A 96,836-nucleotide genomic window follows, 5' to 3' on the forward strand; every position below is an offset into this window, starting at 1 on the left:
CCGCGCTCGGTGCGCACCTGGCGGATCGCCTCCAGGAACGGCAGCGACTCGATGTCGCCCACGGTGCCGCCGATTTCCACCAGCGCCACGTCGAAACCTTCAGTGGCCTCGTCGATGCAGCGGCGGATTTCGTCGGTGATATGCGGAATGACCTGCACGGTGGCGCCCAGGTAATCACCCCGGCGCTCCTTGCGGATCACGTTCTCGTAGATACGCCCGGTGGTGACCGAATTCTTCCGGCTCAAACGGGTGTGCACAAAACGCTCGTAATGGCCCAGGTCCAGATCGGTCTCGGCACCGTCGTCGGTGACGTAGACCTCGCCGTGCTGGAAAGGACTCATCGTGCCTGGATCGACATTGATGTACGGATCCAGCTTCATCATCGTGACCTTCAGGCCACGCGCCTCGAGAATCGAGGCCAGGGACGCGGCTGCAATGCCCTTGCCAAGCGAGGACACCACACCACCGGTAACAAAAATAAGGGGGGTCATGGCTCACTGCCTCCCGGAAAGCCCTAGTTTAAAGGTTGTCGCCTAAACACCCAAGCACAGGATGCGGCGACCTCAAAAAAAAGACGCCCCAGCCTGAGCCGGGGCGTCTGTCATGCCGGGAAAACCGCGTCAGCGACGACGACGGGCTTCCTCTTCCTCTTCTTCACGCGGAGCGGCCTGTTGGTCACCCTGCGCCTTTTCCTGCGCGGCGGCGGCGGCGCGGCGCTTGGCCTTCTGCTCCGCCTCGCTCTGCGCCTTGTCCACCGGGGCAGCCTGGGCGGTTTCACCCGTCCTGGCCTTGTCGGCGGTCTGCGCCATCACGAAGGGAACCGCCACCACCGCGGCGGCAACCGCTGCCAGAACCAGCAATTTCGACGATTTCATCCGTTTGCTCCTCAATATGCCCGCCGGGAAAGGCGAAGCTCATCAAACCGCGTACAGGATACCTCGCCCCGCCTCGCCATGCCCTGAATGCCCTGCGTGCAAAAATCGCCAACAGACCGCAAACTCCCCCGTCGCTTCGCGCCTTAATTCGAGATACATGAACGCCCGTTACAACGCCGCCGACATCGAAGTCCTCTCCGGCCTGGACCCGGTCAAACGCCGCCCTGGCATGTACACCGACACCGCGCGCCCGAACCATCTGGCGCAGGAAGTCATCGACAACTCGGTCGATGAAGCCCTGGCCGGCCATGCCCGGACCGTGGAAGTGGTGCTGTTCAAGGACGGCAGCTGCGAGGTCAGCGATGACGGGCGCGGCATGCCGGTGGACATCCACCCGGAAGAGAAGATCCCCGGCGTCGAGCTGATCCTTACCCGACTGCATGCGGGCGGCAAATTCAACAACCGCAACTACACCTTCTCCGGCGGCCTGCATGGCGTGGGCGTCTCGGTGGTCAACGCGCTGTCCAATCTGGTGGAAATCCACATCCGCCGCGATGGCAGCGAGCACCGCATCACCTTCCGTGATGGCGACCGCGCCAGCCCACTGGAAGTGGTGGGCAGCGTCGGCAAGAAGAACACCGGCACCCGCCTGCGCTTCTGGCCGGACCCGAAGTATTTCGACACCAACAAATTCAACGTCCGTGCGCTGCGCCACCTGCTGCGCGCCAAGGCCGTGCTGTGCCCCGGCCTGACCGTCAAGCTGACCGAGGAAGCCACCGGCGAAGTCGACACCTGGTATTACGAGGACGGCCTGCGCGATTACCTGAAGGCCGAGCTGGGCGAGCGTGAAATGCTCCCGGCCGACCTGTTCGCCGGCAGCCTGAAGAAGGAAACCGAGATCGTCGACTGGGCTGTGGCCTGGTTGCCGGAAGGCGAGCTGGTGCAGGAAAGCTACGTCAACCTGATCCCGACCGCCCAGCACGGCACCCACGCCAACGGCCTGCGCACCGGCTTGACCGAAGCGCTGCGCGAGTTCTGCGACTTCCGCAACCTGCTGCCGCGCGGCGTCAAGCTGGCACCGGAAGACGTCTGGGACCGCGTCTCGTTCGTGCTGTCGCTGAAGATGACCGACCCGCAGTTCAGCGGCCAGACCAAGGAGCGACTGTCCTCGCGCCAGGCCGCCGGCTTCGTTGAAGGCGCCGCGCATGACGCCTTCAGCCTGCTGCTCAACCAGAACGTGGAACTGGGCGAGAAGATCGCGCAGATCGCCATCGAACGTGCCAGCGCGCGCCTGAAGACCGAAAAGCTGGTCACCCGCAAGAAGGTCACCCAGGGCCCCGCCCTGCCCGGCAAGCTGGCCGACTGCATCAGCCAGGACCTGTCGCGCACCGAGCTGTTCCTGGTGGAAGGTGACTCGGCAGGCGGCAGCGCCAAGCAGGCCCGCGACAAGGACTTCCAGGCCATCCTGCCGCTGCGCGGCAAGATCCTGAACACCTGGGAGGTCGCTTCGGGCAGCGTGCTGGCCTCCGAGGAAGTGCACAACCTGGCCATCGCGATCGGCTGCGACCCGGGCAAGGACGATCTGTCCGGCCTGCGTTACGGCAAGGTGGTGATCCTGGCCGACGCCGACTCCGACGGCCTGCATATCGCCACCCTGCTCGCTGCGTTGTTCCTCAAGCACTTCCCGTCACTGGTGGATGCCGGCCACGTGTTCGTGGCAATGCCACCACTGTTCCGCATCGACGTGGGCAAGCAGGTGTTCTACGCACTGGATGAAGAGGAAAAGCGATCGATGCTGGAGAAGATCGAACGCGAGAAGATCCGTGGCCAGGTCAGCGTGACCCGCTTCAAGGGCCTGGGCGAGATGAATCCGCCACAGCTGCGCGAATCCACCATCCATCCCGATACGCGCCGCCTGGTGCAGCTGACCGTGGATGATGGCGAGATGACCCACTCGTTGATGGACATGCTGCTGGCCAAGAAGCGTGCTGCTGACAGAAAGGGTTGGTTGGAGAGCAAGGGGGATCTGGCTTCGCTGGAAGCCTGACACCCCGAGCTCATCGAAGACCGGGATGCCAGGAAATCCCAACCCGGCACTCAAGGGCAACCAGACATCGCGACGCCGGGATTTCACCCCCGGCAGAAGCCCGCCTCCATCGGCGGGCTTTTTAATGCCCCGATCATCCGCACGGATCGCGACCGAGCCCCGTGCCACCTTTCCTGCAGACACAAAAAAGCCCGCCTTTCGGCGGGCTTTTTCTTTGCACTTATAGCACCGCTCAGTGCCAGCCAACCATCTCGAACCCCTTCAGGATCAGATAGGCGCAACCACCCGCCGCGGGAATCGTCAGGATCCACGCCCAGACGATGCGCTCGATCACACCGAAACGCAGCGAACGCGGATTCTTGGCAAAGCCCACACCCATGATCGCGGTGGAGATGCTGTGCGTGGTCGAAACCGGCATGCCGAAGTGCGCGGCCAGCGTCAGGATGGTGGCCGAGCTGGTTTCCGCAGCAAAGCCGTGAATCGGATGAAGCTTGACCATCTTGTGACCCAGGGTCTTGATGATCTTCCAGCCACCCGACGCGGTACCGGCAGCCATCACCACGGCGCAGGTCAGCACGATCCACATCGCGATGCCGTCACCGGCGCTCGCGTCCGGATGCATGAAGGCCAGCCACGACGGCAGGTCGTTCAACGCGCCAGTCGCTTCGGCGCCGATCAGGGTCATGGCGATGATGCCCATGGTCTTCTGCGCATCGTTGTGGCCGTGGGCAAAGCCCATGTAGGCCGCCGACACGATCTGCGCCTTGCCGAAGAACGCGTTGACGATGCGCGGGCGCGCCAGGCGGCCGATCCAGCCACCGACCTTGGCCATGCCAGCGATGATCGCCCACAACAGGCACATCACCACGATGCCAAGCAGGAAGCCGGCGATCGGCGAGGTGATCATCGGCAGGAACACCTTCCACAACAGACCCTTGTTCTGGGCCCAGGTGCCGAGGCGCTCGGACCAGATCAGCACATCCCAGTTATTGTGGGCTGCAGCCAGACCCGCGCCGCACAGGCCACCGATCAAGGCATGCGAGGACGAGGACGGCAGCCCCTTCCACCATGTGATCAGGTTCCAGATGATGCCGCCCAACAGCGCGCACAGAATCACCTGCGGGGTAACGTCGATCACATTGGTGTTGAGCAGGCCCGAGGCGATGGTCAGCGCCACCGCGGTGCCGGTCAGCGCGCCGATGAGGTTCATGAACGCGGCCAGCATCACCGCCCAACCGGGCGATAGCACTTTGGTTGCCACCACGGTGGCGATGGAGTTGGCCGTGTCGTGGAAGCCGTTGATGAACTCGAAGACGAGCGCGGCCAGGATCACCACCAGAACTAAGGTGAGCATGCGGGCGTCCGTCAGCTGTTTTTCAGGACGATCTGGTAAGCCACGACGCCTGCTTCACGGCAGCGGTCGATGGCTTTTTCCAGGATCTCGAAGAATTCCTTGAGCAGGAACATCTGCAGGTTGTCCAGGCGCCCGGAGTAGATGTCGCGGTACAGCTCGAGCATCAGCCGGTCAGCTTCGTTCTCCAGCGAGCGCAGCTTCTCGTTGAGTGCGGTCATCCGATCCAGGTTCATGTGGCGCAGGTCGTTGACCATGTCCACCACGACGCTGGCCGCCTGCTCGAGCATCGCCGCACGCGGGGCGAAGTCGATGTGTTCCAGGTGCGTGGTCGCAAGCGAGTAGCGATCCGCGAACTTTTCGATCTGCTTGGGAATCTTGTACAGCGCCGAACCCAGCGCTTCGATGTCTTCACGCTCGATCGGCGTCATGAAGCTGTCCACCAACGCCTGGCTGATCTTGTCAGAGGCGGCGCGCTCGCGCAGGCGGGCCAGCTTGAATGCGTCCAGGGCCGGCTGACGATCTGCTTCACGCAGCATCGAATGCAGCGCTTTGGCACTGTCCTGGGCGGCTTGGGCAGCCTCGTCCAGCAGGGTATAGAACTGTTTGCCGGAACCGAAAATGGTCTGCAGAGAGAACATGAGAAACCTATTCGCCGTCGCGGGAGGGACGACACCGGGGCGGATTATGACGGTTAGATGGCATCTCGGGTATTCCCGCAGCTTGCCGGGCCTGTCCTGTGAACGACTCGTTGCCGCTCACCCCGCCGGGTTTGCTAATATCCCCCGGCGCCTTCGTGGCGCACCCTATGGACGACGACCCTTACCCCCCGCCGCCGCGCCGGACTCCGCTCCTGAGCGCCTGTGGCCATCGCAAACACCCGCCCTCCCCGCCACCAACCCGGGGAGAGACCCGTGTTTGAATTTTTTATCGTACTCGCGCTGATCCTGCTCAACGGCTTCTTTGCCATGTCCGAAATGTCGGTCATGACCTCGCGCAAAAGCCGCCTCAAGCAGATGGCGAGCTCCAGCAAGCGCGCCGCGCGGGCACTTGAACTCTCTGAAAAACCAGAGAATTTCCTGTCCACGGTACAGATCGGCATCACCCTGATCGGCATCCTGACCGGTGTCTACGGCGGCGATGCCATCGGCGGCGCGATCGCCCAACAGCTGCAGGCGGCCTTCCCGTCGCTGTCGGCCACCTTCTCGCTGGTCGGTGAGCCGCAGCCGTACTCAAGCTTCATCGGCAAGGTGCTGGCGGTCGCACTGATCACCTATCTGACACTTATCTTCGGCGAACTGGTGCCAAAACGCCTCGCCTTGACCCGCTCTGAAGATATTGCAGGCTTCGTCTCGGTGCCGATGAGCTGGCTGGCCCGAATTGCCGCCCCGGGCGTATGGCTGCTGTCGCGCTCCACCCAGCTGGTGCTGCGCATCATCGGGCTGGGCAAGACCGAGTCGGCATCGGTCACGGAAGAAGAGATCCGCATGCTGGTGGCCGAAAGCCACGAGGCCGGCGTCATCGACTCGCATGAGCGCGACATGATGAATCGCGTCATGCGCCTGGGCGACCGCACCGCCGACAGCCTGATGACCCCACGCAACCGCATTGCCTGGCTGGACACCACCGCCGACCCCGCCAAAAACCTTCACACCATGCGTGACCATGCGTTCTCGCGCTACCCGGTGTATCGGGGCAACGACCAGGACATCGCCGGCATCCTCGAGGTGAAGACCCTGGTGACGCGCCTGGAAGGCGCCCATGGCTCACTGTTCGAGAACCTGCGCGAGACGCTGTATGTCTCCGAATCCACCCACGCGATGAAGCTGCTGGAGATCTTCCGCGAAGAACACCAGTCGATGGCGCTGGTGGTGGACGAATACGGCGAGATCCAGGGCCTGGTGACCATCTCCGACCTGATGGGTGCAGTGGTTGGCCGCCTGCAGGCCACTGAAAACTCGGACGAAGACGCATTGGTGGTGACCCGCGCCGATGGTTCACTGCTGGTCGATGGCTCGCTGCCGGTAGACGACCTGCGCGAACTAATGGAAGGCGCCGAGCTGCCGGATGCCGAGGAAGGCGACTACTACACGCTGGCTGGCATGTGCATGCACCAGTTCGGGCGCATTCCGCACGCGGGCGAGTATTTCGACTGGGCCGGCTGGCGGGTCGAGATCGTCGACCTGGATGGCGCACGTATCGACAAGCTGCTGCTGCGCAAGCTGCCGGAAGAAGATGCTGATGACACCACCGGCTGATCGTCCCGACGACACCGTGCAGGACGGCGCCTACCAGAACGAGGGCATCCGTACGCTGCTGGGGATGTTCGAGCGCGGCGACCCGGCCGAGCAGCTGAGCCTGGGCCAGATCCTGCAGGGACTGGAGCAGAGCGCCTTCGGCATGTTTCTGTTCATTGCGATCCTGCCGGCCTTCATACCGATCCCCGGCATCGGCGGCGCGGTCAGCGGGCCACTCGTATTGCTGATCGGCGCGCAGCTGCTGTGCGGCCTGTCGCGCCCGTGGTTGCCGGGCTTCATTGCCCGGCGCGGCCCCAAGCGCGGCACCATGCATACGTTCCTGGGCAAGATCAGTCGCCCGCTGCGACGTCTGGACCGCATGCTCAAGCCGCGTTTGCCGCTGCTGATCAGCCCACTGCCGGCGCGGATGTTCACCGGCGCACTACTGATTCTGGTCGGCGTGCTGTTGTCGCTGCCGATCCCGTTCACCAACTATCTGTTCGGCTTCCAGCTGCTGCTGTTTGCACTGGCGTTGATCGAACGCGACGGCGCGCTGATGCTGGTCAACTGGGCGGCAGCAGTCGCTGCGGTGCTGTTCTTCGGACTGAGCTCGGGGCAGCTGGTGAACGGCGTGATCGAACTGGTGCAGCGCTGGACCGGCGGCTGACGCAGCTGCGGTTGTGTGGGCGGCATCTACCGAGCTGCCTGCTTGGCATAGAAAGCCTGCAATCGTTGAGTGCTTGATTGCAGGCTTCTGCGTTTTCACAGGCATTGTTGGTTTCGCGGCTTAAGCCGCTCCTACACGTTCGTGCAGTGCCCTACATCTGCGGCACTGTTATGCGTGCGATGCCTGCCATGCCTGCATGGCCAGCTCGAACGACCGCAGCCGCGCGGTGTGATCAAAGATGTTGGCGGTCAGCAACATTTCGTCCGGACGATGCCGCTGTGCGAATGCCTGCAAGCCCTCGCCCACCTGGGCTGGATCGCCCAGCACCGTACACGCCAGTGCCCGCTCGACGCCGCTTTTTTCGTGCGGCTCCCAGAACGCCTCGATGTCTTCCACCGGCGGCGGAATCTGCCCGGGGCGTCCACGACGCAGATTCACGAAGCTCTGCTGCTGGGTGGTGAACAGGCGCCGCGACTCGGCCTCCGACTCACTGGCAACGACATTCAACGCCAGGATCGCGTAAGGCTGGCTCAGATGCTCCGACGGTTTGAAATCCCGGCGATACAGCGCCAGCGCTTCATCCATGGAATCCGGCGCGAAGTGTGAGGCAAAGGCGAACGGCAAGCCCATTGCTGCCGACAGCCGCGCACTGAACAGGCTGGAGCCGAGCAGCCACACCGGCACATCCACTCCGGCGCCGGGCACGGCCTGCACACTCTGCCCCGGCTGCGCCGGCGCGAAGTAATGCAGCAACTCGGTCACATCCTGCGGGAACTGATCGGCGCTGTCGAAATAGCGGCGCAACGCACGCGCGGTGGCGTGATCGGTACCCGGTGCGCGACCGAGACCCAGATCGATCCGCCCCGGGTAAAGCGAGGCCAACGTGCCGAACTGCTCGGCGACCTGCAGCGGCGAGTGATTGGGCAGCATGATGCCGCCAGCACCGACACGGATGGTCGAGGTCCCGCCAGCCACGTGACCGATCAGCACCGAGGTGGCGGCGCTGGCGATGCCCGGCATGTTGTGGTGCTCGGCCAGCCAGTAACGGCGGTAGCCCCAGCGTTCGGCATGCTGGGCCAGATCAAGCATGTTGCCAAAGGCCTGCCGTGGGCTGGAACCTTCACAAACGGGGGCAAGGTCGAGAACGGAAAGAGGAATCATGTGGCGGCTTCCAGAGATGATGGAAACGACATGGGGCCGCTGGATCGTAAAGGAACCGCTGTTGCCTGAACGCTGTTTTCTGGAATGGAACAGCCTGACGTCCCAAGCCTGTTACGGGGCAGGCCGCCCTGTGCCACCCCAGCTCGCTGGCCCGACTTCAGGCCGCCTGGCTTTCGTCGCGATCCACCAGCGGCTGCAGCTGGGCGTCCAACGCCACGCGCTCATCGAAGACGAAGCAGCGGCCGTCATAGCCTTCACCGCCCACTTCCTCGAAGTAACCCAGGATGCCGCCTTCCAGCTGCAGCACGTTGTGCATGCCGTCGTTCTGCATCCACAGCGCGGCCTTCTCACAACGGATGCCGCCGGTGCAGAAACTCACCACGGTGGCGTCGGCCAGGCCTTCACGGTGTGGCTCCAGTGCCGCCGGCAGGTCGGTGAACTTGCCAATCGGCAGGGTCAACGCGCCAGTGAAGGTGCCGTGTGCGAATTCCTGTTCATTGCGCGTATCGAGCATCACCACGCGCTTGCCGTCGTCGTCATGGCCCTGCTGCAGCCAACGCTGCACGGTGGCCGGAGCAACGCTGGGTGCACGCGGGTAGTCGAGCGGCTGGCCGTCATCGCGACGGAAGCTGATGATCTCGGACTTGACCTTGGCCTTGAGCCGCGCGAACGGCTGCATCTGGCTGTAGCTGTATTTCACGCGCATGTCGGCAAAACGCGCGTCGGCCTTCAGCGCCGCGTAAAAGGCATCAATGCCTTCGCGACTGCCAGCCAGGAACAGGTTGATGCCCTCGCCCGCCACCAGGATGGTGCCGCGCAGCTCCTGCGTTTTGGCACGTTCCAGCAGCGCCGCATTGAGCGCGTCGGCATCGGGAAGGGGGACGAAATGGTAGGCGGCGGTATTGACGATCATGGGCCGTATTGTACCGGCCAGCCGCACTATTGGCCGCCTCAGCCGCGCAGCAGCACGAACGGCAGCAGCACCAGCGCCGCGGCAGCCAGCATGCCCAGCAGCACCGCAATCACGTACAACGGGCGCTGCCTGAACAAACTACTGAACGTCTGTGCGGTGCCATCCTGCAAACCGGCCTCGCGTTCGGCGCGCATGCGCTGGCTGCGTTCAGCCTGATAGGTCGCCATCAACGCTTTGGCGCGCGGGTGGTCTTCGTTGTCACGCAACCAGATGCCGCCGTTGGAAATACCCCACGGGCTGGGTTCGGTGCGATACCAGGGGATGTGGTTGAGATCGAGCAGTTCGCCGACTTCGTGACTTTCATCGTCACCGACATTGCGCAGATTGAGGAGCAGCTTGGCCATCGCTCAATGATACCCGCCAGCGATGCGCTACCCTTGCACGCCTTTTCCGCTGGAGCTGCTCATGCGCCGTCTGTTCATCCCGCTTCTGCTGTCCCTGCTCGCCGCCGGCTGCACCCCGCCGGGCCCGCCGCCGGGTGGCAGCATCGCCACGTTCGAGCGTATCGACACCCAGCCAGGCAGCGGCGCCGAAGCCGTCGCTGGCAGCAAGATCACCGTGCATTACACCGGCTGGCTGTACGACGAACGCACCGCCGACAAGCATGGCGAGAAGTTCGACAGCTCGGTGGACCGTGGCGAACCCTTCAGCTTCAACCTGGGCGAAAAGCAGGTCATCCGCGGTTGGGATGAAGGCTTTGCCGGCATGAAGGTCGGCGGCAAGCGGACGCTGATGATTCCTGCCGAATACGGCTACGGCAATCGCCGCACCGGGCCGATCCCGGCCGGCTCCTCGTTGGTTTTCGATGTAGAACTGCTTGATGTCCAGCCACGCTGATACCGGCCTTGCCGGCAAGCGCGTTGCCGTGATCGGCGGTGGCCCGGCCGGGCTGTTCGCTGCCGAACATCTGTGCGTGGCCGGATTGCAGGTGGATCTGTATGAGGCCAAGGGCTCACCCGGGCGCAAATTCCTGATCGCCGGCAAAGGTGGGCTCAACCTCACCCATTCCGATCCACGCCCACTGTTCGACTCGCGCTATCGCGAGCGACAGGCCGCCGTCGGCGGCTGGCTCGATGGCTTCGATGCGCAGGCGCTGCGCGACTGGGCAGCCGGTTTTGGCGTGGAAACCTATGTCGGCAGCTCCGGACGCGTATTCCCGGTAGATCGCAAGGCGGCGCCGCTGTTGCGTGGTTGGGTACGGCGACTGAAAGAACGCGGCGTGCGCTTCCATGTCCAGCATCGCTGGTTGGGCTGGAATGCGGACGGCAGCCTGCGCATGGCTACCGAGGACGGCGAGATCGCCGTGCAGGCCGACGCCACCGTACTTGCGCTGGGCGGTGGCAGTTGGCCGCAATTGGGCTCTGATGGCAGCTGGATGCCGATCCTGCAGGAGCGCGGCGTGGATACCGCGCCACTGCAATCGGCCAACTGCGGCTTCGATATCGACTGGACACCCCACTTCAGCCAACGCCATGCCGGCGCGCCACTGAAGCCGGTCGTCGCCCATTGGCACGATCTGCAAGGTCAGTCACAGCAACTGCAGGGCGAGTGCGTGGTGAGCGAATACGGTATCGAGGGCAGCCTGATCTACGCGCTTTCGGCTGACCTGCGCGAAACCCTCAATCGCGATGGACAGGCACGCCTCGAACTGGACCTTGTACCGGGCCGCCACGATGAACGCCTGCTCGCCGACCTCGGCCGCCCACGCAAGGGCCGCAGCTTCGGCGAACACCTGCGCCGTGCCGCAGGGCTGGATGCGGTGAAGGCCGGCTTGGTGTTTGAAGTGCTGGGCAAGGATGCCGGCAACGATATCGCCGCCGTCGTGCGCACGCTAAAGCACCTGCCCCTGCAACTGCTGCGCCCGCGCCCGATGGCCGAAACCATCAGCACCGCCGGTGGCGTGCGACTGGAAGCAATGAATGACGCGCTGATGCTGACCGCCCTGCCCGGCGTGTTCTGCGCAGGCGAGATGCTGGATTGGGAAGCGCCAACCGGCGGCTACCTGCTCACCGCGTGCTACGCCAGCGGGCTGCATGCGGCGGACGGCGTGATTCGCTGGCTGGGCAAATAGAGTCGACGACGATCACTCGTAGTGCCGAGCCATGCTCGGCCCGAGGCATTACCGGTCAAGCTTCCGCGGAGCATGACTCCGCGCTACAGGAAGTGCGTGGGCTGGATTCCCACCCCGGCCCACGGACTTGATCACATGCAGCGCGCAGCGGCGGTAAACCGCAGCGGAGCCTGGCTCCGCTTCACGCGCTGCGCGATTTCAGCGCAGCTTGCTCGAACGCAGTGCGGTAATCCGTGCCGGCGGGATGAACGAATCACTGCGCGCATCGGCCCAGTACTCGCGGAACACCACATGCTCCGGCACCTTGTTGAGCAGTTCGCCCGGCGCAAGATAACGGTACAGCGCGGCCAGCGAGCGGATTTCCACCGGCGAGACACGGCGCAGGATGTGCTCCGGACCCAGCTCGGAAGGATCATTCAAACCGGCCGCACCCAGCAGGTCGCGCAACGCACGCAGTGTGTTCTCATGGTAGTTGAACACCCGCTGCGCCTTGTCCATCGGCTCCAGGTGACGCCAGCGGCTCGGATCCTGGGTGGCGATGCCGGTCGGGCATTTGTCGTTGTGGCAACTCAGCGATTGGATGCAGCCCAGCGCGAACATGAAGCCGCGGCCGGCATTGCACCAGTCCGCACCGAGCGCGATGGTGCGGGCGATGTCGAACGCACTGGTCACCTTGCCGGCTGCGCCGAGGCGGATGCGGTCACGCAGATTCAGGCCGACCAGGGTGTTGTGTACCAGGATCAGCGCCTCGTTCATCGGCACGCCAACGTGGTCGATGAACTCTGCCGGTGATGCGCCAGTGCCGCCTTCGGCACCATCGACCACGATGTAGTCCGGCAACAGCCCGGTTTCCAACATCGCCTTGGCGATGCCGAACCATTCCCATGGATGACCGAGCGCCAACTTGAAGCCAACCGGCTTGCCGCCGGACAACTCACGCAGGCGTGCAACGAACTGCAGCAGTTCCACCGGCGTGGAAAAAGCCGAATGCTTGGATGGTGACACGCAGTCCACGCCCATCGGCACACCGCGGGTGATGGAAATTTCCGCACTGACCTTGGCCGCCGGAAGCACCCCGCCATGGCCGGGCTTGGCACCCTGCGACAGCTTGATCTCGATCATCTTGACCTGATCGCTGCTGGCGTTCTCGGTAAAACGCTCCTCGCTGAAGCGGCCGTTCTCATCGCGGCAACCAAAATAGCCCGAACCGATTTCCCACACCAGGTCACCGCCGTTCTCGCGGTGGTAGGGCGATATCGAACCCTCGCCGGTGTCGTGATAGAAGCTGCCGAGCTTTGCGCCCTTGTTCAAGGCGCGGATGGCATTGGCCGACAACGAACCAAAACTCATCGCCGAGATGTTGAACACACTGGCCGAATACGGCTTGGCACATTCGCCACCGATCACCACGCGGAAGTCATGGTGTGGAATGCTGGTCGGCGCCATCGAATGGTTGAGCCATTCGTAATCCACCGCATAGGTGCTGCGCAGCGTGCCGAACGGCACCACGTCCATTTCATTGCGCGAGCGCTGGTAGATCAGCTGCCGCTGCTGGCGTGAGAACGGCACGTCCTCCAGATCGCTCTGTACGAAGTACTGGCGGATTTCCGGGCCGATCGATTCAAAGCCATAGCGGAAGTGCGCCAGCACCGGGTAGTTGCGACGCAGCACACTGCGCCGTTGCAGCACATCCCAGGTACCCAGCAGCGACATGATGCCGAACAGGGCAACGCCCCAGTACCAGGCGGGCCAGTGGGTCGCCAGAGCGAGCGTTACCGGCAGCAGAATCAGTGCCAGCACATAAACCAGGTAGCGATGCATTGCCTTCCTCGACTTCAGGGATGGCGGATTCTACAACCGGTCGTCCACTGCCTGCCTGGGCCAGACCGATTTGACGTCGTAGACCACCACGTCCGGCACACCCAGCGCGCGGATGGTTGCCCCATCAAAATCGCGGAATTGACGGTGCGCCACCGCCAGCACCACAGCGTCGTAAGTGCCTTGGGACGGGGCTTTCACAAGTTCTACACCGCCCAAGCCATGCATGCCGCCCTGCTCTGCCCAAGGGTCGCAGGCATCCACCTGCGCACCAGCGGCAGACAGCATCTGCACCAGGTCCAGCGCACGACTGTTGCGCAGATCCGGACAGTCCTCCTTGAAGGTCACACCCAACACCAGCACCCGTGCCCCCTGCAGCGGCTTGCCCCTGCCTTCCAGCAACAGGCGCACACGCGACACCACATGCGCGACCACGCGGTTGTTGACCTGACGCGCGGTGTGGATGAGATCAGGGTGGTAGCCCACGCTTTCGGATTTGTGCAGCAGGTAGTACGGATCAACGCCGATGCAATGCCCGCCCACCATGCCCGGCCGGAACGGCAGGAAATTCCACTTGGTACCGGCCGCTTCAAGGACATCGAGCGTGTCGATATCGAGCCGATCGAAGATCAGGGCCAGCTCATTGACCAGCGCGATGTTCACGTCGCGCTGGATGTTCTCCACCACCTTGGCCGCCTCGGCCACGCGGATGGACGATGCCGGCCAGGTGCCGGCGGTGATGATGCGTTGATACAGCGCGTCCACCACGGCAGCCGCTTCCGGCGTGGAACCGGAAGTGATCTTGCGGATGTCGGGTAGACGCCGCAGACGATCCCCCGGACTGATCCGCTCGGGGCTGTATCCACAGTAGAAATCAGCATTGAACTGCAGCCCCGAACCCTGCTCCAGCAGCGGCACGCAGACTTCTTCGGTGGTGCCCGGATAAACGGTGGATTCGTAGATCACCAGATCACCGCGTTTGAGCATGCCAGCGACCAGCACGCTTGCCTGACGCAGCGGCTCAAGATCCGGTTGCTCATGAACGTCAATCGGCGTGGGCACGGTGACGATGAACACGTTGCGTGCGGCAAGCTCCGCTGGATTGGCGGTGTAGCGCGCATGAACACCGCTGATCAATTCAGCGTCATCCAGTTCCAGTGTGTGGTCGTGGCCACGCTGCAGCTCGGCCACGCGGGCGACATTGATGTCATAGCCCAGCACATCCAGTGTCTTGCCGAATTCAACGGCCAAAGGCAGGCCAACATAGCCCAGACCAATGATGGCGATCCGCGGCGAGGCCGCGGCGGTGATCTGGGCACTCATGCCATTCCCGATTGTGCAAAGTTGTGCCCGGGGCGGGGATCGAACCCGCATAGCCTTGCAGCTGAGGGATTTTAAGTCCCTTGCGTCTACCAGTTTCGCCACCCGGGCGTCGCAATAGCGTGCCTGATCGGGCCGCGATTGTGAATCGCGAGCTGCGATCCCGCCCGGAAAAGTGGCGTCAGATGGCCTGGGAATAGCGCGCCGGCTGCTGTGGCGCCTTCAGATAGCGATCAAAACACATCGCGATCAGCCGCAGCAGCGGGCGCCCCTGGCGGGTAGCGGCAAGGCGCCCGTCGCTGCAGCTGGCCAGGCCATCACGCTGCAGCTGCTGGAGTGCATCCAGCTCTTCGGCGAAATAGCTGTCGAAATCGATGCCATGGCGCTTGCCGAGTGCGTAACCGTCAACCTTGCCGTGGCACATCAACTCCTGGATCAGCTCCGCGCGCAGCACATCGTCCTGGTCCAGCTCCAGCCCACGCCACACCGGCAAGCCGCCTTCGTCCAGACGCGCCTCCCAATCCTTGAGATCGCGCGGATTCTGGCTGTAACTGTTGTCGATGCGGCTGATGGCACTGACGCCCAGGCCCAGCAGATCGGTATCAGCATGGGTGGTGTAGCCCATGAAGTTGCGGTGCAGGCTGCCGGCGCGTTGTGCGCGCGACAGATCTTCTTCCGGCAGCGCGAAGTGATCCATGCCGATGTACTGGTAACCCGCCGCCGACAAACGCTCCACTGCCAGGCCCAACAGCGCCAGTTTCTGCTCCGGGCTGGGTAGATCGGCATCCGGAATCTGCCGCTGCGCCTTGAACATATGCGGCAGGTGCGCGTAACCGTAGATGGCCAGTCGATCCGGCCGCGCGGCCATCACCGTGTCCAGCGTGCGCCCGAAGCCTTCCAGCGTCTGCAGCGGCAGGCCATAGATCAAGTCAACGTTGACCGAACGCATGCCGTTGTCGCGACAGGCCTGGATGATGGCCATCGTGTCCTCGACGCCTTGGATGCGATTGATCGCCCGCTGCACCACCGGGTCGAAATCCTGCACACCGAGGCTGGCACGATTGAAGCCCAGCTCGGCCAGGACCGCGATGTCATCCACGCTTACCGAACGCGGGTCCAGCTCGATGGAGAAATCGCGCGCGGCGCTTTCACTGAAGTTGAAACGCTGTCCCAGGCCTTCGACCAACCGCCGCAGCTGTGCCGGCTCCAGGAAGTTCGGCGTACCCCCACCGAAATGCAGCTGGATCACCTCCCGCGCATCGGCAAACAAGGGCGCCGCACGATCAGCCTCCAGCAGCACCTGGTCGACGTAATGTTCGCCCTTGCTGCGGTCACGACTGATGATCCGGTTGCAGCCACAGTAGAAGCACGGACTGGTGCAGTACGGCACGTGCACATACAGCGAAACCGGCCGCCCGGCATTGTTGCTGCGAGCGATGGCCGCCTTGAACTGCACCTCTCCATAGCCGTCATGGAAGTGCGGCGCGGTGGGGTAAGAGGTGTAACGCGGGCCTGGCCGGTCGTGCCGGCGCAGCAGCTCCGGGTCGAAGGTCCAGCCCAGGGGGTTCAGCAGTGCAGGTTTGGTGTCCATGGCGCCCAGCATCCGCCAGCAACGGGGGCCCTGCCTTGAGCAAGATCAATCGGAAGACCCATCAGCTTGATTCAGATCAAGGCCATTCAGCAGGTCGCTCCCTAGGCTGAGGTCCTCACCATTTCGCCTGGGGACGTGCTGCTTTGGCGCCAGCGCTTTCTCCGGCCAGGCCTGCTTGCGCAAACCCGGACCCATGAACGAACTCGACCCGGCCCCGTCACCGCCCCGCACCACCCTCCAGCAACTGGGCACGGTCCTTTGGCCCAGCTTCTTCGCAGCTGCCGTGGCCGCAGCGCTGTTCTTCTCGCTGGTCGATCCACTGAAGCTGGCCGCCATCAGCCTGCCCGGACATGTCATCAGCCGTGAGTTCGGCTACACCCTCGGCTTTCTGCTGCTATGGCTGGCCACCGCCTCTGCCAGCGCCTTCACTGCCCTGCTGCTGCGCCCACGCAAGGACGACAACACCGGAAGCGGTTTCGAATGAGCGTGTCACAGGCTAAACGGGCGCGCACCGCACTGCGGACGGCCGTTGCACTGGCACTGCTGGGCGCGTTCTATCTGCTGCCGTGGTTGCAGCTGAACGCGCAGCCTGCGCTGTTGCTGGACCTTTCCGCGCGCCGGTTCCACCTGCTCGGCTTCACGCTGCAGCCGGAGAATGCCCTCCCGCTGCTGTGGCTGGTGATCGCCGGCATGGCGGCACTGTGCCTGGTCACGGTGTTGTTCGGGCGCTTGTGGTGCAGCCACGTCTGTCCACAAACCGTGCTGACCCGCGTCTTTCGCGGACTTGATCGGCTGACTACGTTCGATGGGCCGGCCAGCAGCTTCGGTCCGATTCTGCGCCACGCCTTGTGGGTGCTCATCTCGCTATGGACCGGCATCAGCTTCATCGGTTATTTCAGCCCCATCGGAGAAATCCTCGCAGATCTGCTGCAGCTGTCGCTCGGCCCATGGCAGTGCTTCTGGATAGCGTTCTACGCATTGGCCACCTGGGCGAACGTGCTCTACCTGCATGAGCAGGTTTGCACTCACTTGTGCCCTTACAGCCGTATGCAGCACCTCATTGCCGATGCGCGCACGCCTACGGTTCAGTACAACGCACGACGCGGCGAACCCCGCGGCCCGCGCGAACCGGGCAGCCTCAGTGCATTGCACCGCACACGTGGACTGCTGGATCCAACAACCGCCAGCGACTACGTTTTCCGCGCGGCCCACCCCGCCATCGCCGGCGCCCTGCCGAAGTTCAATCCGGCCCATCTCGGCGACTGCACCGATTGTGGCCACTGCCTGAGCGTCTGCCCGATAGGCCTGGACATCCGCAACGGGCATTCCAGCAGCTGCATCGAATGTGGCGCGTGCGAGGACGCGTGCGACCAGAACATGGCTGACAACCACTTCCCCGAAGGCCTGATCCAACGCATGCCGGCCCCGCTTGAGGAAGCCGCATCGGGGCCGCGCCTGAAGCCACTGCTGTTTGCTGCTTTGATGCTGGTAGCGCTGGCATTGATGATTGTCACTGCCCGGGCGCCGCAGTGAGGCGTGGCGACGTCCTGCGGCAGGACGGAATCCAATCCCCAGATCAGCGCTCGATCCTGCTCTTCATGTACTGGACACCCAGATAGCCGGTACCCACCACCGCAATGGCCGTCACGGCTAGTGCTGCCTTGAACAGTCGGCTTCGCCCATCCCGATCCTGCCCTTGCCGGGCCCGTGCGTTGTCACGCATGTCGCTGTACATCCGGCCCACGGTGAGCCGCTCTTCCGGATCCACGGCAGCCTTGAGCCATTCCGAGAAGAAGGCATAGTCGTCCTTTCCCCACGCCCGATCAGTCCGCTCCTCCGCCTCGGAGGTGCCCTTGACCGCATCGGCAACCTTGGCTGCCGCCTCTGCACCCGCTTTGGGATCTCCAGTGGTTTCCGGCTGTGTACCCTTGAAGAACGCGAAGGGCGAACCCTTGGAACTCGCTGCCGTCGGCTTCTTCGCTCCTTTCATCTCACCGCTCATTACATGCCCCCTGTCGGCAATCTGCGTTCACACAAATATACCTGCAAAGAAAATGCCGGGCGCCTGCATGAGTTTTGCCGAGCGTGCAGACCCGCCGGATTCCACGCGACGCCACACCACGTCCAACGCAATGAGTGCCATCTCATCCGCGAGGAAAGCACGGCACGCCCTCCCCTGCATCAAGATGCGGAGGACCTTGCATCACTTGCATGCACGGAATGGTTGAACGCTTCATTCGACGATGAACGTACAGCACGCCGGCTGCACGCGATTCAGAAACAAAAAAGCCGGCCAATGGCCGGCTTTTCTCGTTTTCTCCACTTCGCCGTTTCCGGGAAGTGGTGGGCGGTACAGGGTTCGAACCTGTGACCCCTACCATGTCAAGGTCACGTAAGATCAACAAAAACAAGAACTAAGGTGGTCAGTCGTGATCATCTGTGCCCTATAAGAATCAGCTACTTGCCGCTTCCGTGGGGTCAGTTTGGGGTCACCTAAATCAGCCCTCGACTCTGCCGCCAGGCCAGCTCCCTTTCGCCCACTTCGCGGCGCAGCCTTTCTTCATGCTTGACCACCCATGCCTCGCAGCCCCGGACCCCGTTCGGAAAACTGGTGCAGTCGCGCTTGCGGTGGACCAATCGCCCATCTGGCGGCGGCAAGTGGTAGTCCAGGTACACGAACCATGACTTGTCCACCCGGTCCATCATCCGGCAGACGCCTATCCCACCTAGCGATATCGTCGTCGGCAGGGTGTCGTTTGGGGACGCCTTGGTCCATTGGAAGCCGTCAGGAAGCATCCAATAAGGATACTCCCCGGCGTCTCACGGACTGGGATTAGAGGCCAGCAGCCGACAGTCTCTGCTCCATGGCATCCAGCCGATGCGCAAGCCCGCGCGCAATGAAGGCGAGCAGCTCGTCCATGCGGAAGCTGTAGCGATTGTCGGCTGCGCGGTGCTTCTGCACTATCTCGCCGTCTTCGCCACGGATCTCTGGCAACTCGTCCCACTCGTCGTAGCAGATGAATCCGTAGGCGAACGGGTCGAGTCCATGCGACTGCATTACCTCGATGGCGCGTTGCACGGTTAGGCCGATATGCTCCCGGGCAGCCTCGCCCTTGGCCCCGACCATTTCCAGCCACTTGTAGGCGCCGATCTCCCCGCCCAGCTCGATGGCTGCGGCAAGCTCTACGGCAGTCAGCGGACGAACCGGCGTCTTCTCTCGGGCATCCGAAGTGTTGATCGTTCCGGTCCCCGCATAAACAACCGAAAAACGCGCGCTCGCGAGCGCGGCGCTGTAGAGGTTGTCGTCGCTAGGGTACAGCGGACCATTGAAGAGGAAGCCGTCTGATACCAGTCGAAATCTGCGACTGAAATTGAACGCGGAGACCTCAATAAACCCCGTCGCGTTACGGTTCGCGATGTAGCCATTCCGGTCGGTCGCGGTACCGTACCCGGCTCCGACGTCGATTACAGGCACGTCCAAGTTGTCGTCGTAAAAGACAAATCGAGAGGAGTTCCCCTGCAGACTCACCGCGCCTGTAATAGGGCCGCCCGTCTTGTCGTATTTTCCTGCAAGCGCAGACGCATCGGCTTTTGTGGCAGGGGCAATGCCAGCCCAACTGGTGATGTTAGCCGGGATACTGGCGAGGTTCGCACCCCAGGTCGCGCCTACCGTTGCACCGGCTGCTATCCCCGAGAGTTTTGTGGCCTCAACGGACGTGTAGCCCTGATAGCCAGCGGCATACGACACCGTGAAGGTGCCGCTGGATGTGATGGGCGAGCCGGCAACTGCAAGGCCAGTCGGAACCGACAGTGCAACCGAGGTGACCGTGCCGGGGTTGCCCGTCGGTACCAGCAGCTCCTGCCAGTTGCCCAGCGTTCCAGCAGGCTCAGCCGTGAGGATGAACGACTTCTGCAGGTCGGTTCGCACCGCAACGTCGCCGCGCTCTGCAGCAAGGGCCAGCATGGCCGACTGGCTGGCAACGACGAATGTGTCGGTGATCGCGAGTGCAGGTAGCTGGTTGGCGGGAAGCTTCGCCCCTGCATCAAGGGTCGCGAGGCCGTTGGCTACCCCCTTCTGTGCAGCGATCCGAGCATCAGCACGGACATCGGTGTAGTAGAGGTTGCCCGTCCCTTCGTCCAGATCATCCGTCGTTGCTGCGCTCGTGCCGGTCTTGCGCCCTTTGGCGTCAAAGACGGTCTTCTGGAGGGTGCCACCGCCCACGTCTGGCACGTCAGCGAGGCCAAGTGTGACGACGCCGTCAGCGCCCACCACTTTGTCTAGATCGGCCGCCTCCACTTCGATGGCATCGGCAACCGGGAAGAATCCCTTTGCACCATCCGGACCCGTTCCGTAGTACTCGGTGTTGCCGGGGGACAACTCGTCGCCGACCAGCTGGATCTCGACCACGGACGTGCCAGCCGAGTTGACCGAGTTGCGCCCAATGATCCGCAGGGTCTGCCCATCGGCCAGATCGGCCACACGCGCGGCCAAGGCCTCGTAGAGATGGCGGAGATCATCGCCGGTCTGGGCCAAGGCGAGCTGCGCAAAGTAGTTCGCCCACGCCCGCGAGACACGCCCGTCACGCCCAGCAATCGGCTCCCCCTGACCGGGCTGGGCTGCAAAGCCGGGACTCTTCATGCTGCTGGCACCTGACCCTGAGCGATCCACTGGAAGACGATGGGGGTATTGACGTTGGCTTCGGACGGGTTGCCCTCGGCGACGTCGAAGGCGGCAGTGAAGCCGGTGGCGGTCGGAACGGAAGACAGGTACGGGACGACTACGGCGCCGCTGGCCTGCAGGCCCGGGGAGGGGATCAGGGTGACGTTCGGGGTCGTGCCCGCCTTGAACGCGGTGGCGAAGGTCACCGGGAGCGAACTCTTCTGAGTGCCGGACGCGGGCGACGTGCCCTGCCCCTTGAGGATCATCCAGTCGGTGTCGCCGCCGGTTTTGATGATGACCTTGTCCACGCCGGAGACCTCAGCGGCAGGCGGCGGCTCGGCCTTGGCGGTCCAGATGAGGTTCGCGCCATCGGTGCCGAGGATCGTGTCGGGCGATCCGGACGGGTCGGGAACCTGGCGGACATCAGCCAACAGCCAGTTGCTGCCGTCAGTCGTCAGGAACTTGCCCGGCTCCATCGGCGGCAGAGCTGCGCCGGCACCCTGCCCGCTGTCCACGTCACGAGCCCAAACGACGGTGCCGTCGCCGGCACGCAGCGTCACGGTGTAGCCGCCGTCCAGCCAGATGTTGGTGTTCGACCGGCCCGCCGAGTCCAGCGGCACCGGGTTTTCATTCGGGATGGTCTGATCCTGATCGGCCCAGGTGCCTTTCGGCGTGGTGGTGCCCAGCTCGCAGAAAGTCAGCGAACCGCCGTTGCAGGGATCGAGGCCGAGAAGGTCATGGAAGACCGGCGCCGGATTATAAAAACGAAAGCTCATTCAGGCCTCCAAAAATGACAAAGCCCGCACTGGGCGGGCTCGGGGTTGGATGTTGGCTTCACGCCCCAGTGGTACGATCTGGGGCCTAGGAGGGGGTAAACATGAGTTCCAAAAGTCAGGGAACAATCATTGCTGCGGGCTTTGCGTTTGCCGTTCTGGCCGTTGCTGCAAACGTCCATGCTGGCGAGCGAATGACCGTGACCGTCATTGACCGACAAGACAGCGCCCAGGACTACGCATACTCCGTCCCCGGAATATCGAACTCATATACAACGGGAAGCGCTCAGTGCTCCGGATATGGCAGCTCTGCGAACTGTAGCGGCACCGCCAATACATCGACGGTGTCAGCCCCTGGCTTCGTCGGCACGTACCAAGTGAGGGGAGCCACGCTGTCACTGCAGCTGCCGGATGGACGAATTGCCGTGGCCAACTGTGCTGCCAAGATGAACTGGAGCGAGTGGTCGAATCCCAGCATGTACCGGAGTTGCCGAATTCCTATGTCCTCCACGGTATCGGCCGAATTCTCTGGTGACAAAGTGAAGCTAGAGTGGCCGGTCAGCATTGACGGGAAGAAGCTCCAGAAGGAGTCTTACAAGATTCTCGCCATCCTTGATGCCCAGTAGTCTACGAATAGTTCGAGGAGCCGATGTGAGCCAGAAAGAGTTCGACCTCAGTAATACAGGTGGCCAGCCGAAAGACTGGATGCAGCGAGAGCATGAAAAGTCCCTTGAGCCTGGACTTGGCCTCAAGGGATGGGGCCTCATTGCCGTTTTCGTATTCTCATTGCTGCTGGCTGGATTCGGACTGCTGCAACTGGTCCTTTGGATTCTGCGCTAGGACATCTGCGAGCTTCGCGATTTCAGGGTCTTCCTCGCTTTCGGCAATGCGGTGCAGATTCCTTGCAGTCGCCAATACGCCATTGAGCGGGAACCGAGTAGCGTTCGCCAGTTCTCGCACAACGCTAGGATTGGTCATAAGTCGCGCCAGTACATTTCCGCCAATTCCAATGCCAACTGGCAATGCCAGAGTCCCCGTAAACAATCCGCCGATGAGTGACGCACCATAGGTCATGCCCGCCGTCCGATTCGCCGTACCCGATGGGTTGGCAAACACCTTGGCGCCATTCTTGAGATTCTCTGCCACGCGAGCAATGCGGTCCATGTCGTTGCTGAAATCTGGACCATAGCGATTGAATAGCACCTTGCGGGCTTCTGGGCTGATGTCATTCCACTTCGTCAGGAACGTGTCCGCGCTGAACACGTTGCCCTCTGCATTCTGAGCTCCACTCCGGGCAAGCCCCATTCGCTTGATGACGGCAGCCGTTACAGCCTTCTGGCTATCGCGAGGCAGCGAATCCATCACGGCACGAATCTTGGTCCCCCCCTCTTTGGTTCCTGACATCGCTGCCTTGAATACGTCTTCCGGGCCACCATTGGCGTTAACCACCCGATCAATGCGCTCCGCCCTCGCCACTCGCAGCTTGTAGTAATTGTTCGCCCGAGTCCAAGCCCTCATTGCCTCAGGCGAAGCGATTGATGCCTCCATGTCCCTTGAAAGCGCTGAGTAGAGGGATTTCCATTTGCTCCTAGGTACGTTATCTACAAGGGAATAGTTGTCGATCTCCCCTCCTACGAGCGTCCTTAGCTTTGTGAGGGCATCATAGGGGAGCTTCCCGTCCACGCGGCTTTCTAGGAGCTTCCTGACCTCAGATTCAATGTGCGCATCTCCGAAGGATGCGTCCCGAATCGCGGAATCAGGAGTAACGCGGCGCTCTATTTCTGCCGGCGACATCACTTGTGCCTCGATGTCCTTAGCAGTAGGAATCTGCGCCTCGATGTCTTTTGCGGTTGGAAGCTGCGAATCAATCTGTGACCGCGTCGGTACTCGCGCCGCAATCTCCGCATCAGAAATGACAGGTTCACGATTCGGCATGCCGAGCTGCTCCCGGCGTGCGTTTTCAGCAAGAGCCCGTTGCTGAGCCGTCCGCAACTCGAGTTGCATCTCATCTGCCTGCCGATACAGATCCTGACGGCGCGCCTCGACTGCGTTGCTCATGCGGTCGCGCAGCTGATTAGCCTCTGCGGTGAGTCGATCCCTGGCAGCCCCGGCATCGGAAACCAGATCCTGCCGTTGCAAATTAGTCTCTTCCGCCAACTGCGCCCTGCGCGATGCCGCCTGCTCCTTCAGGCTGGAGCGGAGTGCATCCGCCTCAGCCCGTACATCCGGACGAGTAAGCGTTGCTGCAAAGTCGTCGGTGTCATCAAGTAGGGATTTTTCTATCCCCTGAATCCTGGCGTTCTGGAAGAACCTGGCAACGTTTGGAGCCCCTTCAATCGACTGATTCATCCCAGCCAACGCCGTCTTGCTTTCCGACACGTCTACGCGGCGGTCACGGCCAATGGCGTCATCAGCGGCCGAATAGGCGCGATTTGATGCAGCCCTCGTTCGCTTCATCCACTCATCCGCTCCACTCAGGATCGCCTCGCCAGCATTTACGGAGCTTGCATCAGGCGACATGCTATCGGCAGTCCGGCGAAGGCCACTTCCAATGTCGTCGGCTTGGCGTTCGACAAAGCGCCCCATGACACCCGCAGAAGTTGGGCCGCCAGCCAGTAGGTTTTCGGCGCCTTGAATCAGGCGATTGCCCGAAGCCTGACCGACGGAAGGATTGGCACCGAGCGCCTGGAAGTCGGCCAGGGTGTTACGCATCTGCTGCCCGGACGTGCCACGCACAGCGCCGCGCATTGCAGCCCCACCCGCAGCGCTGGCAACGCCCGGGCCAAGTCCGCCCAGCAATCCTGCGGCCAGCTGCTGCCCCTGTGAGCCGCCCGATTCGCGGACAGCGCCGCTGGCGGCGGATCCAGTAGCGGCGGACACGCCCTGCAAAATCGGCTGGGCAGTCAGGAAGTTGCCGATCTTGGATGTGGCCGGAGCTGCACGTCCTGCGCCAGCAAGAGCATTCAACCCAGCGCCGAGGCCAAGCGTCAGACCCGTGCCGGTAAGTGCTTCGCCGACACCGGAGTAGATGCGGTCCTTGGCTGTCTGCGGCTTGTACATCCCGACGCTGTCGGCCAGATCGGATGCAGCCTGACGATAGCCACGGCCACCCGTGCTCAGGTTGGTGCCCAACTGTCGGTCAACAGGGCCAAGAACGTAGTGGTCCAAGAGGTCGCCACCAAGCGATCCGAACAATCCATAGGCGCCCTGCAGCACCTCGCGTCCGCCCACCTGACCGAGTGCACGCCCGACCGCATTGCCCTCTGGCCGCGGCGCCGACTGCCCCGACACCATGCGCGCGAACGCTGAGTCATTCGCCGGATTACGAGCCCTGTCCTCGGTGCTGGTTACGCCTGCCGTCACATCCGAGAAGTCCGAGGGTGCGGCGTTGACGCTGGGAAGGTCCGTGATTCGCGTCTGCGTGTCGAACTGCTGGCGAGCAACTGGCACCTGCGACGGGTCGCGGATCTGCGGCGTCACGACCTGCTCAAAGTATTGGTTCCGGGCCGCCTCCTTCTGCTCTGGCGGCAACGCCAGAAAGGCCTCCGATTGGGAGACCTCAGACCATTTCTTTGCCATGTGTCAGTTCCAGAGGTTGCTGAAGTCGGATGCGGGGGCGGACTGCATTGGTTGCGGCTGCGCCGCTGCGTCCTGCCCTGGAGCGGCGCGACCCGCAGCGATCTTTGCCGCTTCGATGACGTTCTGAAGCCGCGCCGACTTGTCTTTAATCGTTGCCTGACTGTCGCCGATCTGCGGGAAATAGGAGCGTCGATAGCCCTCCAACTGCTCCCGGGTATACGCCGCACCAGTGCCCAGAGTCAGTGCCGCATCAAGGATGTCGAGCTGTGCAGCCTCAACACGCTGGCGAGCAGCATGAGTGATCGTGTTGGACGCGGAGTCGCCAAACACAGCCCTGACACCTGACTGCAGAATTCCAGGCGCCGCAGCATTCGGGTCATCCTGCACGGCGCCATTGAGCTGCTGCTGAGAGAAGTTCAGTCGCTGCAGAAGGGTTGCCGCCTTGCGCTCACCTTCTGACGGCGGCTTACCAGTAACAGCGTTGGCCGACACCTGGCGCTGCTCCGCACGATCAGCCCGAGCATCGGCCCGATCTGCTCTAGCTGAAGCTTCACGAGCCATATCAAGGCGCATCTGCTCTGCAGCCGAAATCTCCGGCTTGGGGCCAACCCCAGCAACACGCACTGGGTCCAGAGTTCCCGGTGCAGCAGAGGCTGCGGGGCCTCCGTTGGGATTCATCCTCGCAGCAAGGAATGCATCGACTTGGGCCTCTGGAATGCCGGCAGCGATCAGCTGGTTAGCCAGACTCGCATTGGCATCAACCTCGGCTTGCGATCCGCCCTGCTCAAGGGGATTTGCAGGAGTCCCTTGCGGGTTGCTTTGGCTGCCGCCGATGAGCGCGTTGTTCGGGTTCGGAATCCATGCACCCGCTCGGTCAGACCACATGTATTCCGGCTGGCGCTCGGACTGATAGATGACTCGGCCATCAGGTCCGACCAAGGAATCTCCAATCACCTTGTTCTGGTTGTAAGCGGAAGTCTCAGCCCCGCCCATGCCGAGCAACTGGTGCATGGTCGTTTCGTAGCTTGGATCCCACGTCGGCGACAACTCCTGCTCGGTCGCAAGCCCCGCCCGGATGATCGCTGGACGCAGACTGTTCCAAGCACCAGATACGGCGTTTGGATTCTTACTGTCCAGCGCGCCCTTCATGTAGCGGGCCCCGTTCACCAGCAACTTGGTCTGGCGATCTTCGTCTCCCTGCCACTGCTGCTGTTGCGCCTGTGCGGCCTGCGGGTTCACTGCTGCCATATTCCCAAGCAACGACTGACGCTGCTCTGGAGGGGCCGTGTAGGCCTTCCCAGCCAGCATGTTCAATCGGGAGTTGTCGTAGGTGTCCTGAAACCCCTGCGATAGACGGGCGCCATCCGCTAGCCCTGCGAGTGCATTGACCATCAGACGCCTCCCCAGCCGATTTTGCCAAGGGCATTCAGCCCGGTGTTTGCGATGGACCCAGCCAGCGCGTTGTTGGCGTAGGCTCGCTGCCCATATGCCGATGAGCGCGCATCAGCCGCCGCGAAAGCGTTGTTCCCGGCTGCGTTGGCGTAGTTCTGCCCGAGACTGGCAAGACCAGATGCGGTTGTCTGCCCAACGTTCGCGATACCGGCCTGTCGATTCCACCAGTCTCCGAACTGCTGTGATGCTACGCCGGCGCCGAACTGCATTCGATCTGCATCAGCACCGCCGGAGTAGAGACCACCCCGAGCTGACGCACCGCGCTCAAGGCCCTTGAGACCCTGATCAAGCGTGAATTGATAGTCAGGCGATGCCTTGAAGCTGTCGAAGTTGCCGGCGCTAGCCCCCTCCAACCGGGAGAGTGCATTCTGCCCCGCCTGCAGCCACGGCATGTTGTCCTGCCGACTCTGGTCGTACTGCCGTGCCTGCTCTGCAGTGGCGGAATCTGCCGCCCGCTGTGTGGCATTGGCGGCGCCCTTTGCTGCCTTCTTCTGCTGGTTTGCTGCGTAAGCTGATACTGCTACGCCGACGATTGCTGCTGCAGGCATTTGAACGCCTCCCTTGATAGCTCAAAGAACTCCACATCCACCGGGCCGCTATCGCGCTCCCAGCCGTTGTGGATCTCGTGAAATTTCGTGAAGCCCTGCTTCAGGGCGAACCGGCGAACGTGCGGAAGATCGACGGCGATTTGCGTCAGGATCAGATCGGCGGATTGCTCGCCGAACATGTAGGCCAGTGACTGACGGGCGAACTGGGCCGCGTTCTTGGTGTGCGGCAGGAAGAGCGTGTGAACCTCGTACACGCCCGCCGCCTGCCGGTGGTAGATGAAGCCGCCACGGTCGCCAAACTCAAGGCCGATGCACTCGGCCCAGTGATCGCCCAAACGAATAGGGCCGCATCCCTTCCAGGAAACGGCCCTATAGACATCTGGGTGATTGGCGACCGACTCCAGGAACTCTGGACCGGTCGCAGTCTTCATCCGCTTCGAGGCTCCAGCTTGACCGCCGCGGCGATCAGGTCACGCTTGATCGGGCTGGAGACGCGGATCTTGCACACCGCCTCCCTGCACATGCCGACACGGGTAACCGTCACCGACTTGCCGTACTCGCCGATTGCGCCCAGCGATCTTTTCTTCCAGTTGGACGGGTTCTGGCTTGAGTCCTTGATCACAGCGATCAGGACGTGATGGTCGCCGCTCATGGGAAGTAACTCGCCTCCAGGCGTAGGTTGGTAGCCATCCCCAGCTGCCAGAGTCCCTTTGCTGAACCCGCAAAGGTTCGCTCAGTGGCGAAGCGCTCGCGCTGCTTGCGATGCCGGATAGCACCGTCGCGAACGTAGGCAAGGATGATGTCGGAATTGGAAACGTTGAAATTGCGGCCGTCATCTAGAGTGCAACGCGGGTTGACAGCATCGGCAGGCAGTAGGTCCTTCGTGAACAACTGCTCCTGCGAAACCGGGTCGTACCACCAAACCCATGGCTCCTTGTTCTGTACGAAGCACACAAAGGGGTTCATGTTCTGGTCGAAGGCCAGCCCAATCTCGGTGACGCCCGGGCGTCCGAACAGAAGGAACTCGTCCACGCCCGGTGCGGACAGATAAATTGCGGCCACTCGTGCGTCGTACCGCGCCGTCCAGACCTTAACCATCAACCCCTGTGACGAATCGTTGATCGCAACGCCGCCGTACTCGTAGTCGATAAGCGGGCTGCTCCGCTCCGGCACCAAGAATGGCGCTGGCGCATCCACCGTAGACCTGCGATCACCTGGAATCATAGGTTTGCAATGCTTAGGCGGAAGGTCAGCTCAAGCTTCTTCCCTGCAACCTTGAGGATGGCGGGGGAATAGCTGACCTTCCAGATCATGCAACCAAGGCTCAACTGTGCAGCAGAAACACCGCCACTAACGTTGCCGTTGTTGAGTCCCCAAGAGTACGTATAGTCGCGGTAGTACGTACCTGATGAATAAGCGGCCGCTGCAATAGTGTTTGCCATCAGGTTGGATGCCCAGGTCCCTCCAATTGGGGCCTCAGCGACTCCAAGTGAACCGCTGCTCAGCCAGCTTGAACTGTTTCCATCCCCGCCTGATCCAGTCGTTATCGCGGGGAACGGCCTACGTGACAGTCCACAGTATCCAACGGTAGAAGGCTCCAAACCTTGAGAGAATGTTGGCGTGAACCAAACCGGGTTGGGAGATCCTGACTCTGGGCGGCCCATACTCGCAGGGCGCGCTTCGTAATTATGCGATACCGGAGTTCCATCGATGGCAATCGAGACGGCTCCAATTAACGAATCTGGAATCCATACAGTCAGCTCCCAATGATGGTCAAGGTATTCGTCTGGCAGCACCGATACAGATGCAGGTGAACCGGACCCATTGACCGAAAGAGCCCTGCTTGCGACTTGCGTAGACCCTGTGATCGATGCATTCCCAGCCACCGTATTGAAGATCATCCCGAATTCATTGATGTTCACGGGAGATGAGCCAAAAGCGCCCGGATAGTACCGATGCACAGTAGCGATCTTCACGTAGTACGGTGCGGTCGTGTAGTTCCGCTCGACAGTGATCGACTGGCATGCACTGTACTTGCCCAAGTAGGACTGTAGGGTCGTATCCGCAAGCGTTGGCGATGCATTCCCAGCTCCTGCGACCCCATGGAAGTACATCGCCTGCGATGACGCTGCCCCTAGAAGGAAATCGAGGCCACCGCCAGTGATCAGATTCTTGCACCACGGCGTTTCGTCAATCTCGACCAAGTTCAGGTCGTACTTGATCGCCTTATGCTTACCTGACACCTTCAAATCTGCGGGGATTGCCAAGTCAAACACTGAGGCTGCCTCCTGTCGGGGCGAAGCCGACGTTCAATTGGTCCGTGGCCGCTCGGCCCTGGACAAGGGGGGACGTGAGCGCCCCCGCTCTAGGGGAGAAGCTGGTCTGCATCTGATCGGTCGCACGACCAAGCCTGATTGCGTCACGTAGAGAGCCGTCAATTGCAAGGAAACTGGCGGCCATGTAGTCAGATGCACTGCCTTGCTGGAACAAACTTCGCAGGCTCCCGCCAGTGACCGCGAATGCAACAGTCACGGAATCAGATGACAGACCCTGCTGGAACAGGCTGCGCAGCGCGCCAGTGATTGCAGCGAATGCCACAGCAACCCGCGACTGGCTAAAAGCAGGGTACGGCGGCGTAGTCAGCAGGGCTGTCGGCTCGCTGTACTCCGGGATGGTCGGAACGCCGCCCGTGTGGAACTTCAGCTCAAGCTCATTGATGCTGATCGGGTTGCCGTTGTCGTGGAGAATCCCGGTGGTCAGCTCGGAGACGAACTCCTTGTCGCCCTCCAGGTAATAGTCCCAATCGAGAGTCCACAGCTGGCCGTTCTGGAAGTCGGTGGCTACCCACTTCCGGCCCCATGACACGCAGCTATTGAGCCGCCAACGTTTGAAACCCTGCGACTCGCGACGATGCCACATGCCGCAGACAACGTCGTAACCGAAAGTCTCGCCGTCCGGGAAGGTGATGTAGTAGACCTTGTGGCCCTGGTCCTCCCAAGTGAAGGCGAATGCGTTCTTCCAGTCGTACGCGGCAATGGTCTTTTCAACCGCTCGCGTACTGATCGGCACGGCACGGTAGCCGTCGAGACGGTAGATCACCCCGTCGTTGCCCAGCCACATGACCGAGTTGTCGAGGTTCTGGATGGTATTCAGCGAAGCGCAGCCCACATCGCAGGTGTTGCCCTTGGACTGGAACGTGCCAGTCGCCCCGCCAGTGTTGTAGAAGAAGTCGACCGTGCGCTCACCGAAGACAACGACCTCGCCTTGGCTGACGGCGGTACCTACGATCCTGTCCGGCTGTGCCTCTGCCTCGCCACGATCCAGCGTGTTGTAGCTCAAGCCGCCAGCAAGATCGGAGTGCAGCCAGAACCGCCCGAACGGCTCGATCCAGAACAGATAGCCATCAATGAAGGCAACATCGATGGCGCCAGGGAATCCCTCGTCGGTGATCCGGGTGAATGCCAGCGTGTTCGTGTTGTAGATGTAGCCGGACTGCCCGTTGGCAATCGCCAACTGGTTCCCGTTCTTGATCTGGTTGTGCGCCATACGCACACGACCAACACCGGGAACGGTGCCGCGCGAGACTGCATCGCCATTGGCGCGGATCTCGTACAGCATCTGACCCGAGACAACGAACAGGCGCCCCTCGCAGTTGTGGATGCCGCGAATCGGGCCAACGCCAACGCTCTGCATCGGCTTAAGCCCGGGCGGAGTGCGCAGCTTGAACTGCGTCCGCGTGCCGGTCTGATCCGCCACGGTTGGCAGCCAGTTGCACACATCCTGAACCGACCATGCGTAGCTGTCGTCGCGGTTGAAGCCGCCCAGCAGGTTTACGGGTTCGAGCCGCATCAGAAGTACTCCGAAGGCACCACAGCACCTGAGTACGGACGGGCTGCGTAGCGATACAACGCCCTCTTGCCCCGGTCCGCGCCTGCCATCAACGTTTCAGTACGTGAGTGCGCGGCGTAGTCGTCGATCAACTCGACGGCGACGATGAACGAAATTGCGACCATGTACTTGGCAGGGATATCCGCGTCCAAGTCGAACGGGATTAGGCCGTCCCCGTACAGCTCTTCCAACTTGGCCTGAACCTGCAGATCAACGTCTGCATAGTCCTCGGCCTCGGGAGCTTCGTTGGCGTCAACAACGCCCAGCTTGAGAAGCACCAAGCGATTCAGATCGGCGCGTGCTGCCATGACTTCTCCCAAAAGAAAGGCGGGAGCCGAAGCCCCCGCCTGTTGAACTACTTTTCGCTTAGGCGGCAGCCGGAGCCGACACGTAGCCGGTCACAACCGCCCAGTCCTTCGCGGCGGCGTCGCCTTTCTTCCACTGCAGCTTCTCGACGCCACGCAGTTCCATGTAACCAACGCCGTAGTGGAGCTGGTAGTCGTCTTCCTTCTTGGTCGTGCTCTTGGTGGTCATGGCCCACGCGATGCCGACCGCCTGTGCGCCGCAGAAGTACATCGGCTCCAGCGGAATCGGGGTGGTAGCGGTGTTGTTGAAGTTGCCGATGGACGGCACCTCTCGGACGATCACGTCATCCCACCACAGTGAGTTGCCACCAGTGAAAAGCGGATTTTCCTTGCCTCGCTTCTCCGCCTCGGCCAGCACGGTCGCCATGTCGTTCTTCAGGTCGCGGAATGCACGGGTGCCTACAAACAGCACGTAGGTTTCGTGATCCTCTCCGTAGATGTGGGGCATGATGCCCTCACCATTGGCAGCCTTGGCCGAGCGCGCGATTGCCTTCAGCTTGGAAACCGTGGCGCGGCTCAAGGTCTCACCCACCAGGATGTTGTTCAGCGCAGTGGCGTGTGTTGCGCTGTAGTTGCTGGCATTTGCGCCGAACAGCACGCGATCCGCGTTGGCGACAGTCCACGCGTTCTTCTGAGTGGCGTTGGCGGTGCCATAGGCGACGCCGTTGATACTGCCAAGAGCGGTGGTGATCGCGTTACGCAAGATGCGCGACGCCTTCACCTTCAGCGCCGAACGGCCGGCATCGCGGATATCGAACGGGCTGGCCTGCTCTTCCAGCACGGTAACATCAGTAGCCGCGCGGGAGATCTTGATGGTGATCGGGTGGCCTTCGTTCGGAAGGGCCTCTTCATTGCCAACCAGTGGAGTGCTGCCGTCGTTGTCCTGATCGTTCAGGGCCCCCAGCAAATTGAGGGTGATCGTGTCACCCTTCTTCTTCGTAAGGTCGTTCTTGACCTGGAAGATGTCGGTCTCTTTGGAGCCCATGTAACGCTTGTAGGCGGTGCCTCGGACGTACTCCTTGAAGAAGCCATCGTCCCATTGCTTGGCCCGGACTGCTGGACTGATCGTGGTGCTTGCCATTTTCTATTGCCTCGTTATTTGTTGAATAGGTCGTCGAAGACGTCGCTATCGGACGGGGCAAACTGCCCCGCCGCATTGCGGCTCTGAGTCATGTCGGGAGGGATGGCGGCGTCAGCTGCGGCGCGGGCCTGCTCTTTGGCCTTCAGTTCGGCCTCAAGCTTGGTGCGCACCTCGGCTTCGATCTCGGCGCGGTACTTGACGGGGTCTTCCATTCGCTTGAACTCACGCAGCTGCTTGCCAATTTGGTACGCAGCGAGCGCCGGATTGGCTGACGAGAAGATCCGCTGCTGAATCGCTGGGTTGCCCTCGGCTGCAGCCTTCACTTCCTCGAATACCTCGTCGTAATCCGGATGGACTACGCGCGCCTGCTCTTCCAGTGCTGCGTAAAGCCGCTGGGTTGCTCGCTGCTCCAGAGCCTGCATGTGCTGCTCGGGCGCATCGAAGAACTCAGGGGCTGGCTGCTGCGGCTGTGCTGCCCGCAACTCAGACAGTTCCCGCTCAAGTGCCTGACGCTTATCCCTCTCCGCTTTCATCGCGGCATACGGGACGGCCTGTTCCTCTTTGGGTTCCGGGGTCGTCGTCACCTCGGGTGCCGGGGCTTCCGGCGGCGTATCGACCGTTTCGACCACTGCTTCTGGCTGCTCCGGCTCCGGTTTTTCCGGCGTCTCCGTCGCGACCAGCGGCTGGGTCATGTCATCAAGGAAGTCTGTACCGTTGTCGCTCATTGTTCTCTGCTCCATCGACCGTACGTCGTCGTCACGCTCGACCGTTCGCCGTCGTCACGTGCCACAAGGCTTATTGCTGCTCAACAAAAACCCCGCTCGATGGCGGGGTCTGCTGGGGTTCTGGCTTGAGGGCCTGCATTCGTTCTGTTTCGGCCCTGTACTGCTCAATGCCTAGCTCTCGCTGTCGGTTGACGTTGTCGGCCTCCTTCAACTGCAGCTCGGCCATCTTGATTTGGATGTCGGCCTGCTTATCCGCCGCTTTCTGCTCCGCTTGCTGGATGCGCTGCTCTGCCTCTTGCAAGGCCTGCTGCATCTCCTGCATCTGCTGCTGGACCTGCGGAGGGATGCCGCCCTGCTCCATCTGCTCAAGGATCTGATCCTTGTTGCGCAGGCTGGATGCTTCGATGATTGCCTTGGTCGGAATCGCGCTCGGGTCGGCCTTCTTCAACTCCACCAACTGCTCGTACTGCTCCGACTGAATGGTGACGCTGTCGGGGCCGTCCTCAAGGATCAGATCGATATCCAACTCGGCAAGCTGGTTCTGCGTGGCGACAACTCGCTGCATCATCGGCTCGGCCTGCAGCTGCTGAAGCTGCTCAGGAGCCAAGGGCTGACCAGACTGCTCGGCCTGCTGCGCCACCTGCTCCCACTGCTGCACCGGCTTGTTGATCGACACCCAGCGCAGATTGCGCTCGTCATCGGTCACGCGAACCCAGCGCTCCTCCGTCCAGTACTGGCGGATGCGGTACCAAACCTGCCGATAAACCTCCCAGCTCATCATGCGCAGCGCTTCGAACAGGCCCGACATTTCGGCCAATCCAGACGTGAGCATCATCTCCTGAGCGCGGCCGCTCGGGGCGCTGGCGTCACCCTCAATTGCAGGGTTCACACCGCTGGCGTCGATCTCTGCCTTGGCCTCCTGCAGCAGTGCCATCTGACCCTGAGCAAGCGCCAAGCCATCGACAATCTCAAACCGCATATTCGGCTTGACCTCGATAGCACCATCTGGACGGGCTACTTCGCGCCGCATCCGCTCCAGGTCGGGGACCGCGCCCTTCTCATAGATCACCTGCTTGCTGTTCAACAGGTGAAGGGACTTCGACTTGCGTTTGTTAATCTCGTCCTGCGGAGAGATCATCCGGCGAACTACGCCATAGCGGCGGTTCTCACGGTCGATGTAGGCTGACGTGGCGACGATCTGGCACTGCGGCTCGCCAACTTCATCGACGTACGGCGAAACTTGAGGATCGCGGAGATACCCGCCCTTGCAGAAGATTGCGGTGGACCACTGCCCCTTGTGCTTGAACTGATGTTGAAGAACACGGATGCGCTTACGCTTGGTGTCGCTCCACTGAACCTTTGGCCGATCTCCGAAGGTCTCGGACTCGATCCATCCCGAGTAGCAAGCGGAGATCGCATCCTCCTTGCCCGGGAATTCCCGCAGCGCGTCGGCCTCGTCCATCCAGATGGCAACGCCCATGAAACCGGCATCGCTGAAATCTTTTCTACGACTACAGGGATCACGGTAGAAGCGATCCCAGGGGATATGGGTGATTGAGACCTCGCGCTGACCATGCGTCACCCGCACCGCAATCGATACCGCACCGACACCCTCAATGAACAAGTCGCCCGCCGCCTCAGACCGCACAAGGCTGTACTTGTTCTCGTCGCAGACGTACCGGATAGCGTCGGTTGCCGACTGCGCCTCTTCCTCGTGCTTCGGAGTGCGCGGGTAGGCGCGAGGGTCGGTGCGCATGCGGCGCTCATGGCCCAGCAGCGCATCCACCTTTGGGGCAATGCGATTGCTGATCACGACAGGCTGGCGACGCTTGTTCAGCGCCTCCAGTTCCTCAGGGCTAAGTTGCTTCCCGTCGTAGTAGTCGCGGTCACGCTCGGATAGCTCGCGCTCTTCCCGAGTATCCTGCTCGGCCTGCTCAAACTGGTCGATCAGGACGGACAGATCCACCGACACCGCCTTCGATGCGGTGCCTTCGTCCAAGGTAGCGTCGGTCATGCTGTCTTCCAGTTATCGCCGTCGTCGGCGTCGTGTGTGTCGTAGTCGCGGCGACTGGGCTTCTTGCCAGCAGCGCTTGTCGTCTCCGGAAGAACCGGCCACTCAAACGCCACCAAGTAACCAATGGCCGTGGTGATGTGCTGGTACTGGTTCTTCTGATCCTCTTGGAACGAAGATCCTTCTTTGAGCTGCACCGTAGCCATGCCCTTGTGGCACCACGGCGCAGTCTTCGGGTTGACAAACAGCGAGACCTGACCGGCTGCGTTGCGCACCTTGGCCCGAACTGCATTGTGTCGGTCCTTGATGGCTGGTGCAGCGCCTGGGACTAACCTTGTGACTTCCCAGCCGTTATCGCGCAGCACCTGCTCCATGTCGGTGTAGTTCGACTGTTGCCCGTGCTTCTCGCCCGCCTTGCCAGCCGGATCACCGTAGATCACAACCTCACGATTCTCGTGATTCTTGTACTTCTCGACAAACTCAGTGGCGGATTGCCTTGCCACCGCGCTTGTCAACACGATCTCATCCAGCGCGAACAGATTCTCGCCGCGCCTTACGCATACTGCAGACGAAAGTGGCGTGTAGTTGAAGTCATGGCACCACAGCAACTGTTCATCGAGACCAATAGCTGCATCCGTGACGTTCTCGGTGCCGTATTCCTCGTAGATCCTGCCGCTGGCCGTCTCAAAGCTGGCCTCAAACTCCTGCTTGAACTGCTTTGACGACATCGCCCGCTTCATGGACTCCATGACATCTGGAGGAAGGATTTCCGCTGACTTCCAGTGAAAAACCTTGAAGTTGGGGTCCGCGCCTGTCTCTGCCGCTTGGCAGAGGTCGTAGTAGTGGTTCAGGCCGTCCGGGACGCCGAGCAGCCAGCACCACGCGCGGTAGTTAGGGTCCAGCGGGTTGACTGTGTTCAGCGCAGGCAGGATGTTTGCCTCCCACGCGCTGGACTTCACGTCAGCAAACTCGTCGATCCCACCGCCCTTCCACGGGATACCCTCAATGCGCTGCGGCTTGTCCAGCCCGATCACATGGATCTCGCTGCCATTCGGCAGGTAGATGATTCGATCTGACTCGGACGGCCGGCGCGAGTGCATCGCCGACAGGGTGAAGGCCTTCAGGTCATCCCAGAAGATTTTCTTTGCCTGATCGTGCGTTGGTGCAGCTGCGAAGTACGGCCCGGGCACCCGATTGGCCTGCTTCACAAGGAAGCGCTTGAAGCGTTCGGTCTTGCCTGATCGGCGACCAGCAGGCACCAGTGGGAACCGAACGCCAGAAGGCACAGCGGCAACAAGCGCCAGCTGCGCAGGGTGATCCTTCAGGGCATACCAGCGGGCCAGCTGCCTATCTAGCAGCAGGTTGCCAGTGTTCATCCAGGGAGCCCTTCAATCAGCTTCTTCAGCGCGTCATGCAGCCCGTCATCACCATCCGTGCCCTCTCGCTTATCCCGCCACCTGTCGGGCTGGCGGTTCTTAAGCCAGAAGATCATTGCGGTCGGGTCAGGCGGGTAGTGCTTGATGATCGGAGTAAGAGTTACCGCACCCTGGTAGCTGCTGATATGCACGTCATCATGGCTGTACCCGGTAGCCCGGCGGAACAGTGACTGCTCAACCTGAGAATCAACCTCGTCCTTGCCGCGCTTTAAGGACTCAAGAAACGATGGATGCCGTAGCTTCCAGTTGTTCAGGGTTGTCTCTGTCACCCCAAAGAACTGCGCAATATCCTTATCGGTAGCGCCGAGGCGACACAGCCTCTCCGCCTGCTCGTCCAGCTCTTGGCTGTACTTGCTTGGCCTACCAGTCTTCTTGCCCATCAGGGCCTCCTAGTTCGCGCTAGGCCGCAATATCAAGCGTGCCCCTATGCAACAGCTCGCCCCTATCGGAGCGGCGAATGATGATTCGATACAGGCCCTGGCCTAGCTTCTTGGACTGCTCGGCGGTGATGCCCCACTGCACTTGACCCTGCTCGTCCCCTGCTGCATCAACAGTGAGCCGGTCATGACCTCGCGGGTACGGCCGGATGACAACCTCCAGCGCGGCATCGTCCAAGTTCGCCTCGCCGTCACCATCCCGAATCCAGGTCACGAACTCAGCATCAGCACTCTGGCTTGTGGTGTAGGTGCGCTCGTTTGGCTCGATCACTCTGATCTCCACTTAACTGGCAGGTCGCTACGGACTTGAACCGCAACCTCCACGGGTTTGGAGCCCGGGCGCACTGCTTGCGCTATCGACCCATAAACTGAGGCGTGGCAGGACTCGAACCTGCGACCGGCACCATACAAAGGGGCTGCTCTGGCCGACTGAGCTACACGCCGTGAAACTATTTCCTATCAGCCAGCACTACCGCTTGGCAGGCTCGGAGCTGGTCGTCGCTGTCTCTTGCGATACGAACAGCAGCTCCCGCAATTTCTTCTCTGCTGACGGCTCCCGCATCACGCTGGCTGGCGGTGGCGGCAGCACTGGACAGATTCCGGGTTTCACAGCTCGCGAGTTCGTCGCGCAGCCGGTAATTGCCATTGCGCAGCTCAGCAACAACAATCGAAGGCAGACTTTCGTTTTCACTGCGCGCTGCCTCGTATTGGGTGCCTATCTCATGCAGACGTTCGTTTTTTGAATGTTCGACTGAGCGGGCCTGCTCGACTGCCTTGGTCTCGCCCTTGGACTGCTTCAGCTCGGTGCGGGTCCCTGTGACTGCGGCGATATCACCACGCCATGACCAGCCAGCCCAGAACGTGCCCAGCAGGCTCATCAGCCATGCGATGCCGACTACCTGCGCTCTGGTCAGCACTTCAGTACGCCACCGGTAGCTATGCCCGTCCCCATCGCCCTCATCAGATCACGCTGAAGGTCAGGAACACGGGCAGGTTGAAACTCCGGCGTCTTCTTTTCAAACACCAGCGCCAGATGCTCACGGATCGACTGCCACTGCTCGGGGCTAGGCGGCAGTGCATTCAGCTCGGCAAAGCCCTGAATCCAGTAGGCGAATTGTTCTGGGGTCACTCAAACCTCCACGCCCACAAGGGCTGATGTGTCGCCGATATGGAAATTCCCATGTCGGTCAGTCAGTGCCACCGGCACCGATGTTCTCGGCGTCAGGATCGAATGGCGGCGGGGTAAGCCCGCTTGCGCGCATCAGTCCTTCCAGTCGGTAGATGTGGTTCAACATGCGGCCGCTGCGGCGCTCCAAGGCACGTACCTGCTCAGTAAGCCTGTCCAGCTCCAAGCGGATCGTTTCGTACAGCCTGGATTCGGCCGTGATTGCTTCGTTGTCCCGCTTTCGGCCGGCCTTCCCGCTGAACCAGCCGAGTGCGCCGGTCACAATCGCAGCGATCCATCCGCCCAATTCCGTTGGATTGGTTCCGGTATCCATCACTGGACCGCCTCCCACGCTTGGGTGTACAGCGCATCCCATGTCTGTCGATGCGGCTTACCGGGACGCCAGTTGCGGATGTAGTAATCCCACGCCGCAGCGACATAGCCCGGCGCCGGGAGCGGCCGCGGATCGGTGTAGAGCAGCAGCCGTGCAAAGGCGCAGGCCAGAAGGTCATCCTTCTCCAGCGCCGGATAGACGGCCGCCTCAGTCGGATCAACGCCCCGCTCCCGGCACACGACGATAGCGATCCACTTGGATGCTTGGTGTGTCAGTACGCCGCGAACGCCGCCGCCCTTCTCGAACTGCCAAAACCCGCGAGCGGGACCGCCAATCTGGCGGCGATGCTCAAAGCGGGATTCCTGCAGTCCAATGGCGAGCAGCATCAGCCGCGCCTTGTCCGTGTCCATCTTCGTCGGCAGCAAAGCGAGTCCGGGGCCGACTACCCGGTTAACGATGTAGTCGAGATCCGACACTCTGGCCCCCTGTGGGCAGTTCTGGGCGGCCTGCTAGGGGCCTGAAATTCGTTTGAAACGTAGACGTCCCAATGCTTTTGGGGTGGCCTGTTACTCGCTTCCCATCCGCATAATCTCGCTACCGAGCTCAAGTCGCAGATCGCCGACATCCGGGGTGAAGTAGTCGCACGCGTACTCGCCGTCCCGCATCTGAGCCAGGACGAACAGTCCCTTCACTTCGCCGCGCAGCACTTGCTCGCGAAGACCCTCAACGATGCCCAGCACTTCCGGGTTGGGCTTCATTCCAGGTGACTCCAATCGCGAGCCGGATACCGGCGTTTCATGTACTTCGGCAGCTCCTCGCCCGTGTACTCGCGGCATAGCCAGCGCAGCGTCAGGAACATGGGCTCAAAGTCCCCGTCCCTTACGTCATGCAGCACTGCGACACCGCGCCACTCGTTCGCGCCCTGCGGCCCTCGGTATAGCTCGGTGCCGAGATAGCAGGAGCCGACCACAAGGCCGTGAATCGTCTTTCCGTTCGCCAGTGGGCGGTCGCCGTAGCGCTTGCCCTGCTCATGCCCCTGCACGAACGAAAAACCCAGCTTGTTGAGCCGGTTGTCGATGGTGCCGCCTATGGGCCGGGGGCTATGGGCCGTCTTCCAGTAGTGGCAGTACCAAATGCCGTCTACCTCGACTGGCGCCTCAAATTTGTGCCGCTCCCAGCCGAACGTCTCGACGCCCATTAGGTGCGTGCCGACGACACCCTCAAATCGGGCGTCATTGACTGCCAGCCGTGCAGCGCGGTGCTCGTGGTTGCCCTCGGTGAAGATCCAACGCGGGTTCCAATGCTTCCGCTTGCCGTCCTTGAGCCGTTTAATCTCTTTCCAGATTGGAGCCGTCAACCGGGCCATCGCCTCGCGGCCAGCCTCAATGTCAGCCAACAGCCTGGAGTTCTCTTTCTCCAGTCCGCCAGGGGCGCTATAGCTCGACATGCTGGGCAGATCCCAGAAGTCGCCGATGCAGACGATTACGTCAGGCTTGCGCCGGACGATATCCGCAGCGATCCAGTCGAGGTGGTCTGTAGCGTCCCCCGGCCTGATCTGGCAGTCGGGGATGACGTAGTGGCGCCTCGGATTCATCAGGGCCTCGCATACTCGCGTTGCAGATCAGCGACTGCACCAGCCGTGGGGCGGTCGTCGTGGAGCTTGCCCACGCTCATTGCATCAAGGATCAAGGCGCAGCACGCCATGGCGTGTGCAACGTGGTGGACGCCGGAGTCCGGGGCAACGTCTTCGCCGTCCCAGAAGGCATCCATATGCCGCTCAAGCGCCGCCTTGTAAACCGAGATGCTGATTGCCGCATCGCGCCAGTTGTATGGGCCGTACTTCTTCGCCCCGTCAGCCAGCGCCATCGCCAGATAGTGCTTGGCGGACGGCGGCACCAAGTGCAGCGGAACCTTCAGTGCACCAATGGCCGTCTTTGGGTTGTTGTCCGGATAGCTCTGGCCCTCGGCCACGCGCTCTACGTTGGCCGATGACATGCTTACCTCTGATATGGCGAACGGGGCAGGACTTGAACCTGCAACCACCGACTTTGGAGGACGGTGCTCTGCCAATTGAGCTACCCGAACGTGATTGGCGGCGGGCCTAGGACTCGAACCTAGATCGACGGGATCAAAACCCGTTGTCCTAACCAATTGAACGAACCCGCTATGTGTGGAGCCGCCCGTGGGATTTGAACCCACAGCCTGCTGTTTACAAAACAGCTGCTCTGCCGTTGAGCTAGAGCGGCGAGCCTCATAACGCAAAAGCCCCGGGAGTCCGGGGCATTGTTCGCGCGCGATATTAGTACGGTAGGCCCTTTCCCTCGCGGTCGTCCACCGCGATTAGGCTGCATCCTTTCTGAGTGCGCGCATGATCTCCCTTGCAGAAGCATGTCGGGAATCAACGATTGCCGAATAGAGCCAGTCGTAGACCTTCGCCCAACTCTGCCGGTATGCAGACTCGCCCACCCCAATGGACTTGGCGATCTCCACGTTTGTGGGCTTCTTGTTGGCCAGTAGATCCCTGAGAAGCACCTCACTCAGCGCATCCAGCCTGCTATGCAGGTTGTCCGGCCAACTATTGAGACCTGCCACGTACGACTTACCCTCCAGCGTGCTGATGTGCCGCTTACAGGACTCGCTGCGATCCCTGTTGCGCTGAGCCAGAAGCTTTGCCATCTCGTGGCTGATCGCAGCAGTTGCCATCTCGTCCTTCCGGCGCCGCCACTCTGCCGCAGCCATCGCATAGATCAGCCCGCACGCCTTGTCGATCTCGCGCTGCCCCACGGCTGGCAAGTACATCAACTCGATGACTGCTCGACCAATGGTCGGCGAGGCAAACCCGAGTCCGGCCGCAATGTCTTGGTCGGTCAGCTCCGGAATGCCCCCGCGCCCCGTGTCCAGCCGGATCGTCTTTGGCCCAAGCCGGGACAGAATCTCCAAATCAGCCATTGCCCACCCCCTCGTTAGCGGCGGTCGGCCCGCCAGTGATTCGGAACACCACTTCGCCACCCTTGCGCGGCGTTTCGCGCACGTAGGGGTGACTCACAAACCTCTTGTCATCGATGCCCAGTGCGTCGGCGATTCCGTCGCGGTACGCCTTGCAACGCGCCAGCATGTTGTCGTCGTCAGGTAGGCGACGCGTCGGCGGGTAGAAGTCGATCCATAGGTGCAGGCGGCCATCGGGCAACACATGGCCGGCAGTCCAGCCAGATGCCATCGCCTCAAACTTCGACAGCTCGCGAGCAGCGGCAGACGCCTTCGCCTTGCGCGCCCAGTGAACCCGACCGTTCGGCGACAAGTCTTTGTGGGGCCACGGCAGAACCAGGTCTTTCATGCGATCCCCCTTGCGTCTTTCATTGCCCGAATCCACCGGTATGCCGTGGCGCGATTCATCCCGTATGCCTCCACCAGTTCCTGCCAAGTCGGAAGCCTGCTGGGCCAGCGATGAGCGGCACGGAATGCCATCTCAATCGTCACGCTGGTGTAGTGGCGCGGCCCGCCCTTCTCTTCTGTCCAAGGCTGGGCACTCATTTCCTCACCCCGATGATTCCTGCATCAAACAGCTGCGGCAGGTACAGGCCAAATGCCCTGTCCCACTCCGCGAACTTCAGCTCACGATCCATCGACCGGCCTTGATCCAGCTCCCGGTGACAGGAGCGGCAGGCCGGGATGTGGAAACAGTCGTGGGCCTTGAGCGCCCCACCCTTCCCGTGCTTGGATTGGTTGCTATGGGCTGGCTCACCCGCCCCACCCTCGCAGCCAGGGAAGCGCAACATGCAGCCGAACTGATACGAGGCGTCGAGCAACTTTCGGTCGCGGTAGTTCATGCCGCCACCGCCTTGTATTCGCTGTTCGGGTCCGGAATAAACAGACCGGCCTGAGCCGCCGTCCGCTGCACGTGCTCCACGAACTCCCAGAACGCGCGGTCGTCCAGCTTGTCGGCATTGCCGTGCTCGTCCTTGGTTGTGGTGCGGAACGGCTTCTGCTCAATGCGCCCGCCAGGAAGCTGGCGATTCACCCAGCCGAAATGCTCACCACACATCCACTCATGGATTTCTTCGGCGCTGAATCCCATCTGCGGCGCCAGCAGTGCGTAGGCCACGCCGAACAGGTAGCGGTTCTGCGGGTCGGTACGCTCGGGCCGGGCAACGCTGACCTTCACGTTCACAGGCTTGCCGGGGTGCGCGCCGAGCAGGAATTTCAGCACCTGCTCCACCATGCGCTCCCGATTCTTCGGCGGGAGGGTGATGACGTTAATGGTCATGATTCGCTCCCGGTGCTACTTGCCCCGGCTATCGCTCGCTGCACCCGAATCGCGTGTTCGCGGGTTGGGAAGCACAGCGCGACAATCGCATCGCCACGGCTTTCCGCACTGACAGACGTGCCAGAGACCACTTCACCTACCGCATCACAGATGACCACGGCAAAACAGCCTTCCTTGTTTGACGCAACACTGGCGACATACCGCCCCTCACCGAAGACAAGGGCCGGGATCAAGTCAGACATACTCATACCCCACCCTCCGAGCGGGCGGCGTCGATGGCATCACGAATGCTCGGACGCCACGCTGCAGGGTCTGCGAATGCCGTGATGGCCACCATTTCCTTGTGACCGCCGTCCTCCGGCACGGGCGACGTTCCGGAATCGCAGTAGGCCCAGCGTCCATCGTCGTCATTGACGATTGCAGGAGCGCAGCCCTCGGCCATCTGCTGATCCAGCCAGTTGAGTCGCTCCGCATCAGCCACGGCGGCATCCCGCTCTGCCTCGGCCTGTTCAGTCCTTGATTTCAAAGCTGCGTGAACGCGATCACTAAACCGCTCACCAGTTAGCTTGTCGTACTTCTTCTGCAATGTATCCCGCTCTGCCTCGGCCTTGCGCTTCGCCTTCTCCGCCTGCCACTCACGACTCAAGTAGTCGTCGCGCTGTCGCTCCAACTCAATCATGCGTTCACGCAGCGATGCCGCATCTGCCGTCAGGCGGTCGATGTGGGCCAACAGTTCGCGGACATCGTCCATCTGCACGATTCCCACTGCGCTATCCAGCCCCCAGCGAACACGCTCAATCGCACCCGGCAACACCGGCTTGATCTCGTTCTCGCTCATGTCAGTAGTCCCCATTGCTGAGAATCGCAACGCCGGATGTCAGCTCGTCCATCTCTTGTGGGCTGACCCGTTGCGCAAGGCCAACCGAACGCAGCATGTCTTCAAGAAGGATTGCCGCTTCGCCACGGCTATCTGCGATTACAACTGCAGCGGTTGGCACCGGCCAAAGGCCCTTGAAACTCTTGTTGGTGAAGACCTTCATCGCCTAATCTCCCTATCCCGTTCGTTCCAGCCCGCTCGCCAATCGGCGCGTAGCTGGCCCGCTTCTGTTGTGATTCCGTAGAGCGGACAGCTACCGATGCCCCGCCCTGCTTCTCTGGCCCAGCGCCCGAATTGGTGCGGGGGGATTACGCCGCCTGCGTCAGGTGCAAAGGCTCCGGTCGCCGTGACTCCATCGCCCTGGCGTAAAGCACCTTGGCCCGATGCATCAGCGCCACTGCGCAACCCACCGGAATCTGCATAGCGACCGCGATCTCGTTTGCGTTGCATCCCTCACACTCCAGTCGGAACACGTCCACGTCGGTTAGTGCGATGCGGTCCATTAGTGCTGCCTCCCGCCGAGGAACTCGGCCAACTCGGCGGCGGCACGCTGGGCGCGCTCTGGATTTGCTTTGATCGGCTGCTTGGTCAGCGCCAGTTGTTCGCGCGGCGGCATCGCTTCCATGAAGTCCGCAGGCGACGGCCACATGCGCCGGCCCTTCATCAAGTTGGTGAAGGCCTTGCGGAAGCGTGGCGTGTCCAGCTGCTGGTCCCACACGCGCTCATCGGTAATCGCCCGATGCCAGCCCATCGCCGTCCCAGCGATCATGTCCGCTGCCGGCGTCCGATCCAGACTCAAGCAAAGCAGCTGGCTCAGGCCGTCCAGAATTTCGTCGTGAATCCAGTTGGTTTCCATGCTTCATGCCCTGCAGTTGTTGGATTGCGGATAGGGTCTTGCTCGGCGGCGATGACGTGGGACTGACACGCGTCAGTGCTGGGCCTGCTCGCTCGTTCGGCTTGAGCCAATCGGCCTGCAACCCCTGGGAACCACGGGCGCACCAGACAGCGAGGAATGCGTCGAAGGTCATCCCGGCCTTGCCGGATTCGCTGCGGGCCTGCTTGACGACCGTCTCGGTCACCGGGGCCTTCTTCGCCTTGCGCAGGGCAAGCCAGTCAGACCACGTCTGCGGGTTCACGTCATCGGGGCAAGGGAGCGCGTCAGCGCGTTGCTTCTTTGTTGCTTTACTTACGGTTCTTGATGGTTCTTGACGGTTAGTGTCCGCCTGCCGGACTTCGTCGTCCGTCTCCCGGACTTCGTTATCCGCCTGCCGTACTAGTTCGCCGTCAGATGAACTAGTACGTTTCCCGGACTGGTTGTTCTGGCGGACTAGTTTTTCTGGATCAAAATTGGCCGGGGTCAGCACGTAAAAGGTGCGATAACGGTCACTGCGATCCGCCTTGACCAGCCCCACCGACTCAAGCCACTTGATCGCCTCAATGACCGCTGTGCGACCAAAGCAAGTGCGCTCGGCAATCGTCGTCAGAGACGGCCAGCACTCGCCGTGGTCGTTCGCGTTATCGGCGAGCGAGATCAGTACCGCCTTAGCCGTAGGCGGCATCTGGAGCTTCCAGCAGGCGGACATGATCTGAGTGGACATGCGTCAGGCCTTGATCGGACGGGCTGCGACCGGAATCACTCGGTCAGCGCGGGCCTTGTCCGTTCCCTGCTTGAGCCAGCCAGGATTGAACGCACGCCACGGATGGGATTTCTTCGGGCTCACGGCCACTTCACTCCCAGCTTTGCAGCCAACGGAGTCATGACCGCAGCAAGTGCTGCGAACTGAGCGATTGCCTCAGCGTGCTGGGCATCCGGGCAGGTCATGTACTTTTCGATCAGGTAGTGGATGGGCGAGATATCGCGCGTCTCTTTCAGATAGCGCTCCAGCTCATCGATGGTCATGCCTCGCGGCTTACCGCCGCTGTCACCGCCTGCAAGCTTCTCCGTCAACTTGGACGGGCTCAGGTCGAGCTTGCCCGCCACGGCAACCACGCCGCCATTGCGCTGCACCTGGACCAGCAACAACTCCCGCAGGCTGCGGGACGTTTGGGTAAGTCCGTCTTCGTATGTAATGTGTAGTGATCGCATTTCTGCCCCTTTGGTTACTGGGGAATCCTTGGGACGACGTGTTCCCCAGAATTCCCCTCGTTGGTCCTGAAAATGGCCGCACCCCAACGGAGTGCAGCCACATGGATAAATCAGTCTTTGAAGCGGTCTCGGGCAACGTCACCGCGATCATTCGCGTACAGGGCGACGTCTACGCTTTGCGCATGGTTGATGGGCGCGCAGTGGTTCGACTGCTGCGGGCTGCGTGCTGACATGTCAGGCAGCCTTCCGCTTACGGCGCGGCGCAGGAGCCGGACCAAACACATCGGGACGGAGGTCGTGGCGAGAGACGCCGGTGGCGGCCTCGATGGCCAAACAGTGGTGTGCTGCGACCCTCAGCCGGCCTGTCACCCACTGAGAAATCAGGCTGGGATTGACCTTAAGGAGTCGGGCCAGAGCAACTTGACCGCCGATGGCGCTTACTGCTTGGGTGATCGTGTCCATTGCGCAAACTTAGTACGCCTAAGCATGCCTGTCAATAGGTTTTCTAAGTGCATTGCGCGGACGGAGTCAATAGGCTTCCTAACTATGGTCGCCCCTGTCTCCCCTGATCCCGAAAAGGCCCAAATCTCGGAACTGCTGAAGAAGCTGATCCGGGAGAGGGGCTATACCCATCAGTCGTTCTCAGACGCCATAGGGGTCAGCCCCGGGCTTGTCTCCCAATGGGCCACCAACAGGGGCGCCGTTCCGGCCGAGCGAGCAATGAAGGTCGCCACACTACTTGGCACAAAGCCCGAAATCATCAGTCCGATATGGCGCGAATTGCGCGAGCAGTTCGTAGCTTCTCAGCCCCTGCGATTGGATGCTGCCACCATCACTGCCGCTGTCAGACTCGCCTCCGGCGCAGGCACTGGCGTTGGCCTATCTCATTTTGAACTAGAGACTGAGGACGACGCCGAGCTGTTCGCCCTGGCAATTGCGGAAGTCCTTGATGACCAGATCATCGAGGCCTCTGACAGCGATGTGCAGCGCTTTGCGCGCAAGCTTAAATCGCGAAAGGAGGGTGACGATGGACAGGTCGGAGCGGCTGGATCGAATGGCGGAACTGATAGCTCAGCGGGCCAAGCGAAAGCTGGGAATGCCAAGAGAGCTGCGGCTGGTCGGCAGCGAAAGCGCGCCTAAAACGGTCGAGGAGCCCGTAGAGGAACCTCCCTCGCGACTGCCGGACTGGACGTCACTGCAGCCGGTTGATGTGTCAGAGCGGGCGGTGACGATGCACAAGATCATGGTCATCGCCAACACGCATGGCTGGCAGATCGCCGTCACGCACTTCCTCATGACAAAGGGTGTTCCCTACCTGTCCGACCTGACGGAACCGCAGCTGGATGACTTGCTCGACCGGATGCACGGCTACGTCGATGCCGCCGAGATAGGCGCGTGCATGCATGACGCGATGCCGGTGACCTAGCCCCACGCCGCCCCGCCAGCCGGGGCGCTCTCCTGTCCCAATTTTGGACAACAAAAAACCCCGCCGGAGCGGGGTTTAGGGGGATTGCGAAGGATGGGTCAGTCCCCGTCTCCGTCCTGACTGGAAGAACCCTTTTGCTTCTTATTTGCAGCAATCCCATATCCAGCAGCGCCACCTGCAACCAGGAATACAACAGCTTTAACCAGCTCAAGGGCCAGCGCTTCCTTGTCTAGGTAAAGGGCATAGCCGATCAAAAGGGCGATGATGACCAGAAGCCAAATTATGAGCTTCTGCGCGTCCTTCCTTTGCCCTCTAGCGCATTCTCGCTCGTGGACCCGATCTTCCTTTTGTGCCGCCAGCGAAGCCATGCCAAATTGAAACGCGTTCGCGTCCTTCTGCTTGTCAATCTCTAGACGCTCACGCTCAATCTGATTTTGCTCAGACTTCACCGCGAGGTCTTGAGCTTGAGCCTCGATGAACAAGCTCAGTGTCTTTGACAGCTCTGCGGGGACTAGGCCGTTGTTCTTTGCCGCCTCATCCTTGGGCTTTGGAGCCTCGTCCTTGGGTTCAGTCACTTGAAAACCTTATAGATTGGCGAGTCATGCTTGATCCGCACACCACCGAAATTCTTCTCGCCCAGGCGGGGCGCAACAATCTCAACAACCTTGATGCCGCGCTTCTGTTCAGCTGTAAGTGACACAAAATCAGAAGCACTCAACACCTCCAAAGTCACGGGCCGGGCGTCCAGCGTCCTGCTTTCATGACTCTTCATACGTTCCTCCTAGATAGAGCGCGCCCAGAGCGCGCTCATTGGCAAATTGAAATTGCGACTTGCCTGATCACTGGCAGCTCCGTCCTCAGACGATTGCTTGCCCTAACAGCGGTTGCTGTTGTTCTCGCCGTCAATAGTAGCGTTGCTTCGATGTAACAACAACAAAACGTTTTCTTAAAAACGCTAGTGAATTCAGACGCTTAATTGACTGTTTGACATTGCGAAAGTTCCGTGAGTGTCAACTAATCGTTACAGATCAGCTGGTTACATACGACTAGTTGGCCGGGAGCGGGCGCTCCCCTCGACTTCTCAGCGCTGAACCTGGATATCCGGCAAATTCAAAACCCTGAACGCCGCGTTAGGGGTTCAGGAATGGTAAACCGCTCGCTTAGATTTCCTATTGACGTAGATACTTAGGTTTCCTAAGCTTCATCCATCGCCTCACCCCGAGGCCGAGGGATGCAGAGATGGGACGCCTGACCTACGACGACCACGTCACCGACTACCTGGATACCGAAGAAGTCCGCGCCCGCATGGCACTGGCCGCAGCCGAGTTCATTGGCGAGTGGATGACTGGCCCCAAGGACGCATACGCCACGCAGAAGTGCGGCCGCCAGTTCAACGAGCTGGCCGACAAGATCGAGTCGAGCTTCATCGCAGAGATGGAGCGCCGCCAGAGCGTTGAGGCAGACAACGTTGCCGAGCTGCGGGAGTGCGCGGCATGAGCGCCAACAAGCACACGCCTGCACCGTGGAGCGTGGGAGCAACCGATCCCGATACAGCAGAGATTGAGATCGTCAGCGAAGGCAGGCCATACATCTGCCTTGTTCTGCCGGGCGCTGTCGATGGGCGCACTGAAGCCAACGCCCGCCTGATCGCCGCCGCGCCGGAGCTGCTGGATTTCATTCAGCACGCGGCCGATCAACTCGAATCCGGAATACAGGAATACACCGGAAGTCCTGAAGAGCCGCCACAGCCTGCGAGTAAGTGGGACTACGACGCGGGGCAATTGGTTGGCGAACTTCGCCGATTGATCGCCAAGGCAACCGGGGGTGCGGCATGAGCGGGGTGGATGTGCTGGCGGTGATGGATGACGTGGCCCGTTTCCACGATAACGGAAGTGAGGCATTCGATTCTCTTCGCGAAGCCCGCGCAGCCGTCGCCGAGCTGATTGAGGCGGCAAGCCGTGTCCAGTGCACGCCTTGCCTCGGGACCGGATTCCAGACCGTGCGCGTGCAAGGGGACTTTGTAGTCGGTTGCGACCCATACCCCTGTCCGAAATGCACGCCCCTGCGCACCGCCCTCTCCCGCGTGCGAGGTGCCGAATGAGCGCCCGCCGCCTCAACGCATGGCTGCACGTATTCGCGAAGTCCGCCGAGTACGCGCTGTTCCTTGACCTGTTCGCAATTTCGCTACTCGCAGCCGCCGTGTTCTTCGTGCCGCTGCGTCTGCTGACTATTACTGGAGGGGTGTGATGAAGCCTGATTGGAAGGATGCGCCGAAGTGGGCGAAGTGGCGCGCTACCGATGGAGGCGGGATGTCGTACTGGCACGAAGTCGAGCCCGAATGGGATGAAATGAATCAGGAGTGGCGCAGCGAGGGGATGGTGACCACGTCGCACGACGCTGACGAAAGCTTGGAGCCCCGCCCATGACCCCCAGCCTCCCAACCATCGCCGACATCGCAGCAGTGGTGTTCCCGCCGATCAAGGCGCCTGACCCGCTGCAAGAACTGGAAGCCAACGAAGGCATCTGCGCACAGGAGAGTGAGGGATGAATGCGATTCGTAATTCACTCGGCTTCGTGCTCCTGTTCGGCGCGCTGGCACTGATCGCAAGCGCGTACAGCCTGGAACTGATCTCGCTGATCTTCCTCGTCCTCATGTCGATCAACGGTTTCAAGCTGGCCGACGCAATCGTGGCGCACGTCAGGATGCTGCGTAGGCAGCCCAAGCACGAGCCGCCGACCACACTCCCCGACTTCCCGGCGCAGACGAAGCGCGACGTTCGATAACCAAGGATATGACCATGTTTCTAAGTAACTCCAAGTCCCCGGCACAGAAGCGCAAGCGCATGAAGTTTGGCGCTTGGCTGCACAAACTTCAGACCAAGAAGCGTCGCATTGCACGGCCGGGTTTCATCGTAGACGAAGCCAGCATGACGGTGATCGGTCGCGCGGTTGCGCCGTTTCTTCCGAACGTTCGCGGCATGCGATACGAGAAGGGGAAGTTGATCCCCCGTCACAGCTAACTCCCCTAGCCCACTGCTGGTGGCGCAAATAACCAGCAGATGCTGCCACCCGAAGGACTCCGCCCGTGTCGATGTACTGCGCCTATCCATGAGGCGGACGGCAGCGGTTGCCACGGGTCCACCGGAAATCAAACCGGCACGACGGGCGCGGCAGATGGCAGGCCGGAAAGACGGTCCGAGTTACCCCTTTACCTGGAGCAGGACATGAGCAACGCCACACATTACCGAAAGGTGTTCGACTCCCCGTATCTCAGCGCGGCGGATGTTGTCGAGCCGATCAGCTTGACCATCGCCCGCGTGACGCAGGAGGTGGACAAGACCAAGAAGTCTAAGGACGTGTTCAACACGGTCTATTTCGTTGAGCGCGACATCCGCCCCGGCGAGAAGCTGAAGCCGATGATCCTCAATGCCACGAACAGCAAGACCGTGGCGCGCCTCGCTGGCACTCCGTACATCGAAGAGTGGGGCGGCAAGCGGATCACCGTCTACGTCGAGACTGGCATCAAGTTTGGTCGCGACACCGTTGACGGGCTGCGGATCAAGCAGGCTGCTGCGCGTTCTGCCGTTACCCCGGACAACCAGCGCCTGTGGGACAACGCCAAGTCTGCATACAAGCGGGACGGCAACTTGGAGCGTGTTCTGGCCCGTGCTGACATGAGCGAGGAACACATCACGCAGTTGATCGCGGAGTGCAGCGCCGAGCCCAAGCAGGAGGCCGCAGCATGAAGTGGCACAACGTCGAGCAGAACAGCCCGGAGTGGGACGAACTGAAGCTGGGCCAGCCGGGATCATCGGCAGCGGCAACGTTCATGGCTCACTACGGAAAGGACTTCGGCGAACCGGCACAGAAGCTGGCGTTGCGGTATGCCCTTGAACGCGTCACAGGCCGGAAGTCTGAGCAGAACTTCAGCAACGCACACATGGAGCGCGGCCACGCTCAAGAGCCTATCGCCAAGATGCTCTATGAGGAGTTGCACTTCGTTGAAGTAACCAACGGCGGCTATTTCGACCATGCCGAATGGGGCGACTCACCTGATGGCCTTGTCGATTCAGACGGGACTGTAGAGATCAAGTCGGTCATCGCGTCCGTCCACGAAGCAACGATCAAACGAGGCACGTTCGACTCTGCCTACAAGTGGCAAATCATCACGCATTTCGATGGAACAGGCCGCAACTGGGTGGACTACGCCAGCTACTGCGCCGACTACCCGGAATGGGATCAGTTGGTGGTCTATCGCACCTACCGCGACCAAGTCGAGAAAGAGTTGTCGATGCTTAGGGAGCGGCGCGAACAGTTCATTGAACTGATCAAAACCAAGGCCAGCGAAATCAACGAAAGGAAAGCCGCATGAACAATTTGAACGCAATCGGCCGCGTGGGCGGCAAGGACGCCGTTACTCGTTACACCCAAGCAGGCGAACCCGTTACCGGCTGGTCGATGGCTGTGGACTCTGGCTACGGCGATAAGAAGCAGACCATTTGGATCGACTGCTCAGCATGGGGCAAGCGTTTCGAGAAGGTCGCCGAATACATCACCAAGGGCGTGCAGCTTGGCGTGACCGGCGAACTCGGCACCCGCGAACACGAAGGCAAGACCTACATCACCTTGCGCATCGCTGACGTGACCCTGGTGGGTGGCAAGCAGGAAAGCAGCGGCAACCAGCAGCAGGCCCAGCGTCCGGCGAGGCAGCAGCAGGAACCCGCCCAGCAGTCAGCGCCTCCCTCCGGCGATCCGCTCGACGACGACATCCCCTTCTAGGACCTACGGGGCGGAATGCGCAGTGGTGATGCGCTCATGTGCGGGAAAGAACCCCTGATGTAGTTCAGGGCTGGTAGCGAAAGCTAATCCGTTGGTGACGGCGGAACCGGCAGACCCGTTTGATGCTGGCGAATTGACGCGCTTTAGACCGTTAAACATAGGCTGGTTTGAGTCCAGCTAAGCCGGGATCACCTCCGGCCCGCCCCACCCTTTAGGAGCAAGACATGAGCAACAACGGATGGATGCCGATTGAGTCGGCTCCGAAAGATGGAAGCGCGATCACTGTTTACGACATGTATCAGACGGACTTCAAGAAAAATTCAAACGGCATCTATAGGCAAACGGGACGCGACGGGTATGGAGTAGTTACGGCATGGTTTAAGGACGGCGCATGGCTGATGCACTCACGGGACGGGGTGGTGATTGCGTGCACCAATCCTGCCCACTGGATGCCCATCCCCGCTCCCCCGACCGGAGAAGACGAATGAACGGATACGACGCACAAGACATGGCGACTCAGGGCGCTGATGGGCATCGCGACGGCTATCAGGCTGGGTACGCGGATGCGGTGAAGGCGTTCGATGCTGAAAATCCCGTCTCAGCGCAGGAGGCGGTGGCTATCAACCAGTTCCGCCACCATGACAGTTCAGACTGGTATGACGTGACACCGGAAGACCATCCGCACGTGTTCAACGATCCAGACTTCGTTGTCCGAACGGTCTACGCCGCCCCCGTCGCCGCAGCGCCGGTTGTCGAGGCGTTGAAACGGATCAAGCTGCGTCTGCACTTCCTCGATATGCCTGGCGAGTCAATGTGGGATCGTGGCGATGGCGTATGGGTGCCGGACTGGCGCTACGAAATCCAGTTGATCGAACACGTCCTGCATGGCCGCCCCTTCACGGCCACTGAGAAGCCCACCGACACCCGCAAGCGGATCGAAGTGGCCAGCACCCCCGCAGCGCAGGGGATCTCCCTGCTGAACACCGCCTACTTTCAGGGTTGGGTGGCGGCGGCTGGGTGGGCTAGTCGTGATGATATTGTCGCCGATGAAGGGAGCAAGGCATATACGGCTGAGCGCGACCAACGGCTGCATGGACTGATCGACGCCAGCCCCAAGGCCGACGCGCGTACACCGAAGGCCGGGGAACAGATCGCAGATATTCTCATTGAATGGAGGCGTAACGAGATTGACGCTGGCTCTGCGCTGGCAGCCATAGAAGCCCACTTAGACGCCTGTACTTTTCAGCCGGCCAACGATTTGAACATCGGCTATGAAGCCGGGATGCGCCTTGAGCGTGAGGCTCAAGGGGCCAGCCCCAAGGGCGGCAGCGATGCGGAGTCGAGATTCGCTTTCTGCGCGAAGCATGAGGCGTTCCCCATACGCACCGAGGATGGTCGGAACTGGATCATGTTCGTTGCTACGGACCCGGCATACCCGAACATTCGGGCAGCCCATGTTGCCGCCACTCCCGAAGCAGCCATAGACGCCGCAATGCAGGCCAGCAGCGCCGAGGCTGGGGTCATGTGCGCAACTTGCCAGGACAGCGGCGAGGTGATCGGGCAAGAGGGTTCCGGCCCGGATGTTTACGACGTTACGGTGATATGCCCGCATTGCTCGCAGCAGGCCACCAGCGCCGAGGTGGGGTCGTGAGCGCCCGTCGTCGTGTTGTCAGCAGCACCCACCTGCACAATCTACCGTGGGAGGTCGCCTTCGTGTGCCAGCTAGATTGTGGCCACAGTCAGCGCGCTGAAGGACGGTATGACAGGTCCAGCCCTGTCGTGCGCGGCGTGCCTCCAAAGACAGTCACTTGCCACAAGTGCAGTCAACAGCCCACCAGCCACGGCGCGGGGGTGTCGGATGAGTGACGTAATCGAGTCGCTGCGCGCTGCACATAAGAGAAACCCGGACGGAATCGACGTTCTGTCGATGGCCTGCGGGATTCCTAAGAAGCGCCTGATGGAGCTGATTCGCGGCAAGGGTGACCCGCTTGATAAGCGGGAACAAATGATCTTGGAGGCCATGCGATGACCGATGACCAACAGCGCGCCAGGGAGTTGCTGGCGCAAGAGTACGAGAGTCGCGGACTACACCAATCGGCCCGAGACATTCGGACAAACCGGATGGATGAGCATTTGGGATGGGTGCGCGAGGCAAACATGGCCCTCGCAGCCATCACCGCCGCCCTGCGCGCCGCGCCGGATGCTGTAGCCCTGCGCACGGCAATGGAAACGCTGGAGCAGATCGCATCGGCACCGGATGACAAAGGCGCGAAGTTCAACGCGGCCGGCACCATGGCGTTCTTGACGACGCAGGGTGCAGTAGGGCCGGAGTGGCGGCCAATCGAGACTGCGCCGGAAGGCAGGTTGGTAGTCGTCGGATGGATGGATACCGAAGACTCGCACTACCCAGAGAATTACGATTTCGACTATCTAGAGGATGGGCTCTGGGCGAAGCATGCAGATTGCGTCGAGCATGCTCATGCAGTCGCCCCGCCCGGCAGCAAGATGCCGAAGGAACAACCGCCGTACCAATGGTGGATGGACCTGCCTGCGTTCCCCGCCGCCCGCCCGCAGGGGGTGAAGGATGTCTAAGCCGTGCGATTCAACCTGCGAAAAGTGCGGGGGCAGCGACATTACTCTCTCCTTCCACGCGAAGGATGAGCTGCTTCGATCAGACGAATATGGGCGCTGCCGAAATCGGTTTGGCGCTAGCAACGGCTCTTACGGAATCCGTGTTTTCAGGGATCACATCTCATACAACTGCCGAACCTGCCAGTTCAAATGGCAAGGCCTGCCTATGCCAAAGCCGCGCAAGACGAAGCCAGCGGACAGCCCGCAGGAGGCGAGCGATGCGAGTAAGGCACCCGAGGCACTGAAAGGAGGGGAAGATGAGCGCGGCTGAGAGATTGCCAGACCTGTATACCGAGGCTTTCGCGGCTGCATATCTTGGCGTTGCTGAGATCACCCTGCGCCGAATCCGAAAGCGCGGACACATCGGCCACGTCCGCATAGGAAAGGCCGTCAAGTACACCGAACACCACCTACTGAAATACCTGGAGCAGCAAACGTGTCAGCCCGATTCCGCCTTGGCGACTACTGGATCGAACAGCGCAAAGGATCTGCCGTCTGGTACCGGGCGTGGCGTGACGCGAGCGGATGCAAGCAGCGCGCTTCGCTTGGCACAAGAGACATTGCAGAAGCACAAGTCGCACTAGCGCGGTGGTACGTCGAGAACGCAGCGATGCTCAATCAGGCGCCGCAGGACGTGCTGCTTGATACCGTGTTGACGCGGTACCTCGCCCAACACGGGGATGGCCTCGCCAGCAAGGACAGCGCCAAGCGCGGCGTTGCGCTGTGGCGCGAGTGGTGGAAGCCGAATGATGCTGTTGCCGACATCACCATTGGCCGCCAGGAGGACTTCCTCAAATGGCTGCGCGACAAGCAATACAGTGAGGGCTATTCACGCCGCATCTTGGGCGTGGGGAAATCGGCGTTAAATCGAGCATGGAAGCGCGGCGAGATCGCCCAGGTTCCCTTTGTGGAATTGCCGCCAATTGGTGACGCCTACCCTCACTACGCGACGCGCGAGCAGGTTGTGCGCCTACTGAATGCGCCAATGCCGGAGCACATCTGGGCGATGCTCCTTATCCGCCTGTGCACCGGCTGCCGTGGTGATGCTGCGCATGACCTGCAGGTTTTCCAGATCGACAGGCGCGCTGGCCTGATTCGCCTGAATCCGCCGGGACGCAAGCAGACGAAGAAGTACCGGCCGGTCGTGCCTCTGCTACCCGTTCTGGACGCCTACCTGGAAACGGCCAAGCCATCGGCCTGCGTGGTGCACTGGCACGGCAAGCGCGTGGCGTCCGTCAAAACCACTTGGCGCAAGATCCGAATGGCTGCCGCACTTCCGGTGTGGTTCGTTCCGAAAACGATCCGCCACACGGTCGCGACGTGGCTTCGTCAACGCGGCGTGCCTGCATGGGAAGTGTCGGGATTGCTCGGCCACCATGCGGGCGGAACGACAGACGCATATGCCAAGTTCGACCCGTCATATCTGGGTGAAGCACGAAAAGCGTTGATTGAGATACTCGCCGATCTGGCGAAAGATGTTCCGAGATTGTCGGAGCTGATTGGGGTCAGTGTGGGGTCAGTTGACCCGCAGACCCCATCAATTGATTCCACTGAAAGCACTGCTACATCTAGGCTTAAAGTGGTGGGCGGTACAGGGTTCGAACCTGTGACCCCTACCATGTCAAGGTAGTGCTCTACCGCTGAGCTAACCGCCCTTCTCAGCAACAATTTCTTCGTTGCGAGGGCGCGTATCTTAACCAACGAAACAGGGAAGGACAATAGATTTCTTCAAAAATCTTCACATTGCCTTCCTCAACCCAGATTCGCCTCCTTCAAGCGGTGAATCTGGTCGCGTACGCGGGCTGCGTCCTCGAACTCCAGGTCACGTGCATGTTGGTACATCTTCTGCTCCAGCTCCTTGATCCGGGCCACCAGCCGGGCCGGATCCATCGGCAGATAGTCCGCTTCCGGCTCGGCCACGCGGCGCCCCCTGCCCTTGACTGCCGACTTGGCCGAACCCTCCTCATGCGCGCCTTCGAGGATATCGACAATCGGCCGTGCCACCGACTTGGGCACGATGCCGTGGGCTTCGTTGTATTCCACCTGCTTCTGCCGACGCCGGTCCGTCTCGTCGATGGCCACCTGCATCGAGCGGGTCATCTTGTCCGCATACAGAATCGCCTTGCCACGCAGGTTGCGCGCGGCGCGGCCGATGGTCTGGATCAGCGAGCCGCTTGAACGCAGGAAGCCTTCCTTGTCCGCATCGAGGATGGCGACCAGTGAAACCTCGGGCATATCCAGGCCTTCGCGCAGCAGGTTGATGCCGACCAGCACATCGAATTTGCCCAGGCGCAGGTCGCGGATGATCTCCACACGCTCCACCGTGTCGATGTCCGAGTGCAAGTAACGCACGCGGATGCCGTGCTCACTCAGGTACTCGGTGAGGTTCTCGGCCATGCGCTTGGTCAAGGTCGTGACCAGCACGCGGTCGCCCATCTTGATGCGCGCATTGCATTCGGACATCAGGTCGTCAACCTGCGTGCCGACCGGACGGATCTCGATCTGTGGGTCGATCAGGCCGGTCGGGCGCACCACCAGCTCGGTGATGTCATCGCCCGACTCGCGCAGTTCATACGGGCCCGGCGTAGCGGACACATAAATGCTGCGCGGCGAGCGCGCCTCCCATTCCTCGAAACGCAGTGGACGATTGTCCAGCGCCGACGGCATGCGGAAACCGAACTCCACCAGCGTCTCCTTGCGCGAACGGTCGCCTTTGTACATCGCACCGATCTGCGGAATGGTGACGTGCGATTCGTCGATCACCAGCAGCGCATCCGCCGGCAGGTAATCAAACAGCGTTGGTGGCGGCTCACCCGGCGCCTTGCCGGTGAGATGCCGCGAGTAGTTCTCGATGCCGTTGCAGTACCCCACCTCGGCCATCATCTCCAGATCGAACTGGGTGCGCTGCGCCAGGCGCTGCGCTTCCACCAGTTTGTTCTGCGCGTACAGCTGCTCCAACCGCTCCTTCAACTCCACCTTGATGGTTTCGACCGCAGCCAGCACCCGCTCGCGCGTGGTGGCGTAATGCGTCTTCGGGTAGATGGTGTAGCGCTGCATCTTGCGCAGGCTTTCGCCGGTAAGCGGATCGAACATGCTCAGCTGCTCGATCTCGCCATCGAACAACTCGATGCGCACCGCCTCGCTGTCCAGCTCGGCGGGAAATACATCAATAACCTCACCACGCACACGGAACGTACCGCGCTGCAGCTCATACTCGTTGCGCGTGTACTGCAACTGGGTGAGATGCTTGATCAGGTCGCGCTGGTCGATGCGCTCACCAGTTGAAAGGATCAACCGCAACGACAGGTAATCCTCCGGTGCGCCGAGGCCATAGATCGCCGACACCGTGGCCACCACGATCGCATCTGGCCGCGACAGCAGGGTCTTGGTCGCGGCCAGCCGCATCTGTTCGATGTGCTCATTGATCGAACTGTCCTTCTCGATGAAGGTGTCCGATGACGGCACATAGGCCTCGGGCTGGTAGTAGTCGTAGTAGCTGACGAAGTACTCCACCGCGTTGTGCGGGAAGAACGCCTTGAACTCGCCATACAACTGCGCGGCCAGCGTCTTGTTCGGCGCCATCACCAACGTGGGGCGCTGCACCTGCTGCACGACATTGGCGATGGTGTAGGTCTTGCCCGAGCCGGTGACGCCCAGCAGTGTCTGCTTGGCGATACCGGCCTCGAAATTCGCCACCAGTTTCTCGATGGCAGCGGGCTGGTCACCGGCCGGGGAATACGGCGATACGAGCTGAAAGCGATCGGACATGGGGAGCACTTGCCTGCGTGGACTGCCCAGTATAGCCAGCAGGGGGATGACGACCTGCCACGGATCAGCCCCACGTTCAGCCCCGCCGGCAACCGACTGGCGAGCCAATGCCAACCGGCAACCCTAGCCAAGTCCCACCCGGCAAGGTCGCACATGTCCCGCCCTCCCCACTTCCCACGGCAGCTGCACGTCCTCTCGCCAAAAGGGTTCACCCTGATCGAACTGCTGGCCGGCCTGGCGGTACTCGCATTGCTGGCAGCCCTCGCCGCGCCATCCCTGGCGGCCCTGCTGGAGCGGCACCACGCCCTTGCCGCCGAGCATGCCCTGATCCACCACCTGCAGCTGGCAAGGATGGCCGCCATTACCCAGCGGAAACCGGCGGTGCTATGCCCTTCGCTCGATGGCCATCATTGCAGCGGCCGGAATGACTGGAGCATCGGCTGGCTGGTGTTTGTTGACCGACACGGCAAGCGCACACTCAGGGATCCCGCAGATATCGTCCGCAGCGACACCCATCCCACCACGTCAAAACTCAGGCTCGTCAGCACACGCGGCAGGTCCAGCATCCGCTACCAGCCGGATGGGCACAGCACTGGATCAAACCTGACCATTTCCATCTGCAGCAAGGACGGCGCAATGCTCGCGCAGGTCATCGTCAACAACGCCGGTCGGGCACGCAGCCAGCGCCCCAAGACGCCACGGGCCTGCACTGAATGAGCAAACAGCAGCAGATGAATGGTTGCACGGTCCGCTCAGGACGATTAGAATACGCCTCCCCGCCCGAATAGCTCAGCCGGTTAGAGCACTTGACTGTTAATCAGGGGGTCGTTGGTTCGAGTCCAACTTCGGGCGCCAGATTAAACAAAAAAGCCTGCGAGCAATCGCAGGCTTTTTTGTTGCCAGATATTCCTGCCCGGTGACGCACTGACGTTACTCGCACCACGCGCGCGCGGCAGAGGCTGCGTTCGCAGAAACCGGTCCGTCACCATAAAAGCGGCGCAGGCATTCGCGCCCCGGGATGAAATCCCCGCGCCAAGAATCACAGGATTCAAGAACGCCGTGCGCCTTCGTCAGGAGCTGCGCCTGTGTACGCACGCACGTTTCGTCGACCCGCGCCGTGGACGAACGCCACACCCTATTCCCGGTGGGCCGATGATTGCGGGACGATATCCGCAACACGAATGTGTTGATTGCAACGCCATCTCCGCTTCGCCCGATGATCAGGCAAAGAAAAAGCCGCGATTTCTCGCGGCTTTTTCAATATTTGGCGCCCGAAGTTGGACTCGAACCAACGACCCCCTGATTAACAGTCAAGTGCTCTAACCGGCTGAGCTATTCGGGCGGGGACGCGCATTCTATACGCATGTTACGCGCGATGGTAGGGGTGATTGGCCAACATTGCCGCCGCGCGATACAACTGCTCGGCGACAACCAGCCGAACCAACATATGCGGCAAGGTCAGCGGGCCAATCGACCATTTTTCATCCGCCATTGCAGACACTTCCGCGGCATGCCCTTCCGGGCCGCCAATCAGAAACGCCAGGTCGCGACCCTGCGAACGCCAGTGCTCCAACCGCTGCGCCAACTGCTCGGAGCTGAGCTGGCGGCCAGGCACATCCAGCGCCACGACATAAGCATTTTTCGGCAATGCCGCCAGCACACGCTTACCTTCGTCTTCGATGGCGCGTTTCGGGTCACGGCCCTTGCCGCGCAGGCCTGGCTCGATCTCCACCAACTCAAGCGGCAGCCAATGTGACAAGCGCTTCTGGTACTCGGCAAACCCCTGCGCCACCCAGGACGGCGCGCGCTCACCGGTGGCAATCAATCGAGCTTTCATGGCGCGACCTCGGCATGGCGTTGAAACGAAGACGGCGCCCTGCGGCGCCGTCGCGAAGCATGAAGCACAGAACGATCAGCGATCGTCCTGCTCATCATCCTCGTACGCCGACGGCGGCTGGTCACCCACCGTCCACAGGCGCTCCAGCGCATAGAGCTCGCGCACGCGCGGCAGCATCACGTGGACGATCACATCGCCCAGGTCCACCAGCACCCACTCGGCCTCGCGCTCGCCTTCCACGCCCAGCGGCATGACGCCGAGGTTCTTGGCAAAGCGCACGACCTCGTCACCGATCGACTTGACGTGACGGGTGGAGGTGCCGGAGACGACAACCATGTAGTCGGCGACGCTGGATTTGCCACGCACGTCGATCTCGACCGCGTCCCTGGCCTTGAGTTCTTCCAGCGCGGCATGAACGGATGCCAGCAGGGCCGGAACGGACGGCGGCGGGCTGGGCAATTGGGTCTTGATGACTTGGGCTTCGATGGTCAAAGCAGCAGAACTCGATGAATAAGGGGTCGATTATAGAGAACCCAGCCGAAACAGGCATTCACGACACTGCATGGCACCCGTACAGGCCCTGAGCCTGAATGTAGTCAGCCACCTTCGCTGGCACCAATGACTGCCACTGACCGCCACTGGCGATCATGTTCCGTACGGCCGTGGCCGATTCCGTCTGCAGTGGCTGCCGCAGTCGCCAGACCCGCCCGGCAGCGCGGGAAAGCACGCTGATCGAAGGTGCCCAGGCATCGCGCAGATGGGCCGCCAGCACCGGCGGCAAGGTGCCATCCAGGGCACTCCCCGGCCGCTCGGCCACCACGATATGGGCCAGCTCGAGCAGGTGCTCCCATTCATGCCATGTGGTCAGTCCCAGCAGGCTGTCCGCGCCCATCAACAACGCCACCGGGCGTGACATCCCGAACTCAGCCCGGATGTCGCGCAGGGTATCCATGGTCCACGAGGGCACCCCGGGCCGCAGCTCGGCGCGCCGCAGCTCGCGCAGGTCCACGCTGAAGTCCGGCTCATCGGCCGCCGCCAGCGCCAGCATGTGCGCGCGTTGCCGGGCATCGGCACCGGGCACCGCGCGATGCGGGGGGTCGGCAGCCGGCATCAACCGCACCGGCACCTGAAGCTCCTGTGCCGCACAGCGGGCGATGGCCAGGTGACCATTGTGAACCGGATCGAAGGTGCCGCCGTAGAACATCAACATCCCGGCCGGCGGCGATTCGACGGGCGCCGCGGGTACCGAATGCGGCACGTCAGCGCACCCCGCGCGCCAGCAACCGCACCGCGCGCGCTTCAGCCAGAGCGACCAGCAGACGCTCCAGCGCCAACCAGGGGTCACCGTCGGCGCGCCCCTTGGCCATGCGATCCACTTGCGAGGCTTCGGCCACGAAACGCTCCCAACGGCGCGGATCCGGATGCCGTTGCAACGCGCGCTTGAAGGGGGCCTGGCGCGATTCCCAGATGCCCTTGGCCTTCATCTCGCCAGCAAGGTTGCCCCCGGCGGCCTGCACCCGTGCCAGGCCCGCGGTGAGCAGCAGCTCGCGGATCACCATCGGCATCAACGCCGCCACGGCCTCGCCTTCGCCACGCAAGCCGGCGAGCATGCGCAACACCGCCTGCGGCTGGCCGGAGAAGGCAGCCTCGTTGAGGCGGAACACGTCGTAGCGGGCCGCATCGGCGACCAGCGACTCCATCTTCGCCACGTCCAGCGGCTGGCCATCGGCCAACAACGCCAGCTTGTCGATCTCCTGCGCGGCGGCCAACAGGTTGCCTTCCACCCGCTCGCTCAGCCGCTGGACGGCGGCCGGATCGGCGCGCAGCCCTTTGGCCCGCAGCCGCCGCTCGATCCAGTCACCCAGTTCGTGCGGCTTGATGGCCCAGGCCACCGACAGCACGCCTGCCTTCGAAACCGCTTCGGCCCATTTGCCCTGATGTGCTTTGCTCCACTCGCCAGCGGTGATCAGCAACACCACATCCGGCGGCGGCCGCGCGCAGAAATCGCTGATGACTTCCGCGCCTTCCTTACCCGGCTTGCCGCTGGGCAGCCGCACTTCCACCAGGCGGCGCGCACTGAACAGACTGGGCGCATTGAAACTGGACGACAGCTGGCTCCAGTCGAAGTCGCGGCCATCGGCATCGAACACCTCGCGCTCACCAATACCCTCGGCACGCGCCTTGGCGCGCACCGCATCGGCGGCTTCGATGACCCGCAGCAACTCGGGGCCGGCAATCAAATAGACAGGCGCCAGGGCCGAGGAAGCGGCCTGGGTCACCAATTGTTCTGGACGCAGCTCCATTGCCTACTCCTGCCGTTGTGACATCAGGGACACCGGCGATGCCTCAGCCGGCATCACCCTCGCCTTTGGCACCTTCGACGACAGGCAGCGCATTCTTCTGCTTTTCCATATCGGCGCGGATCACACTGTCGATGCGGCGCAGGATGGAAGCGGACATTTCCCGGCGCAGTTCATCGGCCAGGATTTCGCGCTCGGTGGTGGTGCCGGTGGCATCTTCCGGCGGCGACACGTAGTCGCGCGACAGTTCGACCGCCTGCTCCGGCACCAGCACGCTGCCATCGGGCTTGAGGAAGGAGAACACCACGGCATAGCGCAGGCTGTATTCCTGGGCACGGCCCTGGGAATCGATGGCGATGGGCAGGTCGCCCCAGCGCTCGGAGCGGATCTGCAGACGGGCCAGGCCCGGATCGTCCTTGCCACGTCCCGGCGTTCCATCCTCACCGACAACGGTGACGCCGGAGGCACGCAGGCCGCGATTGATCAACTTGACCAGCTCGCTGTAGCGGGTCTGGGACTCCACCTTGACGGACGGCATGTCTGCCGGGAGCGTCAGCCGGTTGCGCAGATGGAAACCGCAGCCGGTCAGGGTCGTGGCAACAAGGATCAGGGCGATCAGATATCGGGTCATGGACACAGTCTGTAGGAGCCAGCCGGGAGCGGCAATAGAAAACAGCCCCGGATCATCGCGCATTGGAGGTGAGCGGGGATGAAACCGTGCCTTGCCGGTAGCCGTAGGGACCGCATGGCAGCTGTTCCTGGCAACGTGCCTGAAGGGGTTGCCGGAGCAGAAGCAGGAGCCCCTCCGCATAAGTTGCGGGCACCTCGCACCGTGTACCAGCCACGCACAGCACACGTGGCGTTCAGTCATGCACGAGCCAGTGACTCGCAAGCCGCTTGCGGGAGACCGGAGGCCTCCCCCGTCGTCCGCAGGAGAACGACACGCCCCCGCCGGTCAAGGGCGGGGGCTCGTCTGGCTGTTTTACGCCGCGACGATATTGACGATCTTGCCCGGAACGATGATGACCTTGCGGATGGTCAAACCGTCCAGGAACTTGGCCGTGTTCGGCTCGTCCTTGGCAGCGGCTTCAATCAGCTCGCGCGAAGCATCGGCGGCCACGTCGATCGTGCCACGCAGCTTGCCGTTGACCTGCACGGCCAGGGTCAGGGCGTCCTTCACCAATGCAGCAGCGTCGGCCTGCGGGAACGGCTGGTCTTCCAGCAGCGTCTCGCCATTGCCCAGCAGCTGCCACATGGCGTGACAGGCGTGCGGAGTGATCGGGTTCAGCAGCAGCACCGTGGCTTGCAACGCTTCCTGGCGCACCGCACGGCCCTGCTCGCTGGCATCGTCGAACTTGGCCAGTGCGTTGAGCAGCTCCATCACCGCGGCGATGGCGGTGTTGAAGGCGTGGCGGCGACCATAGTCGTCGCTGACCTTGCCGATGGTTTCGTGGGTCTTGCGACGCACGGCCTTCTGCTCGGCGGTCAGTGCTTCCACATCCAGTGCCGGCGCAGCCCCGCCGTCGGCGTGCTTCTGCACCATCGTCCACAGGCGACGCAGGAAACGCGCCATGCCGTCGACACCGGCTTCGTTCCATTCCAGCGACTGTTCCGGCGGGGCGGCGAACATCGAGAACAGACGCACGGTGTCGGCACCGTACTTGGCAACCATCGCCTGCGGGTCCACACCGTTGTTCTTGGACTTGGACATCTTCTCGGTGCCGCCGATCACCACCGGCTGACCGTCGCTGCGCAGCGTCGCGCCGACGATGCGGCCACGCTCGTCACGCACGGCGTCCACATCGGCCGGGTTGAACCAATCCTTGGAACCGTCGCTGTTCTGGCGGTAGAAGGTTTCGGCGATGACCATGCCCTGGCACAGCAGGTTCTGCGCCGGCTCGTTGCTTTCCACCATGCGTGCGTCACGCAGCAGCTTGTGGAAGAAACGGAAGTACATCAGGTGCAGGATGGCGTGCTCGATGCCACCGATGTACTGGTCCACTGGCAGCCAGTAGTTGCCGCGCTTGTCCACCGCGTCGCGGGCACCCGGCGAGGTGTAGCGCGCGTAGTACCAGCTCGACTCCATGAAGGTGTCGAAGGTGTCGGTTTCCCGCTCGGCCGCGCCGCCGCAGTCCGGGCAGGTGGTCTTGCGCCATTCCAGGTCAGCCTTGATCGGCGAACCGGTGCCGTTGAGCTCGACGTTCTCCGGCAGGATCACCGGCAACTGGTCTTCCGGCACCGGCACCGCACCGCACTTGTCGCAGTAGATCACCGGGATCGGGCAGCCCCAGTAACGCTGGCGGCTCACGCCCCAGTCGCGCAGGCGATAGTTGACGCGGCGCTGGCCCTGGCCCTTGCGCTCGAAGCGCTCGGCCAGTGCCTCGAAGGCGCCCTGGAAATCCAGGCCGTCGAACTCGGCCGAATTGACCAGCTCGGTCTCGCGGCTCTTGTCGGTGTACCAGTCCTGCCAACGGTTGGCGTCGTAAGTGCGCTCGTCGTCGTTCTTCGGGTTCTTCAGCGCGATGACCTGCTTCTTGGGCAGGTTGTACTTGGTGGCGAACTCGAAGTCGCGCTGGTCGTGGCCGGGAACCGCCATCACCGCGCCGGTGCCGTAGCCCATCAGCACGAAGTTGGCGACCCAGATCGGCACCTGCTCGCCACTGACCGGATGGACGGCCTTCAGGCCGGTGTCCATGCCGCGCTTTTCCTGGGTTTCCAGCTCAGCCTCGGACACGCCACCCTGCTTCAGCTCGGCCAGCAGCGCGGCCAGCGCCGGATTGCTCTTGGCGGCGTGCAGGGCCAGCGGGTGCTCGCCAGCGATGGAGACAAAGCTCACGCCCATCACCGTGTCCGGGCGGGTGGTGAACACGCGCAGCGGGTCCAGCGCAGCACCATCCACGTCACGCACGTCGAACTGGATTTCCAGGCCTTCGGAGCGGCCGATCCAGTTGCGCTGCATGGTCTTGACCGAATCCGGCCAGCCCGGCAGTTCGTCCAGGCCGTCCAGCAGTTCCTGGGCGTAATCGGTGATGCGCAGGAACCACTGCGGGATCTCGCGCTTCTCAACCAATGCGCCGGAGCGCCAGCCGCGGCCGTCAATGACCTGCTCGTTGGCCAGCACGGTGTTGTCCACCGGATCCCAGTTCACCACCGAGTTGCGGCGGTAAGCCAGGCCCTTGCGCATCAGCCGGGTGAACATGCGCTGTTCATGCACGTAGTACTCCGGCGTGCAGGTGGCGAACTCGCGCGACCAGTCGATCGCATAGCCCATGGCCTTGAACTGGCCACGCATGTGGTCGATGTTGGCGTAGGTCCACTTGGCCGGCGCGGTCTTGTTCTTGATCGCAGCGTTTTCGGCGGGCAGGCCGAACGCGTCCCAGCCCATCGGCTGCAGCACGTTGTGGCCGGTCATGCGCTTGTAGCGGCTGATGACGTCGCCGATGGTGTAGTTGCGCACGTGGCCCATGTGCAGCGCACCGGACGGGTACGGAAGCATCGACAGGCAGTAGTACTTGGGCTTGTCCGAGGTTTCAGTCACCTCGAATGCGCGCGTGGCCTCCCAGAATTTCTGGGCGGCGGATTCAACCTGCTGGGGATCGTAGATATTGGGTTCGACGCTGGACATGTCAACGCTGGGCAACGGCAAAGCAGCAAAGGGTACCGCAGTGCATCATTGCACTCCAATCCGGACCGCACCTGCCTGCGACGATTACCCCCAGGTCATTGATATTCGTGAAGTTTCATGATCGCCATGGATTCCAGACAGTCCCGGCAAAGTGAGTTTCAGCGTCTCGGCAGCAACCGCCACGCACCCAGCAGCCAGACCAGCCAACCGAGGAACGCCATCCGCTGGGCCATTGCCACCGGCATGGCCGCCTGGAACAGGAAGGCACTGCAGGCACTCCAGATCGCGCAGACCACGGCCAATGTCGCCAGCGACCGCCATGGACTTCCCTTGCCGGCCCCCATCCTCAAGGCAATCGCGCCGGCACAGAACGCAACCAACCACAGCAACCAGGCACTGGCATGGAACTGACTGGCACGGTTCTCGATATCGTCCACATCCAGCGGCAACAGCCCCATCGCGGCGAAGGCAACGCACGCCAGCAGCAGCATCTGCCCGCCGACCCGCAACGTACGCGGCGCACTGGCCGGCATGCGCAACACCAGGTCGAACATGGCCAGCGCCGCCAGCAGGCCCGGTACTATGAAACCCACCGCACTGAACAGTTCGCCCCCCGGTACGCCTCGCGCGCCCAGCAGGGAAATCGGATGGCGCAACTGGTCGTAGCCGTCCAGACGAGCGCCGAACACCATCACGGCGACAACCCAGACCAACGCTGCAACCGGCCCTGCCCAGGCCAACACTTTCAGTTTCGACACGCCAACACCCTGCCCGATTGCGGCCGGGACACAGACGTACCGGCTAACGGATGCATTGTGAGGGCTGCAGGATGCGGCTGCACGATCACGTGATGTGGTGCCGACATTCGCGGAGGGCACGGGGTGCAAGGGAAAGACGCGCGGCCGCGGCCCTGCGTCTTTTGCAACCGATCAAGCCCCGCAGCGAAAACACCCGCAACCACCTCCAGTGCAGTGCAGCGCACGAGCAGCAATGGGCCAACACACCCTGAACCTCACCGAATCCGTCGAGAAAGGAAAGGAGCAAAGCATCAGCCAGCGGGGAGATACGGAACGCCGGCTGCCGCGCCACTCTGCTCCCTTCCTTTCACCACGGATCAGGCGAAGGAAGTTCGATGTACTCCACCGTGCCTGCGCATGACGCGACTGCCTGGCAGGCGTCTCACGCGCGACAGTTCCGACGGCGGACTGGGGAGGGAGTGCCGTCGGGCTGCCTGCCGCGCTTTCCATCAACCGCCGATGCCGGAAATCTCCACGCGCCGATTCGGCGCCAGGCATGTCACCAGCGCAGTTCCATTGGCGCCATCACATTCGACCAGCGGCTCGGTACTGCCCCGCCCTTCGGCACGGATGGAACCGGCGGGAATGCCCTGCTGCACGAGGTACTCACGTACGGTTGCTGCGCGGCGTTGCGACAGGCCGAGATTGTAGGCATCGCTGCCGATCCGGTCGGTGTAGCCCACGACCACCAGGTTGACCTCGTTCACGCGCGGCCCAAGGCTGCGCACCACCTCACTCAAACGTGCCTTGCCAGCATCGGCAAGGGTGGCGCTGTCAAAAGCGAACAATGCGTCAGCGGAAATGCGCAGCGGTGCTTCAGCCGCCGGAGGTGCCGGTGCGGGAGCCGGTGCGGGAGCCGGTTGCAGTAGGGCCGCGCAGCTTTCCGGTTTCCACGATTGCCCGGTGCTGATGCCCCCATCACCGAACCGCACCTGGAACTGGCATTGAATGGGCGCCGCACCCACGCTGCCACGGAAATTGAACAGGTAATTCCATTCGTGCACGCCCCACAGGCCTTCGTTGAAATGCGGCGTACCCAGCAATGACTGCAGTTGCTGCTTGCTCATGCCCGGCGCGTACTGGCGCAGGTTGTCCAGATTCACGTAGGTGCCACCGGCCGGGTAGGCCCGTGCCGGGTCGGGAAACGCATCATCACGCACCTGCCCTTTGCTGCTGCAGGCCGCCAACGTCACTACCAGTGCAAGTACAGACCATTTCGTGTTCATCACATCCCCCGTGCGCGCAGGCGCAGCTGTCGGGTACCGGCACCCGTGGGTGCCGGCACGTTGTCTGCCGTTACCACTGGAAGCCGGCGCCGACGGTCACACCGCCATCGCCACGCGTGTTGGCCGAACCGCTGAGCTTGTAGATCCAGCGGCCACCGTCGGTGACACCGGACACGCCCACCGCCATGCTCGACTCGCCGTGGAAGGTGCTGGCCGCCATCGACGCCATGCGCTTGCCCGCTTCGGTCGGCTGCGGCAGACCTGCCATCGCCATCGCCGAGGCGACGCCGGCCGAGGCACGGTCGTCGATGCGCTTCATGTCGCGATTGATGTCGTTGAAGCGTTGATCGGTGTAGTTCTTCGACCAGTCCATGACGTCCCCCAGGCCCTTGTTGAGTTGAGCAACATTGACCGCATCGGTCGGTGCCACGCCGGTACCCACGTTGTGGATCACGGTGCTGGTGCCGGGGCGACCCATCGTCACGCTGCCGTAGTTGGTGCTGCCATCGGTGTTCTGGTCGTAGCGCACGGTGCCCTGCTGTGATGCCTGCAACTGGCGTACATTCACCGCATCCGTGGCTTCGGCACCGTCAGCCACATTGGTGACCTGGCGTTCCGCGCCGACGGCGCCCACCGACACCGTGTTGGCACGGTTCGCGACCGAGCCTGCGCCCAGCGCCACGCTGCCGGCGGCCGATGCATTGGCACCATCCCCGATGGCCACGGCCTGGGTACCGCTGGCGGTGGCTTGCGGGCCAGCGGCCACGCTGTCCTGGCCGGTCGCCGAGGCCGCTGCCTTGGTTGAGTTCACGGCGAAGTACGCGTTGCCGGCACCGCCGTTCTGGATGTTGTCGATACGCTTGTTGACGTTGACGATGGAGCCGTCCATCGCTTCCAGCGCATCGGTGACATTGCCGAAGGTCTGCTGGGTGCTGGCACCGGCAGTGTTGATCGAGGTGACATTGAAGCTCGCCGCGGACCATTGCCCCGTACCACTGTTGAACTGCATGGTGCCGCCAATCGCCGAAGCGACCGCATCATTGGTGGCGGCCAGCTGACCGCCGTTGATTGCATCCAGGCTGCCGGTGGTGACACCGCCGGCGGCCACGTTGCGCACGGAAACCGCCGCTCCGGTGCCATCACCGGCCAGGCGTACTTCGTTGGTCGCATTGCCCGAGCCATCGGCGGTGTACAGCACCGCCAGCGGGTCGCTGCCGCCCGGGCCGCTGCGCGGCAGCTTGCTCAGGTTGAACAGCGAATCGCTGATGGAGCTGAAGGCCCCGCCGACATCGCCGAAGCTCAACAGAGAAGCCTGTCCCTGAGCGTTGATGCTGTTGATCTGGTAGTTGGGCGCATTGAGCACGCCACCGTTGAACGTCGCGCCGCCTCCCAGGTAAGTCGCCAACGCGCTGCCCATGCCGAACAGTTGCCCACCGTTGACCGCCTCCATGCTGCCCGAAGCCACCGCGCCTGCGGCCAGGTTGGCCAACACCGTGCCGTTCCCGGCCTGCCCCCCGCCCAGCGTCACCTTGCCGTAGTTGACGACACCATTGACGTCTTCGTCGTAAACCACCGCGGCCAGGTCCAGATCGTTGATCAGGTCCAGCGCGCCGCGCAGCTGCTTGAGGTTGACCGCATCGGTATCCTGGCTGCCGGCGGCGACATGGGTGATCTGCCGCTCGCGCCCCGCCGAACCCACCGCCACTTCGCCGATGGACGTCTGCGCGGCGGTCAGGCCGAATGCCGTGTAGTTGTCCTGCCCGCCACGTGCGGCGTCGGACTTGAAGCCCAGCGCGACACTGTTGGCTTTGTTCGAGGTCGCACCGGCACCGAGCAGGGTCTGTGCATTGGCGGTGCCCTTCGCGCTGTCGCCCACCACCACCGAATGGCCCTGCCGTGCGTCGTAGTCGGCAGTGGGAACGCCGGTCTTTCCGCCAGCTGCGTCAATGAAAACCTGATCGGCGGTCTGCGCGGCGAGGCGATGCTCGGCGTTGCTTCCGATCACCACTTCCTTGGAGCCATTGGCAAAGGCACCGTCGCCGATCAGCACCTGGTAGTCCTGTGCGGCAGGTACCGCCCAGCACTTGATCTGCGCCAACCCCGCCAGATTCAGGCAGTCCGATGCCCAGGCCGGTGCGCCATCCGGCAGCACCAGGCCCAGCAGGCCGCCCGGGTCGCCGTTGTTGATGTTGGTGATGTAGCTGTCGGAGGTGACGCCACCGATCAGGGTCAGGTGCGAGTTGCCGCCTGTGGCCAAACCGCCCAAACCATTGAGCACCTCGCCCACCGGGCTCAGATTCACCAACGGCACCCCCAGCACTTCAACCGAAGAGTAGGTCTGCAGCACGTTGGCGCTGTTGACCTTCAGGCTGCCGCTCTGAATGTAGCCATCGCCACCCAGAATGGAATCCAGCGGGGATTCCACCAGCTGATTCACCGAGCCCACCAGGCCGCCGTTGCCGACGATCAGGCCCGATGGACCCGACGTGACCGCCGCCGGGCCGGCGTTCGGCACGACCGGATTGCCGGTCAATCCCCCAACCACATTCGACAAACCACCGGTCAGCCCACCGACGACGCCACTGAGCGTATCGGTCACGCCGGTCACCCCTGAGCCAGCACCGGTGATGCCGCCCAGCGTATTGCCGGTAGCTCCCAGCAACGTGGAGGCCGTGTCGTCCACCGTGCCAAGCAGATTCTGCACGGTACCGGTGACATCACCATCGGCAAGCGCGCCGGTGGTGTCCTTCAACCCGCCGGTCAGTGCACCCACCGTGTTGGAAAGCCCATTACCCAAGGTGCTCGAACCGGTCACACCGCCAACCGCTGCGCCCAGAAGATCGCCAACGCCGTCCAATACCGGCGCAACGCCGTTTACCAGCCCATTCACCAGCCCGTCCAGCCCCGTGCCCTTGGCAACATCACCGGTCAGTGCCTCCACTGCACCCACCGCGCCGGTCACCGTGTCGCGCACCGGGTTGTTCCCCTCTTCCTTGCCCGGCAGCAGTACATTGCCTACACCGGCGACACCGCCACCCAGCTGCTGGGTGACTGAGGCAACCGTCGTGCTGGCGTGTGATGTCAGCGTTTCAACGGCAGCCAGCGGCTTGCCGGTAAGTACTTCACCAGTCAGTTCTTTCACCGCACCGGTCGTGGAAGCCAGCGTGCCATGCAGCGGGCTGCCACCCTCCTCCTTGCCTGGCAACAGCACGTTGGTCAGGCCCTGCAGACCCGAACCCGCATGGGTGAGCGGCCCGACCGTGGCAGTCACCGTCGCATTGGCCGACGCAGCCAACGGCTTCACCGCGAGTGCGGCATCGGCCACCACCGACAGCGCTGCTGCCGGCGTCGCTGACGGTGCATGTGGCCGCAGCTGCGGCAACGCCGCGCGCACGCTGGCTTGTGCGTGTGCCACAGGCGCTGGAGACGACGCCCGCGGCTTGATCGCCAACGCGACCGACGTATCCACCTGCACCAGCGCCGGCAGCTTCACCGAGGCATCCAGGGACACCCGGGCATTCACGTCCGGCAACGCGGCGGACACCATCTGCTGCGCGTCGGTGCTGCTGTACTTGGCCACCAGGTCCTGCAGGTCAGCCAGCTTGGCGTCGGTTGCAGCAGCGGGCCCGGCCATGGCCAGCGCGATCGCGCTGCCCAGGCCAGCCAGGGTCCATGACCCTGCCGGCGACAGCTTCGACGGACCCGAGCGCTTGCCTTGCACGCTGGCCAGTTCGGAACCCACGACGAATGCATTGAGTGTGCGGTTCCAGACCAATCGGTAGATGCGGTTCATGTGGAGCCTCCGGTTCGATCCATCCGGGCGCGGACGGGTCTTGGTTCGTGAGGCCAGTACACCGTTTGCAAGGGCGGAAAATTGCCCACATCCGGCACATCCATAGGACGATTTGGCAAAGCGTTGCCCGTTACCGGCAAGCCGATGCACGTATTCGGCAACAAGCGCTATTACGCGATGCCCATCACACAGCCGCGTGGCAGTCGGCTCAGGCGTGCGTGTACGTACCGCGCATCAGGGTCTCGCTGGGCAACTCACCAAATACCCGGCGATAGTTGTCGGCAAAACGCGACAGGTCCCACAAACCGCAGCTCAGTGCGATGGATTTGACCGACTTGCGCCCGGCATCCGCACTGGAAAGGCTGCGGCAGGCTTCACACAACCGCAGCATCGACAGATAGCGCACCGGCGAAATGCCCACAAGCTCTTCAAACGCATAGCGCAACGCGCGCTCGCTGACGCCGGCCGCATCGCACAACTCCTGCATATAGATGTGCCGGCGCAGGTTGGCGTACATCAGGTCTTCGGCGCGGCGGAAAATCAGGTAGCGCACGCGGCGGCTGCGATTGCAGTTCATTCGTTCGACCGGGCCATTGGCGACCAGCTCCTTCACATGGGCGTCGAGCATCGCCTCGATTTCACCACTGGTGACCTCGCCCTGCGCGATGCGCTCGTGCAGCCCCTGGTAGTAGGCCTGCAGGGGAACATGCATGCGTCCACTGACCAGCGGCACCGCGGACGGCTCTTCCCCCAATCCGCCCAGACGCTGTGCGGCAGCACGTTCCTGGAAACGCTTGAGCGGAACCAGCACGAAGGTGACCCGGCTGCCTGCGCCTAGCGCGAACTCGGTGACGCCTTCCGGCATCACCGAAATGATGTTGCCTGAGGTCAGCGGCACGCCATGACACCAACTGGCCTCGGCATCAACCGTCTGCAACCAGCCCAGCAGGCACCAGTCCAGCGGCAGCACGAACCGACCGCGCGCTCGCGCGCCTATTTCGAAGGTGCACAGCAGCGCCTGGTCGTGGACAAAGGAAGAAATGGCAGCAGTGGGGGGCTGGTCATCAAGCAGCACCAACTCGACATGGCAGACACGCAGGGTGCTTCCCAGCGCAGCCAGATCGAACGACCGCAAACCTCGACCGTCAGCAACCGCATCCATGTGAACGCCTTTGCGATCCCCGGAGGAACTCGCTTCAGAAGCGACTATCCATTGCGGGCTGGAACTGCAGCCCGCAATCCCCGACGCACATCCTGAAACTGCCTACAAAAAGCGGTGAGCGTGTAGCCAAGCTTGTTCGCTCGGCACTGATACTGACAAAGAATCAATGAGCACCTCGTAAGAGCGAGGCCGCGAAATAGCGACCGGCATCACAGATATGAAAAAGAGTTATTTTTTGCCGAATTCGCGCATCTGTCTTCACACACACATTGCAATGATGCTCCCGGGCATGCCATGCGTGCCGACAGGGGCAACACGGAAGCAGCGGCGGGGAAGCCGTAGTACACGCGGCCACCCGAACAGCTATCGACACACCGGTCGGTATCAAGCAATCCCAAAGACCACTTCGGGCAGGAATGCCCAGTTTTGCCCGGCTGTCGGTCGGCGCATCACCGACACCGGGTCATCAGGGAGAACGCTATGAACGCTCGGATCCGGAAGTTCTTCAAGGAAGAAGATGGTGTCACCGCACTTGAGTACGGGCTGTTGGCAGCGGTGGTCGCCGGCATCATTCTCTTCTTCGCACGCGATGGCTTGACCGCTGTTTTCAGGACGATTCTGACCAAGCTCCAGGGCGTGGTCACCAACAGCGACGCCCCGGCCGCCAGCTGACCGACGGCCCTGGCCATGACCTTCATCACCCTCATCGCCCTGCTGCTGGGGCTGCATGTCGCCATCAGTGACATGACGGCACGGCGCGTGAGCAACCGTGCGCTGCTGGCGGTGTTGGGCATGGTCGTATTTGCACAGTTGTTCACCAACGGCACAACACCGTCCATCGCCGATTGCCTGCTGGGTGGCGTCGTCGGCTTGGCGGTACTACTTCCGTTCCACCTCATCGGCTGGATGGGTGCCGGTGACGTCAAGCTGTTTTCAACCATCGGTTTTCTGCTCGGAGCCAAGGCGCTGCTGCCCATCTGGGTCTGCGCTAGTTTGGCCGCCGGGGGCCACGCGTTCCTCGTCGTCGCGTGGCCCTTGGCGGTGCGCTATGTGCCCGCCTCGCTGCACAAGGTCAACCTGGCCTCGCAGGGCAACGGCTGGCTGCAGGATTGGCAACTGAACCTGCGCGCCGCACGTCAGGGGCGCTCGGGCATTCCGTATGCGGCCTACCTGGGCATCGCCATGATCGGCTATGTGCTGCACCGAGGTGGTTATGTCTAAGCGCCGGCTGCCACAACGTCGCAACGCACGCGGCGTGATCACGCTCGAATTCGCCTTCCTGATGATGTTCGGCGTGCTGCCACTGCTGCTGGTCACCTTCACCGGTGTCATGGTGTTCGCCGCCCAGCAGTCACTGGCACTGGCGGCCGGCGAAGGGGCGCGTGCGGCGCTGCGCTATGGCGACATTCCCGAACGCCGCGCCAATGCCTGCATGGCGGCGGCGCGTTCGATGCAGTGGCTGCTGAATTTCTCCCGGTCCACGCCCAGCTGCAGTGCGGCCAATGCGCCGCCGATCACCGTCTCGCAACCGTTTGCCTGCAGCTCTGATGGCAGCGTGCAGTGCATCCGTGTGATCGCGTCCTACGACCATGACGCCCATCCGTTCCTGCCCGGCACCGGACGCCTGTTGGGCTGGAGCATGGGCAAATCACTGAGCAGTACCGCCGTTGTGCAACTGGATCTGGGCAATCGCTGACCGCTGCTGTCTCCAAGGAGGAGGAGTCTCACCATGCCAAAGGCAATCCGCATCGCCGCCATCCTGCTGTTGGTGCTTGCCGTACTACTGGCGGTACTGGCCTTCGGCATCGGTCGCAGAACCCCTGCCTCGCCCGAGCTCACGATCAAGCCGGAGCCCACCGCCGGCCTGCCCAAACGCGTGGTCGTGGTGACCACCAAGGCCCTGCCGGCCGGCCAACCGATCACCGCCGCGGATCTGTCCACCACCGAATTGCAGGTGGCCCCCAACGAAGGGTTTCCGGCCATTGCCGATGTGGTCGGCCGCGTTCCCAGTCACGATATCGCCGCAGGCGGCATGGTCGCGCGTGGGCAGCTGCTGCAGGGCATCGCCGCCGGCATCATGCCCGGCGAACGCGCGGTGGCGATTCCGGTCGATGAGCTGGCCGGCGTCAGCAACCGCATCACGCCCGGCGACTTTGTCGATGTCTTCATGAGCCTGCAGGCACCGTCCGAAGCCGGCGCACAGCGCGACAATCCGCAGGCGCGGCTGCTGCTTTCGCGGCTGCGGGTCCTTGGCTACGGCGCTGAGGATGTCGACACGCAACAGGCCGCCGCACAGGCCGAAGGCAATGCGGCGGCCAGCCAACCGGAGCCGGGGAGCCGCGCCGAAACCATCGCTTCGCGCAGCAACAACAGTGCATCGGGCGGCACCACCGGCAACGCCGCACCGGCGCGCAGCGCCATCCTTGCGGTGCCGGTGCAAGATGCCGGCCGCCTGCTGCTGGCAGCCCACAGCGGCAAACTGTTCCTGGCACTGCGCAACCCCGGCGATACCGCACTGGCCGATGCGTCCATCTTCGTCACCCCGCCGCCGGTACTGCCGTTACGTCGCGATCTGGATGCCGTGGATGCCGAGGCCGCCTCACGCCCGGAAAACCAGGCCTATGCCGGCATCAGTCTGGCCGCGCTGGCCGGTGAATCAGACGGCAAAAAGTCACCGGCAGCAGCAACCGCCACCCCCGCACCGGCTCGCCCGCGCGCGCCGCGCCCGGCCAGCCGCCAGGGCATCGAGATCATCCGCGGAACAACGCCATCCAATCGTCTGTCTTCGCCATGACCGGGGGCCTTCACTTGCTGCAACGTCCACTCAAAGCCACCTCCTTCATCACCGCGCTGGCGTTGCTCGGCGCGGGCGTGATGCCGATGCTCGCCGCGCCGCTGGCGCGTGCTGAAGCTCCCAGCAACATAGTGCTGCTGGAGCTCAACGAACAGCGTCCATGGAACCTGCCGGCGGATGTTGAACGGATTGCCATCGCCGATCCGTCCATCGCCGACATCACCCGCATTGGCCGCAACAACGAGGCCCTGCTGGTTGGCAGATCGCCCGGCAGCACTACCCTGCTGTTGTGGCTGCACAAACAGGCCGCGCCGACCCGCATCCGCGTGGAAGTACGCAACGCGATTCAGGGCGGACTGCTCGACGGCGGCGGCAGCACGGTAACCGTGCAGGCCGGCCAGGCGCTGCTCTCCGGCAGCTCGACGTCGCTGCTGGAGCACGAAGCAAGCCGCAAGGCGGCTGCATCCGCCGTGGGTGAGAAAGGCGCGATCAACGACGTCGCCACCATCAACAACGGCGGCGTGGTGCAGGTGGAAGTGAAGGTGGTGGAGTTCAACAAGAAGGTGCTGCGCCAGATCGGCATCAACTTCAGCAACACCAACGGCGGCTTCACCTATGGCATGACCGCGCCCTCCGGCAGCAGCAACGGCGGTGCGCTGTCCTCGGCGTTCAAGCTGATTGCCGAATCCATTCCCGGCAAGTGGGACGCCAACATCGACATCCTGCAAAGCAACGGTATGGCCCGTGTGCTGGCCGAGCCGACGCTGGTGGCGCTGTCGGGCCAGAGCGCCAGCTTCCTGGCTGGTGGTGAACTGCCCATCCTTGAACCGCAGGGGCTGGGTACCACCACGGTGACCTTCAAGCCTTTCGGCATCGGCCTGACCGTGACACCGACCGTGCTTTCCTCCGACCGCATCTCACTGAAGGTGGCACCGGAAGCCAGCGACCTGGATTACAGCCGCGGCATCAATCTGGACGGCACACAGATCCCTGCAATTTCCACCCGGCGTGCCGATACCACGGTTGAGCTGGGCGATGGCGAGAGCTTCGTCATTGGCGGGCTGGTCAGCAGCCAGCTCTCTTCGGTGGTCAACAAGATTCCGTTGCTCGGCGATCTCCCGATCATCGGTTCGTTCTTCCGCAACCTTTCCTACCAACGCGAGGACAAGGAATTGGTGATCGTGGTGACGCCACGACTGGTAAGACCGCTGGCACGCGGCACTGACATTCCGCTGCCCGGACAACGCGAAGCACAACCCAACCTGCCGGTATGGGGCTCCTGGCTGCTGCATCCCGCAAGCCCGGATCAACTGCCCGGCTTCTCACGCTGAAGCCCAACTCATGTCCTCGGTGATGCCCTTGCCCCTGAACCAAAGCGCGACCACCCTGCAGCTGGTGCTGTATGCGCCGGACAACCGGCACATCGCGCGCCTGGGCAGCGTGCTGGCCGGGCATGTGGAACTGCGCTGGGTCGACAGCCGCGAAATCCAACCCCGGCAGATGCTGGACAGCGCACCGGAGTCAGCGGTCATCCTGCTCGACTACTGCGGCGGCAACGCCGCGTACTCCAGCGACATTGCGCGGCAGCTGAGTGCGCAGCAGGCCTACCGGTCGCTGATCGGCATTGGTACCACCGGCCCCGAGCAGGCCGCGCACCTGCTGGCTGCGGTGCGCTCGGGCGTGCGCGACTTCATCGACATCGACAACACCACTGCGCAGATGCTGGAAGTTTTCGAGCGCGTCGGCAGCATGCCGGCCGCTACCAAACCGGCCGCCGCACCCGTTGCCGAAGCCAAACCCCGCGGACGCCTGGTGTTGTTGCTGGGTGTGCGCGCCGGTATCGGCACCAGCACGCTGGCAACGCACCTGGGCGCGCTGCTTGCCACGCAGGACCCGGCCGTGACCGACCACAACCAGCACCACGGCCAGCTGTTGCTGCTCGACGTTGGCCAACCCTCGGCCGATGCGGCGTTGTACCTCGGCATGGAAAGCCATTTCAGCTACGAAGAAGCACTGAGCAATGTCGAACGGCTGGATCGCACCTTCGCGGCGACCGCGTTCGCACATCATTCCAGCGGGCTGTCGCTGCTGGGCAACGCCAGCGGCACCCTGCTGAAAAAACATGAGCCCAGCGCGCTACTGGAACGCCTGCGCAGCGTGTTTCCGACCACGCTGTGCGATGCCGGCGGCCTGCCCATCCAGTTGCTGCCGACCAGCCTGCTGCAAAACGCCACCGACATCTGGCTGGTCGCCGACCAGGCCATCGGTTCGCTGGTATCACTGGATCAGACCATGCGCGAGCTGGAACAACGCGGTCAACGCGATGCGCGGCTGAAGCTCATCGTCAATCGCTTCGATGCCAACGGGGGACTGAGCGACATGCAGATCGCGCAGCGCTTCAGCCTGCCGCTGCTGGCCACTCTGCCCGACCGCGCCCGCGTGCTGCGCTCGAACGCCGGCCTTGGCCATCTGCTCACCGAATCGGCGCCGCGCGACCCCTATCTCAAAGCGCTGCAGCCGCTGCTGCAGGCGCTGGACGGCAAGCCTGTCACCGCGCACGCATCCAGCTCACCTCTTACTCGTCTCGCCAACCTGCTGGGCAAATGACAATGGAAGACAAAGTCACCCCCCTCCCCGCGCGCCAAACGGCTCCACCGCTACCGGTCGAACCGATCGTCAGTGTGCCGTTCGAGCAGACCGAGCAGTTCCAGAGCGTGTTGTCGGCGGCGCATGAGTACCTGCTCAACCACGTCGAAGACCAGCGGGTCGATATCGACGCATGGTCACCCGAGACCACCGGCAAGTACGTCCAAAGCCAGACCGCTGCGTTCGTCAAGGAATGGAAGATCCCGGTCAACGCGCAGGAAATGGAGGCCGTCTCCAACGCACTGCACAAGGAACTGACCGGCTTCGGCCCCCTGGATGACCTGCTGCATGATCCGGAGATCGAGGACATCCTCATCAACGGTTACAAGGACGTGCACATCTCCAGTGGCGGGCAACTGCGCAGGGCCACGCAACGCTTCAGCGACGACCGCCACCTGCTGCGTATCCTGCGCCGCATCATCGCCCCGCTCGGCCGCCGCCTGGACGACTCCAACCCGATGGTCGATGCCCGCCTGCCCAACGGCGGCCGTCTCAACGCCATCATCTCGCCACTGGCCGTTGATGGCCCGATGGTGTCGATCCGCAAGTTCCGCAAGGATCCGTTCACTCCGGACGAACTGCTCGCGCGTGGCGCCTTCGACAAGCCCATGTATGCCCTGCTCCACGCACTGGTACGCGGCCGCTGCAACGTCCTGATCTCCGGCGGCACCAGCTCCGGCAAGACTTCACTGTTGAATGCGCTGGCCACCTTCGTACCGCACAACGAGCGCGTCATCACTGTCGAGGACACTGCCGAACTGGCCCTCAACCATCCGCATGTGGTGCGGCTGGAAAGCCGTCTGGGCGGCTTCGACGGCGCCGGTGCGGTCAGCATCCGCGACCTGGTCCGCAACAGCCTGCGCATGCGTCCGGACCGCATCGTGGTCGGCGAAGTCCGTGGTGCCGAAGTACTGGAAATGCTGCAGGCGATGAACACCGGTCATGACGGCTCCATGGCCACCATCCACGCCAACTCGCCGCGCGACTGCCTGTACCGCCTGGAAATGCTGGCCGGCTTCGCCGGCTTCAACGGCAGCGAGGAGAGCCTGCGCCGGCAGATCGCCAGTGCCATCAACTTCATCGTGCAGATATCGCGCCTTGGTAGCGGCCGCCGCGTCATCACCTCCATCACCGAGATCACCGGCGTCAGCGACAACATCATCACCAGCCAGGAGTTGTTCAAGCACGAACCGTGGATCGACCAGGACAGCCGCGAGCGTGACCGCTGGGTCGGGCTGGGCTTCCACCCGCATTGCTACAAGCTCGAACCGTTCCGCCAGGAACTGCGCGAAGCCAACCTGGGCAGCCTTGCATGATGCTGCCTCTGCTGCTCGGCAGTACCGCGCTGCTGCTGATCGCCGTGGCGATGGGCCTGTGGTGGGGCTTGGCCACGCGCGTGCAACAGCGCGCGGCCGCCGAACATGCAGAAACGCGCCTGTCCCACCCCGACGCGCAACGCAACGCCGACAATCCCACCGCGCAGCGCAAACCGGCCCGACGCTGGGCGGAACTGCTGCGCCGCGCCGGCTTGCCGGAATCGCCGCGCACCCTCGTCCTGCTGCTGATCCCCGGACTGCTCGCAGCCGTAGCCGCCGGCATGCGCATGAATTCGCTGGGCTTCGGCGTCTTCGTACTGGCCTTGTATCTGCTTGGCGTCTGGCTCTGGCTGTGCCGGCGCATCGAAAAGATCCAGCAGCGGTTGGTGGCACAGATGCCGGATTTCCTCGAGAACATGGTGCGCATGGCCGGTATCGGCAACAGTCTTTCGATGGCGTTCCAGAGCGCCACGCAGAATGTGGATCCGCCGCTGCGTCCCATCCTCGACTCGGCACTGAGCAATACCCGCGCCGGCATGGATCTGGACCGCGCCCTGCAGCATGCGGCACAGGCTTATCGTTTGCGCCCCCTTGAAATGCTGTCGGTGATCCTCGGCACCAGCATCCGCATTGGCGGACGCAGCGACCAGATCCTGCAGCGCATGAGCGACTTCATGCGCGACCTGGAGGAAGTGCAACGCGAGCTGCAGGCCACCACTTCCGAGACCCGCATGTCGGCTTGGGTGCTGGGGCTGCTGCCTGTGGTCGCGGCCATGATGATGGCCCTGCTGAGCCCGGACTTCTTCCAGCCCATGTTCCACGACCCACTGGGCAAGAAAGTACTGCTGATGGCAGTCGCGATGGAGGCGGTCGGCGCGTTCCTGTTGTATCGCCTGGCCAAGTCGCTATGAGCACATCCGCCATCTCTTCCTTTGCACCAGGGAGCAGGCCATGAATCTGCTGCTGTCGCTGTCCTTGATGCTGGTGGTGATTGCGCTGCTGTTGGCTGTGGCCGGCCTGCTGTACCACGGCCGCCGCTCACAACAGGCCAGCGCCACGCTGCAGAGCGCGCTGGACAGCGTCAAGCACATTGCGCCGGAGAGCACTGCACCGCGCAGCTGGTGGCAGCAGCGCCTGGCGGATCTGTCCGCCATCGGCCAACACTTTGAAGGTAGCCGCGTGCAGAAGGCGCTGCTGGCGCCGGAAGACCGCCTGCTGCTGGAGCAGGTGGGCTGGAACCACACCACCGGCACTGCCGTGTTCCTGGCGCTGCGGATCATCCTTGCACTCGCGCTACCGGTGCTGGGTCTGCTGCTGGTGCGCCCACAGGGCGGACAAGCACTCATCGTGCTGCTGGTCGGTTTCGCCCTCGGCATCCTGCTGCCAAAACTGGTGTTACGCACATGGGCGACGCGCCTGCGCAAGAAGGTGGACGATGAACTGCCGCTGCTGATCGACCTGCTGCGGCTGCTGCAGGGTGTGGGTTTCAGCATCGACCAGAGCCTGCAGATGGTGGGCGAAAAGCTGCATATCGCCGTACCGGTGCTGGGCAAGGAACTGCAACTGGCCAACAGCGCCTATACGCGCGGACGCAGCCGCGAGCAATCGTTGCGGCGGCTGTCCGAATCATTCGGCAACGACGATCTACGCAGCCTGATGCAGATGATCCTGCAGGTGCACCAGCACGGCGGCGCGGTGCAGGAACCCCTCAAGCAGTTCGGTATGCGTTTGCGCGAACAACGGCGGATGAAGATGAAAGAAAAAGTAGGGAAGCTCTCGGTGAAGATGACCGTGGTGATGATGGTCACGCTGCTGCCGGCACTGATGCTGGTGCTCGGCGGCCCGGCGATCATTTCGCTGGTCAACGCAGTCAGGGGAATGTGATGCGCACAACCACGTATTTGTCGCTTCTGCTGCTGCCTGCGCTGATTGCCGGCTGTGGCAACAACCGCGCCGCCTACAAGATACCGCCGGCCGAACCTGCTTTGGTGGAAACACCGCAGAACGATCGCGGCATGTACCTGGACCTGATCAAGCAGATGCAGGCTCAGGGCGCTTACTTCGCCTCGCTGGCGCATATCGATGCCTTCCGCCAGCGCTTTGGCGACATACCTGAGCTGCGCATCCTGCAGGCCGACGCCCTGCGCGAAACCGGTGAACGCAGCGCAGCCGCGCAGCAATACCGCATGTTGACCAAAGGCCCGCAGGCCGCGCAGGCCTGGCACGGGCTGGGACTCATCGCGGCCGCGTCCAACGATGCTTCCGGCGCGCAGCTCGCCTTGCGCAACGCCGTGCAGATTGATCCGCTCAACGTCGCCTATCTGGGCGACCTGGGTTTCGCGTTGCTGCAATCGGGTGAACTCGACCAGGCCCGCGTGCCATTGGCCAAGGCCGCCGAGCTGGCACCCGGCAACGCGCGTGCGGTGTCCAATCTTGCGCTGTGGGCCCTGCTCAACGGCCAGCCGGAAATGGCCGATGCCATGATCCAGCGCGCCAATCTGCCGCAGGCCACGCGTCAGGAGATCCTGCGTCTGGCATCAACCCTGCGCAGGCCCGTTGCCATCACCAGCGGTGCCGGCAATGCACCGGCCGCGCTGGCAGCACAACAAGGGCCAACCACACCGTCGCTACGCCCGTTGCCACCGCGCTCGATGCTCGACCGTTTCACTCCCACAACCGCCCCGTCGCAGGAGACCGTGCAATGAGCAAGCGTCCCGTGATCGCTGCCGTGTTCCTGATCGGCTGGCTTGCCGCCGCTACCGCCAGCGCACAGCACACACCGCTGATCGAACGCATGGCCGAGGCGCCGGCAACGTCCACATCCCCGCCATCGACAACCGCAGCAGACGCGGCGATTGGCGCCCCCGCCTACGCCGCGCCGCCAACCAGCACGCCCCATCGCGCGCAGATCGGTGACACCACCCGAGCGCTGCTGCGCCTGCAGGCCGATGGCAGCAGTGCCGGCAACGCGCTGCCGATGCTCGGCGAAACCGCCAGCCGCAGCTACCAGCGGTATCTCGACAGCTTCGATCACCCGATCCCCGAGTATTTCGAGGCCACCCTGCCCAACGCCAAGCAAGGCGGCAGCAGCCGCTGAGGCCCACCATGAAACGCCTGCCCCTGCGGTCCAGCAACGGCCAGCAACGTCTCCTTCCGCGCGGCATGGCAGCGCGCCAGCGCGGTGGCATGGCGGTGATGATGATGCTGTTGCTGCTCGGCCTGGTGGTCATCCTGGGCCTGGTGGAAGTTGGCTATCTGTACTGGGCCAAGCGCGACGTGCAGAAGACCGCCGACCTGGCCGCACTGGCCGGCGCCCAGCGCCTGGAACTGTGCACCACCGACTATGCCGACAACCTCGCTGCGCGGAAGAACGCGGTGGGCGACAACGGCTTCGCCGGCACGCTCGCCATCCACTGCGGCTACTGGAGCGCGGAATTGCCCCGCGATGCACGCTTTGTCGCCATCACCGCCACCCGCCCGTTGAATGCCGTGCGTGTCACCGCGTCGCGCCAGTCCGTGCCGTTCCTCGGCCAACTGGGGGCGATGCCGGTCATCAGCGCCACGGCGGTAGCCCGCCGCACCGAACCGCAGGCCGCTTTCAGCGTTGGCTCGCGGTTGCTCAACGTCAACGGCAGCGCGCCGCTGCAGGGCCTGTTGCGTCTGGTCGGCATCGACCTCAACCAGACCCAGATCGGCAGCTACCAAGGCCTGGCCAACGTCAAGATCACGCCACGCGGATTGCTGGAAGCACTCGGCATCCCGGTGGCGGCGGACATCAATGCCGGTGAACTCAACAGCCTGTTGGCCGCCAACCAGATCAGCGTCGCCAAGCTGCTGGATGTCATGGCCGATCTGGCCGACCAACAAGGCGTGGCGGACATCAACCTGGGGCTGCTGCAGCAGAAACTGCTTGGCGTCGGCTTGAGCGATGTATTGGTGAAGCTGGGCTCCACCGCCACCAGCAGTGGCCTGTTCGCAACCATCGCAGGCGGCAGCAATGCGGCCAGCAGTGCGCTGGATGTGGACCTCAATGCACTGGACCTGCTCGGCACGAGCATCTCCATCGCCAACTCCAAACATGCAGTGGCTGTCCATCAACTGGATCTACCGCTGCTGCGGGCCAAAGCAAGCATCGTTGAACCGGCGTCCATCGCCATCGGCCCGGTGGGCACCACCGCCTACAACAGCCAGGTGCGGTTGTTCCTGGACATCGACTCGCAGTACCTGCCGCTGGGGCTGGGCCAGGTACTGGGCTTCCTCGGCACGCGCATCAAACTGCCCACCTACATCGATGTGATCGACGGCTTTGGCCGGCTGTCGGCCATCAACTGCAGCGCGCAGCCGGCCACCGCAACGGTCGATGTGGAAAGCCCCATCGCCAACATCTGCATCGGCAAGGCCACCACGCCGTGGGATTCCACCCGCGAGCTGTGCAGCACCGGGCTGGGCAACGAGCAACTGATCACCCTGCTCGGCCGCAATGTGCTCACCCACAAGATCGCATTGCCCGCATTGCCCAATCACGACCAGCTGGTACTCAGCGAGGGCCAGACCGGTACCGTCAAACCCAACGACCTGCAGGTAGGCCGGCTGGTGTCCGATCTGGTCGGTGCATTGCTGGGCACATTGCAGTCACTGTTTGCACCGCAAGGCAGCAACACCGATGCAGCCAAGGACCTTGCACACCAGTATCTGGAAGCGACCAAGGTCAACGGCCTCTATCAACCCGACGCGGTGGTTGCGGCATTGCGCGACGGCAGCGCCACCCTGCCGGCGCTGGGCAACTGGAACACGCAGATTCCCACCTGCGACTACTGGCTTCTCGGCTGTACCCCCAAGAAGGTGGACGGCAACGTGTGGGCCGGTTTCCTCTACGAAACCAACGTCAGCGACCCCAGCATCATCGGCGGCCTGCTCGACGTGCTCGGCATCACCTCCTGCAAGGGCCTGCTGGCCGGGCTGCTGGCCTACAACAGCTGCGTGGAAAACGCCCTGGCCAAATACCTGCAGACCAAACCCGGCGGCCTGAGCGGCACCGGCGGCTACAACCCGGTCACTGGCGGCGGCAGTTGTTCCAGTGTGCTGTGCCTGCTGCTCAAGCCGATCATCGACACCACCTTGCGGCCACTGCTCGACAGCGTGGGCAGGCTGCTGTCAGTGATTCTGTCCGACGTGCTGGGCCTGCAACTGGGCCGCAGCGATGTGCACATGCAGTCGATCCAATGTGGCCGCAGCCAGCTGGTCGAATGAGCCAGCCAACAGCCCGCCAAATCGTTGCGGCACAGCGCTTTTCGCCGCTGGGACGCGTGCTATGCTCGGCGCCGACCCGTACGCAATCAGCATCTGCGACGGCCATCGCAATTCGGGGGAATTACGAGGATCTATGAGAAGGATCGAGATATTGCCGGCCCGGTTCGCTTGGGCATTGCTGGTTGTAGGCCTCGTGGCCGCCCCTCAGGCATTGGCCGGGCGTTGGCAGCGCGGTGAAGCCGAGCCACCCGCCGCCCCCGCCAACAGCGAGGACACCGCCGTTGGCAACACCGTTGCCGAGCTGCAGCGGTTGATGAACAACCGCGAGCTGACCGAACTGCGCACCACTTACAACGGCAACTACGGCGCCAGCCTGTTGTTCCATGCCGACTCGATGAACTACTACGTGGCGCTGTTCCACGAGAAGGAGTTCTGGCGGGTCATCCGCACCGACTCGGTGGAGAATGCCGAGACGCTGTACGTCACCTTCGCCGACCAGACCAAGCAGCTGGCCCAGGTTTACCTGGACACGGTTCGCCTGCAGGCCGGCAAGGCCTACAGCGAGAAACTGGTGGCCTTGAACGAACGCCGCCTGCGCGGTCTGCAGCAGGAAGTGGAGCAGCAGCGCCAGCAGTCGATGCAGGTCAGCAACGCGCTGCAGGAGCGCAAGCAGCAGGCCGTGGCATTGAGCTCGGACCTGCGCGCCACCAACACCCAGCTCGAAACCCTGGACAAGCAGATCAAGGCGCTGCAGGCCCAGCAGATCAACCCGGAACTGTCGCTGCCTCCGGCACCTGCGGTTGCCCCGGCAGCTGCGGCGACACCGGTCGCGGAACTGCCAGCGCAGCACTGAACTTTCCTGCATTGCCCGCTCAGTGGCAGCCTGCCTTTGGCGCAGCGCTGCCCACCAAGCACCAGAGCCCCATTCGATCTTGCTGAGAGCGTCGAGTGGGTTTTTTTTTATGGTTTCCCTTGTGGGTTTCCCGGCCATCCAAGCCTCAATCGAGGCACTCGATCACGACCAGGGCACGGCACCGACGGCACCACCGGCAAAGGCGTGCGCCGCCTTCGACAAACCCCCTGCGTCCCGGTGGTTGAGAACCCGCGCAATCGTCGCCATAAAGAGATTTCCTGTCAGCCAGAATCCCGTCATGAGCGAACTCCCCCACGTTTTCGAAGCCACCACCGACACCTTCGAGGCCGAGGTTCTGCAGAAGTCGATGCAGACGCCCGTGCTGGTCGACTTCTGGGCCACCTGGTGCGGGCCATGCAAGAGCCTGGGGCCGCTTCTGGAGAAGCTGGCCGGCGAGTACAACGGTGCCTTCGAGCTGGCCAAGGTGGACGTGGACAAGGAGCAGCAGGTCGCTGCCGCCTTCCAGATCCGCTCGGTGCCCACGGTGTTCCTGATCAAGGACGGCCAGATCGTCGATGGCTTCCCCGGTGCCATGCCCGAAGGCCAGCTCCGCGAATTCCTCACCCAACACGGTGTGCTGCCGTTGGAAGCCACTGCGGTCGCCGCAGAACCTGAGGCGTTGCCGCAAGACCCGCAGGCCGAGGTCGCCGCGCTGCGCGAAGCCATCACCGCCGAGCCGGACAAGGACGAGCTCAAGCTCGACCTGGCGCTGGCCCTGCTCAAGACCGGTGCGGTCGAAGAAGCCGGCCCGCTGCTCGACGCCCTGCCCGCCAACCTGGCCACCGACGATCGCGCCGTGCGTGCACGAGCCCGCCTGGATTTCAGCAACGCACTCAAGGACGCACCGGCCGCCGATGTACTGGCCCAACGCATACTGGCCGACGGCAATGATCTGGAGGCGCGCTATCAACTCGGCATCCATCACCTGCTCGGCGGCGAGGACGAGGCGGCGCTGGAGCAGTTTATCGAGATGCTGCGTATCGACCGCAGCTTCCGCGACAACCTGCCCAAGAAGGCCCTGATCGACGCCTTCCGTGTCATCGAGGACGAAGATCTGGTCGGCCGTTACCGTCGCCGGATGTCCTCACTGCTGTTCTAAGCGATACACGTTCAGGCAGGCGAAACTCCGCCTGCCTGATAATGCGGCGCTGGATCAACACCATGATCGCGCCGCAGCGGTATTGCGGTATCCGGGGGGATGGAGATGCACGGCTTGGAAACCGGGCTCCGGGGGCCCGTACCTGAGGACGAGATTTCCGTGACCTTGCAGATTCCGCAGTTCCTGCACCTGTTTTCGAAGATGCTGCTTGTCAGCCTGTTGCTGCTCAACATCCCTTCTGCTGATGCACAGGACTGGAGCTACCGCGTCCGTCCCGGCGACAACCTCTGGGACCTGGGCGCACGCTATCTCAAGCCCTCCGTCCCCTGGCAACAGCTGAAACAGCACAACGCCGTCTCCGATCCTTACCGCCTGCCCCCCGGCCAGACCCTGCGCTTCCCGATTGCCTGGCTGCGGGTCGAGCCGGCGCCGGCACGCGTGCTGGCAGTGCGCGGCCCGGTGCAGGTAACCGGCATCGGGCCGGGCTCGCAGCCCGTGCGCGAGGGCATGCGACTGCCCATGGGCAGTGAAATCCAGACCGGTGCCGATGCCAGCGTAACGCTGGAATTCGCCGATGACTCACACCTGCTGCTGCGCGAAAACGCACAACTCCAGCTGGACCAGCTGAGCAGTTACGGCAGCACCGGCATGGTCGACACCCGCATCCGGCTGCAGCGTGGGCGCAGCAGCAGCCGGGTCACGCCGGCGCGCGGCCCGGCCTCGCGCTACATGATCACCGCCCCCACTGCGACCAGCAGCGTGCGCGGCACCGTATTCCGGGTGAGCGCCGGCGGTGCGACGGCCGCTGCCTCGACCGAGGTGGTGGAAGGCCGGGTACAGGTGAGCAACCGGCTTGGCCGACGATTGGTTGAACCCGGTTTCGCCGCCATCAGTGCCTCGAGCAGCGCCGCACCGGCACCGGTACACGCCCTGCTTCCCGCTCCGCACCTGGAACCATCCCAGCTGAGATTGGCGCCACTCCCCCTGCTGGCAGCCTGGCAACCGGTAACCGGTGCTGCCGGCTACCGCGTCGAGGTGGTGCAGGCCGATGCCCCCGAAGTGTTGCTGTTCGCCCGTGACCTGACCGAGCCCAGGCTGCAGATCGACGACCTGCCGCCTGGTCAGCTGCGACTGCTGGTGCGTGCGGTCAGCACCGAGGGAGTGGAAGGTCTCGACGCCGAACACGCCTTCACCGTCCCCGATGGCCTGCCGGCGCCGCTGACCCTGGCGCCGTTGCACGGCCAGACCATCCACCAGCCGCAGCCCCGCTTCGAATGGGCAGTGGTGCCCGGTGCAACCGGCACCGCGCTGCAGATCGCCCGCGAGCCGTTGTTCCTGCAGCCCGTGCTGGAACAGGAGGCACACGGCAGCCGTGCCCGCGCCGCGTCCGCGCTGGCGCCGGGCGACTACTTCTGGCGCGTGGCCTCGCTGGATGCACAGGGCCAGCGCGGTCGTTACGGTCAAGCGCTGCCGCTGCAGGTCAGCGATGCACCGCCAGACCCGCAGCTGCAGTCGGACAAGAGCCGCAAGGGCCAATTCACACTCCGCTGGCAGGCCGGACAAAGCAGCCAGCGCTACCGGGTGCAGATCGACCGCCGCAAGGATTTCTCCCGGCCGCTGCTCGACCGCGAAGTGGAAGTCCCGGAGGTCTCACTGAAACAACCCTGGCGTGGCGGCAACCTGTACGTGCGGGTGCAGACCCTGGATGACGATGGCTATGCCGGCCCGTTCTCGCCGGTGCAGCAGATCCAGCTGCCATGCAAGCTCTGCTACGGCACCGGCGCCGGCGCCCTGTTGCTGCTGCTCGCCCTATGAGAGTGCTGAGGCTGCGCTGGCATCAACACCTGCTGCTGGCCGCCGCAGTGGGTGCATTGGCTGGCTGGATCAGCCACACCAAGGTGTTCTGGCAGCAGGATGAAAGTGCCTACGACCAACTCGTCGGCAACTGGAACTACGAAGCCGACCCCAGCCTGTTGATCGTGGCCATTGATGACCACAGCCTGCAGCAGCTCGGGCAATGGCCTTGGCCTCGCGGCACCCATGCACGCCTGCTTGACCGCCTGCAGCAGGCAGGTGCCGAGCATGTCGCGCTGGACCTGTTGTTCATCGAACCCGACCGCAAGGACCGCGACCAGGACGCCTTGCTGGCCGACGCGATCAAGCGCAGCGGCAACGTGCTGCTGCCGGTACTGGCGGTAGCTCCCAGCGACGAGGCGGTGCCTGAAGAACTGATGCCGGTGCCGGTGATTTCCGCCGCGGCGGCACAGCTGGCGCATACCGACATCGAGATCGAAGGCGACGGTATCGCACGTGGCCTGTACCTCAAGGCCGGTATCGGCTCGGCCTACTGGCCCGCGTTGGGCATGGCCCTGGCCGGTCGGATTGATCCGGTGCCCGGGCTGCCCAGCCCGCAGGACTCAACCCTCACCCCTTACCAGTGGCACCGCGACAACTATGTCCGCCTGCGCTACGCCGGGCCGCCGGGCACGTTCCCGCAGGTGTCCTACAGCGATGTGCTGGAGGGCCGCATCGCACCGGGCCTGCTGCATGGGCGACGGGTGATCGTCGGCATGACCGCCAGCGGCGTGGCCCCGCGCCTGCTCACGCCTACCTCGCACGAGCGCTGGATGAGCGGCAGCGAGTACCAAGCCAATGTCGCCTCCATGCTGCTCGCACACCACGCCATCCTGCCGCTGATGCCGCTGGCGCAGATCTTCTTCGTGGCCCTGCTGGTGATGCTGTGCGCCATGGCCACCACCAGCTCATTGCCACCCTGGCTGGTGGGCGCGGTTGCAATACCGGCACCATTGCTGCTCAGTTTCATCCTGCTACGCGGCTTCAACCTGTGGTTCGCACCAGTGGCAGCCGTGGTCAGCATCATCGTCCTGCTGCTGGCTTGGGGCCTGTGGCGCATCCGTTACTGGCGCCGTCAGGCCAACCGCGACCCGCTGACCGGCCTGGCCAACCGCATGCGCTTTGAGGAAACGCTGCAGCTGGAGACCGATGCCGCACGCCGCAGCGGTCGTCCGCTGAGCCTGCTGCTGGTCGACGTGGACCATTTCAAGTCCTACAACGACACCTACGGTCACTATGTGGGCGACCGTGTTCTGCGCCAGGTCGCCAACACCATCGACGACCTCGCCCGCCGTCCGCGCGACCTTGCCGCACGTTTTGGCGGCGATGAGTTCGCGGTGATCCTGCCCGACACACCCCAGGCCGGTGCGGTGCAACTGATCGAAAGCCTGCTTGCACGCACGCGCCAGCAGGGCATCACCGTCGACAAGGGTCGACTGGCGCAGGTCAGCCTGACCATCGGCGTGTATACGGTGGTGCCGGCCGCGCAGGACACCCCGGCAAGCCTGTTCGAGGCCGCCGACGCCGCGCTGTACCGTGCCAAGGAAGCCGGCCGGGACACCTACGACGCCGATCCATCACCGCGCTGACATCCGCCAAACCATACGCATGCGAATGCTAGACTGGCCACCCCCAGTCTCCTCCGTCCTGCGATGAAAGCCAGCCTGTTCCGTTTCGGTATCAATCTGTGGCCGCCCTTCCTTTTCGCCGGCATCCATGTCACCGATATCAGCACCGACTACCGCTACGTTCGGGTCGAACTGCGGCAGCGGCCGTGGAACGTGAACTATGTGCGCACCCACTTCGGTGGCAGCCTGTTTGCGATGACCGACCCGTTCTGGATGTTGTGCCTGCTGCAGAACATGGGCAGCCGCTACTTCGTGTGGGACCGCGCCGGTGCCATTGAATTCCTCAAGCCCGGCCGCGGCGTGGTCTGGACCGAATTCAAGCTCGACGACGCCATCCTGGACGAGATCAAGCTCGCCACGGCTGGTGGTGACAAGTACCTGCACTGGTTCGAGAACGATGTCGTCGACGCCAAGGGCGAGGTCGTCGCCCGGGTCCGCAAACAGGTCTACGTGCGACTCAAGCCTGACGCTCGCAAACAGGATTGATCCAGCCGACCGATCATTGCCTGACAGCGGTGCCTGGCAGAGGCACCGAGAACGCAGCACCGTTGTCCTTGCCGTAGTAGGAGGCAACCTGCAGGCTGGCGCCATCATTGCCCAACAGCAGCGGCCGCGCTCCCTCGCGCAGACGTGCCGGCACCTGTGCCAACGCAGCGGCTGCATCGACGTGCGGGTTCGCCCGCAACCACAGCAACGCTTCAGCCAGACGCAGCCGCGCGCCAGCATCCTGCAGGGATGAACCGTAGTTGTCGTATGCCGGCCCGGAGATGCCCGCCACGATGCAGCCCACCGCATTGGCCGCACATTCCAGCCGCCATGTGCTGCTTGATGCATGCGACCAATGCACCGGGATATCAGCGGCCAACGCATCGACGGTGCGCTGGCTGCAAGCACCGGCCATCGACAGCGCAAGCAGGCCTTCGGTTTTCTGCTTGTCCAGGGCCAGCCAGCCAAACCCGACGGGGGTGATCTCAAGGCTGCCGCTGACCATCGCGAATTCCCCCTGCATCGCGGGACACAGGCTCAGCGCCTGCGGCGCCGGCGCAACGAACACGCCTTCGCACGTTGCCGGCAATGGATGCGCCACCGGCAGCTCGGCCAGCACCGACGCCAGCAATCGAACGTTGCCGCCGACCATCGCGGCACCAATGTTGGCCGGCACCAGACCGTCGCCATGCGACATCAGCACTTTTGCAGTGCGCACATCACTGCAGATGCCGGCCAACGCCTCGTCGCTGCGCCCCTGCACATGGGCAAGCGCATGCGCAGACAGCGAACGTTGCAGCAAGTTGAAGCTGGGAATGGGCAGCCGTCCGTCGGCAACAAAGCGACTGCGGTAGTGGCTGTCGCCAGACAGTGCGTTGATCCGCGTCAGCAATCCGCGCTGCCCGACAAGCGCCGCCTCCACTGCGGCAGGGTTGGCGCGCACCAGCGCCAGACAATCGGCCTGCCGCCAGCGGCAAGGCAAGGTCGCATCGGCCACCTCGCGGTAACGGAGCTGCGCGACGCTGGCCGTGGCTGACGGTGTGAACGGCGCATCACCCGGCAGATCAGCCAGACGTTGAACGTCCTCGGCAATGATCGCCGCGCGCTCGGCATCGGGCACATCGTCGAAGCCGAGCAGCCAGATGCCATCGAACGCATTGCCGCCCGGCGGCGGCGCTACCGCCGCTGGCCGCAACAGCGCCAAGGCCTCCCGTTGGGCCGCCGGCATCGGCATCAGCCGCGACAGCGTCCATACCCCGACCACCACCAGCAGCCCCAACGCCACGCCCCACAGACTCCAACGCACCACGTTCAACACAGCGTTCTCCCCCTGCATCCGTCCCTGAACCAGGCCGAGCTTATCGGCCCCTGTCGTACCGCTACAATCAGCGCATGTCCGCCGATGCCGTGTCCCCCTCCCCCCGCCCCTCCCTGCAACGTCTTTTCCTGACCGGCCTGCTTACGCTGCTGCCGATCTGGCTGACCTGGGTGGTCGTCAAATTCGTGTTCGTGCTGCTATCGGGCATCAGCAGTCCGCTGGTGATCCCGCTGTCCGAGCGTATCGCTGCCTCGTTCCCGCACTACCTGGGTTGGATCAAGGTGGAGTGGATGCAGGACCTTACCGGCCTGCTGGCCACCGTGCTGGTGATCCTGGTGGTGGGCATTCTCAGCCGCCGCGTGATCGGCCAACGGCTGCTGCGCTGGTTTGGTGCGGTGATCCGCCGTATCCCGTTGGCCAGCATCATCTATGACAGCGCCAAGAAGCTGCTGGACATCCTGCAGACCCAGCCCGGCAGCACCCAGCGCGTGGTCCTGATCGACTTCCCGCACCGTGACATGAAGTCGGTCGGCCTGGTCACCCGCGTCATCCGTGAAACCGGCACCGGCCGCGAGTTGGCCGCCGTCTACGTGCCAACCACGCCCAACCCCACCTCCGGTTACTTGGAAATCGTACCGGTGGAGTTGCTCACCCCCACCGACTGGACGGTGGACCAGGCGATGAGCTTCATCATCTCCGGTGGCGCGGTCGCTCCTGAAACGGTGCCATTCACCCGCACCGCAGACCGATAGAACGCCTGGGCCGGGTGAACAGGAGCGCGACGTGAGTGAGGGCTGCAGCATCGGCTTGCTGCAGGTGAACACGGGAGCAATGCCCTCATGCACTCCCGCGCCCCACTCCCATTCACTCACTCACGCCGTATAGCCGTAGCCGTCGATATCGGGCAAGCTCCCGGGCCAGTGTGTTTTCGGAACAACCGATGCCTTCCAGCCCGCTTCGCATTCTTGCGCTCGCAATCGCTTCAATCATGACGCTCTCCGCCACGGCACCTGCCGAGGCCGCCAAGAAAAAGAGCCAGCGCCCGACTGCGTCGCAGAGCCGCGCCGCCAAACCCAGGCCGCGCACCGCGCCGCGACCGGCCCCCCGCCGCGCGGCACCGGCACCGCTGCCAGTCCGCCAGGACAAGGCCAGCCAGCTGAACCGCATCTACGACGAGTACTGGGATGCCTCGATGCGGTTGAACCCGTTGCAGGCCACATTCCAGGGCGACACTCGTTTCAACGACCAGCTTCCCAATTTCCTGTCATCGGCCTCACGCCAGCAATCCCATGACTTCATGGTCGAGTGGCTGGGCAAGGTGGAGAAAGTAGGCCCCGATGGCCTGCAGGGCCAGGACCTGCTCAGCTACGAAATCTTCCTGCGCGATGCGCATGTGTCATTGGCCGGTGAGCAATACCCGACCTGGATGATGCCGATCAACCAGTACTACAACCTGTCCAGCATCATCGCCGTGCTCGGCTCCGGTGCCGGTGCGCAGCCGTTCCGCACGGTCAAGGACTACGAAAACTGGTCGCGGCGTTCACTGGGCATCCCGGGCCTGTTCGAGCAGGCCATCGCCAACATGCGCGAAGGCATGGCCGCGGGCGTGGTGCAACCGCGCACGCTGATGGAAAAGGTGCTGCCGCAGCTGGATGCGGTGATCAAACCGACCGCCGAGGAAAGCCTGTTCTGGGGCCCCATCCGCAACCTGCCTGAAGACTTCTCCGCCGCAGACAAGGCGCGGCTGACCGCCGAATACAAACGCATGATCGAGTACCGGATCATGCCGGCCTACCGCTCGCTTCGCGGCTTCATCGCTACCGAGTACATGCCGGCCACACGCCGCACCGATGGCATGAGCGCACTGCCCAATGGTCAGGCCTGGTACGCCTACAACGTAGCCAGCAGTACCACGCCGGTGCGCACGCCGGCGGAAATCCACGCGCTCGGTGAGCAGGAAGTAAAGGATCTGCAGGCACGCATCACCACGGTGATGAAAGACGCCCGGATCCGCGGCTCGATGCAGAAGAATTTCAACGCGATGCGCAGCGATCGCCAGTTCGTCTTCAAGGACGCCAATGCGCTGCTTGCGCGTTACCGCGAAACCGGTCAGCGCGTGGAAGCGGCCCTGCCGCGCATGTTCAACCAGCGCCCCAAGGCCGCACTGGAAATCAAACCGGTGGAACCGGAGCGCGCGCTCACCGCCAGCGCCGCCAGCTACCAGCCCGGCAGTGGCGACGGCCAGCAACCCGGAGTCTTGTACGTGAACACCAGCGACCTGCCCTCGCGCAAGCGCTGGTCGGTCACCCTGCAGTATCTGCACGAGGGCATTCCCGGCCATCACTTCCAGCTGGGCGCACAGCAGGAACTGGCAGGCCTGCCGCGCTTCCGTCGCCTCGGTGGCGATGTCGCCTTCGTCGAGGGCTGGGGTCTGTATGCCGAATCGCTGGGTGAAGAGCTTGATCTCTACAACGATCCCTACGACCACCTGGGCTATCTGCAGACCACCTTGCTGCGCACCGTGCGACTGGTCGCCGACACCGGTTTGAATGCCAGCGGCTGGAATCGCCAGCAGACCATCGATTACATGGTCGACAATGCCGACATCTCGGCCACGGATGCCGCCTCCGAAGTGGAGCGTTTCATGGCGCTGCCCGGGCAGACGCTGGCGCTGCGCGTCGGCGAGATCAAGATCAAGCTGCTGCGCGACAAGGCCAAGGCCGCGCTGGGCGAGCGCTTCGATGTGCGCGAATTCCATCATGAGATATTGAAGGACGGCTCGATGCCGCTGGATATTCTGGAAGCCAAGATCGACCGCTGGATTGCCAGCAAGAAAGCCTGACAACCAACCCAGGAGTTGCCATGTACCGGTGGATGTACCGACTCGCCCCGCTGTGCCTGTTCGCGTTCTCCACCGCCATGGCGGCCCCCGTCGTGGCACCGCCGGACCCCGGCATCGATGCCTTGATGCAGCGTTATGACGGCCAGGTCCCCGGTGCATCGGTGCTGGTGCTCAAGGACGGCCAACCCGCGTTCCGGCGCAGCTACGGATTGGCCGTGGTCGAAGACCGCACCGCGGTCACGCCGGCCAGCAATTTCCGCCTGGCCTCGGTGAGCAAGCAGTTCACCGCCGCAGCCGTTCTGCTGTTGGCCGAGGACGGCACGTTGTCCATCGACGATCCACTGAAGAAATGGCTGCCCAGCCTGCCCACCGTGGCCGACGGCATGACCCTGCGGCAGTTGCTCAGCCACACCAGCGGCCTGCTCGATTACGAAGACCTGATGGATCCGGCCGACACCCGCCAGGTACACGACATCGACGTACTGCGGCTGCTGGAAAAAGAGAACCGCACCTATTTCGCCCCCGGCAGCAGCTACCGCTACAGCAACAGCGGCTACGCGCTGCTCGCATTGGTGGTGGGTAAGGCATCGGGCAGCGATTTCGCCACATTCCTGCGCCAGCGCATTTTTCTACCGCTGGGCATGACCCATAGCTACGCGCACCAGGACGGCGTCGACGACGTACCCAACCGCGCCTACGGCTACAGCGAAATCGACGGGCGTTGGCAGCGCACCGACCAGAGCACCACCAGCGCGGTGCTTGGCGACGGCGGCATCTATTCCTCAATCGACGACCTGGCCAAGTGGGACGCCGCGCTGTACGACGAACGCCTGCTGCGCCGCAGTTCACTGCAACTGGCCTTCAGCCCGGCGACCAGAACCAACGAGCCGGATGTGCCGCATTACGGCTTTGGCTGGCGCATCAATGGAGATGCGCTGTGGCACAGCGGCGAGAGCATTGGCTTCCGCAACGTGATCGTGCGGTATCCCAAGCAGAAGCTGACGGTGATCGTACTGACCAACCGCAATGAACCAGAACCCTATTCACTGGCGATCGACATCGCCCGCCGCTGGCTGGATGCAGCGCGATGAAACTGCTGGCCGGCATCCATCATGTCGCCGTGATCAGCGCGGACTATGCACGTTCGCGTGACTTCTATACGCGCATCCTGGGGCTGGAAGTGATCGCGGAGAACTTCCGCGCCGAGCGCGGCTCGTGGAAGCTGGACCTGCGCCTGCCCGATGGCAGTCAGCTGGAGTTGTTCTCCTTTCCCAATCCACCCGCGCGTCCAAGCCGGCCGGAAGCGTGTGGCTTGCGCCATCTGGCGTTCCGCGTGGACGCATTGGATGACGTTGTCGCCCATCTACAGCGCGAGGGCGTAGCGTGCGAGCCGATCCGTGTGGATGAGTTCACCGGTCGGCGTTTCACCTTCTTTGCTGATCCGGATGATCTGCCGCTGGAGTTGTACGAAGGCGAGTGAGGCTTTTGGCTCCTTTGGCTTTTGGCTCCTTTGGCTTTTGGCTCCTGATTTAGCCCCTCTCCCGCCAGCGGGAG

At 62.8% G+C, this 96,836-nt stretch carries 109 protein-coding genes and 7 tRNA genes (1 of these 116 cut by a window edge); 49 read left to right on the top strand and 67 right to left on the bottom strand.

Annotated elements, in window-relative coordinates; all coding sequences use genetic code 11:
- Both pyrG and ABB26_RS04830 read right to left on the bottom strand, forming a co-directional pair.
- Window positions 1-491: the 5' portion of a CTP synthase gene (pyrG, locus tag ABB26_RS04825; protein ID WP_057632481.1), read on the bottom strand. 1,174 nt of this gene lie to the left of the window's left edge; only the first 491 of its 1,665 coding nucleotides appear in the window; the start codon lies at window positions 489-491; the stop codon falls past the left edge of the window.
- A 129-nt stretch (window positions 492-620) separates the two neighbouring features.
- Window positions 621-875 carry a hypothetical protein gene (locus ABB26_RS04830; protein WP_057632483.1) on the bottom strand — a complete coding sequence of 85 codons (255 nt, stop codon included), beginning with the start codon at window positions 873-875 and terminating at the stop codon, window positions 621-623.
- Window positions 876-1,032: 157 nt separating this feature from the next.
- Between ABB26_RS04830 and parE the strand changes: the two genes are divergently transcribed.
- Window positions 1,033-2,922, top strand: coding sequence for a DNA topoisomerase IV subunit B (gene parE, locus ABB26_RS04835; RefSeq protein ID WP_057632485.1), 1,890 nt, complete (start codon window positions 1,033-1,035; stop codon window positions 2,920-2,922).
- A gap of 232 nt (window positions 2,923-3,154) precedes the next feature.
- Here the strand turns inward: parE and ABB26_RS04840 are convergent, their stop codons facing one another.
- Together ABB26_RS04840 and ABB26_RS04845 are read right to left on the bottom strand one after the other, a co-directional pair.
- Window positions 3,155-4,276, bottom strand: a complete 1,122-nt coding sequence (locus tag ABB26_RS04840; protein WP_057632487.1) for an inorganic phosphate transporter — start codon at window positions 4,274-4,276, stop codon at window positions 3,155-3,157.
- Window positions 4,277-4,287: 11 nt separating this feature from the next.
- Window positions 4,288-4,914 (bottom strand): DUF47 domain-containing protein, encoded by a 627-nt coding sequence (locus ABB26_RS04845; protein ID WP_057632489.1) that lies wholly within the window; start codon window positions 4,912-4,914, stop codon window positions 4,288-4,290.
- A gap of 273 nt (window positions 4,915-5,187) precedes the next feature.
- Here ABB26_RS04845 and ABB26_RS04850 point away from each other — a divergent pair, with 273 nt between their 5' ends.
- Window positions 5,188-6,531: a hemolysin family protein gene (locus ABB26_RS04850; protein WP_057632492.1), complete on the top strand. Its 1,344-nt coding sequence runs from the start codon at window positions 5,188-5,190 to the stop codon at window positions 6,529-6,531.
- A complete protein-coding gene (locus ABB26_RS04855) occupies window positions 6,512-7,177 on the top strand; it encodes an exopolysaccharide biosynthesis protein (protein ID WP_425477242.1) in 666 nt (221 codons plus the stop codon). Before ABB26_RS04850 ends, ABB26_RS04855 begins: the two co-directional genes overlap by 20 nt.
- Window positions 7,178-7,345: 168 nt before the next feature.
- Here ABB26_RS04855 and ABB26_RS04860 read toward each other — a convergent pair whose 3' ends face one another.
- From ABB26_RS04860 to ABB26_RS04870, 3 genes are all read right to left on the bottom strand, one after another.
- Window positions 7,346-8,338: an LLM class flavin-dependent oxidoreductase gene (locus ABB26_RS04860; protein ID WP_057632496.1), complete on the bottom strand. Its 993-nt coding sequence runs from the start codon at window positions 8,336-8,338 to the stop codon at window positions 7,346-7,348.
- Window positions 8,339-8,495: 157 nt separating this feature from the next.
- Window positions 8,496-9,251, bottom strand: coding sequence for a sulfurtransferase (locus ABB26_RS04865; RefSeq protein WP_057632499.1), 756 nt, complete (start codon window positions 9,249-9,251; stop codon window positions 8,496-8,498).
- Window positions 9,252-9,289: 38 nt separating this feature from the next.
- Window positions 9,290-9,655, bottom strand: coding sequence for a DUF6164 family protein (locus ABB26_RS04870; protein ID WP_057632500.1), 366 nt, complete (start codon window positions 9,653-9,655; stop codon window positions 9,290-9,292).
- Window positions 9,656-9,716: 61 nt separating this feature from the next.
- Between ABB26_RS04870 and ABB26_RS04875 the strand changes: the two genes are divergently transcribed.
- Window positions 9,717-10,148 (top strand): FKBP-type peptidyl-prolyl cis-trans isomerase, encoded by a 432-nt coding sequence (locus ABB26_RS04875; RefSeq protein WP_057632655.1) that lies wholly within the window; start codon window positions 9,717-9,719, stop codon window positions 10,146-10,148.
- Window positions 10,132-11,382: a TIGR03862 family flavoprotein gene (locus ABB26_RS04880; RefSeq protein ID WP_057632501.1), complete on the top strand. Its 1,251-nt coding sequence runs from the start codon at window positions 10,132-10,134 to the stop codon at window positions 11,380-11,382. The genes ABB26_RS04875 and ABB26_RS04880 overlap by 17 nt, the downstream gene beginning before the upstream one ends.
- Before the next feature lie 198 nt (window positions 11,383-11,580).
- Here the strand turns inward: ABB26_RS04880 and ABB26_RS04885 are convergent, their stop codons facing one another.
- The 4 genes from ABB26_RS04885 to hemN all read right to left on the bottom strand — a co-directional run bounded on the left by ABB26_RS04885 (window position 11,581) and on the right by hemN (window position 16,111).
- Window positions 11,581-13,203, bottom strand: a complete 1,623-nt coding sequence (locus tag ABB26_RS04885) for an FMN-binding glutamate synthase family protein (protein ID WP_057632502.1) — start codon at window positions 13,201-13,203, stop codon at window positions 11,581-11,583.
- A 30-nt stretch (window positions 13,204-13,233) separates the two neighbouring features.
- A complete protein-coding gene (locus tag ABB26_RS04890; protein WP_057632504.1) occupies window positions 13,234-14,523 on the bottom strand; it encodes a nucleotide sugar dehydrogenase in 1,290 nt (429 codons plus the stop codon).
- Window positions 14,524-14,547: 24 nt separating this feature from the next.
- A tRNA-Leu gene (locus ABB26_RS04895) sits at window positions 14,548-14,631 on the bottom strand.
- A 70-nt stretch (window positions 14,632-14,701) separates the two neighbouring features.
- Entirely contained in the window at window positions 14,702-16,111 is a 1,410-nt protein-coding gene (gene hemN, locus ABB26_RS04900; protein WP_057632656.1) for an oxygen-independent coproporphyrinogen III oxidase, read from the bottom strand.
- Between the two features lie 193 nt (window positions 16,112-16,304).
- Between hemN and ABB26_RS04905 the strand changes: the two genes are divergently transcribed.
- Together ABB26_RS04905 and ABB26_RS04910 are read left to right on the top strand one after the other, a co-directional pair.
- Window positions 16,305-16,595: a hypothetical protein gene (locus ABB26_RS04905; RefSeq protein WP_057632506.1), complete on the top strand. Its 291-nt coding sequence runs from the start codon at window positions 16,305-16,307 to the stop codon at window positions 16,593-16,595.
- The gene (locus ABB26_RS04910) at window positions 16,592-17,644 is read left to right on the top strand and encodes a 4Fe-4S dicluster domain-containing protein (RefSeq protein ID WP_057632508.1); all 1,053 of its coding nucleotides are present in this window, start codon (window positions 16,592-16,594) and stop codon (window positions 17,642-17,644) included. The genes ABB26_RS04905 and ABB26_RS04910 overlap by 4 nt, the downstream gene beginning before the upstream one ends.
- Before the next feature lie 43 nt (window positions 17,645-17,687).
- Here ABB26_RS04910 and ABB26_RS04915 read toward each other — a convergent pair whose 3' ends face one another.
- The 3 genes from ABB26_RS04915 to ABB26_RS04930 all read right to left on the bottom strand — a co-directional run bounded on the left by ABB26_RS04915 (window position 17,688) and on the right by ABB26_RS04930 (window position 21,547).
- Window positions 17,688-18,113, bottom strand: coding sequence for a hypothetical protein (locus ABB26_RS04915; RefSeq protein ID WP_057632510.1), 426 nt, complete (start codon window positions 18,111-18,113; stop codon window positions 17,688-17,690).
- Window positions 18,114-18,944: 831 nt separating this feature from the next.
- The gene (locus ABB26_RS19280; RefSeq protein ID WP_057632513.1) at window positions 18,945-20,750 is read right to left on the bottom strand and encodes a tail fiber domain-containing protein; all 1,806 of its coding nucleotides are present in this window, start codon (window positions 20,748-20,750) and stop codon (window positions 18,945-18,947) included.
- Entirely contained in the window at window positions 20,747-21,547 is an 801-nt protein-coding gene (locus ABB26_RS04930) for a hypothetical protein (protein ID WP_057632515.1), read from the bottom strand. Before ABB26_RS04930 ends, ABB26_RS19280 begins: the two co-directional genes overlap by 4 nt.
- Window positions 21,548-21,648: 101 nt before the next feature.
- Here ABB26_RS04930 and ABB26_RS18885 point away from each other — a divergent pair, with 101 nt between their 5' ends.
- Entirely contained in the window at window positions 21,649-22,170 is a 522-nt protein-coding gene (locus tag ABB26_RS18885; protein ID WP_152982552.1) for a hypothetical protein, read from the top strand.
- A 157-nt stretch (window positions 22,171-22,327) separates the two neighbouring features.
- Here ABB26_RS18885 and ABB26_RS04940 read toward each other — a convergent pair whose 3' ends face one another.
- From ABB26_RS04940 to ABB26_RS05115, 35 genes are all read right to left on the bottom strand, one after another.
- Window positions 22,328-25,123 (bottom strand): hypothetical protein, encoded by a 2,796-nt coding sequence (locus ABB26_RS04940; protein ID WP_057632519.1) that lies wholly within the window; start codon window positions 25,121-25,123, stop codon window positions 22,328-22,330.
- A 3-nt stretch (window positions 25,124-25,126) separates the two neighbouring features.
- A complete protein-coding gene (locus ABB26_RS04945; protein WP_057632521.1) occupies window positions 25,127-26,515 on the bottom strand; it encodes a hypothetical protein in 1,389 nt (462 codons plus the stop codon).
- Entirely contained in the window at window positions 26,515-27,123 is a 609-nt protein-coding gene (locus tag ABB26_RS04950; RefSeq protein WP_057632524.1) for a hypothetical protein, read from the bottom strand. The genes ABB26_RS04945 and ABB26_RS04950 overlap by 1 nt, the downstream gene beginning before the upstream one ends.
- Window positions 27,096-27,554 (bottom strand): hypothetical protein, encoded by a 459-nt coding sequence (locus ABB26_RS04955; RefSeq protein WP_057632526.1) that lies wholly within the window; start codon window positions 27,552-27,554, stop codon window positions 27,096-27,098. Before ABB26_RS04955 ends, ABB26_RS04950 begins: the two co-directional genes overlap by 28 nt.
- Window positions 27,551-27,775, bottom strand: coding sequence for a hypothetical protein (locus ABB26_RS04960; RefSeq protein WP_057632528.1), 225 nt, complete (start codon window positions 27,773-27,775; stop codon window positions 27,551-27,553). Before ABB26_RS04960 ends, ABB26_RS04955 begins: the two co-directional genes overlap by 4 nt.
- Window positions 27,772-28,347 carry a hypothetical protein gene (locus tag ABB26_RS04965; protein WP_057632531.1) on the bottom strand — a complete coding sequence of 192 codons (576 nt, stop codon included), beginning with the start codon at window positions 28,345-28,347 and terminating at the stop codon, window positions 27,772-27,774. The genes ABB26_RS04960 and ABB26_RS04965 overlap by 4 nt, the downstream gene beginning before the upstream one ends.
- Complete coding sequence (locus tag ABB26_RS18890; RefSeq protein WP_152982553.1) at window positions 28,344-29,399, bottom strand: hypothetical protein; 1,056 nt, start codon at window positions 29,397-29,399, stop codon at window positions 28,344-28,346. Before ABB26_RS18890 ends, ABB26_RS04965 begins: the two co-directional genes overlap by 4 nt.
- The gene (locus ABB26_RS04970; RefSeq protein WP_057632533.1) at window positions 29,392-30,972 is read right to left on the bottom strand and encodes a packaged DNA stabilization protein; all 1,581 of its coding nucleotides are present in this window, start codon (window positions 30,970-30,972) and stop codon (window positions 29,392-29,394) included. The genes ABB26_RS18890 and ABB26_RS04970 overlap by 8 nt, the downstream gene beginning before the upstream one ends.
- Window positions 30,972-31,319, bottom strand: a complete 348-nt coding sequence (locus ABB26_RS04975; RefSeq protein WP_057632535.1) for a hypothetical protein — start codon at window positions 31,317-31,319, stop codon at window positions 30,972-30,974. The genes ABB26_RS04970 and ABB26_RS04975 overlap by 1 nt, the downstream gene beginning before the upstream one ends.
- A 58-nt stretch (window positions 31,320-31,377) precedes the next feature.
- Entirely contained in the window at window positions 31,378-32,457 is a 1,080-nt protein-coding gene (locus tag ABB26_RS04980; RefSeq protein WP_057632537.1) for a phage capsid family protein, read from the bottom strand.
- Window positions 32,458-32,471: 14 nt separating this feature from the next.
- Window positions 32,472-33,182: a hypothetical protein gene (locus ABB26_RS04985; RefSeq protein WP_057632539.1), complete on the bottom strand. Its 711-nt coding sequence runs from the start codon at window positions 33,180-33,182 to the stop codon at window positions 32,472-32,474.
- A gap of 70 nt (window positions 33,183-33,252) precedes the next feature.
- On the bottom strand, window positions 33,253-35,196 hold the full coding sequence (locus ABB26_RS04990) for a portal protein (RefSeq protein WP_057632540.1): 1,944 nt from the start codon (window positions 35,194-35,196) through the stop codon (window positions 33,253-33,255).
- Complete coding sequence (locus ABB26_RS04995; RefSeq protein WP_057632541.1) at window positions 35,193-36,569, bottom strand: terminase large subunit domain-containing protein; 1,377 nt, start codon at window positions 36,567-36,569, stop codon at window positions 35,193-35,195. Before ABB26_RS04995 ends, ABB26_RS04990 begins: the two co-directional genes overlap by 4 nt.
- Window positions 36,566-37,009 (bottom strand): helix-turn-helix domain-containing protein, encoded by a 444-nt coding sequence (locus ABB26_RS05000; RefSeq protein WP_057632542.1) that lies wholly within the window; start codon window positions 37,007-37,009, stop codon window positions 36,566-36,568. The genes ABB26_RS04995 and ABB26_RS05000 overlap by 4 nt, the downstream gene beginning before the upstream one ends.
- Window positions 37,010-37,028: 19 nt before the next feature.
- The gene (locus ABB26_RS05005) at window positions 37,029-37,337 is read right to left on the bottom strand and encodes a hypothetical protein (protein ID WP_152982554.1); all 309 of its coding nucleotides are present in this window, start codon (window positions 37,335-37,337) and stop codon (window positions 37,029-37,031) included.
- 17 nt (window positions 37,338-37,354) lie between these two features.
- A tRNA-Trp gene (locus ABB26_RS05010) sits at window positions 37,355-37,429 on the bottom strand.
- 7 nt (window positions 37,430-37,436) lie between these two features.
- Window positions 37,437-37,510 (bottom strand) — tRNA-Thr (locus tag ABB26_RS05015).
- 5 nt (window positions 37,511-37,515) lie between these two features.
- Window positions 37,516-37,944: a hypothetical protein gene (locus ABB26_RS18895; RefSeq protein WP_152982555.1), complete on the bottom strand. Its 429-nt coding sequence runs from the start codon at window positions 37,942-37,944 to the stop codon at window positions 37,516-37,518.
- Between the two features lie 32 nt (window positions 37,945-37,976).
- Entirely contained in the window at window positions 37,977-38,195 is a 219-nt protein-coding gene (locus ABB26_RS05025) for a hypothetical protein (RefSeq protein WP_057632548.1), read from the bottom strand.
- A 58-nt stretch (window positions 38,196-38,253) separates the two neighbouring features.
- Window positions 38,254-38,565, bottom strand: coding sequence for a hypothetical protein (locus ABB26_RS05030; RefSeq protein WP_057632550.1), 312 nt, complete (start codon window positions 38,563-38,565; stop codon window positions 38,254-38,256).
- Window positions 38,565-39,041: a hypothetical protein gene (locus tag ABB26_RS05035; RefSeq protein ID WP_057632552.1), complete on the bottom strand. Its 477-nt coding sequence runs from the start codon at window positions 39,039-39,041 to the stop codon at window positions 38,565-38,567. Before ABB26_RS05035 ends, ABB26_RS05030 begins: the two co-directional genes overlap by 1 nt.
- 90 nt (window positions 39,042-39,131) lie before the next feature.
- A complete protein-coding gene (locus ABB26_RS05040; protein WP_057632553.1) occupies window positions 39,132-39,323 on the bottom strand; it encodes a hypothetical protein in 192 nt (63 codons plus the stop codon).
- Window positions 39,320-40,159 (bottom strand): hypothetical protein, encoded by an 840-nt coding sequence (locus ABB26_RS05045; RefSeq protein WP_057632557.1) that lies wholly within the window; start codon window positions 40,157-40,159, stop codon window positions 39,320-39,322. Before ABB26_RS05045 ends, ABB26_RS05040 begins: the two co-directional genes overlap by 4 nt.
- Entirely contained in the window at window positions 40,159-40,560 is a 402-nt protein-coding gene (locus tag ABB26_RS05050) for a dATP/dGTP diphosphohydrolase domain-containing protein (protein WP_057632559.1), read from the bottom strand. The genes ABB26_RS05045 and ABB26_RS05050 overlap by 1 nt, the downstream gene beginning before the upstream one ends.
- A 176-nt stretch (window positions 40,561-40,736) precedes the next feature.
- A tRNA-Thr gene (locus tag ABB26_RS05065) sits at window positions 40,737-40,811 on the bottom strand.
- A 94-nt stretch (window positions 40,812-40,905) separates the two neighbouring features.
- The gene (locus ABB26_RS05070; RefSeq protein WP_057632561.1) at window positions 40,906-41,514 is read right to left on the bottom strand and encodes a hypothetical protein; all 609 of its coding nucleotides are present in this window, start codon (window positions 41,512-41,514) and stop codon (window positions 40,906-40,908) included.
- Complete coding sequence (locus ABB26_RS05075) at window positions 41,507-41,899, bottom strand: hypothetical protein (protein WP_057632563.1); 393 nt, start codon at window positions 41,897-41,899, stop codon at window positions 41,507-41,509. Before ABB26_RS05075 ends, ABB26_RS05070 begins: the two co-directional genes overlap by 8 nt.
- A gap of 193 nt (window positions 41,900-42,092) precedes the next feature.
- Complete coding sequence (locus ABB26_RS05085; RefSeq protein ID WP_057632566.1) at window positions 42,093-42,392, bottom strand: DUF968 domain-containing protein; 300 nt, start codon at window positions 42,390-42,392, stop codon at window positions 42,093-42,095.
- A complete protein-coding gene (locus ABB26_RS05090) occupies window positions 42,389-42,829 on the bottom strand; it encodes a hypothetical protein (protein WP_152982556.1) in 441 nt (146 codons plus the stop codon). The genes ABB26_RS05085 and ABB26_RS05090 overlap by 4 nt, the downstream gene beginning before the upstream one ends.
- 244 nt (window positions 42,830-43,073) lie before the next feature.
- Entirely contained in the window at window positions 43,074-43,667 is a 594-nt protein-coding gene (locus tag ABB26_RS05095) for a hypothetical protein (RefSeq protein WP_057632570.1), read from the bottom strand.
- A 1-nt stretch (window position 43,668) separates the two neighbouring features.
- Window positions 43,669-43,869: a hypothetical protein gene (locus ABB26_RS05100; protein WP_057632571.1), complete on the bottom strand. Its 201-nt coding sequence runs from the start codon at window positions 43,867-43,869 to the stop codon at window positions 43,669-43,671.
- Between the two features lie 145 nt (window positions 43,870-44,014).
- Window positions 44,015-44,209: a hypothetical protein gene (locus tag ABB26_RS19120; protein WP_057632573.1), complete on the bottom strand. Its 195-nt coding sequence runs from the start codon at window positions 44,207-44,209 to the stop codon at window positions 44,015-44,017.
- Window positions 44,209-44,475, bottom strand: coding sequence for a hypothetical protein (locus ABB26_RS05110; RefSeq protein ID WP_245626132.1), 267 nt, complete (start codon window positions 44,473-44,475; stop codon window positions 44,209-44,211). The genes ABB26_RS19120 and ABB26_RS05110 overlap by 1 nt, the downstream gene beginning before the upstream one ends.
- On the bottom strand, window positions 44,429-45,304 hold the full coding sequence (locus ABB26_RS19410; RefSeq protein ID WP_083490691.1) for a helix-turn-helix domain-containing protein: 876 nt from the start codon (window positions 45,302-45,304) through the stop codon (window positions 44,429-44,431). Before ABB26_RS19410 ends, ABB26_RS05110 begins: the two co-directional genes overlap by 47 nt.
- A 119-nt stretch (window positions 45,305-45,423) precedes the next feature.
- Window positions 45,424-45,792 (bottom strand): hypothetical protein, encoded by a 369-nt coding sequence (locus ABB26_RS05115; RefSeq protein WP_057632577.1) that lies wholly within the window; start codon window positions 45,790-45,792, stop codon window positions 45,424-45,426.
- A 101-nt stretch (window positions 45,793-45,893) separates the two neighbouring features.
- Here ABB26_RS05115 and ABB26_RS19525 point away from each other — a divergent pair, with 101 nt between their 5' ends.
- On the top strand, window positions 45,894-46,022 hold the full coding sequence (locus tag ABB26_RS19525) for a hypothetical protein (protein WP_275452808.1): 129 nt from the start codon (window positions 45,894-45,896) through the stop codon (window positions 46,020-46,022).
- 4 nt (window positions 46,023-46,026) lie between these two features.
- Here ABB26_RS19525 and ABB26_RS19665 read toward each other — a convergent pair whose 3' ends face one another.
- On the bottom strand, window positions 46,027-46,254 hold the full coding sequence (locus tag ABB26_RS19665) for a transcriptional regulator (RefSeq protein WP_083490692.1): 228 nt from the start codon (window positions 46,252-46,254) through the stop codon (window positions 46,027-46,029).
- Between the two features lie 84 nt (window positions 46,255-46,338).
- Between ABB26_RS19665 and ABB26_RS18555 the strand changes: the two genes are divergently transcribed.
- Window positions 46,339-46,932: a helix-turn-helix domain-containing protein gene (locus ABB26_RS18555; protein ID WP_083490693.1), complete on the top strand. Its 594-nt coding sequence runs from the start codon at window positions 46,339-46,341 to the stop codon at window positions 46,930-46,932.
- Window positions 46,933-47,023: 91 nt separating this feature from the next.
- Complete coding sequence (locus tag ABB26_RS05125; RefSeq protein WP_057632582.1) at window positions 47,024-47,218, top strand: hypothetical protein; 195 nt, start codon at window positions 47,024-47,026, stop codon at window positions 47,216-47,218.
- 98 nt (window positions 47,219-47,316) lie between these two features.
- Here ABB26_RS05125 and ABB26_RS05130 read toward each other — a convergent pair whose 3' ends face one another.
- Window positions 47,317-47,793, bottom strand: coding sequence for a hypothetical protein (locus tag ABB26_RS05130; protein WP_057632584.1), 477 nt, complete (start codon window positions 47,791-47,793; stop codon window positions 47,317-47,319).
- Window positions 47,790-47,990 (bottom strand): hypothetical protein, encoded by a 201-nt coding sequence (locus tag ABB26_RS05135; protein WP_057632588.1) that lies wholly within the window; start codon window positions 47,988-47,990, stop codon window positions 47,790-47,792. Before ABB26_RS05135 ends, ABB26_RS05130 begins: the two co-directional genes overlap by 4 nt.
- A 467-nt stretch (window positions 47,991-48,457) precedes the next feature.
- Between ABB26_RS05135 and ABB26_RS05140 the strand changes: the two genes are divergently transcribed.
- From ABB26_RS05140 to ABB26_RS19535, 15 genes are all read left to right on the top strand, one after another.
- The gene (locus ABB26_RS05140; RefSeq protein ID WP_057632590.1) at window positions 48,458-48,715 is read left to right on the top strand and encodes a hypothetical protein; all 258 of its coding nucleotides are present in this window, start codon (window positions 48,458-48,460) and stop codon (window positions 48,713-48,715) included.
- A complete protein-coding gene (locus ABB26_RS05145; RefSeq protein ID WP_057632592.1) occupies window positions 48,712-49,053 on the top strand; it encodes a hypothetical protein in 342 nt (113 codons plus the stop codon). Before ABB26_RS05140 ends, ABB26_RS05145 begins: the two co-directional genes overlap by 4 nt.
- 262 nt (window positions 49,054-49,315) lie before the next feature.
- Window positions 49,316-49,465 (top strand): hypothetical protein, encoded by a 150-nt coding sequence (locus ABB26_RS19125; protein WP_161809008.1) that lies wholly within the window; start codon window positions 49,316-49,318, stop codon window positions 49,463-49,465.
- Between the two features lie 175 nt (window positions 49,466-49,640).
- The gene (locus tag ABB26_RS19530; protein WP_275452810.1) at window positions 49,641-49,766 is read left to right on the top strand and encodes a hypothetical protein; all 126 of its coding nucleotides are present in this window, start codon (window positions 49,641-49,643) and stop codon (window positions 49,764-49,766) included.
- On the top strand, window positions 49,763-50,002 hold the full coding sequence (locus ABB26_RS05160; protein ID WP_057632598.1) for a hypothetical protein: 240 nt from the start codon (window positions 49,763-49,765) through the stop codon (window positions 50,000-50,002). The genes ABB26_RS19530 and ABB26_RS05160 overlap by 4 nt, the downstream gene beginning before the upstream one ends.
- A 14-nt stretch (window positions 50,003-50,016) precedes the next feature.
- Entirely contained in the window at window positions 50,017-50,238 is a 222-nt protein-coding gene (locus tag ABB26_RS19130; RefSeq protein ID WP_161809009.1) for a hypothetical protein, read from the top strand.
- 204 nt (window positions 50,239-50,442) lie between these two features.
- Window positions 50,443-50,964, top strand: a complete 522-nt coding sequence (locus tag ABB26_RS05170) for a hypothetical protein (RefSeq protein ID WP_057632602.1) — start codon at window positions 50,443-50,445, stop codon at window positions 50,962-50,964.
- A complete protein-coding gene (locus tag ABB26_RS05175; protein WP_057632603.1) occupies window positions 50,961-51,590 on the top strand; it encodes a YqaJ viral recombinase family protein in 630 nt (209 codons plus the stop codon). The genes ABB26_RS05170 and ABB26_RS05175 overlap by 4 nt, the downstream gene beginning before the upstream one ends.
- Complete coding sequence (locus tag ABB26_RS05180; RefSeq protein ID WP_057632605.1) at window positions 51,587-51,997, top strand: single-stranded DNA-binding protein; 411 nt, start codon at window positions 51,587-51,589, stop codon at window positions 51,995-51,997. The genes ABB26_RS05175 and ABB26_RS05180 overlap by 4 nt, the downstream gene beginning before the upstream one ends.
- Window positions 51,998-52,221: 224 nt before the next feature.
- Window positions 52,222-52,485, top strand: coding sequence for a hypothetical protein (locus tag ABB26_RS05185; protein ID WP_057632607.1), 264 nt, complete (start codon window positions 52,222-52,224; stop codon window positions 52,483-52,485).
- The gene (locus tag ABB26_RS05190; RefSeq protein WP_057632609.1) at window positions 52,482-53,648 is read left to right on the top strand and encodes a hypothetical protein; all 1,167 of its coding nucleotides are present in this window, start codon (window positions 52,482-52,484) and stop codon (window positions 53,646-53,648) included. Before ABB26_RS05185 ends, ABB26_RS05190 begins: the two co-directional genes overlap by 4 nt.
- Before the next feature lie 207 nt (window positions 53,649-53,855).
- The gene (locus tag ABB26_RS19135) at window positions 53,856-54,026 is read left to right on the top strand and encodes a hypothetical protein (RefSeq protein WP_161809010.1); all 171 of its coding nucleotides are present in this window, start codon (window positions 53,856-53,858) and stop codon (window positions 54,024-54,026) included.
- Window positions 54,023-54,589: a hypothetical protein gene (locus tag ABB26_RS05195; RefSeq protein ID WP_057632611.1), complete on the top strand. Its 567-nt coding sequence runs from the start codon at window positions 54,023-54,025 to the stop codon at window positions 54,587-54,589. Before ABB26_RS19135 ends, ABB26_RS05195 begins: the two co-directional genes overlap by 4 nt.
- Window positions 54,590-54,885: 296 nt before the next feature.
- On the top strand, window positions 54,886-55,212 hold the full coding sequence (locus ABB26_RS19670) for a helix-turn-helix domain-containing protein (protein WP_057632612.1): 327 nt from the start codon (window positions 54,886-54,888) through the stop codon (window positions 55,210-55,212).
- 26 nt (window positions 55,213-55,238) lie between these two features.
- Window positions 55,239-56,258: a tyrosine-type recombinase/integrase gene (locus ABB26_RS19535; RefSeq protein ID WP_275452811.1), complete on the top strand. Its 1,020-nt coding sequence runs from the start codon at window positions 55,239-55,241 to the stop codon at window positions 56,256-56,258.
- Here the strand turns inward: ABB26_RS19535 and ABB26_RS05210 are convergent.
- Both ABB26_RS05210 and uvrB read right to left on the bottom strand, forming a co-directional pair.
- Window positions 56,209-56,283 (bottom strand) — tRNA-Val (locus ABB26_RS05210). The two genes, ABB26_RS19535 and ABB26_RS05210, sit on opposite strands and share 50 nt — an antisense overlap.
- A gap of 97 nt (window positions 56,284-56,380) precedes the next feature.
- Entirely contained in the window at window positions 56,381-58,396 is a 2,016-nt protein-coding gene (gene uvrB, locus ABB26_RS05215; protein WP_057632614.1) for an excinuclease ABC subunit UvrB, read from the bottom strand.
- 153 nt (window positions 58,397-58,549) lie between these two features.
- On the opposite strand from uvrB, the gene ABB26_RS05220 reads away from it, so the two are divergent.
- Together ABB26_RS05220 and ABB26_RS05225 are read left to right on the top strand one after the other, a co-directional pair.
- A complete protein-coding gene (locus ABB26_RS05220; protein WP_057632615.1) occupies window positions 58,550-59,113 on the top strand; it encodes a GspH/FimT family protein in 564 nt (187 codons plus the stop codon).
- Window positions 59,114-59,174: 61 nt separating this feature from the next.
- Window positions 59,175-59,251 (top strand) — tRNA-Asn (locus tag ABB26_RS05225).
- 410 nt (window positions 59,252-59,661) lie between these two features.
- On the opposite strand, the gene ABB26_RS05230 is transcribed toward ABB26_RS05225, so the two are convergent.
- The 11 genes from ABB26_RS05230 to ABB26_RS05280 all read right to left on the bottom strand — a co-directional run bounded on the left by ABB26_RS05230 (window position 59,662) and on the right by ABB26_RS05280 (window position 73,136).
- Window positions 59,662-59,738: transfer RNA gene (locus ABB26_RS05230), tRNA-Asn, on the bottom strand.
- A gap of 24 nt (window positions 59,739-59,762) precedes the next feature.
- Complete coding sequence (rlmH, locus tag ABB26_RS05235; protein WP_057632616.1) at window positions 59,763-60,233, bottom strand: 23S rRNA (pseudouridine(1915)-N(3))-methyltransferase RlmH; 471 nt, start codon at window positions 60,231-60,233, stop codon at window positions 59,763-59,765.
- Between the two features lie 75 nt (window positions 60,234-60,308).
- Entirely contained in the window at window positions 60,309-60,725 is a 417-nt protein-coding gene (gene rsfS, locus ABB26_RS05240; protein WP_057632617.1) for a ribosome silencing factor, read from the bottom strand.
- Between the two features lie 58 nt (window positions 60,726-60,783).
- Window positions 60,784-61,443, bottom strand: a complete 660-nt coding sequence (gene nadD / locus ABB26_RS05245; RefSeq protein WP_057632618.1) for a nicotinate-nucleotide adenylyltransferase — start codon at window positions 61,441-61,443, stop codon at window positions 60,784-60,786.
- Window positions 61,444-61,492: 49 nt separating this feature from the next.
- Window positions 61,493-62,536 (bottom strand): DNA polymerase III subunit delta, encoded by a 1,044-nt coding sequence (gene holA / locus ABB26_RS05250; protein ID WP_057632619.1) that lies wholly within the window; start codon window positions 62,534-62,536, stop codon window positions 61,493-61,495.
- A gap of 43 nt (window positions 62,537-62,579) precedes the next feature.
- A complete protein-coding gene (locus ABB26_RS05255) occupies window positions 62,580-63,164 on the bottom strand; it encodes an LPS-assembly lipoprotein LptE (protein ID WP_057632620.1) in 585 nt (194 codons plus the stop codon).
- Between the two features lie 351 nt (window positions 63,165-63,515).
- Window positions 63,516-66,158 carry a leucine--tRNA ligase gene (leuS, locus tag ABB26_RS05260; RefSeq protein WP_057632621.1) on the bottom strand — a complete coding sequence of 881 codons (2,643 nt, stop codon included), beginning with the start codon at window positions 66,156-66,158 and terminating at the stop codon, window positions 63,516-63,518.
- Between the two features lie 158 nt (window positions 66,159-66,316).
- Window positions 66,317-66,916 (bottom strand): DUF998 domain-containing protein, encoded by a 600-nt coding sequence (locus ABB26_RS05265; protein ID WP_057632622.1) that lies wholly within the window; start codon window positions 66,914-66,916, stop codon window positions 66,317-66,319.
- A gap of 488 nt (window positions 66,917-67,404) precedes the next feature.
- Complete coding sequence (locus ABB26_RS05270) at window positions 67,405-68,181, bottom strand: OmpA family protein (RefSeq protein ID WP_057632623.1); 777 nt, start codon at window positions 68,179-68,181, stop codon at window positions 67,405-67,407.
- 70 nt (window positions 68,182-68,251) lie between these two features.
- A complete protein-coding gene (locus tag ABB26_RS05275) occupies window positions 68,252-71,974 on the bottom strand; it encodes an ESPR-type extended signal peptide-containing protein (protein WP_057632624.1) in 3,723 nt (1,240 codons plus the stop codon).
- 208 nt (window positions 71,975-72,182) lie between these two features.
- A complete protein-coding gene (locus ABB26_RS05280; protein WP_057632625.1) occupies window positions 72,183-73,136 on the bottom strand; it encodes a helix-turn-helix domain-containing protein in 954 nt (317 codons plus the stop codon).
- A 480-nt stretch (window positions 73,137-73,616) separates the two neighbouring features.
- Between ABB26_RS05280 and ABB26_RS05285 the strand changes: the two genes are divergently transcribed.
- The 13 genes from ABB26_RS05285 to ABB26_RS05345 all read left to right on the top strand — a co-directional run bounded on the left by ABB26_RS05285 (window position 73,617) and on the right by ABB26_RS05345 (window position 85,995).
- Window positions 73,617-73,808 carry a Flp family type IVb pilin gene (locus ABB26_RS05285; RefSeq protein WP_057632626.1) on the top strand — a complete coding sequence of 64 codons (192 nt, stop codon included), beginning with the start codon at window positions 73,617-73,619 and terminating at the stop codon, window positions 73,806-73,808.
- A 15-nt stretch (window positions 73,809-73,823) separates the two neighbouring features.
- Window positions 73,824-74,357, top strand: coding sequence for an A24 family peptidase (locus tag ABB26_RS05290; RefSeq protein WP_057632627.1), 534 nt, complete (start codon window positions 73,824-73,826; stop codon window positions 74,355-74,357).
- On the top strand, window positions 74,350-74,832 hold the full coding sequence (locus ABB26_RS05295) for a pilus assembly protein TadE (RefSeq protein WP_057632628.1): 483 nt from the start codon (window positions 74,350-74,352) through the stop codon (window positions 74,830-74,832). The genes ABB26_RS05290 and ABB26_RS05295 overlap by 8 nt, the downstream gene beginning before the upstream one ends.
- Window positions 74,833-74,865: 33 nt before the next feature.
- Complete coding sequence (gene cpaB / locus ABB26_RS05300; RefSeq protein WP_057632629.1) at window positions 74,866-75,930, top strand: Flp pilus assembly protein CpaB; 1,065 nt, start codon at window positions 74,866-74,868, stop codon at window positions 75,928-75,930.
- An 80-nt stretch (window positions 75,931-76,010) separates the two neighbouring features.
- Window positions 76,011-77,261: a type II and III secretion system protein family protein gene (locus ABB26_RS05305; RefSeq protein WP_057632657.1), complete on the top strand. Its 1,251-nt coding sequence runs from the start codon at window positions 76,011-76,013 to the stop codon at window positions 77,259-77,261.
- A gap of 28 nt (window positions 77,262-77,289) precedes the next feature.
- Window positions 77,290-78,537, top strand: coding sequence for a CpaE/TadZ family protein (locus tag ABB26_RS05310; protein ID WP_152982559.1), 1,248 nt, complete (start codon window positions 77,290-77,292; stop codon window positions 78,535-78,537).
- Between the two features lie 2 nt (window positions 78,538-78,539).
- On the top strand, window positions 78,540-79,892 hold the full coding sequence (locus tag ABB26_RS05315; RefSeq protein ID WP_057632631.1) for a TadA family conjugal transfer-associated ATPase: 1,353 nt from the start codon (window positions 78,540-78,542) through the stop codon (window positions 79,890-79,892).
- Window positions 79,889-80,803 (top strand): type II secretion system F family protein, encoded by a 915-nt coding sequence (locus tag ABB26_RS05320; protein ID WP_057632632.1) that lies wholly within the window; start codon window positions 79,889-79,891, stop codon window positions 80,801-80,803. Before ABB26_RS05315 ends, ABB26_RS05320 begins: the two co-directional genes overlap by 4 nt.
- 40 nt (window positions 80,804-80,843) lie before the next feature.
- Window positions 80,844-81,776 (top strand): type II secretion system F family protein, encoded by a 933-nt coding sequence (locus tag ABB26_RS05325; protein ID WP_057632633.1) that lies wholly within the window; start codon window positions 80,844-80,846, stop codon window positions 81,774-81,776.
- Window positions 81,776-82,597 (top strand): tetratricopeptide repeat protein, encoded by an 822-nt coding sequence (locus ABB26_RS05330; protein ID WP_057632634.1) that lies wholly within the window; start codon window positions 81,776-81,778, stop codon window positions 82,595-82,597. The genes ABB26_RS05325 and ABB26_RS05330 overlap by 1 nt, the downstream gene beginning before the upstream one ends.
- On the top strand, window positions 82,594-82,989 hold the full coding sequence (locus tag ABB26_RS05335) for a DUF3613 domain-containing protein (protein WP_057632635.1): 396 nt from the start codon (window positions 82,594-82,596) through the stop codon (window positions 82,987-82,989). Before ABB26_RS05330 ends, ABB26_RS05335 begins: the two co-directional genes overlap by 4 nt.
- 8 nt (window positions 82,990-82,997) lie before the next feature.
- The gene (locus ABB26_RS05340; protein ID WP_057632636.1) at window positions 82,998-85,142 is read left to right on the top strand and encodes a TadG family pilus assembly protein; all 2,145 of its coding nucleotides are present in this window, start codon (window positions 82,998-83,000) and stop codon (window positions 85,140-85,142) included.
- 133 nt (window positions 85,143-85,275) lie between these two features.
- Window positions 85,276-85,995, top strand: coding sequence for a DUF2968 domain-containing protein (locus tag ABB26_RS05345; protein WP_057632637.1), 720 nt, complete (start codon window positions 85,276-85,278; stop codon window positions 85,993-85,995).
- Between the two features lie 162 nt (window positions 85,996-86,157).
- Here ABB26_RS05345 and ABB26_RS19140 read toward each other — a convergent pair whose 3' ends face one another.
- Window positions 86,158-86,295: a hypothetical protein gene (locus tag ABB26_RS19140; protein ID WP_161809011.1), complete on the bottom strand. Its 138-nt coding sequence runs from the start codon at window positions 86,293-86,295 to the stop codon at window positions 86,158-86,160.
- Between ABB26_RS19140 and trxA the strand changes: the two genes are divergently transcribed.
- From trxA to ABB26_RS05365, 4 genes are all read left to right on the top strand, one after another.
- A complete protein-coding gene (gene trxA, locus ABB26_RS05350) occupies window positions 86,294-87,154 on the top strand; it encodes a thioredoxin (protein ID WP_057632638.1) in 861 nt (286 codons plus the stop codon). The two genes, ABB26_RS19140 and trxA, sit on opposite strands and share 2 nt — an antisense overlap.
- 159 nt (window positions 87,155-87,313) lie before the next feature.
- Window positions 87,314-88,969 carry a FecR family protein gene (locus tag ABB26_RS05355; RefSeq protein ID WP_245626134.1) on the top strand — a complete coding sequence of 552 codons (1,656 nt, stop codon included), beginning with the start codon at window positions 87,314-87,316 and terminating at the stop codon, window positions 88,967-88,969.
- The gene (locus ABB26_RS05360) at window positions 88,966-90,597 is read left to right on the top strand and encodes a CHASE2 domain-containing protein (protein ID WP_057632639.1); all 1,632 of its coding nucleotides are present in this window, start codon (window positions 88,966-88,968) and stop codon (window positions 90,595-90,597) included. Before ABB26_RS05355 ends, ABB26_RS05360 begins: the two co-directional genes overlap by 4 nt.
- 63 nt (window positions 90,598-90,660) lie before the next feature.
- Window positions 90,661-91,122, top strand: coding sequence for a DUF4442 domain-containing protein (locus tag ABB26_RS05365; protein ID WP_057632640.1), 462 nt, complete (start codon window positions 90,661-90,663; stop codon window positions 91,120-91,122).
- A 13-nt stretch (window positions 91,123-91,135) separates the two neighbouring features.
- Here the strand turns inward: ABB26_RS05365 and ABB26_RS05370 are convergent, their stop codons facing one another.
- A complete protein-coding gene (locus tag ABB26_RS05370) occupies window positions 91,136-92,437 on the bottom strand; it encodes a hypothetical protein (protein WP_152982560.1) in 1,302 nt (433 codons plus the stop codon).
- 77 nt (window positions 92,438-92,514) lie between these two features.
- Between ABB26_RS05370 and ABB26_RS05375 the strand changes: the two genes are divergently transcribed.
- The 4 genes from ABB26_RS05375 to gloA2 all read left to right on the top strand — a co-directional run bounded on the left by ABB26_RS05375 (window position 92,515) and on the right by gloA2 (window position 96,762).
- Window positions 92,515-93,192: a DUF502 domain-containing protein gene (locus ABB26_RS05375; protein WP_057632642.1), complete on the top strand. Its 678-nt coding sequence runs from the start codon at window positions 92,515-92,517 to the stop codon at window positions 93,190-93,192.
- Between the two features lie 188 nt (window positions 93,193-93,380).
- Window positions 93,381-95,282, top strand: a complete 1,902-nt coding sequence (locus ABB26_RS05380) for a DUF885 domain-containing protein (RefSeq protein WP_057632643.1) — start codon at window positions 93,381-93,383, stop codon at window positions 95,280-95,282.
- 20 nt (window positions 95,283-95,302) lie between these two features.
- On the top strand, window positions 95,303-96,373 hold the full coding sequence (locus ABB26_RS05385; protein ID WP_245626135.1) for a serine hydrolase domain-containing protein: 1,071 nt from the start codon (window positions 95,303-95,305) through the stop codon (window positions 96,371-96,373).
- Entirely contained in the window at window positions 96,370-96,762 is a 393-nt protein-coding gene (gene gloA2 / locus ABB26_RS05390) for an SMU1112c/YaeR family gloxylase I-like metalloprotein (protein ID WP_057632645.1), read from the top strand. Before ABB26_RS05385 ends, gloA2 begins: the two co-directional genes overlap by 4 nt.
- Window positions 96,763-96,836: the final 74 nt, after the last annotated feature.

It is taken from the genome of Stenotrophomonas humi (assembly GCF_001431415.1).
In the GTDB taxonomy this organism is placed as follows: domain Bacteria; phylum Pseudomonadota; class Gammaproteobacteria; order Xanthomonadales; family Xanthomonadaceae; genus Stenotrophomonas; species Stenotrophomonas humi.

Excerpts from the sequence above, each read along its gene's own strand:
- ABB26_RS19410 (WP_083490691.1), bottom strand. The coding sequence starts at position 45,304 with ATGTCCACTCAGATCATGTCCGCCTGCTGGAAGCTCCAGATGCCGCCT.
- ABB26_RS05365 (WP_057632640.1), top strand. The coding sequence starts at position 90,661 with ATGAAAGCCAGCCTGTTCCGTTTCGGTATCAATCTGTGGCCGCCCTTC.
- ABB26_RS19280 (WP_057632513.1), bottom strand. The coding sequence starts at position 20,750 with ATGAAGAGTCCCGGCTTTGCAGCCCAGCCCGGTCAGGGGGAGCCGATT.
- ABB26_RS05280 (WP_057632625.1), bottom strand. The coding sequence starts at position 73,136 with ATGGATGCGGTTGCTGACGGTCGAGGTTTGCGGTCGTTCGATCTGGCT.
- ABB26_RS05255 (WP_057632620.1), bottom strand. The coding sequence starts at position 63,164 with ATGACCCGATATCTGATCGCCCTGATCCTTGTTGCCACGACCCTGACC.
- ABB26_RS04910 (WP_057632508.1), top strand. The coding sequence starts at position 16,592 with ATGAGCGTGTCACAGGCTAAACGGGCGCGCACCGCACTGCGGACGGCC.
- ABB26_RS05290 (WP_057632627.1), top strand. The coding sequence starts at position 73,824 with ATGACCTTCATCACCCTCATCGCCCTGCTGCTGGGGCTGCATGTCGCC.
- ABB26_RS18885 (WP_152982552.1), top strand. The coding sequence starts at position 21,649 with ATGAGTTCCAAAAGTCAGGGAACAATCATTGCTGCGGGCTTTGCGTTT.
- ABB26_RS05050 (WP_057632559.1), bottom strand. The coding sequence starts at position 40,560 with ATGTCATCGGCCAACGTAGAGCGCGTGGCCGAGGGCCAGAGCTATCCG.
- ABB26_RS05175 (WP_057632603.1), top strand. The coding sequence starts at position 50,961 with ATGAAGTGGCACAACGTCGAGCAGAACAGCCCGGAGTGGGACGAACTG.
- ABB26_RS05110 (WP_245626132.1), bottom strand. The coding sequence starts at position 44,475 with ATGATCGCTGGGACGGCGATGGGCTGGCATCGGGCGATTACCGATGAG.
- ABB26_RS05220 (WP_057632615.1), top strand. The coding sequence starts at position 58,550 with ATGTCCCGCCCTCCCCACTTCCCACGGCAGCTGCACGTCCTCTCGCCA.
- ABB26_RS05340 (WP_057632636.1), top strand. The coding sequence starts at position 82,998 with ATGAAACGCCTGCCCCTGCGGTCCAGCAACGGCCAGCAACGTCTCCTT.
- ABB26_RS04990 (WP_057632540.1), bottom strand. The coding sequence starts at position 35,196 with ATGACCGACGCTACCTTGGACGAAGGCACCGCATCGAAGGCGGTGTCG.
- ABB26_RS04960 (WP_057632528.1), bottom strand. The coding sequence starts at position 27,775 with ATGAGCGGCGACCATCACGTCCTGATCGCTGTGATCAAGGACTCAAGC.
- ABB26_RS05360 (WP_057632639.1), top strand. The coding sequence starts at position 88,966 with ATGAGAGTGCTGAGGCTGCGCTGGCATCAACACCTGCTGCTGGCCGCC.
- ABB26_RS05375 (WP_057632642.1), top strand. The coding sequence starts at position 92,515 with ATGTCCGCCGATGCCGTGTCCCCCTCCCCCCGCCCCTCCCTGCAACGT.
- ABB26_RS04950 (WP_057632524.1), bottom strand. The coding sequence starts at position 27,123 with ATGCCTGCAGCAGCAATCGTCGGCGTAGCAGTATCAGCTTACGCAGCA.
- ABB26_RS05195 (WP_057632611.1), top strand. The coding sequence starts at position 54,023 with ATGACCGATGACCAACAGCGCGCCAGGGAGTTGCTGGCGCAAGAGTAC.
- ABB26_RS05170 (WP_057632602.1), top strand. The coding sequence starts at position 50,443 with ATGAGCAACGCCACACATTACCGAAAGGTGTTCGACTCCCCGTATCTC.
- gloA2 (WP_057632645.1), top strand. The coding sequence starts at position 96,370 with ATGAAACTGCTGGCCGGCATCCATCATGTCGCCGTGATCAGCGCGGAC.
- ABB26_RS04930 (WP_057632515.1), bottom strand. The coding sequence starts at position 21,547 with ATGAGCTTTCGTTTTTATAATCCGGCGCCGGTCTTCCATGACCTTCTC.
- ABB26_RS05320 (WP_057632632.1), top strand. The coding sequence starts at position 79,889 with ATGATGCTGCCTCTGCTGCTCGGCAGTACCGCGCTGCTGCTGATCGCC.
- ABB26_RS05180 (WP_057632605.1), top strand. The coding sequence starts at position 51,587 with ATGAACAATTTGAACGCAATCGGCCGCGTGGGCGGCAAGGACGCCGTT.
- ABB26_RS05070 (WP_057632561.1), bottom strand. The coding sequence starts at position 41,514 with ATGGCTGATTTGGAGATTCTGTCCCGGCTTGGGCCAAAGACGATCCGG.
- ABB26_RS04830 (WP_057632483.1), bottom strand. The coding sequence starts at position 875 with ATGAAATCGTCGAAATTGCTGGTTCTGGCAGCGGTTGCCGCCGCGGTG.
- ABB26_RS19665 (WP_083490692.1), bottom strand. The coding sequence starts at position 46,254 with ATGGACACGATCACCCAAGCAGTAAGCGCCATCGGCGGTCAAGTTGCT.
- ABB26_RS05125 (WP_057632582.1), top strand. The coding sequence starts at position 47,024 with ATGCACAAGATCATGGTCATCGCCAACACGCATGGCTGGCAGATCGCC.
- ABB26_RS19525 (WP_275452808.1), top strand. The coding sequence starts at position 45,894 with ATGGATAAATCAGTCTTTGAAGCGGTCTCGGGCAACGTCACCGCGATC.
- leuS (WP_057632621.1), bottom strand. The coding sequence starts at position 66,158 with ATGTCCAGCGTCGAACCCAATATCTACGATCCCCAGCAGGTTGAATCC.
- ABB26_RS05325 (WP_057632633.1), top strand. The coding sequence starts at position 80,844 with ATGAATCTGCTGCTGTCGCTGTCCTTGATGCTGGTGGTGATTGCGCTG.
- ABB26_RS05385 (WP_245626135.1), top strand. The coding sequence starts at position 95,303 with ATGTACCGGTGGATGTACCGACTCGCCCCGCTGTGCCTGTTCGCGTTC.
- ABB26_RS04980 (WP_057632537.1), bottom strand. The coding sequence starts at position 32,457 with ATGGCAAGCACCACGATCAGTCCAGCAGTCCGGGCCAAGCAATGGGAC.
- ABB26_RS04965 (WP_057632531.1), bottom strand. The coding sequence starts at position 28,347 with ATGATTCCAGGTGATCGCAGGTCTACGGTGGATGCGCCAGCGCCATTC.
- ABB26_RS05030 (WP_057632550.1), bottom strand. The coding sequence starts at position 38,565 with ATGGATACCGGAACCAATCCAACGGAATTGGGCGGATGGATCGCTGCG.
- ABB26_RS05305 (WP_057632657.1), top strand. The coding sequence starts at position 76,011 with ATGCCGATGCTCGCCGCGCCGCTGGCGCGTGCTGAAGCTCCCAGCAAC.
- ABB26_RS05190 (WP_057632609.1), top strand. The coding sequence starts at position 52,482 with ATGAACGGATACGACGCACAAGACATGGCGACTCAGGGCGCTGATGGG.
- ABB26_RS05140 (WP_057632590.1), top strand. The coding sequence starts at position 48,458 with ATGGGACGCCTGACCTACGACGACCACGTCACCGACTACCTGGATACC.
- ABB26_RS04945 (WP_057632521.1), bottom strand. The coding sequence starts at position 26,515 with ATGGTCAATGCACTCGCAGGGCTAGCGGATGGCGCCCGTCTATCGCAG.
- ABB26_RS04885 (WP_057632502.1), bottom strand. The coding sequence starts at position 13,203 with ATGCATCGCTACCTGGTTTATGTGCTGGCACTGATTCTGCTGCCGGTA.
- ABB26_RS05285 (WP_057632626.1), top strand. The coding sequence starts at position 73,617 with ATGAACGCTCGGATCCGGAAGTTCTTCAAGGAAGAAGATGGTGTCACC.
- ABB26_RS18895 (WP_152982555.1), bottom strand. The coding sequence starts at position 37,944 with ATGAGCCTGCTGGGCACGTTCTGGGCTGGCTGGTCATGGCGTGGTGAT.
- ABB26_RS04845 (WP_057632489.1), bottom strand. The coding sequence starts at position 4,914 with ATGTTCTCTCTGCAGACCATTTTCGGTTCCGGCAAACAGTTCTATACC.
- ABB26_RS05335 (WP_057632635.1), top strand. The coding sequence starts at position 82,594 with ATGAGCAAGCGTCCCGTGATCGCTGCCGTGTTCCTGATCGGCTGGCTT.
- ABB26_RS05275 (WP_057632624.1), bottom strand. The coding sequence starts at position 71,974 with ATGAACCGCATCTACCGATTGGTCTGGAACCGCACACTCAATGCATTC.
- ABB26_RS05085 (WP_057632566.1), bottom strand. The coding sequence starts at position 42,392 with ATGAACTACCGCGACCGAAAGTTGCTCGACGCCTCGTATCAGTTCGGC.
- trxA (WP_057632638.1), top strand. The coding sequence starts at position 86,294 with ATGAGCGAACTCCCCCACGTTTTCGAAGCCACCACCGACACCTTCGAG.
- ABB26_RS04955 (WP_057632526.1), bottom strand. The coding sequence starts at position 27,554 with ATGAAGACTGCGACCGGTCCAGAGTTCCTGGAGTCGGTCGCCAATCAC.
- ABB26_RS19530 (WP_275452810.1), top strand. The coding sequence starts at position 49,641 with ATGACCCCCAGCCTCCCAACCATCGCCGACATCGCAGCAGTGGTGTTC.
- holA (WP_057632619.1), bottom strand. The coding sequence starts at position 62,536 with ATGGAGCTGCGTCCAGAACAATTGGTGACCCAGGCCGCTTCCTCGGCC.
- hemN (WP_057632656.1), bottom strand. The coding sequence starts at position 16,111 with ATGGACACCAAACCTGCACTGCTGAACCCCCTGGGCTGGACCTTCGAC.
- ABB26_RS05045 (WP_057632557.1), bottom strand. The coding sequence starts at position 40,159 with ATGAATCCGAGGCGCCACTACGTCATCCCCGACTGCCAGATCAGGCCG.
- ABB26_RS04865 (WP_057632499.1), bottom strand. The coding sequence starts at position 9,251 with ATGATCGTCAATACCGCCGCCTACCATTTCGTCCCCCTTCCCGATGCC.
- ABB26_RS04995 (WP_057632541.1), bottom strand. The coding sequence starts at position 36,569 with ATGAACACTGGCAACCTGCTGCTAGATAGGCAGCTGGCCCGCTGGTAT.
- ABB26_RS19670 (WP_057632612.1), top strand. The coding sequence starts at position 54,886 with ATGAGCGCGGCTGAGAGATTGCCAGACCTGTATACCGAGGCTTTCGCG.
- ABB26_RS05315 (WP_057632631.1), top strand. The coding sequence starts at position 78,540 with ATGGAAGACAAAGTCACCCCCCTCCCCGCGCGCCAAACGGCTCCACCG.
- cpaB (WP_057632629.1), top strand. The coding sequence starts at position 74,866 with ATGCCAAAGGCAATCCGCATCGCCGCCATCCTGCTGTTGGTGCTTGCC.
- ABB26_RS05040 (WP_057632553.1), bottom strand. The coding sequence starts at position 39,323 with ATGAAGCCCAACCCGGAAGTGCTGGGCATCGTTGAGGGTCTTCGCGAG.
- ABB26_RS05095 (WP_057632570.1), bottom strand. The coding sequence starts at position 43,667 with ATGAGCGAGAACGAGATCAAGCCGGTGTTGCCGGGTGCGATTGAGCGT.
- nadD (WP_057632618.1), bottom strand. The coding sequence starts at position 61,443 with ATGTTGATGTTCTACGGCGGCACCTTCGATCCGGTTCACAATGGTCAC.
- uvrB (WP_057632614.1), bottom strand. The coding sequence starts at position 58,396 with ATGTCCGATCGCTTTCAGCTCGTATCGCCGTATTCCCCGGCCGGTGAC.
- ABB26_RS05380 (WP_057632643.1), top strand. The coding sequence starts at position 93,381 with ATGCCTTCCAGCCCGCTTCGCATTCTTGCGCTCGCAATCGCTTCAATC.
- ABB26_RS04940 (WP_057632519.1), bottom strand. The coding sequence starts at position 25,123 with ATGGCAAAGAAATGGTCTGAGGTCTCCCAATCGGAGGCCTTTCTGGCG.
- ABB26_RS05185 (WP_057632607.1), top strand. The coding sequence starts at position 52,222 with ATGAGCAACAACGGATGGATGCCGATTGAGTCGGCTCCGAAAGATGGA.
- ABB26_RS05135 (WP_057632588.1), bottom strand. The coding sequence starts at position 47,990 with ATGAAGAGTCATGAAAGCAGGACGCTGGACGCCCGGCCCGTGACTTTG.
- ABB26_RS19120 (WP_057632573.1), bottom strand. The coding sequence starts at position 44,209 with ATGGACCGCATCGCACTAACCGACGTGGACGTGTTCCGACTGGAGTGT.
- ABB26_RS04970 (WP_057632533.1), bottom strand. The coding sequence starts at position 30,972 with ATGCGGCTCGAACCCGTAAACCTGCTGGGCGGCTTCAACCGCGACGAC.
- ABB26_RS04870 (WP_057632500.1), bottom strand. The coding sequence starts at position 9,655 with ATGGCCAAGCTGCTCCTCAATCTGCGCAATGTCGGTGACGATGAAAGT.
- ABB26_RS04975 (WP_057632535.1), bottom strand. The coding sequence starts at position 31,319 with ATGGCAGCACGCGCCGATCTGAATCGCTTGGTGCTTCTCAAGCTGGGC.
- ABB26_RS05345 (WP_057632637.1), top strand. The coding sequence starts at position 85,276 with ATGAGAAGGATCGAGATATTGCCGGCCCGGTTCGCTTGGGCATTGCTG.
- ABB26_RS19140 (WP_161809011.1), bottom strand. The coding sequence starts at position 86,295 with ATGACGGGATTCTGGCTGACAGGAAATCTCTTTATGGCGACGATTGCG.
- ABB26_RS04875 (WP_057632655.1), top strand. The coding sequence starts at position 9,717 with ATGCGCCGTCTGTTCATCCCGCTTCTGCTGTCCCTGCTCGCCGCCGGC.
- rlmH (WP_057632616.1), bottom strand. The coding sequence starts at position 60,233 with ATGAAAGCTCGATTGATTGCCACCGGTGAGCGCGCGCCGTCCTGGGTG.
- ABB26_RS05100 (WP_057632571.1), bottom strand. The coding sequence starts at position 43,869 with ATGAAGGTCTTCACCAACAAGAGTTTCAAGGGCCTTTGGCCGGTGCCA.
- ABB26_RS05270 (WP_057632623.1), bottom strand. The coding sequence starts at position 68,181 with ATGAACACGAAATGGTCTGTACTTGCACTGGTAGTGACGTTGGCGGCC.
- ABB26_RS19130 (WP_161809009.1), top strand. The coding sequence starts at position 50,017 with ATGTTTCTAAGTAACTCCAAGTCCCCGGCACAGAAGCGCAAGCGCATG.
- ABB26_RS19535 (WP_275452811.1), top strand. The coding sequence starts at position 55,239 with ATGCTCAATCAGGCGCCGCAGGACGTGCTGCTTGATACCGTGTTGACG.
- ABB26_RS05160 (WP_057632598.1), top strand. The coding sequence starts at position 49,763 with ATGAATGCGATTCGTAATTCACTCGGCTTCGTGCTCCTGTTCGGCGCG.
- ABB26_RS04880 (WP_057632501.1), top strand. The coding sequence starts at position 10,132 with ATGTCCAGCCACGCTGATACCGGCCTTGCCGGCAAGCGCGTTGCCGTG.
- ABB26_RS04915 (WP_057632510.1), bottom strand. The coding sequence starts at position 18,113 with ATGAGCGGTGAGATGAAAGGAGCGAAGAAGCCGACGGCAGCGAGTTCC.
- ABB26_RS04840 (WP_057632487.1), bottom strand. The coding sequence starts at position 4,276 with ATGCTCACCTTAGTTCTGGTGGTGATCCTGGCCGCGCTCGTCTTCGAG.
- ABB26_RS05145 (WP_057632592.1), top strand. The coding sequence starts at position 48,712 with ATGAGCGCCAACAAGCACACGCCTGCACCGTGGAGCGTGGGAGCAACC.
- ABB26_RS04985 (WP_057632539.1), bottom strand. The coding sequence starts at position 33,182 with ATGAGCGACAACGGTACAGACTTCCTTGATGACATGACCCAGCCGCTG.
- ABB26_RS05090 (WP_152982556.1), bottom strand. The coding sequence starts at position 42,829 with ATGACCATTAACGTCATCACCCTCCCGCCGAAGAATCGGGAGCGCATG.
- ABB26_RS05330 (WP_057632634.1), top strand. The coding sequence starts at position 81,776 with ATGCGCACAACCACGTATTTGTCGCTTCTGCTGCTGCCTGCGCTGATT.
- ABB26_RS05295 (WP_057632628.1), top strand. The coding sequence starts at position 74,350 with ATGTCTAAGCGCCGGCTGCCACAACGTCGCAACGCACGCGGCGTGATC.
- ABB26_RS18555 (WP_083490693.1), top strand. The coding sequence starts at position 46,339 with ATGGTCGCCCCTGTCTCCCCTGATCCCGAAAAGGCCCAAATCTCGGAA.
- ABB26_RS05000 (WP_057632542.1), bottom strand. The coding sequence starts at position 37,009 with ATGGGCAAGAAGACTGGTAGGCCAAGCAAGTACAGCCAAGAGCTGGAC.
- ABB26_RS05075 (WP_057632563.1), bottom strand. The coding sequence starts at position 41,899 with ATGAAAGACCTGGTTCTGCCGTGGCCCCACAAAGACTTGTCGCCGAAC.
- ABB26_RS04890 (WP_057632504.1), bottom strand. The coding sequence starts at position 14,523 with ATGAGTGCCCAGATCACCGCCGCGGCCTCGCCGCGGATCGCCATCATT.
- ABB26_RS19125 (WP_161809008.1), top strand. The coding sequence starts at position 49,316 with ATGAGCGCCCGCCGCCTCAACGCATGGCTGCACGTATTCGCGAAGTCC.
- ABB26_RS05115 (WP_057632577.1), bottom strand. The coding sequence starts at position 45,792 with ATGCGATCACTACACATTACATACGAAGACGGACTTACCCAAACGTCC.
- parE (WP_057632485.1), top strand. The coding sequence starts at position 1,033 with ATGAACGCCCGTTACAACGCCGCCGACATCGAAGTCCTCTCCGGCCTG.
- ABB26_RS04860 (WP_057632496.1), bottom strand. The coding sequence starts at position 8,338 with ATGATTCCTCTTTCCGTTCTCGACCTTGCCCCCGTTTGTGAAGGTTCC.
- ABB26_RS04905 (WP_057632506.1), top strand. The coding sequence starts at position 16,305 with ATGAACGAACTCGACCCGGCCCCGTCACCGCCCCGCACCACCCTCCAG.
- ABB26_RS19135 (WP_161809010.1), top strand. The coding sequence starts at position 53,856 with ATGAGTGACGTAATCGAGTCGCTGCGCGCTGCACATAAGAGAAACCCG.